This window comes from Pseudoalteromonas sp. A3, from assembly GCF_025942345.1.
Lineage (GTDB): Bacteria > Pseudomonadota > Gammaproteobacteria > Enterobacterales > Alteromonadaceae > Pseudoalteromonas > Pseudoalteromonas atlantica.
This window is the reverse complement of record NZ_JAPCKL010000002.1, coordinates 1-115,343: the sequence shown is the minus strand read 5'-3', so window position 1 is coordinate 115,343 and position 115,343 is coordinate 1. Positions and strand designations below refer to the sequence as shown.

Here is a 115,343-nt window from a genome sequence, read left to right as displayed (position 1 = left end):
TGCAAATAACACACTACCAACAACCCTAAACCAATTACTTAGCTGGAGCGCACAAAATCCAGGGCGCTTTAGCTACCCAAAGCCGCCTGACTTTTTAGGCATGAGCTTTTTAAAATACGCGCTTGTTATGCTACATCAACAAAGCGATGACACACTTAAAGCACAGTTAAATCAGCCAGCTACTGCAAAAAACACAGCCCAAGTATTAAACCCGTTATGGGATTTTTTAAATAAGCTGCACCCAACACTTTGGCGCGGCGGGAAACACTTTATGCAAAGTGGCGCACAAATGCGCCGTTTAGTAGGCGACACCGAGCTAAGCATCGCGTTTACGTTTTCAGCACCCGAAGTGCCCGCAGCCGTTAAACGTTATGATTTACCTAAAAGTATTCGCAGTTATGCAATGCAAGATGGCAGTTTAAGTAACACCCACTTTGTAGCCATACCTTATAATGCAAGCCATGCACAAAGTGCGCAGTTAGTGGCTAATTTTTTATTAAGTCCAGAAGCGCAAGCTCAAAAACAAAAAGCGCCTATATGGGGCGATAAAAGCGTACTTATTCAATCAACGCTAACACCACAGCAACAAGCCTTATTTAAAACAACGCAACCGCATCCAAGTGCCCTGCCTTTAAATAGTATTAAACGCACGCTAAGTGAGCCTCACCCAAGCTGGGTAAATGCTATTTTGCAAGGTTGGCAAACGCGTTTTGGAGTAAGCCAATGAGTGTTGTTTCAAATAAGTTAGCAGCGAGCTCAACGCTTAAACCACATAAAAGCGCCGATATGTTTAGTAAATTAGTGACATTAAGCCCACGATTTTTACTGGCATTGCTTATTTTACCTGTAATAGGCGGCTTAATTAGTGTGCTATTGCCCGCTTTTGGTTATGCGCCGGTACTTGAGCATACAACACTTGGCCTACATGGCTTTACTATGCTTATGCAAACACCCGGCCTAACACACATGATTATGCTAAGTGTTGGCAGCGGATTAATAAGTACCTTACTAGCCTTTACCATTACATTAATGATTTTAGCGGCATTTTTTAATAGCCCGTGGCTTAACCGTATTCAGCGTTTACTGAGCCCAATACTCGTAATACCCCACGCAGCAGCGGCTATTGCGGTTGGTTTTTTAATTGCGCCTTCGGGAATGATCTCGCGTTTAGTATCGCCTTGGTTTAGTGGGTGGGAACTTGCGCCTAACGGACTGTTTCCGCATGACGCGTTTGGAATTAGTATAATTTTAGGCTTAACCCTCAAAGAGCTGCCTTTTTTACTGTTAATGGCGCTAGGTGTACTTGCCCAACCTGAGCTTGGCAAAAAACTGCGCCAACAACATAAAGTAGCGCTTAATTTAGGCTACTGCCCTATGACGGCTTTTTTTAAAGTAATATTACCAAGCCTTTACCCATTATTGCGTCTACCTATTTTAGCCGTATTGGCTTATGCCAGTGCAAGTGTAGAAATGCCACTTATTCTGGGGCCAAATACCCCACCCACATTGGCTGTCGCTATAATGCACTGGTTTAACGATGTAGATTTAAACCTGCGTATTAAAGCCTCTGCAGGGGCGTTATTGCAGCTTGTACTTACTGGTGGTTTACTAGCTCTTTGGCTTGGCGGCGAAAAAGCGATAAAAGCATTATTTAGTGATTTACTCACCAATGGCGAGCGAGAATATGGCGGCGTTTATTGGCAAAAAATAACAACCGTATTAACAGTATTTGTAATTGGCTTTATTTTGCTCTCGTTAATTGGCTTAATTATGTGGTCGGTTGCCGGATTTTGGCGTTTTCCGGCGGCACTGCCCGAGCAGCTCACGCTACTTCACTTTAAAAGTGCGCTAATGCAAATGCAAAACCCGCTTTTTAATACCCTTGCTATAGGGTTAGTTACTACGTTATTTGCCATTATTATTACGCTTTTGTGCTTAGAATCAGAGCAGTTAAGTGCCAAACCCATGTCGCGCTTTACCAGCTTAATTATTTATTTACCGCTGCTTGTACCAAGTATTGCGTTTTTATTTGGGCTAGTGTGGCTGCAACAACTAGTAAATAACCAAGCCGCGTTTTTTAATGTGGTATTTACCCATTTATTGTTTGTACTACCGTATGTGTTTTTATCACTTTCGAGCAGTTATAGGCGCTTAGACCCTCGCTTTGCTAATGTAGCAGCAAGCCTTGGCGCAACGCCCTGCAAAGTATTTTTACAAGTGAAATTACCCCAGTTATTTGCTCCTATTTTAATTGCGGCGGCACTTGGTTTAGCCATTAGCTTTGGCCAATACCTCCCCACGCTTTTAGCCGGTGGCGGGCGCATAGCAACCATCACAACCGAAGCGGTTACCCTTGCTAATGGCGCAAGTAGGCGTACCAGTGCAGTGTATGCCATTATGCAAATGGCATTGCCACTCATTGGCTTTATACTGGCGTGGGTGTTACCTAAGTACTTTTTTAAAAGCGCCCATCGCTAACCCATAAATTAAAAGGTTTTTAATGCAGTCATCTTTAGAGATTAAAAATTGTGAGCTTTATCGTCAAAACCAGCAATTACTTAGCTTAAACGAGCAGGTAAAAGGCGGCGAAATACTCACTGTTATGGGGCCATCAGGCAGTGGTAAATCAAGTTTATTAAATTGGCTTACCGGCACATTACCCAGTGGTTTTAGCGCAAATGGCGAAGTGTGGCTTAACGGTAAAAATATTAATAACTTGCCCGCACATTTACGCCACATAGGCGTGCTTTATCAAGATGCGTTATTATTTTCGCATTTATCGGTAAGCGGTAACATTGCTTTTGCTATGCCTAAAGGTAATAAAAAACAGCGCCTTGAAAAAATAGAGCACGCCCTTGAACAAATAGGATTAAAAGGCATGGCTAATCGCCACCCCGACAACCTCTCTGGTGGGCAACAAGCACGCGTAGCTTTACTGCGTATGCTATTGAGCGAGCCAAAAGCCATTTTACTTGATGAGCCCTTTAGCAAGCTCGACACCCAATTAAGAGTAGATACGCGCGAGCTGGTATTTAGCCAAATACGCGAGCATAAATTGCCCGCTATTATGGTAACTCACGATCATAGCGATGCAGAGGCTGCAAACGGCAAACTGATCACCTTAAATTTAGCCAAGTAAACGCACAAAAAGCACAAGGCACCAAGCATGTTAGACAAATACATCACCCCAGTAATAAAGCCACTGTTAACTCCTGTTGTAGCGTTAATGCACAAACGCGGTATAACGCCCGACCAACTTACTGTGGCAGGCTTTTTAATAGGCCTATTAGCTGTGCCATTAATTGCGTATGAAATGTGGTACGCAGCGTTAACGGCTATTGCTTTAAATCGTATTTTAGATGGGCTAGATGGCGCATTGGCACGTCATGCAAATTTAAGTTCAAGCGCTGGCGGCTTTTTAGATATTACTCTCGACTTTTTATTCTATGCGGCAATTCCGCTTGGCTTTATTTTGGCAAACCCCGAGCAAAACGCCATTGCAGGTAGCATATTACTGGCCACCTTTATAGGCACTGGCTCAAGCTTTTTAGCCTTTGCCATAGCCGCCGAAAAATTTAAGCTCGAAAAACCCCAGTTTAAATACAAAAGCTTTTACTATTTAAATGGTTTAACCGAAGGCACAGAAACCATCGCGCTGTTTATTGCTTTTTGTATTTGGCCGCAGCACTTTGCCCTAATGGCGAGTATTTTTGCCACTGCGTGCGCTATTACTATTTTTACACGTATACATGGTGGGTATAACACGCTTAAACTCCAAGAAGCTGATGAGGTTAAACAAGCCAATGAGTAATGAAATTTGGTGGCGATTAGGGTTCTTTTTTAGCATTTTGGTTATTATGATGCTGCTAGAATCGCGTATGCCTGCCCGTAAATCGCCGATAAAAAGTACCACCCGGTGGTTGGCCAATTTTGGACTGGTGTTTGCAGCCTCTGTAATTGCTCGCTTAAGTGTGCCAATAGGCTTAACTGCCGTAGCGCTTTATACCCAAGAGCACGGCATTGGTTTATTTAATCAAATAGCCACACCAAATAGTGTTGCTATTATTTTAAGTATATTACTGCTTGATATAGTTATTTATTGGCAGCACCGGCTTTTTCATCAAGTGCCTATTTTGTGGCGTTTGCACCGTGTGCACCACGCCGATGCCCATGTAGATACCAGCACAGGTTTGCGTTTTCACCCTATCGAAATTGTACTCAGCATAGTTATAAAATTGATTGCCGTTACCGCTTTAGGTGTACCTGCTATTGCAGTATTAATATTTGAAATAGCACTTAATGGATTAGCGCTGTTTAACCACGCCAATATACGTTTACCCAATGCCATAGAAAAACCACTTCGGCTCATATTAATGACCCAAATACTGCACCGTATTCATCATAGCCAGCGCGTGAGCGAAACCAATTCAAACTATGGATTTAGCGTTATTTGGTGGGATAAACTGTTTGGTAGTTACAAAAATGAAGCGCAAAAAGCCGATAACGACATAGATATAGGCTTAAAAGAATACCCTAACCCGCAGCAAAACGCCTCGCTGTGGGGCTTGCTAATTATGCCGTTTAAACGTAAATAAGTTGCCATTTCAAGTGGCTACAATACTCTTAAAATAAACAATAAATTAATAAGGTAAATGCGTATTTAAATTTACACATTTACCTTATTAAACCCCGCCAAAGCCTTACTCCCTATAATTTAACCTTTACAAGCTAAGCGCTTTAAAGGGTTTACTAACCTATTGAATGCTATGCCACTTTCACTTTGTTTTTAACTCTCGTTTTTGTAAAAAAGCAAAATTACACGCCATATAGTTAGCCTAATGCAGTAAATCATCGCAATTAGCGCTAAATGCAATTGCTACAGGTCACTTTAATATTTACCAATTAAGTAAAATATTAATACATGTATTAAAAATGCAACATTACAAATAATGTAAGCTGTTAAATTTATTAGCGATTTAGTTAATAACTCCAATTGGTAAACTGGTCTTACCGTAAACTAAATGTAAATAAAACACACAAATATGTTGACCATTTACGTAGTGCGCAATATTATTTGTAAGCGCTTACAAAAACACATGATAAATGTAAGCGCTTACAAGAATAAATATAGTTCTTTTTAATAAGTTTAAACACACATTCTGACAACAATCTGTGAAACCGGGGTTCAGCTATGAACATTGAAAAAACACACATTGCTCGCTTACTGGCTGCTATTTCGTTAGCGTCTTTAGCTGGCTGTGGTGGCGACTCTGCCACAACATCTAATTTTGAAAATATCGACGCTTCTGAGCCAGTTTCAGATTGGCAACTAGTATGGAGCGACGAGTTTGAAGACTCAGCCATTGATACTAATAAGTGGAACTTTGAATCAAACTGCGATGGCGGTGGTAACAACGAAAAACAATGTTACACCGATAACGAAGAAAACGCCTTTATACAAGACGGTGTGTTAAACATTGTTGCCCTACCCGCGACAGAAGGCGCTGAAAAGCCCTACACTTCTGCGCGTTTAAATACCCGTTACAATGCTGATTTTACTTATGGCCGCTTTGAAGTACGTGCAAAGCTCCCTTCGGGGCAAGGCAGCTGGCCTGCGTTTTGGATGCTACCAACCGATGAAGAATACGGTACATGGCCACGCTCAGGCGAAATTGATGTTTTAGAATCAGTAAACCTAAAAACCGCTGACGAAGATGGCGGTGTTGAATCAAGCATTCATGGCACATTGCATTACGGCCGCGCTTGGCCAGATAACAGCTACACAGGCCAAGAGTACAAATTTCCTGAAGATAGCAACCCAGCAGATGACTTTCATACTTACGCAGTAGAGTGGCAAGAAGGTGAAATACGCTGGTACGTTGATGGCTACCTATATGCCACACAGCGCCAATCAGAAGTATTATATAATTCCAAAGGCGAAGCAGCAGGTTTGAAACATCGCGGTTGGTTTGCAGAGTATTTTGAACAAGGTTCTGGCGAGCTAGAAACTCATTGGGATAGCGCTCCTTACGATAAAGACTTTCACTTACTGTTAAATTTAGCAGTAGGCGGAGATTGGCCTGAAAACGTAAATGAGTTAGGCGTAGATGCCAGCGCATTTGAAAACGGCCAAACGTTTGCAATTGATTACGTACGTGTTTATCAATGTGCATCAAACCCAGATACCGGCAAAGGGTGTGAAACTATTCGCCCAGGTTACGATAGCCTAGACGATGCCCTGCTAGAGGGCGAAGCGCCTATTCCTAGCCCGCCATCTACAGGTATTGCTACACCGTTAACTATTTTTGGCGACAGCTTTAACCCTAACTGGCCAGCATGGGATTGTTGTGGTGGCTCAACACCTGCAATCGTAAGTGATGAAGAACAAGGCGACGCTGTTGAATTTACAATAGGTAGCGAGCCTACAGTGGTTGGCTTTATTAGCCGCGATGCATTTATTACTGACGAAAACGGCGCTGCAACGTCTTTTGATGCATCACCTATGCTAGAAGAAGGCTACGTACGCTTTAAAATGAAAGTAACCAGCGCACCAAGCGTGCCAGACACACCTTGGTTTGTAAAACTTGAAAGCACAGAAGCCTCAACCGATGCTGATATGCCGCTTACAAGTAGCGTTGAAGGCCAAGCACCTGTAGTAGGTGAGTGGCAAACCTATACGTTTTTACTTTCTGACCTTGCTGACTTAGATTTAGATATCAGCGCAATTGACGTACTTATGGTATTCCCTGAGTGGGGCACGGGCGAAGGCGCAACCTTTTTAATTGACGACGTTGAAATTACACAAGACAACCTAGGCGCATCACCAGAGCTAACTATTTTTGAAGATGAGCAAAACCTAGCATGGCCAATGTGGGATTGTTGTGGTGGCTCAACGCCTATCGAAGTGGTAGATGATGAAGCGCACGGTGTAACCGCTGAATTTAGTATTGGTGCAGAGCCTACAGTAATGGGCTTTAACAGCCGTACTGAAGTAGGTGGTGCAGGTGAGTCATTTGATGCAAGCAGCATTTTAGATGAAGGCGTTATACAGTTTGACTTAAAAGTAACGTCTACTCCTAGCGACCCGTCAACTGCGTGGTTATTTAAAGTAGAGGCAAATGGTGCAACTTCATTTGCAGAACTTGAACTAACGCAAAGTGTTGAAGGTGTAGCGCCAGTGACTGGCGAGTGGCAAACTTATACATTTAAGTTATCAGATCTCGCAGGTGCAGGCCTTGATGTAAGTGCAATTGATGTCCTTATGATTTTTCCGGCATGGGGCGCAGGTGAAGGCGCGGTTTACCGTGTAGATAATGTTAAAATTTACAACCCTAATGCAGCGCCCGTTGCCTCTGGTGAGCTAAACGTATTTACAGATACAGTCGCCGCTCAGTGGAGCATATGGGATTGCTGTGGTGGTTCAACACCTACTACAGAAACCGACGATGATCAGCACGGCGCAGTGGCTCAGTTTAGCATTGGTGCAACACCTACTGTAATGGGCTTTTTAGCCGATGAAGACGTATCGTTTGATGCATCAGCCCTGTTAGAAAATGGCGTTGTACAGTTTGATTTAAAAGTAATAACAGCACCTTCAAACGTGGATGCACAATGGTTATTTAAAATTGAATCAATTGGCGCTTCAAGCGCAGTAGAGCTGGCATTAACGCAAAGCAATGAAGGGCAAACACCTGTTACAGGCGAATGGCAAACATACACCTTCCCTATTCAGGAACTATTTGATGCGGGCTTAGATATTAGCGCTATAAACGTGCTCATGGTATTTCCTACGTGGGATATGGGCAACGGCGCATTATACCGCATAGATAACGTGATTATCGCGAATCCATAAAAACACACTACAATAGGCGCATGGCGCCTATTGCTACACAACAACATTTTATAAAGCAGAGCTATTATGAACACATTCAATTTTAAAAAGAGCCAACTCGCGGCTTCTGTGTCTCTTATCATTGCTGCAAGCACGTTAAATACGGCCATTGCTGCCGAGGCAGACACTGCAGCATCTCCTGATGTAGAAGTTATTGAAGTAAAAGGTATTCGTGGTTCACTTATTCGTTCTATGGATATGAAACGTGATTCATCGGGCGTAGTAGATGCCATTTCAGCAGAAGAAATGGGGAAATTTCCAGATACCAATTTAGCAGAATCATTACAACGCATTACCGGTGTATCGGTGAGCCGTGCAAACGGTGAAGGTAGCCAAATTACCGTACGTGGTTTTGGCCCAGAGTTTAACTTAATTACGTTAAACGGCCGCCAAATGCCAGGCACAGGTTATACGCGTTCGTACAACCTTGAAAACATTGCCTCAGAGGGCGTAAGTGCGCTAGAAGTATTTAAAACAGCGCGCGCCGATGTACCAAGCGGTGGTTTAGGTGCTACGGTAAACATTTCTACTGCGCGCCCTTTTCAAAAGCCAGGTCAAAATTTTTCAGCCACGGTTAAAGCAAATCACGACTCATCAAACGAAGCCGGTGATGATGTAACCCCAGAGCTTTCTGCTGTTTATAGCAACACATTTGCAGATGACAGATTTGGTTTTGGTTTTTCGTTTTCGCATCAAGAACGCGACTTTCAAAAACAACGCGCCAATATTCAAGGTTGGCAAGCCAATGTTGATTTACCTGAATTAGATAGCAGTAACGTTGTTGATAACCGTACTGACCCATCAGGTAACTACTACTTCCCTAAAGACATGAACTACTCTATTGAAGATGTAGAGCGTGAACGTACTAACGGCCAAGTTACTTTTCAATTTGAACCGGTTGATGGCTTTGTAGCCACACTTGATTACACAGCAAGTAAAGCGGTTACGGGCTCTGAAAGTATTGGTTGGGGTATTTGGAACGACTTTGGTAGCAATATTAATGGCTACGAGCTTGATGAAAACGGCACCGCTGTTTATGCCGATATTAGCGGAAACGATGCCTCGTTTACAGCTAACAAAGGCACCACAGAAGTAAAAGCACGCTCTATTGGTTTAAACCTAGAGTGGGAAATTAACGACACGTGGCACGTTGAACTTGATTACCATGACTCTAAAAATGAAACCGATAACGGCGCCGATGACGGGCTAGGCAGTACCGGCCAAGTTATTTTAGGCTCTGATCAGCTAGCAAACAAAATTTACGATTACCGCACAGGCGAAATTCCAAGTGCTCAAGTTAACTGGTTAAACGGCACAAGCGAATTAACGCCAGGCGAAATTGACTCTAACTTTAGCCAATTTACGCACTCGCCGGGTGAATCAAACATTGAGCAATTACAATTACATACCACTTGGTATAACGAAAACTTTGATATTGGCCTAGTTAAAGTAAAATTTGGTGCATCGCGCACTGAGCAAAACACCGGTGGTTACACTGCATGGAGTGGTTTAGTGGGTGGCCCTGGTTTTAACCCATCGTACACAGAGATATTCCCAGATAGCATGTTTACTCGCCACGATACGTCGGGCCTTTTAGATCAATTTGATGGTGGCGGCAGTAACTTACAACCAGGTTACTACTACACCTACGATTTTGACGAAGCAGTGGCTCGCCAAATGGCTTACCTAACTTCTGATGTAACCGGTGGCGATGCATACGCAGCCAATGCTTACATGGATGGTATTGATAGCGAAAGCTACGTAGAAGAAATTACAAACAGCTTTTATATTCAATCAAGCTGGGAGTTTGATGTAAGCGATTACTACGTAAAAGTAAACGCGGGCCTGCGCTACGAGCAAACAGATGTAACCAGCACAGTACGCCAACGTGTTGAAGAACAAGTAAACTGGATCAGCGCCTCAGAGTGGATAATGCAATATGCAGCCGGCGGCGATGATAACTTCTTAGAGCAGCAAGGCGATTACGACATATTATTACCGTCAATCGATGTAAGTGTTGATTTAACCGAAGACGTTGTAGCCCGCGTATCATGGGGTAAAACTATGTCGCGTGCACCACTGGGTGATTTAGCCGGTGGCCGTAGCTTAACAGGCAGCCCAAAACCTGGCTCGCGCACGGGTAGCCAAGGTAATACAAATTTATTGCCGTTTGAATCAACCAATCTCGACTTATCATTAGAGTATTACTACGCAGAAGGCAGCTACGCCTCTGTTGGTTACTTTAAAAAAGACGTAGATAACTTTATTCAAACCACCATTACGCAAACCACGATTGAAGGCCTATACGACATTTTAAACGGCCCGCGTTACTTACAAGCAGTTAGCGATATTGAATCGCGCGGCGAGCAAGCAACCACCGATGCTATTTTTGCGCAAATGATTAGCAATGGTTATGGTAATGCGAATGGCGTCATTGAGCCAAATAGCGATGACCCACTTATGGTATGGAACATAAGCCAACCACAAAACACCGACAGCAAATCGGTAGATGGTTTTGAAGTGGCTGTTCAGCACTTAATTGGCGAAACTGGTTTTGGTGTAGGTGTTAACGCCACGTTTGTAGATGGCGATGTAGAATTTGATAGCGAAAGCCTAGACCAACAAGCTCCGCTTACAGGTTTAAGTGACTCTGCTAACTTTCAAGGCTTTTACGAAAAAGACGGCATATCGGTTAAAATTACTTACGCATGGCGCGACTCGTACTTAATTGGTGTTGGCCAAGCACAAGGCTCAGCCGATGCGCCACCGCAATATGCTAAAGCCTACGGCCAATGGGATATGAGCGTAAACTACGATGTAAACGAAAACGTAACCGTATTTTTTGATGGCATAAACTTAAATAATGCCACCGAAGAAGGCTACGGCCGTTACGAAGAGCAGTTTTTATTTGCTAATCAGTACGGCCCACGCTACTCAATTGGTGCCCGTTACACGTTTTAAACTATTCCCTAGTTAGAATAGTTAAGCCGCTTGTTTTAACAAGCGGCTTTTTTTATAACGTTTTTATTTGCTCAAGCAATACATTAGTTGTCCAATCAATGCCGTTATACGCAATATCTGGCTTGTAGTAAGCCCCTGCTCCTCGCGCTCTGTTTACGTATACTTTGTTAGGTACAATCACTTTCCCCAACCCTGAAGGTAAATCAGCTAAGCGTACTTCCATATACATAGAATCAGCACTACTTGGCGCACCGAATAACGTTGTATTTTCAAAAAGCTTAAACTTATCAAGCGCATCTAAACAAGCACTGGCGCACTGCGGCGGAACAATAACAAACACCTTGGTTTTAAAGTCACTAGTTAAAGGCTTTTGTGGTATGTTATTTGGCGTATTAGTTTCTTGCTCTACATAAAATGGATCACCACTTTTAAGTGATAAAGCCATACCCGCAGCTGTGATTTTAAATATTTTCAATAATTCAGGCTGATTTTTTACAACCTCTAATAAAGACACTACATGGTCGGTATTATCCTTTGATGCTCTCCACCACACTTGCGTGTTTTGAGAAGTATTATTTACTTTTTGTTCTACTATTTTTTTGCCCCATAGTTCTTTGGCTATTTGTGAGCTCCAATAAGATGAGCCACCTTGGTTATGGCGCAAATCTAACACCACGGCTTTTGCAGTAAGTAACTTGCTACGCTGCTGTTGTATTTTTCAAACACTTTATTGTAGGCAGCAGTTTGCTTTTCGGTTGATGAAAAGCTAGGCATAGCAATCCACGCAATATTTTTTTCAGGCCAGGTTAAATCAATGGGGAGTTCATCACCGTTGTAGGCATTTTCTAAATGCTTACTGGCTGACTTAGGCCTTACAGACCAATTTAATACGTGTGTATAGGTATCGCCATTGGCTTTAACAAATTCGCATTCTTTTAAAGGAGTTAAAAATGGATTGCCCTCGTCAATGAGTAACCGCCAACCTTGCTGCCACCAATGGCCAGGTTGTGCAACTTCACCATGAAACTTAAACACTCTCTCACGTATTAAGGTCTCGGTGCTTTGCCCATCACATTGGCTTACAACGTCGCCTTTGCTAATATTTTTGTTTTCACTGTAATACACTTTTAGCGCATCACCTCGCCACACAGTTCTAAAGCCCGGCCAGCGGCGCGCGGGTCTATCTACGCTTGAAAACGCACCGGCGTGGCCATCTTGTAAAATAGTGCTAAAACGAGAAATTGCCGCTGCATGAACCTGCGGCCCACTCGCTTGAGCCGACAATGTAAGTGCTTCTGCTTTTGCTTTTTTTAATAAGTCAGGGAACGTTGGATTATTAACATCAAACATACCGGGATGATTATGTGCGGTAATGCTATATGCTGCCTCAATATCGCGCTCTGTTATACTGCGCCACTGCTCAGGTGTAGTAGGTATAATCGGCTCTTGTGCGGCATTTACAACTGCTGGTAGTAGGAATATTGGGAGCAATACATAATTGGTTATTTTTGTTTTTATAGTCATGAAAATCCATTTAAGCTAAAAATAAATTACTGGTACGTTATTGTTCATTAACAATACTAATAAAGCGATTTAAGGTACATAAGTAAATACATACCTGGCACCTAAGTTAAAAACTTAAGAATCGTCCAACCTTATTTAGTAGGTGAGCAATGTGTCTGATGCAGTAAAAAAGCCATGCCAATTAATTTTGGTGCTTGAAGGTAATCTTCGGCCGCTAAAAATTGTCCAATTAATCCCGGGGATTTCTTAACTTCATAATCAGTTGATCATAGTTTTCACTTTTCGGCACAATACTTAATTCACCATCGGCCTCGAAAACCACCGCCATAACTGTGCTTAAATCACCAAAACCGGCTTTTCGAACACTCGCTTCCACTTCGGTGCTGGTGAGTCGAGTGTCTTTCATAGCAGCCTCTATATATTCACCGTCGAAAAAGACTAATTGTGGAGAAGTTTTGACTACTTTGTCGAACGTCGAAAAATGGGCGCTGATCCAAGTGAGTAAATATTGTAAAAATAGGAGCAAGCTTACCGCGACTAAAACCTCAACTATAACCACGTCTTTCAATAAGATAGCAGAACCTAAGATGGAGCCTGCCGCAACCGTGATTATCCAGTCAAAGTTATTCATTTTAGCAAATGAGCGTTTACCCAATAAATGCGTCGCTAGGATTAAAAAGGGATAAATAATCAAGGTTGTGGTAACAATGCGCGCTATTTCACTCCACGATTCAAAAAACATATTTCCCTCTACTTAAGGTGCTGAATATACTAATAATCATATAAACTAAACAGCCACCTGAATCACACAAACTAGGCAGTCACCTTAATAAAACAAACAACACTGTGCAACTAAATCTGCCATACAGATTCAGGATTTATCTTTTATTAATGGGTCTCTTTACGGATGGTTTTTAATTTATGTCAGGACAGCAAATTATAATGGGACCCACTTTATTTAACCTCTTAGAATCTGGGCATCAAAAAGTGCAAAGTTTAAAATGGGTGTTTTGTGAATTCTGTTTGACGTATTCTTGCGATTGCCATAAAACACCCTGGTTGTTTTTTACACTAAATAAAGGCTAACCTTTAATTTCGAAAGGTGCAAATTTAGGATGGGTGTGGATTATTGTGCTTGGTAATTTATTTATCATCGCGTTCATACGAAAGCTGGTAGCGATCATGAATTCAATGGTGAGATATGGTGTCATCTGAAACCCTAAATTGGTTCAAAATTAGTTACTGACACCAAACTTACTTTTTAATTTATAACTCATCCCGCGAAAAATCAGTTATACTATCTCCGAACTGACTGATAGCTCTCTCCTTCAAAGGGTTTAGTAACAAGCGCAGCTCAATCAAATCATTGCCTACATCAGCAACCTCATCTGAGTCATCTGACGTTTCACATATTTTTGCCATTTCTTGTTCAAGTGCTATGAGACCCTCTAGCACGTATTTTAACTCTGATCCTGCAAGTTCAAGCTTGAACTGACTCATACAACCTTTCCTTCTTTCTTAAATACTCGGGATGCCTTTAGAGCCATTTCCTCAAGAAGTCCCTTGAACTTATCGACCGGCATATTCCGAGTGGGAGAAATACAGTAATGGTGTGGCTTATCCTGAACCATCTTCAATCCATGAGGCGGCTGGGTATTCGGTGGAAACCTCCAAACCCAACCAGTCATTGGTGCATTGTTTATACCTTCTATATCGAAAACGCTGATCCCTTTACCGTTTGCGATAATAACCTTAATCCCATTTACGGTTGTAACATCAACATCACGAGCTCGAACATTCGATAGACGAGGACTTGAAGCATTTCCGAGGCGGAAAAGCTCTTCGGGTAGGATGTAAAATTCTTTTGGGTACATAATGATCTCCATATCGTTGATAAAAAGTTAGTTACTCTCTCTGAGGCCTTTATCGTTTTATAGACCGTAAAAGTTTCATAAATTACAATGTACTTATCTTAGCCATCAAATAATCTTATGTAAATAACAAGCTAACTATGAATCAATTTTTGTAAAACTCATACCATACAACCGTTTTGTTAACGTATCTAATACGGCTGGTATTGTACTTATATATTACAATACGCTTAAAATAGTGTTGTGAGCACTGTGAATAAAAAAGCGCTGCAAATATGCAGCGCCCTCATTACTTAATGGTTGTTGTGTTTAAGTTTGCATTGCTTTATTAAAAAAAGCCGAGTGGATCTTCGCTATAGCTCACTAATAAATTTTTAGTTTGTTGGTAGTGATCGAGTGCTTGTTAGTATTTTATTTTGGTGTATATGGAGGAAGAACTTCACCACTAGTTAATACAACCACGGTATATATAAGTTCACTTTCCACTCCTCGCTCAGTTATATCGCTCGGCTTTGCAAGGTCAATTAAATAGTACCAGACAGTAGAGTTGACTGAATAACCTAAGCGGAGTTCCAACTCTATTAGTTGTAGCTCACCTTCAGCTTTGTAATACTCCTTAGCTCTGCTAACTGCCTCTTCTATTGTTAAGGCGGGGCTACCTAATCCATTCCAGTTTTTCTTGGGATCAAATTGGTTTCTCCAAAGTGTAAAATTTGCAGGTTTACCTCTTGAACGCGTGCCAATTAAATAAAAGAAATCTTCTCTTTTCTTCCCCTCTTTACTTTCTTTTTGAATTATCACTAATTCATCTTTTGCTTGCGCTATTGATGGGATTGAGATTGATAGCGTAAAGGCAATTAGAAGCAATAATTTTTTCATTTTATAATCCTTAAGTCGAATCATAGCAAAAATACTAACGCCGTTTTAAGCGGCAAATTGGAGTTAGCTAAAATAAGTGAGGCACGAACAAAAAGCCAACTGTAATTTGTCCGACTTGTAGGTTTATATTTGTGAAATTCAACCTATAATAGTTCATTCGCAATGCGAAGGCCCATAAACCTTTGCTGTATTTATTAATATCTCTTTAAGAGGAATTAATTGTGCACATTGAAAGTTAGAGCTACTTACACCAACAATCTGGAGGTTAATGCTAGTTAATAAGGGGCTAATATCATTAATCTTTGTACCATGCGCTGAAAACTCAATCAAAGATGTTTTATTCTTAAACGCACTTATATCAGAGATAGGATTGTAACTTATTCCAACATTCTCCAAATGAACTAGATTTTTAAATTTCGAAACACTAGTTAGTTTGTTCATCATGAGCCCTACAATCCTTAAATTTGACAGCTGTTCAATTCCAATAAGATTAATGAGGCCAGCTTTATTCGCTTGCAACTCTTGTAATGCTGTAAGTTTTTCAATGCCTTTTGTAGAAGTTAATTGTTTATTTCCAGCTATTGATAATATTTTTAAATTTGGCATAGACGGTATACTCTCTAGTGAAACCAAAGAGTTTCCCTGCAAATAAAGTGACTCTAAGCTATTTAGATCAGTTAAAGAGGTTAGCTCTGTAATGTTTTCATCTTGACATATTAGCTTTTTAATTTGGCTCCTTTTAGTTGTAAATTCATTTCTCATCGATGTATCTATGCACCTTGAAAGCGCTGATTCAGACTGTGATAATTTTTTACCTGTCACAAATACGGGGAAATGCTTCTCTAAATATCCGGTTTCAAAATATACAGCGAGTAATGCTCCTAAAATGTATAAAAACACAAACCCTTTAGTAAAAATTGGGGAGTAAATTCCTATAAGGAATGCTAGCGGAATAACTAATAAAAATGAGGGTAATGCCCAAAATTGAATAAATGTAAATATTCTATTATCTTCAAAGTTTCGTTCATTAAAAAGAGCTGAAACATGCTGCCCTATTTGCTGAGAACAAGTAGCTCTGTTGGGCATTAACACTCCCCCTTCAGCCACTTTTCCAAACTCTGACTCAACTACAGGCACATAGTGGGTTGTAGTATGTTCAGTTTCATCATCATAAACACGAATAAGTTTACAACTCGTTATTTGTGCCGAGACTATCTCTGAATTTAATATGAGACTTCCTCTGTTATATATAACACTAATTATAAGTAGAATAGATAACGCAATTAATGCTTTTATTATTTTTTTATTCGTGTTCATTTAAATTCCTTTTAAAGGCTAAATATACTTGTTTTACTTATGAGTGAGACATGTAGTGGTCAACTAATTTTGGCCACAGTTTTAGAATCTTGATATCTAACCTCAGATTCATTCGGCGCTAAACCAGCATTATAATGATGTGGTCTAACATTATTGTAATATCCGTTGATATAATCACTCACACTATATTTAGCGTCTCTAAAGTTTTCATATCCAACTTTTGGCATCCATTCCGTCTTAAAGCTTCTAAAAAATCGTTCCATTGGCGCATTATCCCAACAGTTTCCGCGCCTACTCATACTTTGTTTGATTTTATAGCGCCATAAACGTTGGCGATATTTCAAACTTGTATAATGACTACCTTGGTCTGAATGAAACATCAGTCCTGACGGTTTCCCTCTGCTTTCATACGCGAGTTCAAGCGCTTTTAATGTTAAATTAGTATCTGGTGAAAATGACATCGCCCAACCAACTACTTTGCGTGCAAATAAATCAATAACGACGGCTAAATAGGCCCAGCGATTGCCTGTCCAAATATACGTCACATCACCGCACCATACGGTATCTGGCTCAACAACATCAAACTGTCTATCGAGCAGGTTTGGGATTTCAAGATGCTCATTACCACCCCTTTTATATTGATGCTGTGGTACTTGGCAGCTCTCTAGTTTTAGTTTAACCATTAGCTTAGCGGCGCGATAACGGCTTAATTCAAAATCGTTATTCGTTGCGATTGCCGCGATCGTTCGCGCTCCAGCTGAACCACCGCCCATTGCATGTATGGCTTTGACTTCAGCTTCTAGCCTTATTTGCTCTGGTGTCGGCGTTGTATCCCGTATGGCCCAATATTTATAGCTGCTGCGATGCACATTAAATACGCTACACAACACGCTAATTGGGTAACGCTCTCTTTGATTTAACTTTTCAATTAACGAGAATTGTTCAGGGAGTCGGACATCAAGAGAGCGGTAGCCTTTTTTAATATATCCTTTTCTAATTCAATGCGTTGGATTTGTTTTTTAAGCTCACGAATTTCAATTTGTTCGGGTGTCATTGGTGATGCAGTGGGAGTCTGGCCATTCCGTTCTTGCTTTAATTGAGTTACCCACTTACTTACAGTTGATTTACCAACCCCCATAACCTTAGCTGCATCTTCTTGCGTATAGCCTTGATCAGCTACAAGCTGAGCTGTCTCTAATTTTATTGATGCAGAATACGTTGCGCGTTTTAATTTCGTCATTTTTTCACCCAAATTTGTATGCTTATTAGCATAACATTTCTTTCTTAATGGGTGGCCAAATTAACTATGCCACTACAACCCCAAAGTCCGAAGAAGACAAGGCATCAGTTATTGAATCCAGAGGCGTAACAGATAGAGAGAAAACCCCCTGGCTCCAGACAGTAATATCAGCATCATGCTGAAGATTTACTTGCAGCGGATAGGCAATATCTAGCCCTTCAACGGATGAAGCGACAAAAACTTTCGGCTTCAATTGTGACTCCTTAATTCGATGGGTTTATAACGCCCGCCTAACACGCAATGTGTTGGCATAGCTTTTTGCGTTGTTTGCCAAAAACATGACAACGTAACATTGTCGGAGTTTAGGCGCTTGTATGGATAATAACTCCATAAATTAATTATTATTCTAACCTAGTTCGGGTAATGTGAGGCCCAAGCTTTGGCTGCAACCAAAGCCTTTTATACAGTAGTTCGATTGAGCGTAGGCTCCTCTATTGAGAGACCGGTAACAAGTTAGAACGCTGTATAAACTCCAAGCATTAAACTCGGATAGTCAACGAGGCCTCGAGCCCGAATAGCAAGGCAGAGTCAGCTTATTATGAATACAAACAATAATCAAAATGAAATTAACGTCGGTGTCGATACAGGTAAAACACAACTCGATATTTATATCAGGCCTTTAGACATTTATTTTACTGTAGAAAATAACCAAAGTGGCATTAAACACGCCATTCAAATCTTAAAAAAACACCCAGTAACGCGTGTTACTATTGAGGCGACTGGTCGTCTTGAACAGCCTTTTATTATAGCCTGCGCTGAGGCGAATATTCCCTTCGTTGTTGCTAATCCCGTGAACATAAAACGCTTCGCAGGCGCTATCGGACAAAAAGCTAAAACTGATAAACTTGATGCACAACTTATCGCTCACTTTGGTGAAGCAATTAAACCGCCTTTATCATCTTTAAAGCCAGAGCAAATGCGCTTGATGAGTGATTTACTCTCGAGAAGACGCCAGTTAATGGATATGCAAACAATGGAGAAAAATCGTTCTCAAATAATGCCAAAAACACTATCATCACTCATAAAACCTATCTTAACTGCACTGAAAAACCAAATAGATAAAGTCGATTTAAAACTTCAAAAAATGATTGAGGAATGTGACGAATACAAAGCAAAAAATGCCATTATCCAAAGTGTGCCTGGTGTTGGCAATGTGGTCGCATTTAACTTGCTTAGTGATATGCCTGAGTTAGGTTATGTGAACAACAAAGAGGCAGCTTCTTTAGTGGGTGTAGCCCCATTTAATCGTGAAAGTGGTGTGTATCAAGGTAAGCGAATGATACGCGGCGGCCGACCTTAAATTAGAACTGCCATGTATATGGCAATGATGTCAGCCATTCAGTGCAATTCTAAATTTAAAGACCTTTATCAACGGATGGTCAAAGCAGGAAAGCCTAAAAAAGTAGCTATAATTGCGTGCATACGAAAGCTGGTAGTAATCATAAATTCAATGGTGCGAGATGGTGTCATGTGGGATCCTAAATTGGTTTAAAATTAGGAATTGACACCATAGTCACTTGTTATATAACCTTACTTTGTTTTATTTCTTGTTTCCATTAACGTGATACGAGCATTAACTTTTTTAATCGCATGATCAACATAATAATAAAGAACAAAAAATGCTGATATACCTGTTATTAAAGCGGCTGGTATAGGCGGAATAGTTAGAGTAAGGATGAGCGCGATTGTGGAAATTCCAATGACAATAAGCCATGTGTGGGTTGCACTGAAAAGTTTTCGATTTTGTTGCTCGATAATTTTTATACTTTGATCTATATCCATAAACACAAACTCCTTGGGGTATATAACTTTTAAATAAGGGGCGCAGGCGCGTGGGGCATAATGGCGAAGCCGCACCGCGTGTTTGCGTCCCAGCCCGCGTAGCGGGCGAACTTGATTTTTTTGTTATGTGACTTACCCAAAAAAACAAGCGTATTCATCATGATCTATAACGGCAAAGACTTGCTCAATAGTTTTTACATACATATTTGGCTCATAGCCATGCCATTTTAGATCTTGTCGCATCCAGAAAATTTTCCAATTACCTTGAGCGCGGATAAAAGTTGCTTTAGCCATATCTAGGTCATGATAATCATTTGGGCTGTTCCAAACAGGACGCGTTTCATATATATAAACTGATTGCTTCTCCAGCCGCCAACCAATATCTAACTCATTTCTAATATGCACTGGTGGCCTACGCTTATTTAAAAAAGCGTTGGCAGCTTTTTCTATCTTCTTTATTTCGAATTCACTTAAGGCCATAAAAGTTTAATTTTCCACCTGTCACATAACAACTTTGTCTACGACATTTGTCGTTTTATAAACCGACAAATGTCCCTATATTACGATGCTTTTATCTTAGCCAGCAAATAACCACCTGTAAACAACTAGTTAACTATAAAGAAATCTACGTTAATGCTGTAATGCACCTAAATGGGGGAGATCAGTAATATCCGACAATGCATAAATCACTGCACATTTTTAGAGCAACTTTTATAAAAAGTTAATATCGTAAAATCGTTTTTAACGCAGGTAATGAGTTATTAAAACGCTTAGGTTTTAACGTTTTGAACCCGGCTGGTATTGTACTTATATATTACAACACGCTTAAAGTAGTGTTGTGAGCACTGTGAATAAAAAAGCGCTACAAATATGTAGCGCTCTCATTACTTAATGGTTGTTGTGTTTAAGTTTTAGCTGTTTTATCAAAAAAAGCCGAGTGGATCTTCGCTATAGCTCACTAATAAATTTTTAGTTTGTTGGTAGTGATCGAGTGCGAGTTTGTGTGTTTCGCGCCCTATACCTGATTTTTTATACCCACCAAATGCAGCATGTGCTGGGTACATGTGGTAACAGTTGATCCACACCCGGCCAGCTTCAATTTTGCGCCCCATGGTATAAGCACGGTTCATGTTTCGGCTCCACACCCCTGCGCCTAAGCCAAATTCTGAGCTATTGGCAAGTTCGAGTGCTTCAGCTTCATCTTTAAAGGTCGACATTGAAATAACAGGGCCAAAAATCTCTTCTTGGAATACACGCATGTCGTTTGTACCTTTAAGCAGTGTAGGTTGTATGTAATAACCACCGTTTAAATCGTCATTTAGCTGCTCTACGTTTCCTCCGGTGAGTACTTCAGCGCCTTCTTTTTTACCTATGTCTATGTAACTAAGTATTTTATCAAACTGTGCTTTTGAAGCTTGAGCGCCCACCATGGTTTCGCTGTCGAGTGGGTTACCACGTTTAATTTGTTGGGTACGTTCGAGTATGCGCTCAATAAATTGCTCGTATATATCTTCTTGAATAAACAATCTTGATGGACATGTACATACTTCGCCCTGGTTAAAGTAAGCAAGTACGGCGCCTTCTATTGCTTTTGATAAAAACGCGTCGTCTTTTTCCATTACATCATTAAAAAATATATTGGGCGATTTACCGCCAAGCTCTACCGTTGACGGAATAATGTTTTCAGCAGCACATTTTAAAATATGTGAGCCGACAGGTGTAGAGCCTGTAAATGCAATTTTAGCGATACGTTTACTTGTGGCCAGTGCTTCGCCTGCTTCCTTACCAAACCCATTTACAATATTGAGCACGCCTGCAGGCAGTAAGTCACCAATAATGTCCATTAAAACTAAAATAGAGGCCGGTGTTTGCTCAGCTGGTTTTAGTACCACACAGTTACCTGCAGCAAGCGCTGGTGCAAGTTTCCATGCGGCCATTAAAATAGGGAAGTTCCACGGGATAATTTGCCCAACCACACCTAACGGTTCGTGAAAATGATATGCCACCGTGGTTTCGTCAATTTCGCCAATACTGCCATCTTGCGAGCGCAAGCACCCTGCAAAGTAGCGAAAATGATCGGCCGCGAGCGGAATATCGGCCGCTAGTGTTTCACGAATTGCTTTACCGTTATCCCATGTTTCGGCAACAGCTAGTAGCTCTAGGTTTTGCTCAATTCGGTCGGCTATTTTTAGCAGTATATTACTGCGCTCGGTCACCGAGGTTGTGCCCCATTGCTCTCGCACTGCATGCGCTTTGTCGAGTGCTAGGTTTATATCGTCTTTGTCGGAGCGAGGTATTTGGCAAAATACCTTACCATTTACTGGGCTTATATTATCAAAGTATTGGCCGTTTACAGGTTTTACCCACTCCCCGCCAATGTAATTACCGTATTGTTTTTTAAAGTTTACGAGTGCGCCATCGCTGCCTGGATTTGCATATATCATGTGTGTGCTCTCTTTATTGTTGTTAGCTAAAGGTCGAACATTTATATAAAACAAAATGCTTTATATTTAATCAGTGTTGTTTGACATTAGCCTAACGAGCACCTAAAAACTTGATTAGCTGTCCACAAAAGTTGTCTGTGAGTCCACACTAATAAAAGCCAAAAGGATTGATATGCACACATCTCAGTTAAACAAAAAACGCCAACAACTTGATGTTTTAATAGAAAATAAAGTGACATTTGCAGCAGATAACAGCGAGTTGAGCATTTACGACACGTACCAACGCGCACAAAAGGTGGCACTGCATTCAAAAGAGTTACTGTTTTGTGCCATGCTCAGCGGTAAAAAAGTAATGCACGTAGAAAGTAGCCAATACCATAAAGCATTTTTACCCCACGAGTCGTTTGTATTAGCGCCAGAGCAAGGTGTATTAATTGATTTTCCACAGGCATCAATGCACGCCCCAACCACATGTTTAGCAATTGAAATAAGCAAAGATAAAATAAACGCTGTGGCAAATGCGCTTAACATGCAGCAAAGCTTTGCACACGATGGCGGCTTATTCGAGTATGTTCCACAATTGGTACACAGCCAACATAATAGCCAAACACAGCAATTATTAGAGCGCATGGTGCATTTATTTAGCGAACAAGGCGCACAGCGACATTACTTAATTGACTTGTCGTTAAACGAATTGATCGCCCGGTTGTTACAACAACAAAGTCGCGACTTATTACTCGCTAATAGCGATAAACCACGCCTTAAAACAAAAATAAGCGATGCACTGCTTTATATTGAAGAGCACTTAAACGAAACGCTCGACATAAATACCTTGTGCAAAATAGCCTGCATGAGCCGCAGTAAGTTTTATCAGCAGTTTAAACTGGCATTTGGCACTACCCCAGCCCTTTGGCAGCAACAATTAAGACTTAAAAAAGCCCGCAATCAATTACTGCAAGGCCATGCAATTAGCCAAGTGTGCTTTGATGTTGGGTTTAATAGCGCGAGCCACTTTAGTCGTGTATTTAAACAAACCTTTGGTATTGCGCCTAAAGAGTGCCGGCATTAAGGCTAAAACCTTATTTTTTACTTTGCTAACGCCCTGAATATGTTAGTTTATTAACATGAGTATTGAGTAAAGAATTGGTATGAGTAAGCAAACCCGCTGGACCCTAAAAAGTATTGCTAAAGAGTTAGGTGTATCTAACGCAACAGTCTCTAATGCGTTTAATCGCCCTGATCAGCTATCGGCTAAACGCCGAGACGATATTCTTGCAGCGTGCAAAACCTTGGGTTATTACGGGCCCAATAAAGCCGCGCAATCGCTTCGCAGTGGTACGTTTAATATTGTGGCGTTAGTGCTGCCCGATAGTGTGGAATATATGGTGTCGGACCCTGTGGCCAGTAGCTTTATGCGGGGTGTAACCTCGGTGCTTGAAAAAAACGGCATTAATGTTTTATTGTTTTCAGGAAATAGCGATAACCTTAACAGCGTGGTCGACTTTGTTGATGGCTTTATTTGCTATGGCCGCCCTCGAAATAACGCATTAGTAGAGCAGTTAAAAACGGTCTCTAAACATGTGGTAACTATTGATTTTGATATAGCCCGCAATGCCTCAGTAAATATTAATAACGAGCAAGCAAGTTACGAAATAGCCAAGCATGTTTTAAAAAATCAAAGCGATAAAGTCGCTATTTTAGGCTTAAGATTACTTGATGAAAACGTATTGTGCCGCGTATATGAGCATCACGAATTTGAAACAGGGCAATCTATTTCGCACCAACGTTTACGGGGTTATCAACGTGCTTTAAGTGAGGCAAATATAACCGTAGCTGATGACCGCATTTGGAATATACCCGAAAGCAGCGAGCGTTTTGCCAATATTGCTGCTAAAGAGGTGTTAAGTGCCTCCCCTCGCCCTAACGTTATAATTTGTATGAGTGATTTAATTGCCCTTGCCACCATGCGAGAAGCGATAAAACAAGGCATAAAAATAGGTGAAGAACTGCGTATTGTCGGCTTTGATGGAATAGACGAAGCCGCTCGTTTTGTGCCGCGCCTAACCACTATTCATCAAAACAGCCAAGAAAAAGGCGTAATGGCCGCCGAGCTCTTTATATCTAAAGAAGAAAAAATATGTGATGTAAGTTACGAGCTAGATATTGGCGCAAGTGGTTAATAAGTTATGTTAAAAAGGATTGGGTAAACAAAAGCCAAGCTTTTGAGCTTGGCTTTTATGTTTTAAAGGCGTGTTAGGCTAACAATGCGTTTAAACTTATCGTTGTTTCTTCATCACCATTTATTTGGGTAATAAGTGCATCTCGCGTTTTAAAATTAACACTTAATGCAATAGACTTATCTTCTAGTTGCCACGTTAAACAACATATTCCCTGGGTGCCGTGAGCACTAAACTCTCCTGCAAAAGCGGGGTGTTCATTACGTAATTTAATGAGCTCTATTAAACCTTTTACTACAGGTTTATTGAGTGCGTGCTCAATTGTTTCAGTATTTAAATACGGACGGTTAATATCACGGCCCACATTGGTACGCGCAAGTAAATCCATATCGTTTTCGCAGGCAAATAAACCGCCGTAGTACACTTGCGGCACACCGGGGGCAAAAAACTGTATGGCACGCGAAATCAAATAATCTAAATCGTTAGCGCCTAATGCATTGTAATACGTGCAATTTACTTGGTATAAATCAACATTACTGGCAGCAGCACCCGTAGCTTGGCGGCTTTGGTTGTTACTGTTGGCATGCATGGTTTCTACAAGCGTATCTATTTGCTGTGCATTTAATAGCCCTGGCTTGTCGCCCATTGGGCCTGCATCAATAATGCCTATGCCGTCGTGCGTATCAAGTACCGTTAAACAGTTGCGTGGTGAAATTTGTAACCATTTAAGTAATGCATCTACATCGTTATTAAATAAGCTATGTAAAATAAGCGGCGGTAATGCAAAGTCGTAAACCATGTTTACACGCTTTGCTACTTCTACTTGTGTTTGGAAGTGGCTATGAATTTCAGCAATGGTTTCCATGCCAAGCTCGTTTGCTTGCTTTGATAGGTTATCTAGGTAGCCAAAGGTTTCATCTAGCATAAAACAGTTTGTACCGGCTTGTTTAATTGCGTAACCCGCTGCATCTAAACGAATAATATTTACGTTATTTTCAGAAAACTTAGTTAATACGTTATTTAAATACGCAATACCTGCTTCAACTTTTACGTTTATATCAATTTGGTTATCGGTAAACGTGGTCCAAAAGTCATACGTTTGACCATCGCCACACTGCATTGGCGTAAAACAGCTACCGGGGCGAGGGCGATAAATTGCTTGTTGCTCAGCTTCGCTCATACCATTTGGAAAAACGTCTTCTTTTGTTAAAAACAAATCCCAAAATTCTGATTGCTTACCCTTAGCTAGCACATCTTGAAACTGATAAGACTGCGCCGAAACGTGGTTAACGATTAAATCGGCCATTAGGTCATGGTTTTCACCCAGTGCTTGAATATCAGCCCATGTACCAATGCGAGAATCTACTTCGCTGTGATCAATCGGGTCAAAGCCCGCATCGCTGCCATCAATCGGATTATAAAATGGCAAAAGGTGCACACCACCAAAAACGCCCTTAAGTTGGCCATTTAAAAGCGTAGTAAGTGCGTTTATATCTTGCCCTGTGATTCGATCAGCATATGTGATCAATTGAACTTTATTCTTCATCATGTGTGATTACCAAGTTGAAACTTAATCGATTAAGATATATCTTTAACTAGCACGTACAATTTTACAAGTAATTTTTAAATATTTTACATACAAAAGTTGTGGCAAAGGTAATACTAACCAGAGTAAGTGATTGAGTTATTACTATAACTTGAGCCACAACGAGGAAAAATCACATGACAAATTTACACACACACACCCAAAGCGACCCAATGCAGCGCATACGAATACTCACTTACATGATGTTTTTTATGTTTGCGATGACCTCAGATGCAGTAGGTATGATCATCCCTGAACTAATCACAGAGTTTGGTTTAAGCATGACCCAAGCCAGTGCTTTTCATTATGCACCTATGGCACTTATTGCCTTTAGTGGCTTGTTTTTAGGCTTTTTAGCCGACAGCCTAGGCCGTAAACAAACCATAATGCTAGGCTTACTTATTTTCTCGCTCAGCTGCTTTTTGTTTGCCTTTAGCAATAGCTTTTCAGTGTTTTTAATTTTGCTGTGCTGTATAGGACTTGCTATTGGTTTATTTAAAACCGGTGCACTAGCGCTACTTGGCGATATATCTGCAAGTAACGCAGAGCACACTAAAACCATGAACAAAGTAGAGGGCTTTTTTGGTATTGGTGCCATCGTTGGCCCTGCGCTAGTAGGCGTACTGCTTACTCAAAACGTGAGCTGGACTTACCTGTACATTATTGCCGGCGTTATGTGTTTAATTTTAGCGTTAATGGCATGGCGCGCCGACTACCCAAGTGTTGTAAAAAACACAGAAAAGCCCGCTTCGCTTGCCACCACCATGAAAATGATTAAAAACCCGTACGCACTTGGTTTTTCATTGGCTATTGCCTTATATGTAGCTACCGAGGTTGCTATTTACGTGTGGATGCCAACACTTTTAAAAGATTACACAGGCTCGTGGCCTTTACTTGCAACCTACGCACTTACACTATTTTTTGTATTACGTGCTGCTGGGCGCTTTATTGCTGTATGGCTTTTAAATCACTTTAGCTGGCAAGGGGTTATGGCTTATTTAAGTTTAGGCATCGCACTGTGTTATGTGGGCACTTTGGTAGGCGGTGTTGATTGGGCGGTAGCCTTACTTCCGCTTTCGGGTTTATTTATGTCGATGGTTTACCCTACTTTAAACTCTAAAGGTATATCGTGCTTTCCTGTTGCACAACATGGTGCAGTAGCGGGTGTTATTTTATTTTTTACCGCGCTTTCGGCCGCACTTGCGCCTTTATTTATGGGCATGATAAGTGATTACTTTGGCCACGTACGCTACGGCTTTTACTTAGCTACCGGCTTTGCTGTGATCTTATTTTTAGCCATGCTTTATAACTTTTACCGCGACCCTGCGGCAAAAGCATTAACTAAAAATGCATAAATGGCTGCTCAAGCCAGTATAAAAAACACCTTTAAAATCAATACAAAAATAAAATAAGAGCAAATTACACACAAAAACAATTTGCTTATTGTAAAAACTTTGTTATTTTTACTTAATCGATTAAGTAAAAATAACAAACTCACACAACACAATGAGGCGTTAACATGACAACACACCACACACCTTTATATTTAATCAGTGCCTTAGCACTTGCAGTAAGCCAAGGCGTTCATGCACAAGACGAGCAAGAAACCAAAGTGCAAGCCAACCAAGGGCTTGAAACAATTGTTGTTACCGGTGTACCTCGCCGCACAACTATTATGGCATCGAGCTCATCAGTAAGCAGTTTATCGCTTGAGCAAGTTGAGGTATCAACGCCACGCTCAACGGCTGAAGCATTTAGAATTATTCCGGGTGTTCGCGCTGAATCAACAGGCGGTGAAGGTAACGCAAATATTGCAGTGCGTGGCTTACCTGTAGCATCGGGTGGCGCTAAGTTTTTACAACTGCAAGAAGATGGTCTGCCTGTAATGCAGTTTGGTGATGTTGCCTTTGGTAACGCCGATATTTTTATGCGCCTTGATAACACAGTGCAAACAATCGAATCAATTCGTGGTGGCTCAGCCTCTACATCAGCCAGTAATGCACCTGGCGGCATAATTAACTTTATTTCTAAAAACGGTGATAACGAATCGGGTAGCGTATCTACTACTGTTGGCCTAGATTACGACAGTGTACGCACCGACTTTGAATACGGCACCTATTTAACCGACAGCGTGCGTTTTCATGTAGGTGGCTTTGTACGCCAAGGCGAAGGCCCGCGCGAAACAGGCTACACATCAAATAAAGGTGGCCAAATTAAAGCTAACCTTACTAAAGATTTTGAAAACGGCTACGTACGCCTTTACTACAAACACCTAGACGACAAAAGCGTAGGTTACTTACCTATGCCAATGTACTCAAATGGTGACTCTATTGCCGGGTTTGATGCACAATCAGATACCCCTCATTCAGCATTATTTACCAAAACAGTGCGCCTAAATGGCGAAAACCAAATTAGCAGTGGCGATTTACGCGATGGCATGAACCCTAAAGTGGATGCGGTAGGTTTTGAAGCTGTATTTGATTTAGATAACGATTGGCGTATCGAAAACCGTTTTCGTAAATCGTCAATTAGCGGCAACTTTAACTCGCTTATTCCTGCTGAGGTTGGCAGCGCATCGTCTATTGCACAAAGTATAGGCGGTGTAGGCGCAACACTGAGTAACGCAAACACAGGCGAAGCATTTAATGATGAACTTGCCATGCGTATTCATACTTTTGATGTAACGCTTAATGACTTTGGCTCTATTGTTAACGACTTTAAACTGACTAAATCGTTTAGCGATGACACTAGCCTAACCTTTGGTTACTTTGCCTCTACACAAAACATTGCTATGTCGTGGTTATGGAACTCGTACTTAATGGAGCTTAAAGGCGACAATGCGGCACTTTTAAATGTAACCGCAGCCGATGGCACTGAGTATTCAGAAAATGGTTTATATGCATACGGCACGCCTTATTGGGGTAACTGTTGTCAGCGCGATTACGACACAGAATACGATACTCGCGCCCCTTACGTAGCATTTTCAACAAAACTTGGTGATGTAAGCATTGATGCAAGTGCTCGCTACGACAGCGGTGAAGCCCGCGGTAACTACGCAGGTGCAGTGACTTCAACAGTAGATATGAACCGCGACGGTACTATTTCTATTCCTGAGCAAAACGTAGCAGGTATTGATATAGCTAATGCAAGCCCAGTTAATTACGACTGGAGCTACTCGTCTTATTCTGTAGGTGCTAACTACCAAATTGACCCAAGCCTAGCGACGTTTGCACGTATTAGTAAAGGTGGGCGCGCAAATGCAGACCGTTTATTATTTGGTAAAGTACGCAGCGACGGAAGCGTAGCTGATGAAGATGCAGTAGATGAAGTAAACCAATTTGAGATTGGTGTGAAAAAACGCTTTGATTCGTTCTCGGTATTTGCAACAGCCTTTTACGCAGAAACAGAAGAGCAAAACTTTGAAGCAACATCGCAAACCTTTTTCGACCGTGAATACGAAGCAAAAGGGATTGAGGTTGAATCAACTTACTTTATGGATGCATGGGACTTTAGAGGTAACTTTACTTGGACCGATGCTGAAATTGCAAAAGATGCGCTAACCCCTGAAGTTGTAGGTAACACACCACGTCGCCAAGCGGATTTAATTTACTCACTAATGGCGCGTTACAGCTACGATAAAGGCGCAGCAGGTGTAAGCTTTATTGGTACAACCGATGCTTACGCACAAGATAACAACGACCTTAAGTTTGACGGCTACACGCAAGTAAATGCGTTTGTAAGCTACGACTTATCAGAAAACTTAAACCTTGCGCTTAATGTAAACAACCTATTCGATACAGTAGGTATTACAGAAGCCGAAGAAGGCTCAGTACCTGAAAACGACATTATTCGTGCCCGTACTATTAACGGCCGCACTACGTCGGTTACTTTAAAATACGCTTTTAACTAAATGTGTGTATTGCGCTGCAGTGAGTCATCGCTGTAGCGCCTTTTAAAGTATGAATAAATAACACCCTTCATGTTTTTAGCCTAGCCTTGCTAGGCTTTTTAGGATATTCCAAATGACCAAACTCCTGTGCTTAGGCGAGCTTTTAATTGATATGCTGCCACAAGATGCTCATAACTCAGCGTACTTACCCATCCCTGGTGGTGCACCTGCTAATGTTGCTGTTGGCTATGCAAAACTTGGCGGTGAGGCTGCATTTTGTGGTGGTAAAGGTGACGATCATTTTGCCAATCAATTAAGTAATGCACTGGCGCAATACAATGTAAATACAGACTATTTATTTACCATTGCTGGCTCACAAACCGCCATGGTAATAGTAAGCCTTGATGAAACAGGCGAGCGCAGTTTTGGCTTTTATCGCCATAACACAGCCGATGTACTTTTAACCCAAGCGCATTTAGCGCAAATAAATTGGCAAAGCATAAGCACCCTGCACTTTTGCTCAAACACCCTAACCGATCCAGCCATAGCTAGCACAACGGTTAAAGCGCTAGAACTTGCTAAAACACATAATAAGCTCGTTAGTTTTGATGTGAATTTACGCTACAGCTTGTGGGAAAACACCCATGATATAGCCAGCAATGTAAAGGCCTGTTACACCTATTGCGACATAGTTAAACTTTCGCGTGATGAACTTAATTTTTTAGCAAAGCATAGCGAAACAACGGGCGAAGATTACATTCAAATGCTATTAAATACCGGAGTAAAACTGGTGTTTTTAACCGACGGGCCAGAGCCTGCTAAGGTTTACCACAGCGCATTTATACTTAACGAATCGGCACCAAAAATAAACGCAGTAGATACAACAAGCGCGGGGGATGCATTTATAGCGGGGGTTTTATACTACTTAAATAACTTAGGGAGTAATTTAATGCTGGCAGATAAACTAAATGATGAAACCAGCATAAAAAACGCCCTGCACTTTGCCCTTCAATGTGGCTCTAAAGCGTGTTTAGCTAAAGGCGCTTTTCCGGCATTACCTGTGCTGGCTGATGTAATACAAACAGTTAAAGCCCCAAATGGCGGGGCTTAACCTAATTTATAATTATTGCTTAATAAAAGTAACGCCTTTAGGTGTTTCACCTTGTGGTAAACGGGTTGAGTGCATTTGCGATAATAGCCATTTGTCGCCCACTTTTGATACAACCACGCTTTCTAACCAATAAATGTCAGCACTTTTATCGGCGTTTTTAAAATTTGCTTTATTCCAGTAATTAATAAACGCAACATTTCCTTCTACACGCGAATTTATAACACTAAAATAATTAGTTCTTATGTAATCAGCGGGTTTAACAACGTTTACAAAGTCATCAATAGTCCACACTTCACCGTGCTCTAAAAGCAAGAATGAATCGTCAACAGCCGCGCGCATTTTTGCGTGATCAAAGTTAGAAACAGCTAAAAATAAATCGCTCACGGGCGTAAATATGGTGTTGTCTTTTGCATGTATTGATGTAGAAAATATGAGTAATACAAAAAGGGCAAGTACGTATTTCATTGTTATTATAATGTGTAGTTTTATTAATACTAAGGAGTGTATTTTAATTAAGCAGTATTAACAATTAAAATAAAGTAAATTCAAAAACTTAATAACGCTCCTATATAAAAAAGCACTCTGTAAGAGTGCTTTAACTTAAACTTTTTAATCAAGCTATTCATCTAGCCAATCGATGGCGGCGGTGGCGTTTTCATAGTATTGCACCTCGCCTGAAATAAACCAGTTGCCTATTTTAGCCATGCGGGCTTGCCACTCTTGATTGCCATAAATAGCAATTTTATTAAATTCTTTTGAATGCCTTACGCCAAGCTTTAAATCATCCCACGCGGCGCGAAGCTCCCAGCCTTCTAGCTCGCTGGCATCAATAAGCACGTTTGCTATAGGGTGTTTAACCTCGCCAAGGGCAGAGTCGATCATGGGGGTAATGACTTTATAGTCTTCATGGGTGAGTGTACCCACTGCTTTTAATTTTAAAAAGAATTCTCGGCCTGCGCGTTCAATACCAATAGATAAACCATGTGTTGTGTGTACCATGCTGCTCTCCTTAATCGGGTGCGCTTATGTTATTTACAGCCTGTGTGAGTGGGTTTAATAACGAAAGTTGGAGTTAATTAAAGCCTATAAAGTGAAATTATTCCCTTTAAAAAATAAAAACCCCAAAAATACCCATCACTTACTGAGTTAAACTATAAAACTACACCGTATTAAGTTAATTAGTACTGAACTAAATCAAACAATACTGCTAAATAATGCTATTTGCTAAGCGTTTTGTACGCGCTCTATTTGCTTATCTACATCTGTTAAGTGCCCTAATTTAAGCCACAATTTTGCACCTTGCTTACCTGCGGTTATATTAAGCTCACTGTTAATAGGCAGCCTTAACCAACTGTGCTTTACTAATACATCTGTTTGCTCACTTATATCGCCTTCAAGCACGAGTAACTCAGCACCCCCGTTTGCGCTAATTTGCATGTTAGCGTCTGCCTCAAAATGCAATAAGCTCACATCTTCAAAGTCATCTTTATAAAGTGGGGTTATGGCAAGGCCTTTAAATGTGTCGTGTTGCACGCTGCCCATATGCTGTGTTTGTAAGCGTACGTGGGTTCTATCTTGTGGCTGAAATTGCCAAAGCTTTACAAATATTATGCAGCCTTCATCAGAGCCTGGTTTGTGCTTTGATTGCGGTGGGTTACGGATATAAGAGCCTTGTGGAAAATCGCCATGCTCATCTTGAAATACGCCTTCTAGTACTATAAATTCTTCGCCGCCTGTATGCACATGAGGCGAAAACTCGCTCCCTGGTGCATAACGTACAATGCTTGTAGCACGGGCTACTTCTGCGCCTACTCTATCAAGTGGGCGCCTATCAACGCCCGCCATTGGCGAAGGGTTCCAATTAAGTTGCTCACTATGAACAACGACTCTCTGGGTAAAATCGGCGGCTATTTTCATTTTATTACCTTTAATATTGCATAGTGTGAGGGTAAATTTTATGCATAAAAAAAGCGAGCTTATTAAGCTCGCTTATTTAATTTTTAACGCTTTACGCTACATCTAGCTTTTTATGCTTAGAGTGTACAAACACTAAACCTACTAAGCCAATAACAACTACAGCGGCACCAATTGGTTTACCTAAGTCGGCCGATAAATTAAAGCCAATAGCAGCAGTCATAATGTACGAAAGTGTTACGCCAGTAGCGATAACGGCAGGTATGCTGGTGATCCAGTGGAATGCACGTCTATCAAATAAGTACTTAGTTGCAAGCCATAATACACTGGTTGAAAGCAGCATGTTTGAAAATGCAAAGTAGCGCCAAATAACCGAGAAATCTAATTTAGTCATAAAAAAGGCAATCGTTAAAATTGGCACTGCCAGTAATAAGCGATTACGTAAGCTTTGCGGAATATTAAACGCATCTACCACGGTTAAACGCAGTGAACGGAACGCCGTATCGCCAGAGGTAATAGGGAACACCGCAACAGCAATAATGGCCATAATACCGCCCATTACGCCTAAGTAACTATTTGCTACATGGTTAACCACTAAACCTGGGCCACCTTGATCAAGCAATGCTTTTAAGCCTGCGTAACCTTCTGGGAATGCAGCAATACCCGCAAGTGCCCATACACAACCTACAATGCCTTCACACATCATTGCGCCGTAATATACTGGGCGTACGTATTTTTCGTTTGTTAAACAGCGGGCAATAATAGGCGCTTGGGTAGAGTGAAAGCCACTAATAGCACCACAGGTAATGGTAATAAACAGTAACGGCCAGGTTGGCAGGCCATCAGGGTTTGGCTCTAAAAAGTCATGCGCGTGGTCGGCTTCAAAGTAGGCTAAAAAGTCGCCTGCAACTGGTAAGTGTGGTGCATCTAGTAATAACGCACCGGCTATTAATGTAGTCATTACAATCATTAATAAGCCAAATAGCGGATAAAACTTAGTAATAATTTTATCAATAGGTAGCAGCGTTGCTAAAAAGTAGTACGCTAAAATAGCCAAAACCCAAAAGGTATTATTAGCAAAAAAAGTGCCTTCAAATACATCTAAGTTACTTAATAAGCCTGCTGGGCTCATAATAAATACAACGCCCACAAAAAATAGCAGCATGGCTGTAAATATTAGCATAAAGCCTTTAAACACAACGTTGTAATAGTGCCCTGCTATTTCTGGTAAGCTTTTGCCATCTTCTTTAATGCTCATCACACCTGAGAAGAAGTCGTGTACTGCACCGCCTAATACGTTACCAAGCACAATCCACACAAGTGCTACCGGTCCATAAAGCGCACCTAAAATTGGGCCAAATATAGGGCCTACGCCCGCAATATTTAAAAACTGAATTAAAAATGCACGCACAGGGTGAATGGCTACATAGTCAACACCTTCGCTAAAGCGTTTTTGCGGTGTATCAACTGTTGTATCCATACCTGCTTGTTTTTCAACAAACGGGCTATAAAACTTATATCCCAGTATTAAGATTGTTATGCAGATAAAAAAGATGATCATAAAGCACGTTTCTCTTTTTGTATTTGGAGTATAGAGCGCCTAATTGCCGCCCCGCCTTTCAATCCATGAATAATCGACGAACATTAACAAAGTATTAATCCCCCCGCTATAAGACGAATAGCTAATACACAAGGGTCTGTAGACCTTTCAAGGTTAAATTTGCAGCAGCCTGTTTGGTATTTAGGCAAGGCAGAGCCTGTCTGGTGTGGTTATTCCCCATAAGTAGGCGATAACGCAGCATTAATGCCAAACAGGCGCTGCCCTTCGGGTCCTGCCTAGGGGCGATTTACTCTTTGTTGCCTACATGGATGTAGGTAAGGGGCGTGAGCAGGACGCGGAAGCTTTGCTCGGTTTTGACTTATTCTTACATGGATGTAAGTCATTAGGATAACGCAGGAGCAGTTATCGAGCCCACTAGGTTACAAACCTCGCGCCGCGATTAAACCGCCCCTAGTTTGAACAAATTTCAAACTGCAAAGGTCAACAGACCCTATTTGAGTTACTTTTTATGCACCTTGCTCAACACTTAATCTAAACGGCTTCATTAATAAAAATTAAAGCAAAAAAAAGCGGCTTTACTATAAAAGTAAAACCGCTTACACACACAATGATTGGGTGTAACTGTGATTTTTTACGTTACGCTGGGCTCATAAACTCGTTAATTTGTTCATGAGTAAGTGTAGGTGTAGCACCGGCACTTTCGGCCACCATAGCACCTACTGCACACGCAAAATCAACAGCATGTTGTGCACAATCGCTACTACAAAGCTGATAAATTAACGACCCTAAAAACGAATCCCCCGCGCCTACTGTATCCACAACGCTAATTAAATAACCTGAGTTATAGTAATTTTCGCCTTTTATGGTTAGTAGTGCACCGTGGCTGCCTTTAGTTACACATAAGTATTCGGTGTTAGTTTGCTGTGCAATAAACGCTAAGTTTTGCTCAAGTGAATGGAACTTACAGCCCATTGCTTTGGCAATTTCATAAAGCTCTTCATCGTTTAATTTGATGAAGTCGGCTTTATTCATTAAATCTACTAATGTGTCTAACGTGTAGTGTGGCGCACGTAAATTTACGTCAAACACTTTAAAGTTAGCTACATCAACTAATTGGTTTAATGTAGCAAGTGAGGCTTCGCTTCGGCCAATTAGGCTGCCAAATACAAATACATCACTGGCTTTTACTTTTTCAATAAGTGAGTCTGTAAGCTCAATGTTATCCCACGCAGTGTCGGCAACTATTTCGTAGCTGGCTGAGCCACTTTTATCTAAGGTAACTTGTACTGTGCTGGTTTTTTTGTCGTTATTAACGCCAATGTATTCGCAGCTTACGCCTTTGCTTTTAATTTCGCCTAGTAGCTCAGTACCCAGTTCATCGTTACCTACAGCGCTTATCATGTCGGCTTTAATGCCCAGTGAGTTAATACGCACACACATGTTAAGCGGCGCGCCGCCTAGGCGTTTATCGTTTGCAAAACAATCCCATAGTACTTCGCCAAAGCAGCTTACGCTTACGTCTTTACCTTGTTTAGAATCAATTAAAATGCTCATTATTAGTTACCTTTAGGCTCAAGCACGTTATTCATAATTGCTTTAATTTTGCTAGCCGGTGCGTATAACGCTTCTACATTGTTTTTGTAGTGAGACGTAAAGGCACTTTGCGTATTTAAATCGCCAAATAAGCTTGTTAGCGATAAAAATGCAAGGTCATCAGTCGCCGTTTTAGCCGCGGCTTCATGTAACTCGCTTTGCATTGCATCGATTATTTCAAGCTTATTGCCTTGCTCATCTTCGCCTTTATCGCTGTAAAAACACCATGCAGCAATAACCAGGGTCGCAAGTGATACATCACGGCCATGGGCTAGATTTTCGTTAATAGTGGCAATTAAAAACTTAGGTAGCTTTGCTGCGCTTTCTGAACAAATGCGCGATAAGCTGTCTTTAATGTTTGGATTAGCAAAGCGCTCAATTAGCGTGTCTTTGTAGATTTCAAGGTCAATGCCTTCTAATTTCTCTAGGTTAGGCGTTACTTCTCTATCCATAAACGCACGTAAGTACTTTGCAAATAAAGGATCTGATACTGTTTCGTCAATTGTGCCGTAGCCATGTACAGAGCCTAATAAACCCAGTACCGAGTGGCCTGCATTTAATAAGCGTATTTTCATGGTCTCAAAAGGTGTTACGTCACTTACAAATTGTGCGCCAACGCTATCCCAATCTGGGCGTCCGCAGCAAAATGAGTCTTCAATTACCCATTGAGTAAACGACTCACAGGTAATTGGCCATTCATCGCTAACACCGTAGGCATCAACAACGTAGTCGATATCGCTCTTTTTAGATACTGGCGTGATACGGTCAACCATTGCATTTGGGAAAGTTACGTTAGTAGCAATCCACTCGCTTAATTCTTTATCTTGCTCGGCCGCAAAGGCAAGTAGCATTTTACGCGTTACATTACCGTTGTGCTGAATGTTATCGCACGACTGTACTGTAAACGCATCAAGGCCTTGTTCTTTACGTAGCTTTAACGCAGCAGTAATGTAGCCAAACGCCGTAATTGGGTCGTTCGGGTTATTAATGTCGTTAATAATGTCTGGGTTTGAGTAGTCAAACTCACCCGTAACTGGGTTAAAGTTATAGCCGCCTTCGGTAATGGTTAACGACACAATATGCGTATCGCTGTGCGCAAGCTTATTAATAACCGCTTGCTTGTCCTCTGGAGCAAACAAAAAGTCAATCATAGAGCCAATAACTTTGTTATCTATTTGCCCATTTGGGTGTCTTACCGTTAGCGTGTAAAGGTAGTCTTGCTGCTTTAAAATATCGCGCAGACCACGGTTACCTTCTAATAAGCCAACACCACAAATACCCCACTGTTCAGCACCTGGCGTTTTTAATAGCTCGTTAATGTACACCGCTTGGTGAGCTCGGTGAAAGCCGCCCACACCAATATGAACTATACCCGCTTTAAGCTTACTACGGTCGTAGTTTGGTGTATCTACATGGCTTGGCATATCTGCCAAGCTTTGTTGGTTTAGCCCTTTAACAAGAGCGTCAGTGTGCTGGTGTTGCGTCATGGTGCGGCCTTACTAAAACAATATTAAAAATTTAAATTAAGATGCAGTATTGAGTGCTTTATGGCGCAATAGCGACCAGTAAGCGGTTGCAAAATAAATAATGGTGCAAATAAAACATGCAATTTCAAACTGAGATTTATTTCCTGCGTAAATGCTCATGCTGTCACTAAAAAACATTACTTGGCTGGCAAAGCCAAAAATAATAAGTAACGAAACAGTCGACACGCCATTTAACACTTTGGTTAGCATTGAGTTATCAACAACCGGAGCTTGAACGTTTTCTGCAAGTCCTGCTTGGTACTCTTTAATGTCTTGCTGCTCTTGCTCTTCTGCTGCAATTTCTTTGCTGTAGTCTTCACCTGCGCCGTATTTTTTAGCCAGTAGGGTGTAAATAACAATGGTGAAAATCCAAGTAGGAATAAATAAGTAGTAAAACGACATTACATCAATCGCATTTAAACCAAAGCCAAACACAAGTGCTAATGCCCAAGAGGCAATGGCTGGTACGCTACGTGTAATGTTTTTGTATTTAGCCCAGTAGCGGGTTAAACCAATTTTAGGAAATAAAACATGCTCGGCAAATACAATGCCGCCAACAGGTACTACTAATAAGCCTGCGTAAGTTAAAAGCGGTAACATTTGCGAAAATACAAACGGGAAACACGCAATTATAACGGTTACAACACCGACAATTGCGGTAGTGCGCTCGCGCGATTGGTCAACAAAAATAGATTGTGCTGCAAGGCCTGCGCGGTAAAGGTTGGCGTTAGCTGTAGTCCAGCCCGCAATAATTACAATAACAAAGCCTGTCCAGCCTAATGCGTGGTAAGCAACGTCACCTGGGTCAAGTGATGAAATAGTTGTTTTAAGTAATACCGCAACACCTGCGCCCATAATACCAGCCGAGATCCATGCTAAGTAATGGCCAAAAAACATACCTACGCCTGAAAACAAACCGTAGCTTTTGCGTTTAGCAAATCTAAAAATTGCCATATCAATTAAGCCAAAGTGGGTAATAGAGTTTGCAGCCCATGCAAAACCAATAACCTCTAATAAGCCAATACCTTTTTCGCCATCAGCGGTGGTACCGGTCCAAATAGAAGAATCCCCTATCGCCATAAAGTCATCAAACCCAGTTAGCGTGGTTACTCCTAATACATGATTAGAAAGTTCAGGGAACAAGGCAAACGAACCCGCTATAAAAATAACAAATAACCATGGCGCACAAATTTTAGAAAAATCAGCAACGGTTGAAAAACCATACATAGCCACAAATACAACAATAGAGCCAACCGATAAAACAATGGCCACAAATGCTAAGCTGTTAGGGTACCAATCGAGTTGCGCGGGTATATCAAACAAAAACCGCACTGCGGTTGCCGATACTGTGATCATGGCGGCGGATATCACACTAAATATGACCACGTTTGCCCAGTTATAGAGCTTGGTCATTGAGTTACCCGCAATTTTATTTAGGTAGTTGTATAAACTTAAGCGTGTTTCTACCGCAATTGGAGAGGTAATTAACCACCACGAACACATAGCTAATAGGTTACCAATTAATAAACCTAATAAAATGTCGATGGTCGATGCGCCTAATGCAACAAAGGTTGCACCAATAACAAACTCGGTTGCAGCAACGTGTTCACCAGCGTATAAACCGGCAAAGTGCTTCCAACCATGAAGCTTATGATTAGCAACGGGCAATTGCTCTTCGTTAACATCGTTAAATGTTTGTGTGTGTGGACTTGATGCCATGGTATTTTCCTATTGTTTTAAGCACAGCCCTAACTAACCTGAACTCTGGATAATAAATCTATCTCAAGCAGCTATTTCCAGCGCTAACTACGTTAAATTTACTTGCAATAGGCTAGCTATTGACGCGTAATTTCGCCTTGTTTTCACTGTAAATCTCTGGCTAGAGAAAATAAACATAGATATCACTTTTGATTTAATATGTTAGTAAATCTCTTAACCAAAGTTCAGGTTAACTATTAATTTAAATAAGTGTTTTTTATTTAAATTAATAGTGAGTAAATCACCGTGCCTTTTTATAATGCTACTACTATAACTACTTAATAATTAATGCATTTTTACGTTAAGCTTTGTCAGTGTCATAAAGCTCAACGTTGATATTCTATTACTGTGTTTGTAATGTTGGGTACTGCTTATAAAAGTCATCCCAATGCGTTAAATGCGCTACCTCTGGGTAAGCTTGGTGAACAAAGTTCACTGCATCTTGCATATGCCCACCCCCGCTGTAATGCAAAACCTGCATATTGGCGGCAAGTGCTGCGCACACGCCGGCTTTTGAATCTTCAATCACTAAACAATTTTGTGGCTTTACGCCCATTTGCTTAGCGGCATGTAAAAATAAATCGGGCGCGGGCTTACCATTTTTTACCTCACTAGAGGTAAATACCTTATTAAAGTGCTGCGATAAATTAACCACATTAAGCGCTTTAGCGGTGCGTTTAGGGCTACTGCTTGTTGCAATGCAACAAGGTACAGATAGTTGCTCTAGCACGTGTTTAATGCCGTTAGTTGGCATTAATGCAGTTTCGAACTCGTTTAATAGTGCTTCTCGGTAATCGGCTTCAAAGCTCTCAGCTAAGGTCACGTTAAAGGTATCGAATAAGTTTTGGGTGACTGTTTTAAAATTACAGCCCAAAAAATATTGTTGTACATAGGCTCGGTCAATATTAACGCCAATCTCTGCAAGCATGTTTATTAACACTTGCGCGCTTAATATTTCGCTATCTATAACAACGCCATCACAATCAAAAATAACTAATTCTATTTTAGTATTCATATTGCCCCTTTATATGCACCTAGTTTGGTGCAACCTTAACCTGAGCATAAGCCCAGCAAGTGAGCATATTCTCTTTATTGTTATAATAAGTCAACATCTTGTTAGTGAAAAACGCACCACAGTGGTGAATATTTATTCATTAAATATGAAATTGTCTGTATTTTCATTGATTTCAAAATTGCAATTACGACTAAGGTCGAACATTACAAAACCGCTATTTAGAAAATAGAAGGCAGCACGCAAACAGCAATCTAAATTTGTGATTACTCCAATCTAAACAATCAATTTTACCGAACTCACTTTTGTTAATACACTCGTTAACAGTTAAACAGCCAGCAACACTGCCGGCACTTTTATACAGATGAGGTCGACAATGAATACTCAAAAAAACACGATTAATAATAAATCTACGTTAACGCTAAGCGCATTAGCTTTAGCAATGGCATTACCTGCAAGTGCCGCAACTACCCTTACTAAAGACAACGGCGCAGCTGTTGGCGACAACCAAAACTCTATTACCGCAGGTGAGCGCGGAAGTGTATTACTTGAAGACGTACACCTAATTCAAAAGCTACAACGTTTTGCACGTGAGCGTATTCCTGAGCGTGTAGTGCATGCGCGTGGTACTGGTGCACACGGTGTGTTTGTAGCGTCTAAAGAGTTAGATGATTTAACAATTGCAGCGCCATTTGCAGAAGCGGGCAAAGAAACTGACGTATTTGTACGTTTTTCATCAGTAATTCACTCAAAAGGTAGCCCAGAAACACTACGTGACCCACGTGGTTTTGCTACTAAGTTTTACACCGACCAAGGTAACTGGGATTTAGTAGGTAACAACTTACCGGTATTCTTTATTCGCGATGCGATTAAATTTCCAGACATGGTTCACTCGTTAAAGCCATCACCGGTAGATAACATTCAAGATCCTAACCGCTTTTTTGACTTTTTCTCATACGAGCCAGGTTCTACTCACATGTTAACGTGGGTATACAGCGACTACGGTACACCAGCAAGCCTACGTAAAATGGACGGCTGGGGCGTACATGCTTACAAAATGATTAATAAGTCAGGCGATGTTAAGTACGTTAAGTTTCACTGGGTAAGCCAACAAGGTATAGACAACCTTGATGCTAAAGAAGTAAACGAAGTGCAAGGTAAAGACTTCCAACACTTAACACGCGACCTATACAGCGAGATTGGTAAAGGCAACTTCCCTAAGTGGGATCTATACATTAAAACCCTTGATCCGTCGCAGTTAGATGACTTTGACTACAACCCATTAGATGCAACAAAAATGTGGTTAGACGTTAAAGAAACTAAAGTAGGCACCATGACCCTAAACCGTATGCCAACTAACTTCTTCCAATCTACAGAACAAGTTGCAATGGCACCGGCAAATGTAATTCCGGGTATTGAGCCTTCTGAAGACAGACTTTTACAAGGGCGTGTTTTCTCTTACGCCGATACGCAAATGTACCGCTTAGGTGCTAACCACCAACAATTGCCAATTAACCGTGCAAAAGTTGAAGTGGTTAACTACAACCAAGACGGCGCAATGAACTACGGTAATACAACAAGTAACGTGAACTACCAACCAAGTCACGAAAACGTTGCAGAAAACCCAATTGCACGCAGAAGTAACACAGAGCTTAAAGGCTACGTACAACAAGCCGCAATTAAAAAGCAGCAAAACTTTGCTCAAGCGGGTGTACTTTACCGCAGCTTTAGCAAGCAAGAGCGCACTAACTTAGTTAACAACTTAGCCGGCGATTTAGGCAAAGTGAAAGACAGCAAAGTTATGCACAAAATGCTTAGCCACTTCTACAAAGCAGATAGCGAATACGGTACACGCTTAACTAACGCTGTAAACGGCGACATGAAACAAGTTAAGCAACTAGCCGCTAAGCTTTAATATTTTACCCAACCTGTAAGTTATTGAGGAAAGCCTAGCTTTCCTCTTTTTTAAAAAGGTAAACAGTATGCGTAAATTACTTATTATATTTACTTTAGTGATGAGCTTTTCAAGCTTTGCCAATGAGCCACAAAGCCCTGTAACGGAACAAAGCACCGCCCAGTCGCAATACGACAGCTTACTTGCTTATTACTTTGCAGCCGCACGCACCGACGACACCGCCGTAATAACGCAATTTGTAGATGCTGGCATTCCTATTAATAGTTACAACAACAAAGGTTACACCGCGCTAATGATTGCCACCTACCACGGCAATAAAAATACGGTAAACACCTTATTGCAACTAGGCGCTAATGCATGCCTTGAAGATAACCGCGGTAACACAGCCCTAATGGCCGCCATATTTAGAGGCGAATTTAGCATAGCTAAAACACTTGTTAGCCTTGATTGCGACAACGCACATCAAAACAAAGCCGGCCAAACAGCCGAGCAATTTGCACAAAAATTTGGCCAACAAAAAGTGCTCGACTTATTAGCACAGGTAAATAATGAAAAATAGATTCAAATGAGAAGCCCTACTCTATGGGCTTTCATTTACCTTAAATACTTTTACTTATTCTAATAAAAGTTTATTTATTAATGCTTCATGCTCTATCCCTGCTTCAAATTTTAAAGCGCGTATAAAGTCCATAGAGTTAGCAGGCCTATTTGGGTAACTATTATTTTTCCAGATCGACCTGAGCGCGCGAATAATAGGTTTATCACCAATAACAGCTCGTAACTTGGCAAAGACAATGGTTGATCGAGAATATTGATCGAAACCTTGTGTAGCATCAACCAAGGCTAACTTTTCCTTTATACTCATTAAAGCACTTTGCTGATAACGTGATGTTTCATACTCTACAAGCGCTTGCATGGCCTTTTTCCCATAACGTTGCTCTATAACAACAAGCTCAATGTACTTTGCTAAAGACTCCACTAAAAAAGCGCTATCTGCAAATACTCCATTACCAATATCATGCCCAAACCATTGATGCGCAGTTTCGTGAACTGCACGGCGATAACGTTGATCAAAGCCTGCATTAGCACTTGGCTTTGCTCTAAAACCAACACTGTCTTCAATAAGTATAAGCTGCGGCAGTGCATAACCTGTTACACCAAGCCTAGGCGAGCCTATTAAACTTAATTGTTTTGCTCTATAAGGGCTTATCTTATTAAGCCATTTTATTGTATCGCCCATTGCGCTAAGGTTTACAGCTATAGAATCTGCTCGTGCAGGCTCATTTTTGTCTTTAGCAAACACGTTTAACATCACGCCATTTTGCTGCTTGGTAACAGGTGAATAAGGCACCGTCACCCAAGCTGGGATTGCATTTATGGGTGTACGAGTCTCAAAATGAAATATTTCACGGTCATCTTTGCTGGTACGTGATATTTCCTCTCCTTGAGTTATAACCTGATAACCACTTGTTGTACTCACTTTACTAGACATAGTAAGCCACTGGTAATGAGTACTTGCTTTCGCCGTTTTAGCAAATAGCTTCGTGGGTCTAATAGACTGCTTCACTTTAAGTGCGTGTTGCTGCCGAAGTATAGGATCGGTTAATTCATAATTATCTTGATAGCCAACAGTGGGCAATAAAGGCACTGATCTTATATAGCTAAATTCAGGGGTTATTATCTGATGGCCTCTCACTGGCCAAAGCTTAGCTTGATGAACATAAAACCGTGTAACTAGTTTACGTATTTCTCCTGGCTGCATTTCATTCTCTAACTTAAACACAGCTTGATTAAGCAAGGGAAAGCTTTTAGCCCTTTGCGCGCCATCGATTTCAATATTAGCCCATTTATAAAAACCTGCACGCCCAATTAATACCTCTTTAATAGACTCTTGATGAGTGTTTTTTAAAGTATATATTAAGGAAAAATGAGCCTGCTGCTTTTGTGGGTAAAAGTCTACATTTGCATCAATGTGAACAATTCTTGGCTGTGCTACATTGCGCCATTGTGAAAAAGACTTTTCGTACTGTGCTTTAAAAGCCTCACGCTTATGCGAGTTGGTTAAAGGCTTCTCTTCAACTAGTCTTAAATGCAATTGAGTAAATAATGCCACAGTGATAAGCAGAGGAATGAATAACCAAAAATGTTTAACCCCCAATACTCTTCGGCTCAACCCAGTACCTCGGTGATTAAAAACTCCCGTAATTATAACTAGACTTATACACGCCACTAACCAAACTGATATATAAGGCCAATAACTACTCATACTTGCACGATAACCCCAAAAGTTATCTGGTGCTTGCAAAGGCGTCCAACCAACACTCCACAATGTATGTGTAAGACCAAAATAAGTCATTATTGGTGTGAATTTGATTAGTAAAATAGCACCAATTAGCAAACCGGCAATAAGCTGCGAACGACATAAATCAAATACGCACAAAAATACACATGCAATGATGGTAAGAGGAATAAACATCAAAAATAAAATGCTCAAATGTGCTTCCAATTGATATGCACTGTGTAAAAACCACTGAGCTGCACTTGCACCTAACAAGCTCATTGATAAAAAAACCAATATCATCGTACCTAATACGAATAACTGACTGATTATAAAGTAATATGTTTTAAGGGGGGTGGCAGCAATTAGCTCTGCTATATTATAGTATTTGGCGAAACAGCTTACTTGCCAGCTCCACAAAGCCAACAATAAAGTCCCAATTAAAAGTTGCATATCAAATGCATAATAGCTAATCGCATCTAGACTTGTGGTGCTCATAACACTCATTGGTTCAACATACCCTGACGACGAAGCAACACTGTTAAAAACCATCACTGGCCAAATAAGAATAATCAGTAACGTTATAGGATGTGAAACCAAATTAACCAGTGTAATTTTATATAAACTGGCCATCATCAAAAATGGTTTTTGTGTGACCCTAGCTGTTGTATATTCAGCGGGTTCTAACATGTTATGACGAATGTATTCGTTAGTACTTTGACCTTTATTAGCTTTTTTATTCTTTAAAATTGTATTTTGATTAAGAGTAACCAAAAAAATACCAACAGCGAGCAAACTCACGACAACGCGATTGATGGCAAACGAAGCTCCTAATGAATTAGTTAAACTGTTTATTACACCTGTGTATGCAAAAGGGTCAAGCCAAATAAATAATGTATAAAAGCTATTGCTTATAATACTGCTTCCAGCAAGCATTGGGTTTCCGGTAATACTTGCAAGCACTATATAGCCTACCCACAGCACTGCAAAAAAAACATAATTAGGTAATGAAGTTGCTGATTTATGGCAAATATAAAAAGCAATCACAACTAACAAGCAGCTATTAGGTAACAATACTAAAAAGCTACTAAATAAAGTAAAAGAAGCCGTATTTGGTATATAGCCTAATTGCCTTATATGCATGAACGCCATTATTAAAATAGCGCTTAAGCTGATAATGAAAACCAAGCAAATCAGTATGCATACCCTTGCTAAACTGCGCTTAAATAAGCTAGTTTGCGTAACGTAAATAAGCTCCTGCATAGACGCGTGTTGATCTCGTAAAAATATAACGGGTGCCAATACTCCCACAAGCATAGGTAACTGCATCATTTGTAGCATTGTAATATTTAACTTAAATTGTTTTAACGAATCAACCTCAACCGTTGCAAGCCCATATGACAACATAATCGCAAATATTAAAGGGATAATTATACAAAGCCAAACAAGTGGTTGGCGCACTGCATATCGCCACTCATTAAAAATCAACATGTTTGATTTCCTTTATTGAGTGAATAAAAGTACTTGTCTTGAAGCGTGGCGGGCGAGTTTATCGCATTTTGTGCAGGCGCCGTATCTGCATAAACACGAAATGAAGATCTTCCATAGCGATGGCTCTTACTTAATACATGCTGATTTGGTATGCCGGTAGGTAGGCTTTCAAGCTGCCATATCTTACCGTCTAAAGTAGTTAGTAACTCTTTTACGTCTCCGCTTTGTATAAGTGCTCCTTTGTCTATAATGGCTGCGTAGTGACATAAACTTTCTATATCTTCAACAATATGGGTCGATAACAGTATCAATCTGTTTTGGCTTATACTTACAAGCAAATTATTTAGACTTTCTCGTTCCATTGGATCAAGTCCTGCGGTGGGTTCATCCATAATAATTAGCTTTGGGTCTCCTAATAAAGCCTGAGCTACGCCAAAACGTTGCTTCATTCCTCCCGAAAAATTAACAAGCTTCTTATTAGCAAACTGAGTCAAATTAGTCAGTTCAAGTAAACTATTAATTTGGTTTTTACGTGTATTACCATCTATACCTTTTAACACTGCGATATGCTCAAGTAACGCTCGACAACTCATATTGGGATATACGCCAAAATATTGTGGTAGATAACCTAGTTGCGAACGAAGTGCACCTGGTTGGCTAATCACATCAAGGCCATTAAAATTAATGTATCCGGAGTCTGCATTTTGTAAACACGCAATTGTGCGCATAAGGGTTGATTTACCCGCGCCATTTGGCCCAAGTAGTCCTACCATACCGGCGGGTAGAGTGATCGTCACATCATTCAAAGCTTGCGTACCATCTACGTATTTTTTGTTGATATTTTTCAATGTAAGCATTAGTTTCATCCTTAGTTGATATAACACCAGCTTAAGAAATCAAGTTGAAACAAGCGAACATGTAATGGTTAACGCATTGAAATAAATGATGAAAACGAAAAAGTGACGTTGATCATTTAAATATGTACTTTCATCATTAAAATAAGAAGCCTCGACACACTTGGAATATTCATTAACAACATGAAATAAAACAATTATTTTGAATTAATAATTACGATTTAAATGATTTTATCGATAAACTAATGCGCTTAGCGTAGTGAATTATGTAAAGGTAATGTTTACAATAAAAAGACAACTTTATCCCAGCCTAACTGCTCACTAATTATAATAAAAATGGAGTTATATATGCAGCAAGCCAATACACCAATATGGCAACGCTTTAGCATTACCCAACTTATAATCTATTTACCGCTAATGGCTGCTATTTTGCTCGAATCTCACATACGCTTTTTGTCCTCAAATATGGAGTCAATTGGCCAATACCTGACTATTAATACTCAGCTTTTTCTACAGTGCATTCCCTTATTTATTGCCCATGCATTTGCGTATCGCTTATTGCTTACACCCGCAATCATAGCTTGGTTGTTAGGATTTTTAGCCTACCCATTTCTCCTACTGATTTTAAATATCCAGCTTTTTAACTTTGCTCAGTGGCAATTTATTAATGAACAATGTTGGGCAATGTGCGCATCTGCAAGTGGTATATGGCTTATCACTAGACGCACAAATAGAAATCACAATGTGTTGAGTAAAAAATGGCTTAAATCTTTGTTATCACTTGATAGCGTTGTGTTTATAGTACTTTTAGGGTGGGCAATAATTACAGCTAGCATACTCAATACCCATATTAATCCCATGTTAAATCAGCCTATTAAGCCCATTATTAACGTGCGTAAAGTATTTACACAATTTGATGTTTTTTTGGGCTATCTTTGGCAAATTACTTTTTCTGTAGGATTAATCTATGGCGTGTATTTAATAAACCGATACTTATTAATACGTTATGTATTAACGTATCATGGAGTATTGATGTTTTTGTTTGCAAATTTAATAAGCCTCGCTGTACTTACACCTGTTTTAATATCATGTGTGCTACTGTTACCAATTAATGATTTACCTGTAGGCATTGCTAACCTAACTCCTGGCGGTAATAATAATATTTTTAGCCCCGAAAACTATCAGTTTGTATTTTTATTTTTGGCTATAAGCACCCCCATTATTTTAGCGTTTGAACGACAGCAACAACACGTTCAAATTAGTAATATTGCTCAACAACAAACAAAAATAGAACTAAAACTACTTCAACAGCAAATTAACCCTCATTTTTTATTTAATACATTAAACAACCTCTATGCGCTGACATTAAAAAAAGCAGATAATGCACCAGACTTAGTTATGGAATTAGCTAATTTACTACGTTACAGTGTTTATGAAGGTCAAAAAACACAAGTGAGTTTAGAAAAAGAAATCAATTACTTAAAGGGTTTTATTGCCTTACACAATATACGAAACACTGATCGCTGTCACTTTGATGTGCAATGGCCTGAATACCAACAACACTATTTAATTTCTCCACTACTGTTAATAATGATTTTAGAAAATGCGATAAAGCATGGTGTGGAGCCCACATCACAAAAAGTAACGGTTGTGTTTAAAATCACCATGGCCAATAACATACTTACGCTATTCTCCTCTAACCCTATTCTAACTAATAACAATTTAGAACACGGCGTAGGGCTTAACAATTTACGCCGCAGGCTAACTCTTTTATATCCTAATAAGCACACATTAATTATTGATAAAAATAACACCCTTTGGCAAACCACACTTAAACTGGAGCTGACTGCATGCTAAACACAATAATTGTTGATGACGAGCCGCTCGCTCATGAAGTGTTACTGCATCATTTAAGTGCTCATAAAGATATTAATATAATCGGGCAATACCTTAACGCTAAAGATGCATTATGTGCTTTAGCCACATCATCTATTGATTTGTTATTTTTAGACATAAACATGCCAGAGATATCAGGCATTGCATTACTAAAAGTGCTCGCAAACCGACCTCAAGTCGTTATTATTAGTGCATATCAAGAATATGCTTTAGCTGGTTTTGAACTTGATGTAACTGACTACCTACTTAAACCAGTATCAGCGCAACGCCTAGACCGAGCATTAAATAAAGTACGGCAAAAAAGAAAACTTGTAACGCTAAATTCTAAGGCACCTCTAACTATTACGCTTAAAATCGACCGTGAAAAACATAAAATTCATTTAAGCGAAATAGACATGTTTGAGGCTTATGGAAATTATGTAAAGGTATGGCAAGGTGAAAAAGCATTACTTGCAAGCAGTACTCTCAAATACATAGTACAGGAAATTGACACTTCATTTATTCAAGTCCACAAATCTTACGTTATTAACAAGAACAAAGTGATCACGTTAAGTAATGAAAGCATTCAACTTTCATCAGGCGTATCAGTTAAAATTGGCAAGTCATACAAACAACTTGTTCGTGATATTATCTAATATTAGCCTGTTTGAGACTCCCTCTTTTATTGTAAAGCCCTAATACTATAGGGCTTCAAATTATTATACCAAAAGAGTAGGTTATACTTTGCGGTGCATTATTTAAGAGGCACTTAAAAGCGATACGTTACAGACGCACCAAGCGTTTGAGGGTTAACAACAGCCACATAGCCTGTTGGGTAACGCCCGCTTGCAGGTTCTACCGATGTATATTCCTCTTCATCAAACGCGTTGTTAATATAAGCGCTCATTAACCAATGCTCACTATCGTAACTAATTGTGGCACGTGTAATTGTGTAACCATCGGCAATACGATCTTGTGTATTAGTTAAATCACCATAATATTCATCCACATAATTAGCACTTACATTAACTTTTAAGCTATCAGTAAACCAATGCGACAGCCCTAAGCTAGCTGTAAGCTCTGGTGCAGAGTTAAGCTCGTTGCCAACTGCATCGCTGTACGTGGCCGATTCATCTATTTTAGTTTTAAGTAACCCAAGCCCTGCATGGAGTTGCCATTACTCACCTAATATACTGTATGCTTCAAGCTCTAAACCATAGCTATGAGCATCATCAATATTAGTGATTTTTCTATCTGAACTTAACGCTTGATACCCGCCAAAGTTATTATAAAAAATGTTCGCACTAATATTAATATCACCATTATTAAGTACACTGCGCGAGCCTAGCTCGTAGGTGTTTACTGATTCTTGGTCGTAGTAGTAATACTCTTGTGCGGTAAAATCTAACGCGCCGCCACCCGAGTTATAACCTCTACGGGCGCTGGCCGATAACGTTGTTTCATCTGTAATTTTGTATTGAATCGCTAATGTAGGTAATTTTATAGTGTTAGAGTCATCTAATTGCTCAACTAACCTACTGCCCCCAAAAGCCATATCAAAATTACGAAGCTGCTCTTCGCTCTCTATTCTAAGCCCTGCGGTGAGCGTAAATGCTTTAGTTAACTTAAAGCTTGTTTCTGAATAAATTGCTTTTGAGTCACTGCTGTCGTCACCAAAATAATCTGTTGCGCCTACACCTTTAAAAAAGGGACTCAGCACGCAAGTTATTGGGGATTAGTTAGCCTTGCAGGTTTGTGCTTTTGCATGGCGGGCTCTACCCTATTACAAGCCTTGTTAACAGAGCACTATTTTAAATATTATCAAAGTATTACTGTTGATTTTAGTGCGGTAGTATTTGCACTTATATTTTACTTTAGTGCCAAAAAAGTAAAAGCAAAATCTGCTCACAATACAAGTACGCCAGTATAGTTTTACAACGGGGTTTAAGCTAACAAATTAAACCCCTTTTACTGCTTTGCCCCTTTACAAAACGTCAGCGCTAAACACGATACAAACCGGTATATCGCCCCCTGGTAATTAAGCTTTGGTTTAAGCTGTTATTCTATTCTTGATTAAACTGGTCTAACCAGCTACCATTTTTAGATTGAGCATTTAAAAAAGCAATAATAAGTAATGAACACAAACGCTTCAAAGCACGTCACTATTACCTGCAATAACAGGCAAACCCTAAGCGCCCGTGTATTTACACCCACCAGCCCTATTAAAGGTGCGGTGATGATTGCCCCTGCAACCGGTATAAAGCAGCAGTTTTATGCAAACTTTGCTACTTACTTACAGCAACATGGCTTTGGCGTTATTACGTTTGATAACAGTGGCATTGGCCAATCGCTTAACCGCAGCATTAAAAAAAGCAAAGCCAGTTTACAAAGTTGGGGTGAGCAAGACATGCCTGCGGTGCTTGAGCATTTGCAAAGGGTATTTCCTAATACGCAGTATCATTTAGTGGGTCATAGCGCCGGCGGGCAATTAGTGGGGCTAATGCATAACGCTAACGAGCTAAGCTCCGCGTTTAATTTTGCTTGCTCGTCGGGTAAATTAACTAATATGAGCTTAGCGTATCAGGTTAAAGCGCACTTTTTTATGAATGGGGTTATACCCTTTAGTAATGCCTTGTTTGGTCATACTAAATCGCAGTGGTTTGGCATGGGCGAGCCACTACCTAAAGGCGTAGCTAAACAATGGCGCAAATGGTGTAACGCCCAAGGGTATGTGCAATCAGCATTTGGTGATACCGTATTTCAACACTGTTACAACACGCTTTCTATGCCCTCAATATGGGTTAATGCTACCGATGACGATATTGCTAACAATGCAAATGTTGCCGATATGCTCTCGGTTTTTCCTAAATTAAAAGCACAAACCCTAACCTTAAACCCACACGACTATGGTTTGAAGGAAATTGGCCATATGAAATTTTTTAGCAAAAAATCTGACGGATTATGGCCACTTGCGCTTAACTGGCTAAACAAACACAGTTAAAAAAGGATGCGTTTACTCCGTAAATTTGCACCGTTAATTTACGGCGTTAATTTGCTTTTTAACTGGTTTTTCACGCGTTACGAAATAGCACACGAGTGAGCCGCCAGTTACCATTATTACTCCTTGCCAAAACGAGGCACTAAGGGTAATAGACAAATAAAGCGCCGAAATAATCGCCGAAAAAACCGGCGTAAAATACGAAAGCGTACCAAGCAACATTAAGTTACCGCCAATAATAGCTTGGTTCCAAAGAGCATACCCGCTGCCAACAACCACACCAGCTAACACAAGCGTTACGGTCGCGTGCAGTGTAAAGGTCATTTTTGGCTCGTCACTTAATCCATACAACACCCATAAGCTTAGTGCCGTGGCGATAAAAAACAGCACAATGGCATTTTGCCCATTGCTATTTTTTTGAGTAATTACACAGTAAACAGACCAAATAAAAGGTGCTACAAACGCCAATAAGTAGGCCGTTGGGTTACTGGCAAAATTACCCATAATACTATTAAGTGATAACCCACTATCGCCACCAACGCACCAAGCCACACCAAAAAAAGCGAGCAGCATACCTGGGTAAATCCAAACACTTACTTTACTACGATTAACTATAATACTGAGCAAAATGGTAAGTGTGGGCCATAAATAATTTATAACTGCCATTTCTACCGCTTGGTGGCGATTATTAGCAAGCCCTACAAACAGCGCTAAACACACCTCGTAAAGTGCAAATAAAGCAGTACCCCAAATAATATAACGCTTATTAAACCCAGCAAACTTAGGCCGTCCCATTACCAAAATTAAAAACAGCGCGCTTACACTGTACATGAGTGCCGCCCCACCTATGGGGCCAAATAACTCCGAAACATCCCTGAGCAGAGCCACTAAACAACTCCATAACAAAATAGCGGCAATGCCATAAAGCGTGTATTTATGATTAGAAAAAAAGTCCATTAACTACCTAAAAGTACTACTTACGTTTGACGTTACGCTAACAGTAATTAGTGGGTTAAACAATTGTTGCTCATCATTTATTGTTATAAAGATGTTTTTGGCCTGCACTTAAGTGTTTGACCTTTTGGTCAGTAAAGTTACAATCATTCAACACGTTAAAAACAGCATCGCCATAATGAGCACACAAACAAAGCCAAATAAAAAAGAACTCACCCGAGTAAAAAACCAAACATTAATACTCGATGCCGCCGAGCAATTGTTTTCTCAGCTTGGTTACGATGGCACCAGTATGAGTATGGTTGCCAAAGAAGCAGGCGTTCCTAAGGCCAATATTTTATATTATTTTAAAAGCAAAGACGGCCTATACGAAAACGTAATAGACCGCATTATTGCACACTGGAACTTAGGCTTAGATAACGTAACCCCTGAGGACGACCCTGCGCATGTGTTGTATCACTATATTAAAAGCAAAGTCATACTTGCCGTAAACCAGCCGCTGCAATCACGTTTATTTGCCAGTGAAATACTGCGCGGCGCTCCTTATTTGCAAAACTACTTTAGAACCAACACACGCCCGTGGGTGAAACAAAAGGTAGACGTGTTTCAGGCCTGGATAGATGCAAACAAAATGGATAATGTTGACCCTTACCATTTATTATTTACCATTTGGTCAACTACGCAGTACTACGCCGACTTTCAGGCCGAAGTGCTACTGGTAATGAACAAATTAGAATACGACGAAACCGATGTGGCACAAATAACGCAATCAACTGCCCACATAATCTTAAAAGGTATTGGTTTAAAAATACCTGAGCACATTGAGGCTTAACCCATGGATAATTTTACCACCCCAGACTTATTTGACGATCACCGCAATAGCGTACAAGTTGCCGACAGCGGCCTGCGCCACTTTGGTAAAAAAACCACGTTTAGTGGCCAAGCAGTAACCGTTACCTGCCCAGACGATAACTCGTTTGCCGCCGACATACTGCATGAAAACGGCAAGGGTAAAGTACTGGTTATTGATGGCTTTGCTAGCAAACGCTTCGCTTTTATAGGCGATATTATGGCGGAGCGCGCGTTAAAAAATGGCTGGGAAGGCGTGATTATTAACGGCTGTTGCCGTGACATTGAAATACTTGCCACTATGGATTTGCCGGTTATGGCGCTAGGCTCAACCCCGCGCAGTACATTAAAGCGTGGCTTTGGAGATAAAAATCAAACAGTGACCATGCTTAGTACCACAATTAACCCTAACGATTGGCTATACGCCGATGTAAATGGCTTAATTATTAGCCCTAACGCATTACTATAAACGCCATATTTGCAACCAAGTTGGTGCAACCACGCACCAACTTGGTGTGTTTTCACCTCTAAATTACGCCTTCTTTAATACTTATATTTTTATAAATATCTGCTAAACCCCATGTAAACCAAAAAAACCTGACCGAGCGGACAACTTTATTGCATTTGGCATTGCTTTTGCTTAGCTTTTAGGCAATATAATAGCTAACCGATTAAAAAGCGGATCAGGCTCTGTAAAATAAAAATAAGATGTTACGCAGTGGGCTGAAAAATAATAATAACTAATTCGTCTTTTTAATCATCCTAAATCTGATTATAACCAGTTGGTCAGATTTACTTTATAACGAGTGGTGATATGAGTACCAAAACACATAATAATTTTACCGGTATTTTTTGTGACCATGGTCCTAACGCATGGCAAACACAAATCCACGGCACACTTGTAAATAAGCGCCTTGCGGTAAAAGATGTATTTGCTGTTAAAGGCGAGCGCAACAGCGCAGGTAACCCAAGCTGGTTTAAAGCAGCAAAACCTGCACAGCAAACAGCAAGTGCCGTAAACAAACTAATGAATGAAGGTTGTAGCTTTACAGGCTTTACCCATACCGATGAGCTGGCCTACAGCTTAGAGGGCAATAACATTCACTATGGTGCAGCACAAAACCCAAAACTTAAAGGCCATGCAAGTGGCGGCTCAAGTATGGGCTCGGCAGCAGCTGTGGCGGCTAACCTAGCCGATATTGGCTTAGGCACTGATACTGGTGGCTCTATAAGGATACCGGCAAGTTATTGTGGCTTATTTGGTATAAGGCCAAGCCATAACGTAATTGAAAAAGATGGCCTAATACCGCTAGCGCCCCCGTTTGATACCATTGGCTGGCTTACGCAAAATGCAGAGCTGCTAAGCGATGTAGGCAATGTACTGTTACCAAATCAAGCTATTAATAACGTTGATACTTTAGTTATTTGCGAGCCATTATTTGAGCTGGTTGACCCTGTTTTACAAGCCCCGCTTGAACAATTACTTGAAAAAACCAAACCTTATTTTAAACACCATAAAGAATTTGAACTGCCTAACAGCAGCTTATTAAGCGAACTGGCTGACAGCTTTAGAATACTGCAAGGGCGCGCAATCGCAAAAACGCATAAAGATTGGCTTCAATTGCCTGGGCAACTTCCCCAGTTTGCTCCGGCAATTGCGGCACGTTTTAACATGGCGCTTGCTCTAACCGCCCAAGAAGAACAAGAAGCACTAAATGTACAAACCCAATGGCAAACACTAATCGCTAAAAACCTAAACACAAACAGTTGTTTATTTTTGCCAACCACACCCACAACTGCACCTAAATTGGGCGCCGACACAAGCGCCTTACGCATGCAAATAATCACCTTATCGGCCATTGCGGGCTTGAGCCGCTCGGCGCAAGTACACTTACCATTGGCTAATTTAGAAAATGGCCACCCGTATGGGTTTTCATTAATGATGAGCCACGGCAACGATAAAAGCCTACTTGCCTGCGTACAACAATTAGCTGCCCACTTTAAACAGGACACTCTTGCATGAGCACACACAACATTGCCTTTACTGCCCCGCATTTTGCAGCAACCGAGGCAGGCACCTTAATACTAAAACAAGGCGGTACAGCCACCGAAGCCATGGTAGCGGCAGCGGCTGCTATTAGCGTGGTATACCCGCATATGAACTCAATTGGCGGCGACAGTTTTTGGCTTATTGATAACCCAAACCAAAGTATACCCACTGCCATTGATGCCTGCGGGCGCGCACCAAACGATATAAGCGCCTATAGCAATGAGCCACACATACCAGAGCGCGGCGGTTTAAGCGCGCTTACTCAGGCTGCAACATTACGCGGCTGGCAAAAAGCCCTTGCGGTAGATGAGCACGCTGCTCTTTCGCTAAGTATTATTTTAGCTCCAGCCATAAAGCTTGCGCGCGAAGGCTTTACAGTATCTAAAAGCTTGCAAGCAGGCTGCGAAAAGCTTGCTACCGCTTCAAACACTAACGCTGCCTTTAAAGAACTTTACATACCTAATGGTAAACCGTTGCAAGCGGGCCAACATTTTAAAAACCCAAAACTTGCCAGTACCTTTGAGCACTTAGCCGAGCATGGCTTAAACGCCTTTTACCAAGGCCCTTTAGCAGAGTCGTTTGCAAACGATTTAGCTGCCGCAGGCAGTGCAATTACACGCGCTGATATTGCCAATACGCAGGCCGATTTAGTAACGCCGCTCAGTGCTAATTTATCGGGCATACAGTGTTATAACTTACCCGCCCCCACGCAAGGCGTGCATTCTCTGCAAATAATTGGCGCTGTTAATAAACTAAAACATTTAGCCAAAACAGAGGCCGATTGGATGCACTTAATTGTTGAGGCAACCAAACAAAGCTTTACCCACCGCCCTACACTTTGGGCTGACCCAGATGCGCTTGGCGATGATTATAAAAACGCATTAACTGATGAGCGCTTAAGTGCGCTTGCCAGCAATATAGATATGAGCCAAGCCAAGCAATGGCCATTTAATGCAGAGCCAGGCGATACCGTTTGGATGGCCGCACGGGATAAAAACGGCCAACTAGTAAGCTTTATTCAAAGTGTTTACTGGGAATTTGGCAGCGGCATTTTGATGAGCGAAGGCGGCTTTGTATGGAATAACCGCGGTTTAAGCTTTAGTTTAAACAGCAACGATGCCAATGTCTTAAAAGCGCATAAAAAACCGGCTCATACACTCAACCCTGCTTTAGCAAAATTTGACGATGGTAGGCGCCTTGCCTACGGCACCATGGGCGGCGAAGGCCAACCACAAACACAAGCTGCTGTATTTAGTGGTTACGCATGGCGTAATAAATCAATTACCCAAGCAGTAAGCGATCCGCGTTGGTTATTAGGGCGCACCTGGGGCGATACAAGCACAAATTTAAAGGTAGAGCAAAGCTTAGTAATTCAAGTTAAACATGAATTAAATCAACGTGACCACGACTGGGTAAGCGTTGATAATAACAATGAAATGATGGGTCATGCAGGTGCCATTTTAGATACGCCTACCAGCCTTGAAGCAGCCACCGATCCTCGTTCAGATGGTCGCGCAACAGTAACTACAGCAGGAACACAATGACAGAAATAATAAATCAATGGCCAATTATAGCGGCCTTAATAGCAACCGGTATTTTTGCAGGTATTTTAGCAGGCCTATTTGGTGTAGGCGGCGGCATAGTAATTGTGCCTGTGCTGTACTTTTTACTGCAAGGCTTTGGCGTAAGCCCTGAGTCGGCCATGATGATAGCCACAGCGACATCGCTTGCCACCATAGTGCCTACTTCTATTTCGTCTATTCGCTCGCACCATGCAAAAGGCAATATCGACCTTGCTTTAATTAAATACTGGGCCCCGTTTATTTTGGTAATGGCTGTTATATGTAGCTATTTAGCTCATTCTATACGCGGTAATGCGTTGGTACTTATGTTTGCCTGTATTGCCATTTTAGTAAGTTTAAACATGTTATTTAGAGCCGGCGCCCCTGCCCTTGTTAGTAAATTACCAGGTAAATTTGGCCAAGGCATTATGGCAAGTATTGTCGGTGGTTTATCGGTAATGATTGGCATAGGTGGCGGCACTATTGGCGTACCTATGCTAAACGCGTTTAACGTACGTGCTCATGTTGCCGTTGGCACCGCTGCTGTATTTGGCTTATTAATCGCGTTACCGGGCGTTATTACTTTATTAAGTATTGGTACTACACCCACCGATGCGCCGCTTGGCACGTGGGGCCTTGTAAACCTACCTGCTTTTATACTTATTATTCCGCTTACTATTTTGTTTGCCCCTATTGGCGTAAAAATTGGTAGCAAACTAGATCAAAAACAATTAAAACGCGCCTTTGCCGTTGTATTAATGATAACGGGCATTCGTATGCTTATTCAGACTCTGGGAGCCTAAAACATGTTTAGCGACACGCAAATTCAAACTTTAAATCCGCCACAGCGATTACTCATGGGCCCAGGCCCAATAAACGCAGATCCACGCGTGCTACGTGCTATGTCGGCGCAGCTAATTGGCCAATACGACCCAGTAATGACCGGCTTTATGAACGAAACCATGGCTCGCTATCGCGAAATTTTTAAAACCAAAAACGAATGGACCATGTTAGTTGATGGCACATCACGCGCAGGCATAGAAGCCGTTTTATGCTCTATTTTACGCCCAGGCGATAAAGTACTGGTGCCCATTATGGGCCGCTTTGGCCACTTGCTTGCTGAAATAGCCGAGCGCGTAGGCGCAAAAGTACACACCATAGAAGTCCCGTGGGGCGAGGTTTTTACCCCCGAACAAATAGAAAAAGCCATTGTTGATGTAAAACCCCATGTACTTGCTATGGTACAGGGCGATACCTCTACAACCATGAACCAACCCCTTGAACACATTGGCGATATTTGCCAAAAGCACGACGTATTATTTTACTGCGATGCCACCGCTTCGATTGTAGGTAACGATTTACCCGCCGATGAGTGGAAGCTCGATGCGCTTTCGGTTGGATTGCAAAAATGTTTAGGTGGCCCATCTGGCTCTGCCCCTTTAACACTGAGCGATAAATGCGCCGATTGGATCCAAAAACGCAAAAAAGTAGAAGCGGGTATTCGTACCGCGCAGCATACCGACGGCACCGAGCCATTTGTACGCTCAAACTACTTTGATTTAGGCATGATCATGAATTACTGGGGCGAAGAGCGCCTTAACCACCACACCGAAGCCACCAGCATGCTGTATTGCGCATCAGAATGTGCTCGCATTGTTATTGAAGAAGGCGTTGATAACTGCGTTGCCCGCCACAAGTTACACGGCGATGCCATGCTAACGGGTATTCAAGCGCTGGGCTTAAACGTATTTGGCGACTTAAACCATAAAATGAACAACGTAGTGGGTGTTTATATACCCGAGGGCATTAATGCTGACCACGTACGCGGACAAATGCTAACCGACTTTGGTATTGAAATTGGCACCTCGTTTGGGCCGCTGCATGGCAAAATTTGGCGTATTGGCACCATGGGTTACAACGCCCGTAAAGATGCCGTATTACAAACATTGGCAAGCCTAGATGCCTGCTTACACGCCAACGGCTATAAAGGCCCTAAAGGCGAAGCCGCTATTGCCGCCCTTGCCCATTATAAATAGAAAAAAGGATTTAGCATGACGATTGCAAGCCCCCTCCATGAGCCATTATTAAACAGTGAGCTGGCTAATAAATTTGCCGCGCGCGCGTTATTGCGCTGTAAAACGCTCAGCGGCCTATCGCAAATGCAAGGTGGCATTCACCGTGTGTATTTATCTAAAGAGCACAAAGAGTGTAACCGTGTAACTGCTGCGTGGATGGCTGAGGCGGGCATGCATTCGTGGCAAGACGAAGTCGGCAATTTATGGGGGCGCTTAGCATCATCTAACCCAAATGCAAAACGTTTAATTATTGGCTCACACCTAGACACCGTACCAAACGCCGGTGCATTTGATGGTATTTTAGGGGTGTTACTAGGTATTGAAGTAGCCGCCATTGCACACACGCTTAAGCTTGATTTACCATTTCATTTAGATGTAGTGGGCTTTTGTGATGAAGAAGGCACTCGCTTTGCCACCACTCTAATTGGCTCAAAAGCACTGGCGAACGAGTTTGACCCCCAGTGGTTAAATATACAAGATACAAACGGCATTAGCATGCGCCAAGCCATGCTTGATTTTGGCCTAAACCCTGATGATTACGCTAAAGCCGCCCTTAACAAAAACGAATTACTCGGTTATTGGGAAACCCACATAGAGCAAGGCCCAGTGCTTGAATCGGTAAACCAGGCGCTAGGCGTAGTAACCGCTATTGCTGGCGCCAAACGCGCCATGATCACCCTAACAGGCCAAAGCGGCCATGCAGGCACTACACCAATGAACTTACGCCAAGATTCATTAGTTGGCTGCGCCGAGCTTACCCTTGCCATAGAGCAGCTAGCAAAAAACGCGAGTAATGGTGAAGTCGCCACCGTAGGGCAAATTCATGCTCGCCCAGGCGCAACAAACGTTATTGCCGGTAAAACGACTATAAGCTTAGATGCACGCGCACAAAATGATGCCGACCTAGCAGTATTACTTAATGCAATACATACCCGCGCCGATCAAATTGCAACATCGCGTAATTTAACGCTTGATTGGCAATGGACACATGCGGCCGGCGCCGTAGCGTGCGACACTCAAATTCAGCAATTGTTTAGCAGTGCCTGTAAATTGAATAACCAAGCATCGCCTTCACTTGCCTCTGGCGCTGGGCACGATGCCATGGCTATTGCCCCTATTTGCCCTGTGGGCATGCTATTTATACGCAGCCCTGGCGGGATAAGCCATCACCCCGCAGAAGCTGTTATTGATGAGGATGTAACAAAAGCCCTTAGCGTAATGTACAGCGCGCTCATGCTGTATGTAAAAGAGTTAGAAAAGTAACTAACGGTTATTAAGCGCAGGGTAGGCTATGTGCTGTTAGCTTAGCCCTGCGTATTAAACGGGGCTGTGGTTATTAATTAAAGCCAGCATTTAAAGTCGGAGTTTAAAACTTAATTAAGGCTTAAGCCAAGCTCATTTAAACTCGCTTCAAAGCGCTGCCATTTTCTATTTATTTTACGCTTAGCCGATGAGCTCACGTAATTACTAATAGGAAAAAACTCAGTATTACCAATATCATCAACAACAACACACCGCTCAATGGTGCCGTTATTATTAACACACGCTATATTGCGTGGTTTTATTTCTTTGGTGATCACTAAATTGTGTAATAAATAATCTTTTAAATTTAATAGTGGCTCGGCTAAGGTTTCACTATTTGGCTGATTTAAATAATATTCTAGCGTTTTAGCCGGCTGATTATTTGCATCAATCACTAAGTCAAACACGTACCCTGTGCCAATATTGGTGTGTACCGTACCATGGTATCGCGCTAACAACTGCCACTGAATATTTCGGTTACTAAGTCGCTTATAATAAGCCAGCTCTTGGTCTTGCTCTTGCGAAAACCCTTCATGGCTTACTTTTATACATAAATTATGTGCCTCAGGGTGCCTGTAACACGTTCTATGCGCCCCTTTACCTACAATTAAATCGTCGTTCAATGAGATCAAACCAATTTTCGTCCTAACGTAAATTTACAAATACCAATTCGCTTAATTAAGTAACCTATTTTGAGGATTGGTATAAAACGAGGTAAATAACACGCCTTAAAATTGCACGCTTAGTATTTACATCTATTAATGCAGCTTTTATTACTATGTCAGTAATAAAGTAGGTACATTCGTTAAATAAGCCGGCCATTTTAACTATAAATTAGGGTTTATCAAGGTAAATTAAGAAAGCAGTGGGTATACAAGCGACTAAAATAGCCTTACGAAATAAGTATCACACTAGGCTGGGTTATAATTAAATAAACCAAAAGTGTATGCAGCCATACATTTGTTAATTAGCGCGCTTCGACCTAATAATAAGCATTCATAATTAGCTTAATAAAAAACGAATACGTATACTTTGATATTTTGGAAATGGAGAACATAGGATGTTAAAAAACATTTTATTTTTAATAGGTTGCATACTAATAACTATTGCAGCATGGCTTGTTTTTCAAGCTTTTGGTCAACACACTTTTTCAATAATGCTAATAATTTCTGCTGTAGTAATTATCAAAATTGGCTGGACTAAACTTAAGCATCGAAAGTAATCTCTCGTCTATTTGGCCATTCAACATACTTACTAAGGTTTGAATGTTAATGGCTATATACCGCACAACTATATAGCCATTTGTTTTACTTAAGCCTATTAAACCTTAGCTTAGTTACTCAATCGTTACTTTTGCATCACTTACCCATGTTTCGGTTATCGCCTCTTCGTTTCTATCAACCAAATACGCGCGTATACTTACGGGGTCGTTATTGCTCTGTTTGTAGTCAAACGCTAATCGCCATTGGTTGGTCCCCACTATTGGGTAAGCACCAATTGGCTCCAGTATTTCGCCGTTACTGGCTTCAACAATAGGCTTTATGCCACTTTCTCTATCTAGGCCTTTAAATACTGGGCCTTCAAAATCAATCACCATTTTGTTTACGCCCTCAGGAATAGGCTGGCCAGGAATTCCGCCCTGCCCTTGGCGAGTATTAACAACACTTGCTAGGTTTTTTGATTTTGGATCGAGTGGACGCCACTCAATATCATAAGAAAAGGTAAACTCATCGCCTTTACGTACCTCTTTTTCAGGCACCCAATAGGCAACAATATTATCAAACGTTTCATCTTTAGTTGGGATTTCGATTAGCTGCACAGCGCCTCTCCCCCAGTCGCCCGTAGGCTTGATCCACGCTGATGAACGCTTATTGTAAAACACGCCGTCGTCTTGGTAGTTATTAAAGTCACGATCTCTTTGGATTAAACCAAAGCCTTTAGGGTTCTCATCAATAAAGCTATTGGTCGACACCGACTGCGGATTATTTAACGGTCGCCAAATATACTGACCCGACCCAGTATGAATCGCTAAGCCATCACTGTCGTGAATTTCTGGGCGCCAGTCTTTCGCTACCGTTTTATCTTTTTCTGAGTACCAATACATGCTGGTTAGCGGCGCTATACCTAAGCGCTCTACATCGGCGCGCATATACAAATTAGCACTTACAGAGGTAACATGCCCTTTGGCCTCTTTGTTGTCTTTACTTAAACCAAACCGATAAGCACCTATAACAGAGGGCCCCTCAAGCAAAGCCCACACAGACATGCTCTCACCTTTATTTTCTGCAGGGCCTAACCAAAATGCCGAAAAGCGAGGAAATTCTTCTGGCTCACTCATACCGGTATTTATTGCAATACCGCGAGCCGACAACCCATATTGCCCCTGAGGGCCATCAGTTCTAAAATAAGACGCCCCCAAAAACGATATCCAATCTGGTTTTATATCGGGGCGCATAATTCTAAAGCCTGCAAACCCAAACCCTTCTGGCAGGTCGTGGGCAGGGCTATCGTCAGGCATATCAAAAAGCGCATTACTAAAAGGCAGTTCTTTAACGTTGTTTTTATCATCTCTGATGAAAATACTTACCGGCTCAGGAAAATATCGCCCAGGGTAAAATAATTGTACCGGTGTCTTTTTGCCATTTGGGTAGAGGGTTTCATCTTCTTTAAAGCGTATTTTCCAATGTTCGTCATAGGTAATTTTATCAATAAGCTCAGGTGCTGGCACTTCCACAGGCGTATAGGGCTTTTTGGCAGAGGCTTTTGCCATTGCTTTTAAATCTTCAAAAGTAAACTTAGCACTTGCTTGTGCTTGCGCCGCGTGTAACGACACAGAGGAGGCAATAATAGCGGCAATAAATAACTTTAACTTCATAAAAAGTATCTCTAATAAAGGGAGTCTAAAAATAAGCGCCCAGTACGAACGCCTAACTTAAAATGCTTGTAAAGATATTACACACCGCAATATGAACTCGCGTTTACTAAAAAAACGTTATTTGGCGAAGCTTTTATGCTTAGCTGTGTTTAGGGGAGATTCTGTTTGAATAGCTGCGTTTGAATAGTTGCGTTTGAATAGCTGTATTTAATAAATGCGGCTGATATAACTTTTACTTAGTTAAAGCCAGTTAGTGCTTTAAAATCGAAATACTGATCTGTGTGTCGCTGCTACGCTTAGTATAACTACCTGATTAATGCAGGCTTGTGAACAAGAACTGAGAAGTCGAGTAGCATATTCAATCCTTTTTTAGCTTATAACACCCACTTAAAAGTGTTAAGCGTGAGGAATTGCCATTACATTGGTTTGCTATGTATTAAAGGCCACCACATAAGTCTAAAAAATTCCCTGTCGAAAACGATGACTTTGCTGATGAAAGCCAATAAATAGCTTCAGCCACCTCCTCAGGTTCACCTCCACGCTTAAGAGGAATAAGCTCCTTTAACCTTTCTACTCTTTCAGGTTCACCACCATCAGCGTGCATTTGCGTATTAATTAGCCCAGGACGCACACAATTAACTCTAATTCCTTCACAGGCAACCTCTAGTGATAAACCTTTAGTGAGTGTATCTATAGCCCCTTTTGAGGCTGCATAATCAATATATTCATTCGGTGAACCTGAACGAGATGCCCCCGATGAAACGTTTACAATAACACCACCTTTTCCGCCATGGCGTGTAGACATACGCTTTATGGCCTCTCGACAGCATAAAAAGTAACTAGTCACGTTGTTTGCTAAAATAGTATTAATTCTTTCAGCTGTTAAATCCTCCAAACGCGACTGCTTACGTAAAATACCAGCGTTATTAACAAGTACTGATAAAGGACCTAGCTCGGCATCAATTTTTTTAAACAGCCTTACCACATCATTCTCAACCGAAACATCTGCTTGGACTGTAATACAACGATTACCCGCAGCCCTAATATCGCTTGCGACAGCTTCGGCCGAAGCTAGATTAGACTTGTAATTGATACAAACGGCATACCCTTTTGATGCAAATAATTTAGATGTAGCAGCACCAATACCTCGACCTCCGCCCGTTATTAAAACCACTTTTGTGTTATTCATTAGACATCCTTAAATAGTAATGCTGTAGGAATATAGAATGCTCTGCTAAACAATAAGTTGTTGGCATAAATTAGCAATACTTAGCAAGAAGCTGCATTTTGTGCACAAGTTTTCTTTATCCCTAACTCTTCGTGAAAATTCATTGTGACATTAAAAGTCAGTACAAAAATAATAAAACCTAACAACCAGAAATTAAGCTCTTTTAATTTAAACCTTCCACGCCAAAACGCTGTTACAAAAATGAAAAAATATCTTATAGTGAAAAGAAACGTGATAAAGAGAAACACAAAAATAATAATTCCAGCTGTACTCATAAGTCTCCAGAGCAACTAACGAGCTTGTAAATTAACTCGTTTATTTGTTTTTTTTATAAAAACATAGTTGAGTTCCTATTTTGGTTCAATCGTTTACTACGTTTATATATAGAATAAGATGTTTGATGTTGGTTTAATTGGCGTTTTGGAAGGAATTACTGATGCCTGAGTGGCTTTATTGAGGTTAAAAGGACTTTCCCATCCTTGAAGCAGCGTGTTTTGCAGCTTTTCTATATCGTAAACAAGGCAATACAGCTACCGCAGTGTAAAGTAAAAGCATTCACATTCGTTTTAACTTGTAAGATCAATTTATTAACCGTAACATTTCGCTTTTTACTGAAAGAGAAGCTAGCTAATTTAATAAAAATTGCTGACGCCTATTGAGATAACTATTTTAACTTTCAGCTTATCAATATAGCTCAGCTTTTTTGTGTTTCGTATTTTTAAACCTCACTAAATACTATGCATTAAGTGAAAATTTTCTTAAAAGTTAGAATGGGGGGCACTCTAACTTATTTAAGTAGGATTACGATGTGGAAATTTTAAAACTTCAGTTTTCAGTTTTGAAACATAAAATAAACTTATTGATAACGCATTAATTTTGCTTACTACTCGACTAGATATATGAGGAGCGTCTTTTGAAGAAAGATACATTTATAAAATTGATACAAAGTCAAAGTACGAGAGAAGTTTTCAATCTGATTATTTATGTCTTACTAATATTGTGGGCGTGCTTTTTAGCTTCAAATATATTTTCTGCACTAACTTTATATGAAGTTTCTATCTTAACTACAGATCTGGATCAAATAATTTTTCTTGTTAAAAAATTAGCATGGGATTTAGTAAAATTTGTCATTTTCTTTCTGAGTTTTTTTGTCTTCGTTGGCAGCCAGTGGTTTAAAAATCATCCAATTAAAAGTTATACAGGAAGTCATGTTGCGGCACAGTTACTTACAGTCACTACAGTATTGGTTGGTGCATTTGTATCTATAACATCTAACGATATTAATACAGTAATTCAATGCCATATTACTGCTAATCAATGCACTGAAAATACATTTACTATATCTCCTATAGGTGTGGCTATTTTGTTTATAGTTTCTTTCTATGTAATTCATGGTAAACATGGGAGTCAATTAAAAACAGAAAGGGAAGAATATGAGAATGCTCAGTCAGAAAAGCTTCGTCTCGCTATTCAAGTAGCTCCTCCACCTTACTTTGCTAAAAAACTAGCTGAGTATTCAGATATTATTGAGGATATGGCGCAGCAAACTTTTGTTGAGTATTCATATTTAGCTAATGAAACAGATGGGTATAAAACACCTGAAGAGGGAGAAAAAGTTTTAGAAGAACAAAGGAAAGTTATAAGATGTGCACTTATGGCTCTAGGGCGTTTAGCGCAGGCATACGACAATGTTGATCCTTCAGTTCAAAATGAAGTTCAATATCGAGCTAATTTAATGCTTTGTCTAAAATCTGATAATCAAGATGTATCCTCATATTTTAGCTCTACTCACCCCTCGAATAGTATTCGTTTTGAAATTCCGTTTGGTGCGCAACCCCACTTCTTGCTATATATTGATAAGCGCTATAGCGTTAATGTTAAACAAAGTGATAACAAACTTAATCAAGCTCATTTATTTAAGTCTGTAGAACCAGATAGTCATATTATTATCCCTGAGCAATTTGAAATAGATTCATCCGTGGCTAACGCAACTATGCCGATCTATTGGCAAGATAATGTAAGTGAAGCAATCAACTATAATGTTATAGGCGCTCCACGTGCAATTATAGAATGTAAACCTCAATTTATTAATGACACTATAGAAACAGCTAAGGCGGCTGGCTATTACAGTGAAGACATCCAAAATGAGGCTATAAAATATTTTACGAATGACAAAAAAGGTCGTTCAATCGTTAGTATGCCTGTAGCTACTAGGCATTATGAGCTGACACCTGAACATGAAGCTGACCTTGACCGTTTTCTTGGTGTGTTGAATATTTATCGTAATTCGGAAAATATTTTTTCGGGAACGAGAAAAAATTTCGAGTTCTTTGCAGACTTCACTCGACCATTAAGACTCGTTATCGCTCGAATGGCCTATACTCATATTGACTCAATTGCCATTGTCCAGAGCCTAAAAAATTCTAATAACCCTAGTACTGAAGAATAATTTTCTATATTATGGTGCCAATCACTGAAGGAGTGTAGTTATGAGTAAACAGCAACAAAACATCAGAGCAGCAGCTCGTGCTAACGCTGCCGCGGCTATAGCTCGTCGTAATGTAGAAGCACGTCGCACCAATTCTAGCCAGTCAAACAAGGGCTAATAGCATTAATGAGTGGCTATATTAATAGTCACTCTGAAGACTACTTATCTTTAGAGTCAGATCTAATAACATTCCAAACCAAAAAAGTTAAATATATCTATTGTATATTCTAAATCACAATAAAAAGCAGCCCTCAAACGACGGCGGAGCTAGTTTATAAACTAGCCAAAAATTGCTTATATGATTTCTTCCATACAGCTTTTGAGTCATAAGTATATAATCCATGCTGATCCACCAAGAATATTTTTTGAAAGCTGTGCTGCTTACGTTGTTAGCACAGTGTTCTGGGATCTTAGTCTCAAACATATGTAGAACAACATCTATATCACTCGCTTCAATGATCGGCTTTATAAAGCCTTTGGCAGTTTAGTCTGAAGTTCCATATTGAGAGAAACACCATTAATGCCCGATTCACCTAAATGCCTCATTTAGAACCTGGTTGAAACATCATAACAACATGAGGCACAGCCCAATAATTTAACTAATTAACTTTAATGTAAACAAGTGATTAGCCCTATTATAAAAGTAATATGTGATAAGGAACTAAAACCGTGTTAATTAAGGTTATTTATATCAGTAAGTGTTGAGAATGAGGGTTAACGCCACGGGTCAGGTACATAGAGCATTTTAAAAAGAGTTTACGGCGCTGATTTTGCACCATAGTAAATAAAGCTATCGAGGGTGTTTTTTACTTAGCCTCAAAGTGTACTTTATTAAAATACGTTTTTTTTGTGAGGGCTTTAATTACGCTAATGCTGGTAAGTTCTATAAGCTTTAGCTCGCCATTTAGGTTAATGGCAATGCACTCTTGTTTGAGTGCATTGCGTTTTGTATCAGTTGCTACACCACATACACTATCACCATTTTTTAATATAAGCTCAATGCGTAAATGGTGCATACAGGCAATTTCGATGTAGTCGTATTGGTGGCAACTGATCATAACGTCCTCTTTATATTATTTAGCTGGCTTAAGTAGCATTAAAGTGGCAATAACAATTAGGTTGCCTACATACCATAAATCTTTAATTACAAATTGCCCTAAACGCTCTAATAATGTGCTTGAGCTAAATGCACCGGTTGCGGTTATTAAAAATGTTTGGGTCATTAAAAATACACTTAAACACGCAAAGCCACTAACAATAATAAGCTTTTTATTGTTAAGTAAAATGCCCGCACCAAGTAGTACTGCAAATAATACATCAAACCCACCAATGATATTTGATGCGCCTTGTACGCTAAATACCGTGTATAACCACGACATAAACGGTGAGGTTTCTACTAGGCCTACAATGGCGTTGGCTTCAAACTCATAAAATTTCATGCCGCCAATCCACAGTAAAACCATAGCAACCGGTATAAAGTTTAAAAGTACGTGTTGTTTGTCTGTTAGCTTATTTTTATAAAACAAAAATAAATACAAAGGGATAACAGCAAAGTATTTAATTATGCCTTGCCCACTGCCAATAATTGGAAAGCCGCCTAAGTGTGCCATCCAGCGGTTACTGGCAAATAAGGTAAGTAAAGGCACTATGCTAACAACTAACGCGAGTATAAGTGCAGGCATCGGCTTTATTAATTTTAAATGCGCAGCTAAGGTGGTGACTGCCAACGCAATCATAGCGCTGCCTGTGAGCAAACCTAATGTATTGTTACTGAGTAAGGTATCAAGTTCATAAAAACTAAAGGTAGCTGAGAGTGTGTTTGGGTTTGCACCTAAAGCAAACGATACACCAAGTAATGCAAAGCTGAGTGTAAGTAAAAAGGTGAGTGCGTTATTTGTGTGTGTTATGTTCATTGTGTGCCCATTAAATCTGTAATGGCTAATAAAGACCTAATTTTTACAAAAAGTGATTCAACTAAAGTTAAATTTTTTAATACAAGGAAGGACATTTTGGTTTTTACGTTTACAAAAGCCACGCCCGAAAAGAGGTTTAACCTGAGCTTTGGTTAAGAGATTTAGATATAGTTGGTTAGTAATGTTACTGGGTCTGTTTTCTCTAGCTAGAAATTTTAAGCGAAAACAAGGCGAATTTGCGCGTCAATAGCTAGCCTATTGCAAGTAAATTCAACGCAGTTAGCGCTAAAAATAGCTGCTTGAGATAGATTTATTAGCCAAGGCTCAGGTTATTAATTATGTCTTAGAAAACTTACTATGGTAGAGCACCTTGAGGTGGCCGGCTTATTTTTAACTGAGCAACAGCATAATGAAAGGGTTGACGAGCAATACGATTGCTCTCATCTTATACAGTTTAATGGTGAAACTATAGGTACGCTAAAGTACAAGATATGGGGTAGCCACATTGAAATAATGCAATTGCAAATACACCCCAACCATCAAAATAAAGGCTACGGCAGAGGCGTTATTGAGCAAGTAATTAAAACTGCACAGTTAAAGCCTATCAAACTAACAGTACTTAAAAACAACCCTGCTAAAGCACTTTATACTCGACTAGGCTTTAAGGTCACTGGGGAAGATAACTATGAGTACCATATGCAAACCCAGCCTATAAATAACTAAGAGCTACTCTCTTTGATCTTTAAAATCTTTTTTTCTGAAAATGGTTAGGTGCCAGCCCCATTTAAGCGAGCCTAATCTTAAAAATACAGTGGTAAAAAGTGAGCCTAAAATACACCAAATGTAATCGACTTCTATGGTAAACAGCGCAGCATAAACTAGGCCGCCTACTAAACAGGCTGAAGCATAGGGCTCGTTTCGCATAACTGAGGGTACTTCGCGGCAAATTACATCTCGTATTAGGCCGCCAAAAATCCCTGTGGTGATCCCCATTGTTATCGCTATTACCATACCTGTACCGCTTATTAAGGCTTTTTCTATCCCCATAATATTAAATAATGCCATACCTATAGCATCGACTAATAAAAAGTAATAGTTATTTACATGAGGTAAGTAACGCACAAAAAATATGGTGGCAATAATAGCGGCGTAAGTTGAGTATAAATACTCAGGCGTAGCTATCCAAAATATAGGTTTATCTAAAAGTATGTCTCTTAGCGTGCCGCCACCTAAAGCTGTAACAGTTGCGACCACCACTACCCCAAAACCACTTATGTTTTTTTCGTAGCCTAGCAGTGCTCCTGCAACCGCAAAAAAAGCCACTCCGAGCAGCCCCAGCACCATAAAGTATTCAGCAGTCATGTGCATTCCCTTTTAAATTTAATACTTTGGTGTATCAATTTATATGCCAGATGTAATTAGCAAAAGCCAAAAACGAGGATTAAAAGTACATTTAAAAACAATGGGTTAATAAACTTTTGATGAAATTAATGATGGGTTATTGTGATATGCGATATTTTAAAAGGTAATTATTTTAAAAGTGAGTAGTTTTTACACATTATTTATTTTTAGCTGAGTCGCCTTTTTTAGTCAATTACTAAGCTCATTAATATACGTACGGGAAAGTAAACAACAGCTGGAATGCCGAATAACCAATTAGCAAAGCTTTGCGGCATGACATAAAAAGCAACCTGCTTCACCCAATATCTAATACCAACCCGCAATAATACTTAATCATTTTTAGGGGCTAAACGTGTCGCTATCTGCGTTAAAAAATTATCATTTAGAATAACTAAATAACGAATTTTTTGCCTAGCTATCAACACGTTTATCTATCCTCAAAATAGATCACTTAATTAAGCGGATTGGTATAAACTCTACATACTGCGCTAAAAAGTCATTAAGCGATAAGCTTAAAAATGCTAAATTATTACTTATTAAAACCCATAGTGCATACAAGCCAAGCAGGCCATCGCCCACACTGCCAATATAAGATGAGTAACCAATAAATAATAAAAAGCCGCGCATGGTAAGTCCCTGTTAGCTGTATCGTTAAGTTAAATAATAAACTCGCTTAGTTAGTTACAGCCTTTATTGGTTTTAGCAAGCAGAACGTCATGCACACCTGCATGTGCACCACAGTAAAAAATATAGTTAGAACAATGGTAGTTTTCATCCTTAATATTTAAACCATTCTCATCAAATTCTAGCTCAAACTTACAGTTAATGTCGTATTCGGGCTCTTTCTCTGCAAACACCAGTTTTTTATCCTTTAGTACTAAAGGTAATGGTTCTGTAGTTCCCTCAAGCGGCGCTGTGATAGTGCAAATATGAAAGTTGTAGCCCCATATAAGGCCTTCTGTAAAATATTTTTCGCCTTCTTTGAATATATTTATGTAACTCGTTTTTAGTTTAAAATGCTCATTACTTTCGCCTCCATCTTTGTTGAGCATAGGAGTCGCGCTCGTTATTTTATCCGTTGTGGAATAACATCCTTCAAATGAGCTTGCATATGAATATCCACTAAAGATGACACTTACTAGCATCAAAAATATTAAAGCCTGTATGCTCATTACTGCTCCTTGCTGCGCTGTTAATCTTCGTCAAAAAAACGGCCACTATCATCTGTCATTTTTACTGGTAGGCCGTTATCAACCATAAAATAGTAAAAACGTAGGTCGTCAATTAAATCTGGAGCGGTTATTTCAATATCTTGGTATGTCGCGTTTTTAAACTTAAATCGTAAAATATGCTCAAAACGCTTAGTTTGGCAATAAAGCACTTCTTCTAGCTCAGACACTTTTATATTTATGCCGAGTAGTTCAAACTCGCCATTTACAATTTCAATTGCATGAGCCTGTTCTGTGTTTGCACAATACCACTGTGAAAAAAACCTCAATAATACAAACGCAAAGAGGTATAAAAATTGATGCAGCAAAGGCTGTTCAATAAATACCTCTACCCAAAATAAAACTATAACTGCGATAAATGTGTTGAAACCAAGCGTCCAAAGTAGTTTTGCGCTGGGTGTTTTTTTGTACCTTGTTAGTTTTTTCATAAATCCCTTTAAAGTATTATCCTTCGCTGAGTATTGCTATTGCTAAATATTACTCACTTTTGTTCCCGCTATATGATCGTGTAAACAGCGTTTATCTTTTCCTAATATAAATGCAGGGTTTACAAATCCAGCAATAAACTGACCTACCGAAGGGACTAGTGATAGCAGCTGCATAGGTAACATGCGTTTAAAGTAAATAGTTGTAAAACTTGCTTGTGTGCCGTCTAGGTTTTCTATACGAATAGACATGCAGTATTTACCAATAGTTTGTCCGCGGTGATACATAAGGTAACCATGAAGCACTAACATAGAAAACACACCGAAGCCCCATAAAAATGCCGTTAAACTCAGATTTGGTTGGCTTAAACTTTCAAAACCGATATACATTATTACAGGTATAAAAACCGCTATACCTAATAGGCCGTCAATAATAGCAGCAACAAGCCTGTCCCCGCGTGATGCTTTTTCTCCCGCTATTTTTAGGTCGGCATTGTGTGCGGGCTCTTGCGCTTCTCGGGTTTTTATAAGCTCGTCTATTTCTTTTGCGCGCTCAGGAAAGCGTTCTCGGTCAATGACTTTTGCGCTGGAGTAAAGTTCATCTAATGTGTACGTAGAAAAGTCTATTGGGGTATCCATGCTTGGGGGGATTCCTTTACGTAATTTATCTCAAAGTAGCATAGCTTTAGTAATTTATTCAATATCTTAAATTAAAGACTGGCGTAGCTTTTAGCCTTTAGTTTTTAGCCTTTAGTTTTTAGCCTTTAACTTTTAACTTTTAGCTTTTAGCTTTTAGCTTTTAGCTTTTAGCTTTTAGCTTTTAGCTTTTAGCTTTTAGCTTTTAGCTTTTAGCTTTTTGAGCATAAAAAATGGCGCTAAAAAGCGCCATTCAAAAAACAATTAAATTAAAGCGCTAGGCTTAAAATTTTCTTCGCTTTAGCTATGTCAATATCGCCATGCTCGCCAAGGGCTGTCATGCCGTTACGCTCTAGGTTGTTGGCAACGGCTTCAACCGCGTCTTCACCTAGGTCGTAATCGCCAAGTTTTGTTTTAATGCCCATTTGCTCAAAAAAGTCTTGAGTATGTTTAATGGTTGCATCAATCAGCTCGTTTTTGTCTTGCATATCAAGGCCAAATACACGCTCACCTAACTGAATAATTTTAGCGCGTTTTTGCTCTTGCTGAACAAACATTAGCGGTGGTAATACAATTGCAAGTGTTACAGCGTGATCTAAGCTATAAAGCGCTGTTAGCTCGTGGCCAATCATATGCGTAGACCAATCTTGCGGTACGCCTTGGCCAATCAAGCCATTTAGTGCCATCGTTGCCGACCACATTACGTTTGCACGAACATCGTAATCTTCTGGGTTTTCAAGGGCTTTAGGGCCTTGCTCAATTAGCGTAGATAAAATACCTTCTGCAAAACGGTCTTGCAGTGGCGCATTAACTGGGTACGTTAAATATTGCTCAATAACATGTACAAACGCATCAACTACACCGTTAGAAATTTGGCGAGTTGGCAGTGAGAATGTATACGTAGGATCAAGTACGGCAAATTGCGGTTGCACTATTGGCGTACCAAAGGCACGTTTTTGCTGGGTTTCTTTACGGGTAACAACTGAGTTACCGTTGCTTTCTGAGCCAGTAGCCGGAAGCGTTAATACCGCGCCAATAGGTAATGCACTTTTTACTTCTGCGCCATTAACTAAAATATCCCAGCCGTCGCCTTCGTATTTTGCTGCTGCCGCAACGTATTTAGCGCCGTCGATAACACTACCGCCGCCTACAGCTAATATAAAGCTAACGTTTTGCTCTTTCACAATTTCTACAGCTTTTGAAAGTGTTTCGTAAGTTGGGTTTGGCTCAACTCCCGAAAACTCCACAAAGTCCACACCTTCAAGTGCATTTACTACATCGTCATATACGCCGTTCTTTTTGATCGAACCGCCACCGTATAAAAACATGACCTTGCCTTGGCTTGGTACGCGGCTTGCGATCTCATTAATTTGATCTTTGCCGAATAAAATCTCGGTGCGGTTTTTAAATGCAAAATTTAACATATTTGTACTCTACTTGGTTACGGGGCTCAGCCCCTAGTGCTCATTGCTTTATAAAATGGGAATTAATAGTTAACTTTCAAGTAATTAATTACCTATTTTATAAATTAAATATGAAAACGGTTAATGTCTAACTGAACGAGCGCAAGTGTACGCGCACTTTACAATAAGTAGAATTCAGTTAATCTTGCTTTACCCATCGGATTTCTGATACCTAATGTTTTATGTCTTATTTTGTACAATTACGCACCTTTGTTGAGGTATATCGTTGTAAAAACATCTCTCGGGCTGCTAAAAATTTGGGGCTTTCGCAACCAGCTGCAACCGCGCATATACAAACAATGGAGTCGGTGGTAGGTAAATCGTTATTTGAGCGGCGTCACCGAGGCGTAGAACCAAGTAATGCCGCCCACGATTTAGCAGGCCAAGTGGCAAATCACCTTGATGCTATAGAGCAAAAAGTCGCCTCTGTACGCACCCGTTCTAACGATGTGAGCGGAACGATTACACTGGCTGGGCCCGCCGAATATATTAGTTATGTTGCCTCAGCACAGCTGGCAAATTTGTTACAAGCAGGCAATGTTGATGTGGTCGTGCTGCCTGGTAATCGTGAGCAAATTTATTCAGCGCTTGATACTGGCGTTGCCGATATGGCCATTACAGCCTCTCTGCCCGATAACAAAATTTACGACTTTGAAGTGCTCGACAGCGAAGAGTTAGTACTGGTGGCGCACCGTTTATTAGCGCAAAGCTTAGAGGGGCAAACCATTACGCCAGCACTTTTAAATACGCTGCCAGTGGTCAGTTACGACAGCCAATTACCGCTTATACGCCAGTATTTTGATACTGTATTTAAACAAAGCTGTACGTCAAAAATAATTGCTCGCTGCCCCGACATACGCGCGCTCGCCGGCATAGTAAGAACCGGTGTAGGCTATACCGTGCTGCCTGATTATATATGTCATGACGATATTCAATCGGGTAGATTAATTAAACTTGGTCCGCAAGGGCCGGAAAACAATTTGTACTTAGCGTGGCGTAAAGGGGCGCTTGCTCACCCGCGGCTTAATTATGCTCGCGATGTGTTAATGGCTTTTTCTAATATTAATAAATACGCAAAATAGTTTTTTAACTTATACCAGTCCGCATAATTAAGTGATCTATTTTGAGGATAGGTAAACGTGATGATAGCAAGGCAAAAAATTCGCTATTTAGTTGTTCTAAATGAGAATTTTTTAACGCAGATAGCGACACGTTTAGCCCCTGAAAATGATTATGTATTATTACGGATTGGTATTGAACGCTGGTTATTTAATAAAATAGCCAACCGCGCGCCATTGCCCACTGCTTTTACTTAATGTAAGGGTTTCAACCGCAAGCCTTGCTGAAAATTGCGTTTTAAATTGCACAATAAGGTATTTACCTTGCGGGGCACCAGGTAAAGATGAGTAAGCATTAGCACTTATTTGTTCTCGCGTAGCCACTTTACCTAGTGGCGCACGCACTGTGTTTAGGGCGCTTTTCCAGTTTGCTTTACTTAATTGCGATTTAAATAGCGCATCGGCTTGTTGCCAACTTTTTGTGTATTCACCCGCATCAATTAACTGTAACCAGTTTATTGCTACGGGCATATTTTTAGTGGTTTCGGCCCACACTGAGCAGCTTATAAACAAGCATAAAATTAAAATGAGGGGTTTCATCATTCTTCCTTTTAATCTGGCGTTAAAAGTAAATATAGATACTCCAAATTACAACACATTGGTTAAATGGTTAACCCCTAATATTAAAAACTTTTGCAAATAAGTGCCTTACTCTCCTTTAATTTTTAAAACCTGCGCGTATGTGCAATCGCTTAACATAGAAAAACCATGCGAGGCTTGCTCTTGGCCTATTACAAATGGATGCGCCGCCTCGGGGGCTCTATTTTTAAGTTGCTTTATGCGCTCATACGAACCATCGCGTTTAGGGTGGTTTGATATAAACACATCTACACCGGCTTGTATTGCCACATTGCCAAAACGTTTTGCGGCAACACTGTAAGCGCTAATTCGCTCAATATCAGGCCCATAGTTTAGCCCAGTCCCTCCCCACAGGCTTAGCATATGTTTTTTGCCGTTATCGTATACTGGGAACAACAACGAAATAGTGCCAGGGGTGTGTCCAGGCGTTAAATGAACGCCAATGCTGGTATCGCCAAGCGTAATTGTATCTGCCTCTTTTGTGCTTATATCTCTTGTTGGCCGTTTGCCCCAACGTGGGCTTTCAAAATCAAGCTTTGGTTGTTCTAAGCGTCGCCACTCAACCTCACTCATTACAACACGCGGTTTGTATTTATTAACTAAGTACTCTTGCCCACCGTAATGATCACCATGCCCATGGCTAATAATTAAATACTTAATATCTTCGGGGTTTAAGCCTAGTGTGAGCAAACCTTTTTCAATGTAATTTTTAGCTTGTTCGTTGTTATTTAGCGCATCAATAACAATAAGCCCTTGTGATGTTTTAACTACCCAACTTGCCACTCCACCAGTACCTACATAATAAAGGTTGTCAAACACTTGTGTAGGTTCAATCGTTGATGAGCGCCGTTTACTACCCAACTTTTTACTGCGCTTTTTACCTTCATTATTAGTGCGAACACGCTTTGTTAAATCACGTAACGGGTTTTGTATATCGCATAGGCTTGTTAACCCCGGAAACTCATCAGCGTACTGCATGCCTTTTTCGACATAATCTTGCGCTGTTAATTGTGTATTTTGCGCAATAGCTGGGTGCGTAGCTAAAAAGCTGAGTACCACAGCAGAGAATATAAATTTTGGCATAAACACCCCTTATAGTTTTGTATCTATAGCTAGCCAGTAGCGTCGGCCATCTTCTACATAGCCGTATTCATCGTAGCTGGTTGCTTTATCAAATATATTGTAAATACCAAACATAACTTTAACGTTACCGTTTACTTGCCACGCACTGCCTATATCTGCTGTTGCAATAGAAGGGGCTGAGGTTAAACGGCTAGTTATAGAGGCTGCTTCGGTTTCTTTACCGCGGTAATTAGCACGTGCCCACGTATTAATATTATCGCTTACATCCCAGTTAATATTTAGCGTTGCTAAATGTTTAGGTATTTGCGTAAGTGGCTGGCCTTTATTGTCGCCACTGCGTTGCTCAGAAAACGTATAGCTGTAGCTAGTTGCAAGGGTAATATCTGCACTTAACGTTGTTTCTATATTTAGCTCAGCCCCATAAGTCACCGCTTTATCAATATTGATGTTATAGCGGTCGGTTTCATCACCACACACTGTGATAGGACATAAAACGGTGTTAATTTTGTCTTCAAAGCTATTATGAAAAACCGTGATATTAGTTTGAAAATCACTGTTAGCATAATACACAGCCGCTTCTTTACTGACGGATGTTTCGGGCTCTAGGTCAGCATTTCCATATAAGTCGCCACCGCGGCTGCTTTGGATCCAATTAGGGCTAAGCTCGCGTAAATCTGGCGCTCTGTAACCGGTAGCTACGCCCGATTTAAAGGTCCATGCCTCATTAATATTCCAAACTCCATATAGGCGTGGACTCAAGTGCGAATCAAACTGCTCGTTATCATCAACTCGTAAACCCGTGGTAAGGGTAAAATCGGGGTGTAAGCTCCACTCATCTTCAGCAAATAGCGACCATTGTTTGTTATCTATTTTAGTAATAGTGGCTGCGTTTGTTGTTTTGTCATCAAGCTTTTCTTGTTCAAATGCGCCGCCTAATGTTACATGGTGGTTTTCAAGTGCAATTGACCACTGCGTATTTGCTAAGGTATTTTCGATGGTTATTTCACGGCCTTCGTTTTCAACCGACTCTTGTTGAATATACGAATGCGCAGCGCCCCAACTATAGCTACCTTTATGTGCTAACGACCACGTGCTGCGGTTATTGTTCGTTTCGCTAGAACTATTTCGATTAGGTAACGATAGCCCCGAGGTAGAAATACGTTTTTGATCGTGTTCGCTGTATTCAAGCGATATCACATCGTGCTGGGTGGCTGTTAAATGCAGTGTACCACTGTAGCTTGTCAGCTCTTTTTCACCGTAACCGCGCTCAATTTCATCTTCTTCACGCTCTTGGTAAAGAGCCGAAAGGTTAACGCTTAATAAATCTTTTATTAATGGCCCCGCTGCATATATTTGCCCTTGGTATTCATCACCCGAATTACTGTTTTCTTGCTGTGTGGTTTCTAGGCGAACATTAGCATGCCAATTGTCGTAATTTTTACGGGTTATAACATTAATAACGCCGCCAATTGCATCCGACCCATACAACGTAGACATAGGCCCACGCACAACTTCAATACGTTCAATAGCATCTAGTGGTGGCAGACAATCTTGCTCAAAGCCACCGCTGCCGCTTGGTTGTGATTCACGCCCTGACTGCTTTTTACCGTCTACCAAAATAGCAGTGTACTGCGCTGGCATGCCACGCACGCTTATATCTTGTCGCGAGCCACCACCGGTAACCGTAACCCCTGCAACATCGTTAAGTGCATCGGTTAAGTCTTTATAAGCGCGGTTTTCTAGCTGCTTTTTGCTAATTAAAGTAATAGAAGCTGGCGCTTGCGCTAAGGTTTGTTCAAAGCCAGAGGCGGTCACTACTATTGTTTCTATATCATTGTTAGCGTTAGCCAAAGTGTAAAATGGCGCAACAGCAATTAGAGGCAGAGCTAAAGTGTTTTTCAGAGTCATTACGGGGTATTTAATTAGTTATTTTACGTAATGATAACAATTATCAATAACTTCAGCAATTAACATTTCATTAATTTACAATAAAACTTAATCAATTAAGCTGCAGTTACTCCAGTGCTATTATTAACAATAAGCCAACTTTATTGCGTTTATTGTACAAAAAAGGCTGCATTAACTAGCAGCCTTTTTGTATTCTGTATCGCTTAAGGTTTTAAAAATGCCATTTCACCATCAAATTTGGGTTGTGCTCTGTTTGACCATCTACACCAAACTTATTTTTCCAATATACGTATTCTATACCTACATCAAGGCGACCTGTGTCTAGGCCAAGCATAGGAGCAATGTTGTATTTAAGTTGTGAGGTAAAGTTAAAACCGCCTTCGCTTTTACCAAACATAGTGTCGGTACTGTCAACAATATCTAAAAAGCCATCGTATCTAAAGTTACCCTTGTTATAGCCCCACGTTACGGTTATTTGGTTGTTATCTTCACGCTCTATGCCAATATCGTCCTGAAAACGACGGTAATAAGCCACATTAAAATATTGGAACCCTGGTACATCTAACGATACGCCGCCACCTAATAAGTAGTTATTTTGATCGGTATCGCCCGAGCCATATTCTGTTTGTAGGCCTAAAAACACCTCTTTAACAAAGCTGTTTTGTGGCTTGTACAGCGTTGGGTTTATGTTTAGCTCTCCGTATACTTCATCGGGGTTACTTAATCTATCCATAAAAAAGAAGGTACCGCCCCATGTATGCCCCGATGCATGTTCAATGGTTACTACGCTTCTGTCATCTTCCTCGCCCGAGAACGGCTCGAGGTAATCGGCGCCGGTCATGGCGGTTATACTAAAATCTGACCACAGCTCTTTTGCCGACACACTACTTGAACACACCGCGATAGCACTGACTAAGGCTAATTTTTTAATTGTTGTAATTTTCATTGTTAATCCCTTTGTTATAATTTTATTAGTCTAGTTAAGATGATCTGTACTTGCTGAATAATTTTCTGGTAAAACAAGCGTCATAACGATGGCGGTTAAACCCGATACCGTTACAGCGCTGCCAAAAATAGCGGTTACCAGCTTAGGCGCATTTATAAACATTTCGGGCACAAAGCTTACCCCTAGCCCCATACCTAAGCTCACCGCAATAATAAGTAAGCTACGACGATTTATTTTTTCGCTTGCAAGAATTTTTACCCCTGCGGCTGCCACGGTACCAAACATAACAAGCGTTGCACCGCCTAGCACTGGTTTAGGAATATTTTGTAGCACGGCACCAATCACCGGAAATAACCCTAAAATAATCAAAATTACACCAATCCACAGGCCAATGTATCTACTTGCTACACCGGTTAACTGAATAACGCCGTTATTTTGGCTAAAAGTAGTATTAGGAAACGTATTAAATGCGGCAGCAATCATTGAGTTAACCCCATCGCCTAAAATACCGCCGCGTATACGCGCTAAATAGCTTGCGCCTTTTACCGGTAATTTAGACACCGCGCAGTTAGCGGTAATATCGCCTGTGGATTCAATGGCGGTAATTAGGTATAAAAAGCTAAAGGCAATCATGGCGCCAAAATCAATGTTAAAACCATATTTAAAGGGGAATGGCATGGCGATTAAATCAAATTCGCCCATTTTAAATTTGGCTATACCTAAAATAAGTGCAAGTAACCAGCCTACTAACATGGCAACGACTACAGCGGTAAGCCTTACCCACTGATTTTTGCTAGCATTTAGTAATACCACCAGCGCCACCACCGAAAAGCCCACAATTAAGTTGCTTGGCGAGGCAAACTTTTCAGGCATATTAGTTAATAACCATTGCCCGCCGCCTATGTCGGTCATGCCTACTTTAATAAGGTAAACCCCAATGGTGGTGATCACCACACCGGTCACTACAGGCTTAATTACTTTGCCAAGCTTTTCTATAAAAAAGCTGATAAATATCTCTACAAAGGCTGCTAAAAAACACACAGCAAAAATGGTGGCAAGTATTTCATCGTTTCCGCCTCCAGTGGCTTTTACGGTAAAACCGGTTGCCAAAATAGTGCCTAAAAACGCAAAGCTGGTGCCTTGTACGCATATAAGCCCTGAGCCAATTGGCCCCACACGGCGAGCCTGAATAAATGTACCAACCCCCGATACAAACAACGCCATACTAATTAAATACGGTATTTCGCTACCAAGCCCCAACACGCCACCAATAATAAGCGTGGGCGTAATAATACCTACAAAACTTGCCAGTACATGTTGCAGGGCAGCAAAAAAGGATTCGGTCAGCCCTGGTTTATCATCTACTGCGTAAATTATGTCTTCTGAGATTGCTTCTTGGTTTGACATAGTCAACATCCTTTTAGCGCTTTAATATGGGCAAGGTATAAATGCCTTGCCCAGGTTTTAATTTAAATACAGTGGCGCTTATTTAAGCTGCCCTTCAACACCCTCTACATAAAAGTCCATACCCAGTAAGGTTTTATCATCAATTGTTTGCCCCGCTTTAGTTACCAGCTCACCTTGCTGATTGTTAATTGGGCCACTAAATGGATGAAACTCACCGTTGGCAATTTTGGTTTTAATCGCCTCTACCTCGGCAACAACATTGGCAGGAATGTCTTTACTCAACGGCGCTAAGCGGGTCATACCGGCATCTATGCCTTTCCATACATTTTGCGATTCCCATTTATCATCAAGCACTTGCTGCACGCGCTCGGCGTAAAACTCATCCCAATGATGCACAGGCGCCGTAAGGTGCGCTTTTTTACCATAGCCGCTCATATCTGAGTGGTAACCAATGGCGTATATTCCGGCGGCTTCTGCGGCTTGAAGTGGCGCAGGTGAGTCGGTGTGTTGGGTAATAATATCAACACCTTGGTCGATTAAACTGTCGGCAGCTTCGCGCTCTTTACCTGGGTCAAACCAGCTATTAACCCACACTACTTTTACTTTTGCGTTAGGTTTTACTGAGCGCAGACCTAAAGTAAACGCGTTAATACCGCGTATTACCTCAGGAATAGGAAACGCGGCAATATAGCCAATACTGTCAGACTTACTCATGTGCCCAGCAATAACACCGGTTAAGTAGCGCCCTTCGTAAATACGGTCAAAATAAGTGCCCACATTTTTAGCGCGTTTATAACCTGTTGCATGCTCAAACTTTACGTTAGGAAAACGTTTAGCCACTTTAATGGTCGGGTTCATGTAGCCAAACGAGGTGGTAAATATTAAATCGTGCCCGCTTTTGGCTAGTTGTGTAATAACTCGCTCTGCATCGGCGCCCTCTGGCACGCTTTCTACAAAGGTGGCTTTTATTTTTTCGCCAAATTTATCCTCTAGGTAGCGGCGGCTTACATCGTGGGTGTAAGTCCAACCAGCTTCGCCAATCGGGCTTACATATACAAACCCTACTTTTACGCTGTCTTTTGCCATTGCACTCGTGCTTAACCCTAAGCTAAGTGCTACGCCAAGCGCTGTTATTAGTTTTTTCATTGTTATTCTCCGTGTTGTATTTTTAATATCCTGTTGAAGGCTTATTGTTACTCTTTGTATAAAATTTTAATGGCCCTTATGCCAAGGCTTACCTAGCCACATGGGTTCGTACATTTTTAGTTTTTGTTTATTTTTACTTAGCATAATCAGTACTATAAGCGTTGCACCATAAGGCAGCATGGCCAGTAAATTAGAATCCACCGCTAAGCCAAGCGCCTGTGCCACTAAGTGCATAATGCTGGCAAAACCAAATAAATAAGCGCCTAGCATTACCCGCTCAATTCGCCAACTTGCAAATACCACTAAAGCCAGTGCTATCCAGCCACGTCCCGAGGTCATGTTTTGTGTCCAAAGGGGTGTGTAAGCAAGCGACAAGTACGCCCCTGCAATACCCGCCATTGCGCCGCCAAACATCACCGCTAAATAGCGAGTACGCATTACAGGCAAGCCTAAGTTATTACCAACCCCTGGGTTTTCACCAATAGCGCGTACCGCAAGCCCTGCCCTGTGGTATTTAAAAAATAAATAAGCGCCAAGTACTAATGCCCAACTTAAATACACAATGGCATCTTGCGAAAACAATGCTTTACCCAGTAGCGGTATATGCTCAAATCCTGCAATTGCTAAAGTAGGTAGGGCATTAATGGTTTTACCTTCGTAATCAACACCTAAAAATGCCGACAAGCCCGTGCCAAAAATAGTTAGCGCTAACCCGGCAGCCACTTGGCTAGCATTTAAATTAAGTGCTACAAACGCAAATACTAACGACGCCATAACCCCCACAAGCGCAGCCACGCTAAAGCCTATAAAGAGGTTGTCGCATTGGTACATGGTTATAAACCCTGCCACCGCGCCTAATAACATCATGCCCTCTTGCCCAAGGTTAAGTGTGCCGCTTTTCTCGCATACCATTTCACCTAGAGCCACCAGCAATAAAGGCGTGCCGGTGCGAATAGTGGCGTATAAAATATTTGTGATTACCTCTAAATCCATGTTTAAGATTCCTGTGCAATGGGTGTTAGCTGCGTTTTTTGTTGTTTAAATGGCAGTAACAATTTAATGCGATAACCAATAAGCACATCGCACGAGAGTAAATAAAACAGCATTAAGCCCTGAAAAATGCCGGTAATGGCATTGGGTAGGCCAATTTCTATTTGCGCCATTTCGCCGCCCATATAAATAAGCCCCATTAACAGCCCTGCTAAGGTGATCCCAAGCGGATGTAAGCGCCCTAAAAAGGCCACAATAATTGCGGCGTAACCATAACCGGGGGATATTTGCGGCACTAATTGCCCTATAGGCCCAGCCACCTCGCCAGCCCCTGCAAGCCCAGCTAACCCGCCACTTATTACCAATACACCAGCAATTAAAAGCGCACGTTTATAGCCCGCCATTTTGGCAGCCGATGCATCAAGCCCAAGTACTTGTATTTGAAAACCCACAAAGGTTTTACTAATAAATACCCATGTGGCACACAGCGCTAATAGCGCAAATGCAAGCCCTAAATGAAGGCGAGTACCCTCAAATAAAACTGGTAGTAAAGTGCTATCGCCAAATAAGGCGCTTTCAGGAAAGTTATAACCGTATGGGTCTTTTAATGGCCCGTGTACTGACCACAGCAACACATTAACGGCAATGTAATTGAGCATAATGGTGACTAAAATTTCGTTGGTGTTTAAACGTAATTTCATAAAGGCGGCTAAGCCTGCCCACAGCATGCCACCTGCAATACCTGCAAGTAATGTAAGCCCTAATGCAAAGGAACTTGTAGAGTCAACAAAGTTAACAGCTACGGCACTGGCGCATACGCCGCCAATCAGTAGCTGCCCTTCAGCACCTATATTCCACACCGACGCCCTGTAACACAGCGCTAAACCATAGGCACATAATAAAATTGGAATGGTCATTACTAATAGCTCGGTAACGCCATACCAGTCAGAAATAGGCGCTACGAGTAAGGTATATAAGGCATTGATCGAGTCGTGCCCTAATAAGGTAAACACCACATAACCTGTTATTAAAGTGAGTAAAATGGCTAAAACAGGAGAGAGATAACTCCATGTGTTTGAGCGCTCTACGCGGGGTTCAAGCTTTATCATGCCAGCGCTCCTTGCGGTGTTATTTTTGCTATGTTGCTTTTAGTGTCGTGATTAAAATCGCCCGCCATCCACTGCCCTAATTGCACAAGTGGTACACAGTCGGTATTTAAAATAGGTGAGAGCTTACCATCACAAATTGCACCAATTCGGTCACAAATTTTATAGAGCTCGTCTAAATCTTCTGAAATAACCAGTACTGCACAGCCTTCGTCGCGCAGCGTTAAAATTGCCTCGTGAATGGCAACTTGCGCGCCAATATCTACACCCCAAGTAGGGTGCGACATAACCAGTAATTGTGGGTTTTGCTCAACCTCTCGGCCAATAATAAACTTTTGCAAATTACCGCCCGAAAGGCTTGCTGCGTGAGTACGGTTGCTGGGGGTTTTTACGTTGTATTTTTTAATGATTTTGTCGGCGAGTTGGCTAATTTTTTGTTTTACTAAAAAGCCTTTTTTAACTAAACCACTATCAAAACTGGTAAGGAGTGCATTGTGCGCTAAGTCCATATCGGGTACTGCGCCGCGCCCTAGCCTGTCCTCTGGTACGCATGCAAGCCCGAGCCTGCGCCTTTTTAGAGGGCATAACGCATCAACAGCGGTATTTTTAAATTTTATTGCGTTGCTATCTTTTTGCGGCTCCTCTCCCGAAAGCGCTTTTAATAGCTCCTCTTGCCCATTACCGGCAACCCCTGCAATACCGACTATTTCGCCTTGTTTTACAGCAAAGTTCACGTTTTTAAGCGCAATATCAAATAACGCCTGCGCACTGGTTGATAAGTTATCGACTGTTAAAAAATCACCTGTGCCAGTCGCTCTGCGCGTTTGGTTACTTATTGGTGTGCTGTCGCCTACCATTAAGCGAGCTATTGATTCGCTGGTTTCGTTTTTAGGAATGCAATGCCCACTTACCTTGCCGGCGCGCAAAATAGTGGCGCTGTCGCAAAGCCCAATAACTTCATGCAACTTATGGCTAATAAACAGCACCGAGCAGCCTTCTTTTTTAAGCGAATGCAGGGTTTTAAACAGTGCACCTACTTCTTGCGGAGTGAGTACCGAGGTGGGTTCATCTAAAATAAGCAGTTGAATATCTAATAATAAACACCTGACTATTTCTACTCGTTGGCGCTCGCCCGTTGAAAGCGTAGACACCAACCTATGCGGGTCCAGCGGCATGCCGTACCTAGCCGATGTTTTACTAATTCTGCTGGCAAGTGTGCTGCTATGCCCTGCTAAATCGCCCAGCGCTAACGCGATATTTTGCGCAACTGTTAGGGTTTCAAATAACGAAAAATGCTGAAACACCATACCTATGCCTAATTCGCGGGCATCGGCGGGTTCTTTTATGTCCATTTTGCGGCCATTAAAAAACATGTCCCCTTGGTCAGGTTTAACTACACCGTAAAGCATTTTCATTAACGTGCTTTTACCCGCGCCGTTTTCACCAAGCAGGGCATGCACCTCACCATGTTTTATTTTTATTGTTACGCCGTCGTTGGCTATACATCCGGGGTACTGCTTTGTCATTCCCTGCATAGTAAGGCGGTATTTATTGTCCATTATTTAAACCTTTCTTTGTGCTTGTTGGTTAAATAAGCTAGCCTAGAAACTTAGCTGACCAAACGGTCAACAATGGCATGGTATCTGCAATTAACTTACCAAGATGAAAAAGTTTTTTTCTTACCTGCTTAAAAACAACAAGAAAAAATATACGCCAAGCCTTTACATATCAGGGCTTTATAAAAGTTAAGGGGGTCTGTGTGATTACGTTTATATTAAATGACACGCCAATAGAAGTAGAAGAATGCGCGCCGAATCTCACCATTTTGGACTGGCTTCGCACCAAAAAAGGGAAAATGGGCACCAAAGAAGGGTGTGCAACAGGCGATTGTGGCGCATGCACAATTTTAGTTGGCGAAGAAAAACTAAATTCAAACGGTGAGCCAGTTTGGCACTATAAAACCATGAATAGCTGCCTGCTTTTATTAGGTAATGCACACGCAAAACACATAGTAACCGTAGAGGCTGTAACAACAGGGCTTTACCCTACACTTAACGATTTACATCCGGTGCAACGCGCATTGGTTGAGTGCCATGGTTCGCAATGTGGTTTTTGTACCCCTGGCATAATAATGAGCATGTTGGCGCTTTATATTAATAACCCGAGTTACCCAGGTAAAAAAGCCGCTATTCATGCGCTAGGGGGAAATTTATGTCGCTGTACGGGTTACAGCCCTGTTTTACTTGCAGTTGAAAAAGCTTATAGCTACGAGCGTAAAAATGAGCCTTACTCTGCCATGGCGGCACAATTTAAGGCATCACTAAATATAGGTGATGACATTCCTTGTTTAAAAAATGGCCCTCGTACGTTTTATTTACCGCAAAGTGCAGCGCAACTTGTTGAGCTTAAAGCGCGTTACCCGCAGGCATACTTGGTTGCTGGTGGCACCGACTTTGCCATTGAGCTTAGCCAAAACATGCTATTGCCCGATATTATTATATCGCTTAGCCAAACCAGTGAACTGTGCACTTTAACCGATAACAACGGCGAGCTACATATTGGTGCAGCACTACCTTACAGCCAATTTGTTGAAGCGTTTTACACTTACTACCCTGAGTCTAAAGAGCTGTTTGAACGCCTTGGCTCTAACCAAGTACGTAACAGTGGCACCTTAGGTGGCAGCATAGGAAACGCCTCTCCAATTGGCGATCCTGCCCCTTTACTCATTGCACTTAATGCCACTTTAGATTTATTAAGCACAGCAGGCACACGCACAATAAACGTGGCCGACTACTTTGTTGATTACAAAAAAACAGTCATTAAAAGCGATGAAGTCATTAGCAAAATTACCGTACCTAAACGCCCTGACTCGTTAAAGCTTGCGTGTCATAAAATTTCCAAACGCTTTGAAGATGATATATCTACTGTGTGTTTAGTGCTGGCTATAGAGCAAACGCAAGGCGTAATTAGCAATGCCCGCTGCGCCATGGGAGGTATGGCTGCCATACCAAAACGCGCCGCACACATAGAGCAAAAACTTAATGCTCAGCCTTTGCAAGTAAGCACGTTTATAGATGCCGCTAGTGCCATAAATGATGACTTTGCTCCCATGAGCGATGTACGCAGCAGCGCACATTACCGCACTACGGTAAGCAAAAACTTACTACAGCGTATTGGTATTGAGTTTTGCGGTGCACAGCCAAGCAGTAAAAATAATAACAACATTGCCATTACGAGGATTTCACATGCGTCACTTTGAAATGGATAAACTAAAAGCCCAAGGCGGAAGTGTTGGCCAATCTAAGTATCACGAAAGCGCAATAAAACAAGTATGTGGCAATGCAAACTACGCCGACGATAACCCAGAGCCCCATGGCTGCTTGCACGCCTACCCTGTGCTTGCGCCTATTACCAGCGGCTTTATTAAATCAATTGATACAAGTAAAGCGCTTGAAGTGGCAGGCGTTAAACGTATTTTATCGGCCGATGATGTACCCGGTAAGCTTGATATTGGCCCAGTATTCCCTGGGGATGTGCTATTAACCAATCACGAAATTCAATACCACGGACAACCTGTGCTAGTAGTAGTTGCCAAAAGCTACGCCATTGCGCGCCGCGCTGCTCGCTTAGTGGTTATAGAATGCGATCAAACCACCCCCATACTTGATATTAAAGAAGCGATTAAAAAAGAGCACTGGGTAAGGCCGCCGCATTCACTTAACCGCGGTAATAGCGAGCAAGCCATAAATAATGCAGCCCACCAACTTAAAGGTGAAATACACATAGGCGGGCAGGAACACTTTTACCTTGAAGGACAGATAGCTCTCGCTCAGCCCGACAACGATGGCGGGATTCATGTGCAATGTTCTACACAGCACCCAACAGAGGTGCAGCACTTAGTTGCTAAAATTTTAAAAAAGCCATTTAGCTTTGTAAACGTAGAAACCCGCCGCATGGGCGGAGCCTTTGGCGGTAAAGAAACCCAAGGCGCGCCTTGGGCTTGCCTTGCAGCGCTTGCAGTTTACTACCTTGGCTGCGCCGTTAAAATGCGCCTAGCCCGCAGCGACGACTTTAAACTTACCGGTAAGCGCCACCCATTTTATAATCAATACCATGTAGGGTTTGACGAAAATGGCCTGATTGAAGGCGCTGATGTAACCGTAAATGGGTTTTGTGGTTATTCACCTGATTTATCTGATGCTATTGTCGACCGCGCAATGTTTCATGCTGATAACGCTTATTACTACCCAGCTGCCACCATTAAAGGGAACCGCTGTAAAGTAAACACCGTAAGCCACACTGCGTTTAGAGGATTTGGTGGCCCGCAAGGCATGATCATGGGCGAGCTGATAATGGACGATATAGCCGCTAAATTAGGTAAAGATCCGCTTGAGATCCGAAAACTTAATTTATACAAAAAAGGCCGCGACACCACGCCGTATCATCAAACAGTAGAGCAGCATATTTTAAAAGATATGATAAGCCAGCTTGAGGAGTCGGGTGATTACTGGGCGCGAAAAAAGGCAATTAAAGCCTTTAACGCATCATCGCCTATTATCAAAAAAGGCCTTGCGATGACGCCGGTTAAATACGGTATATCGTTTACCGTACAACACTTAAACCAGGCGGGCGCACTCGTACATGTTTATAGCGATGGATCAATTCATTTAAACCATGGCGGCACCGAAATGGGCCAAGGGCTTAATACAAAAATAGCGCAAATAGTAGCCCATGGCTTTGGCGTTGATTTTGACGCAGTAAGCATAAGCGCTACCCGTACCGACAAAGTACCAAACACCTCGCCAACCGCCGCATCAAGCGGGACTGACTTAAATGGCATGGCGGCGCTAAACGCGGTAAATACCATAAAAGAGCGTTTAATAAACTTTATAAGTGAGCACTTTGAAGTAGACAGCCAAAGTATTGTATTTAAAGATAATCTCATTACCTTTAGCAAAGGCGAAATTAGCTTTAGCGAACTTGCAAACCTTGCTTATATGAATCGTATATCGCTTTCATCAACCGGTTATTACGCCACGCCTAAAATTCATTACGATAGAGCGAAAGGCGAAGGCCGGCCATTTTTTTACTACGCGCATGGCGTAGCACTCAGTGAAGTAGAAGTAGATACGCTGACAGGCGAAAACACCGTAACCCGCGTGGATATACTGCACGATGTGGGCAGCTCAATTAACCCTGCACTTGATATAGGCCAAATTGAAGGCGCTTTTGTGCAAGGTATGGGCTGGCTTACCACCGAAGACTTACAATGGAACGATAAAGGCCAGCTTGCAAGCTTTGGCCCTGCTAACTACAAAATTCCTGCAATTGGCGATACCCCAGCCGAATTTAATGTAAATTTATATAACTCGGCCAACCCAGAAACCACGGTATTTAGATCAAAAGCAGTGGGCGAGCCGCCGTTTATGTTGGCCTTTAGTGTGTGGAGTGCTATTCGTAATGCTATAAGCAGTGTGGCCGATTACAAATACACCGCCCCACTTGATACACCTGCTACACCTGAGCGTGTATTAAATGCAATTGAGCAAACCGCTAGCTGGTTTAAGGAGCAGCAACATGGCTAATTTAAATGAGTCGTTTCAGGGTTTTCATACGCAAAATTGGGCGCAAGCTATAAACGAGCACGAACAAAGCGGCACTAATTATGTTATTGCCACAGTGCTTGGCACCAATGGCTCAACCCCACGTGGCACGGGCTCTAAAATGGTAATAAGCGGCGAGCACATTTACGACACCCTTGGCGGTGGACACCTTGAATACGTAGTTATAGAAAAAGCCCGCGAGCTACTTGCCAAAGGCGAGGCAGCGCAAGTGATAGAGCAATTTAACCTAAGCGCAAATTTAGGCCAATGCTGCGGGGGAGCTGCCACCGTTATGCTTGAGTGCATGCAATGCGAGCGCTTTACCCTCGACATATACGGCGCAGGCCATGTAGCACAGGCGCTTATTGGTATATTGGCGCAATTACCTATGCGTATACGCTGGATAGATAGCCGCGCCGATGTATTCCCGCAGGTTATTCCTAATAACGTAATAAAAGTGGTTGATGAAGAGCCAACAGAGCAAGTTAAACGCGCGCCAAAGGCTAACAATTACTTAATATTAACCCATAACCACCAGCTCGACTTTGCGCTTACACAAGCCATTATTAAACGCGCTGATGCTAATTGGCTTGGTGTTATTGGCTCAGATACCAAAGCAAAACGCTTTAAACAGCGCTTAGCCCATCGCGATTTTACCACCGAGCAAATAAAGCAAATGACCTGCCCTGTCGGGCTTGAAAATGTAACGGGCAAGCTCCCTATGGAAGTGGCAATATCAATTAGCGGGCAGTTAATTGGCCTTTATCAGGCTATGCAAACCCATGCGCCCAAACGCCAAGGCTTGCAATGGCGTGCACTTAAAAATGCCTTAATTAGCACCACGCACGAGGAAGAAAACGCATGAGTAGCTTAAAAATTAATAACCTAAATGCAGCGCAAGCGCATCAAGCATTAGAGCATTGTTGCGCCTCCCCTAACTGGGTAAGCGGTATGCTAAATATCATGCCATTTGAAAACAAAGAGCACTTATTTAACAGCGCTCAAAGCGTATGGGATAGCCTAGGCGAAAGCGATTATTTAGCCGCTTTTGAAGGCCACCCGCAAATAGGCGATTTATCAACATTAAGTAAAAAGTACGCCGCTACAGCGCAAAAAGCGGGGCACGAACAATCAGGAATGAGTAAAGCAAACGAGCAAACCCTTAAAAAAATGATTGCGCTAAATAAAGAATACCTCAGTAAATTTGGCTTTATATTTATTGTGTGTGCCAGTGGTAAAAGTGCTGAACAAATGCTTGAACTTATTGAGCAGCGCATACACAACACCCGCAGCACAGAGCTTAATATAGCCGCGGGCGAACAAGCCAAAATAACAAAAATAAGATTGGAGTCATTGCTATGAATAAAAGCCCTATCACTACCCATATTCTCGATACAAGCACAGGCAAACCGGCTGAAAATGTAGCTGTACAATTGTTTGTATACGCTAATAACGAGTGGCAATTAATTGCTCAAGGTAAAACAAATAGCGACGGGCGAATTACCGACTGGCTCAACACAGACGTAGAATTTGCAACCTATAAACTGGTTTTTGACTTAGACAGCTATTATGAAAACCAAGAAACACCTGCATTTTACCCAGAGGCGCAAATTACCTTTAGATTGCAAGATCAAAAACACCATCATATTCCGTTATTGCTTAGCCCATTTGGCTACTCAACGTACAGAGGCAGCTAATTATGAGCACCCACAACAATAATAAAATGACCGTAATTTGTGCCAACATACTCGATTTTGTTGACGACCCCGCCATAACAGGCGAAAGCGCACATCGCTATTTTGAAAAAGGCGCGTTAGTTATTCAAAACGGCAAAGTGGTTAACCTTGGTTACGAGCAAGACATACTGCCAAGCATTGATAAGTCAGCCACTATTATTCGCCACGATGGTAAATTAGTAATGCCCGGCATGATAGACACGCACATACATTTGCCGCAAACCGAAATGGTCGGCGCGTATGGCGAGCAGCTTTTAAGTTGGCTCACCGAATACGCCTTCCCCACTGAAAAAAAGTTTACCTGTGAGCATTATTCAAAAGATATATCTAATCGCTTTTTAGACGAGCTACTGCGTAATGGCACCACTACCGCATTGGTATTTGGGACTGTGCACCCGCAATCGGTGGATGCGTTTTTTAACGAATCTCAAAAACGTAATTTACGTATGATTGCCGGTAAGGTAATGATGGACAGAAACTGCCCAGATGACTTATCAGATTGCGCGCAAACCAGTTACGAACAATCAAAAGCACTGATAGAAAAATGGCACAATGTTGATAGGTTAAGCTATGCAGTAACGCCACGTTTTGCGCCCACATCTACCCCAGAGCAACTACAAAAATGTACTCAATTATTAGAAGAATACCCCGACACCTACCTGCATACCCACTTATCTGAAAACAAAGACGAGTGCGAATGGGTAAAAGGGTTATTCCCAGAGGCTGATGATTACCTAGGCGTGTACGAGAAAGCTAAAATGGTGCGTAAACGCTCGGTATTTGCCCATAGCATTCATTTATCTGAGCGTGAGCTGTGCTGCCTTGCCGATAACAACGCGGCTATATCGCACTGCCCTACCTCTAACTTATTTTTAGGCTCGGGCCTTTTAAATTTAAAGAGATGTGAAGAGCATGGAATAAATGTGGGTATGGGTACCGATGTAGGCGCAGGAACAAGTTTTTCTATGCTACAAACGGGTAACGAAGCGTACAAAATTCAGCAGTTACAAGGTCAAAAGTTCTCAGCATTTAAAGGGTTTTATTTAGCCACCCTAGGCGGCGCACGTGCCCTTGATTTAGAGGGCACCATAGGTAACTTTAATGAAGGCTGCGAGGCCGACTTTATTGTAATGGATTACGCGGCCACCTCGTTTTTAAAATTCAGAATTGGCCATGCCAAAACCCTTCACGAACAGCTTTTTGCCATGATGATGCTAGGCGACGACCGCTGTATTGAACAAACCTACATTATGGGTAAAAGCGTGTATAAACGCGACGAACAAGCCCAGTTTGCAGCCACACCTACACCCGATTTAGAAGAGGCATAACCCGATGGAAAACTATTTATTTGAGCTTGCTCATTTGGTGTTTAGATACTTTCACGTGGTAGCAGGTATAGCGTGGATAGGCGCCTCATTTTATTTTGTGTGGCTTGATAATAACTTACAAACACCGCCACAATGGAAACAAGATAAAGGCATAAAAGGCGATTTATGGGCTATTCATGGCGGCGGCTTTTACGAAGTGGCTAAGTATCAAAATGGCCCAGAACAAATGCCCTCTACCCTACATTGGTTTAAATGGGAGGCCTACACAACCTGGATCAGCGGCGCGCTGTTATTTACGCTGTTATATTATGTGGGCGCAGATGTGTATTTACTCGATGCCAGTAAAAGTGAGCTCAGTAAGTTTGCAGCTATTGGTGCATCACTTGGTTTTATAGGCTTAGGCTATGGTGTTTATCGGTTATTGTGTAAAAGCCCGCTAGTTGAAAATGGCAAGGCATTTATTGCCCTAGGTGTAGGCTTTTTAGCGTTATGGACGTATGGGGTTGATCAGCTATTTAGTGACCGCGCAGTGTATATTCATGTTGGTGCATTAATTGGTACCTGTATGGCCGGTAATGTATATCACATTATTATGCCTGCACAGCGCTACATGGTAAGCGAAGTAGAAGCTGGGCGCATTCCTGATTCAGCGCCGGGCTTAAAAGCAAAGCAGTGCTCAGTACATAATAACTACGCCACCCTACCAGTTATATTTATTATGCTAAGTAACCATTTTTCGTATACCTATAGCCATGAGTTTGGCTGGTTAGTGCTTATTGGCTTTTTTATTATTGGTATGTGGATACGCCACTTTTTTAATTTAAAGCACCAAGGTGTTAATAAGCCTTCAGTGCTAATAAGCGGTATTGCCGCGTTTTTTGCGTTAATGCTAGCCATAGCACCGTGGCCAAGTAGTTCTGTAAACGCGAATAATGAGCTACAAGCAAGCATAAGTGATGCGCAAGCATGGGATATTATTAATAAACACTGTACACAGTGCCACAGTGAAACCCCTACATCGAAGCTTTTTCAAACCGCGCCGCTCGGCTTTAAGCTCGACTCACTTGCTGATGTAAAAAAAGCCAGTGCACTTATTCATACTCGCGCGGTTATAACCAAAGACATGCCATTGGCTAACATGACAAAAATGACTGATGCAGAGCGTGAAATGCTTGGCACTTGGCTTAGCGCAGTAAAAAAGGAGCAGTAACATGAGCGAGCAATTTAAACATTACCCGCGCGATTTAATTGGTTATGGTGCACACACTCCGCATGCCAATTGGCCTAATAAAGCCCGTATAGCCGTGCAAGTAGTGTTAAATTACGAAGAAGGCGGTGAAAACTGTGTACTGCATGGTGATGCAGCGGCCGAAACATTTTTATCTGAAATAGTCAGCGCTCCCCATGTAGAAGACCGCCACATAAGCATGGAGTCTATTTACGAATATGGCTCGCGCGCAGGTGTGTGGCGCTTACTTAAACTCTTTAAAAAATACGATATACCGGTCACCATTTTTGCTGTGGCAATGGCCCTTGAGCGCCACCCCGATGTAGCTAAAGCCTTTGTTGAAGCTGGGCACGAAATTGCAAGCCACGGCCTGCGCTGGATTAATTATCAACATATAGATAAACAAACCGAGCGCGAGCACATGCAAAAAGCCATTGAAATCATTCAAACGCTTACCGGTAAAAAGCCCACAGGCTGGTACACCGGGCGCACAAGCCCTAACACAGCAGCCCTTGTGGTAGAAAATGGCTCGTTTTTATATGATGCCGACGATTACAGCGACGACTTACCCTTTTACAGTATTAAAGAAGGTAAGCCACAGTTAATAGTGCCCTACACGCTTGATGTAAACGACATGCGCTTTGCCGCTGTGCAAGGCTTTAATGCCGGCGATCAGTTTTATAATTATTTAAAAGATGCCTTTGATATGCTTTATGAAGAAGGCGACCCACAAGGTGAAAACGCCCCTAAAATGATGTCTATAGGGCTACATTGTCGCTTAATTGGCCGCCCTGGGCGCATTAAAGCCCTTGCACGGTTTTTAGAATATGCTAAATCGCATGAGCAAGTGTGGTTTGCCACGCGCGAGCAAATCGCCGAGCACTGGCTTAAAACTCATCCGTATAATACCAATCCGCAATAGTACTTAATCATTTTCAGGGGCTAAACGTGTCGCTATCTGCGTTAAAAAATTCTCATTTAGAACAACTAAATAGCGAATTTTTTTGCCTTGCTATCAACACGTTTATCCATCCTCAAAATAGATCATTTAATTATGCGCATTGGTATAATAAAGCCTAGATGTGAGCCGTTAAAACTAAACTCTAAGAGCTTATTAGATTTATCGTAAAACAAAAAAAGCCCAGCAGTGCTGGGCTTAAGGTCACTTTAGGAGTAGTTAGTTAAATGACACTGTAATGATGTTAGAACATACATTTTCAGTTACACATAATTGGTAATCGTACGATGGTAATGTAGCACCACGTACGTAGTCGCGGTAACGGCCGTTGTCTGATGTGGTATCAACCAGCTCACCGTTACGGTATACGCTTAATGACTCAGCGCCAACACGTTCCCAACTTAAATCTACACGCATAGTATCAAGGCGAGATTTATTAGCGCGTTTAAGGGTAAGCTCAAGCTCTACATCACTTACGACAACCGTTTGCGTTGACGTGCTTGTATTGCCTTCGCTGTCAGTTACGGTTAGTACAACATCATAATTACCAGAGGCTGCATACACATGCATTGGGTTTTGATCAGATGATGTTGCACCATCACCAAACTCCCAGCTCCACTGTGTAATATCGTTGTTTGCATCCGTACTTGAATCAGTAAAGTTAACGGTTAAACCTTGTGTTTCTACATCAAAACCCGCACGCGGTGGTTGTGGGCTAACTTCACCAATAGCGCTTAATGTAAGAGACCACGTATTAATGGTACCCGTATCGGCTGCTGCGGTATCTTCAACGTGTAGCGTCCAATCACCTGTTGCCACTTCACCGTTAAATGACTCAGATGTAAAGCTTCTCACTATGTCGTCGCTTGAACCACCCACGTTGCTTTGTAGAGTTACTTGCGTGCCTTGTGCTGATACTAGCTTAACCACTAAGTCGCCTGAGTAAGTATGCGTAATATCAACATCAGCTATTGTACCAAACACAGTTAAATCATCAGGTACATTAATTACTGATACGGCGCCCACTGGCGAGTTATCAGGAATATCAACACTTGCATTACTGCTGTAGGTAAAGTCGTTTAGGCCTACCGGTTGAATCATTAATTTAACTGACTGCTGTTTAACAATTTCATCCGCTGTTGCTGTAACGGTTAGCTCGTATTCACCCCACTGTGTATCAGTGTCGGTTTCAACGTTAAGCATTACTTCATCACCAGGGCGAGCCGTGCTAGCCGACAAATAAGCGCCGCTTAATGTTGATGATAGTTCAAGCGTTACTTCTTCATCCCACTGGGCAATTGAGCCAATGGTAAATGTATAATTTGTAGCTTGGCCCGCTACAATTTGTTGCGTAAGTGGATCGGCTGAAATTTTAAAGCCAGGTGTAGGATCTGCATCAATAAGTGCTTGGTTAACATTAAGACGCGTACCTGCCACCGTTACACCTTGCAGTGCAGCGTTTGCATCGCCAGAGCTCATTAGTAATTCTTTAAGCTCTTGCGTGTTAAGTTCTGGGTTAATAGATAGCACTAACGCTGCAGCGCCAGCTACATGAGGAGTCGCCATTGATGTGCCTGAGTAAGACGCATAGCTCTCACCTGGTGTAGTAGATAAAATTGCGCTACCAGGGGCGCCCATATCAACGCTGGTTAAACCATAATGCGAAAACCACGAAATATTATCGGTTTGATCCGTACTTGCTACAGATAACACGCTTGCGTTTTCGTAGTTAGAAGGATAATGCGGGTTTACATCGTTATCTATGGTGTCGTTGCCCGCTGCCGCTACAAACAGTAAATCGGCTGCTTCGCTTGAGGCAATTGCATCGGCTAATGCTTGGCTATAACCGCCACCGCCCCAGCTATTATTTAAAACACGTAAGTTAACACCGGCATTTTTAAGTCCTACCATGTAATCAATACACTTAATTGCATCTGATGTTGAGCCATTACCTGCAGCATCTAAAAATTTACACCCTACCAGCGATACTTCATGGTTAACGCCTACAACACCTGTTGCGTTATTACCGCTTGCGCCTATGGTGCCCGATACGTGAGTACCATGGCCTTCATCATCCATAGGGTCACCACTGTTGGTAATTGCATTAATACCGTGCACGTCATCTACAAAGCCGTTACCGTCATTATCGATGCCATCTCCAGGCACTTCACTGCTATTAACCCACATATTGCTAGCTAAATCGCTGTGGCTATAGTCAATACCGGTATCAATTACACCTACCACAACATCGCGGCTACCTGTCGAAATATCCCATGCTTCTACTGCATCAATATCAGCATCGGCAGTACCACCTGTTTGACCGTCGTTATTTAAACCCCATAACTCATCAAAGCGCGGATCATCAGGCGTTTGAGCAATGCTTACTTGGTAATCAGGCTCAACGTATTCAATCGCTTGGTGAGATTTTAAGCGTGCAATGGCTTCTTTAGTACTCATGCCCGAAATTTTAAACTTAGCTAACCGCCCAGAAAGTAAAGACTTATAGTTATCATCAATTTCATCAGCGTTTACATCTGAAATTTTTGCTTTAACTAACGAACGCGCTTGTTTACGCATTTGTGCTGATGCATTTTTTTTGTATTTAACAATTACTGCATCACTACTTGCTACAACAGGGTGTTTAACACCTGCATCAGGTAGTTTTGCAGCAGCTAAACACGTGAGTAAAGCAAGAGTGATAATAGATAATTTTGTTTTCATTGTTCTATCCATAGTTGGTTTAACTTAGCCGTACTAAGTAAGTTTACTTACAACTTCAAATACAAGAGGATCACGTGGCATAGAACTAGAAAACTAATAAATATGGATTTACACAAGTCAAAAAATAACAAAAAACTAAAAATCAACATTTTTAACCAGACTGATTAACAAAAAAACATACAACACAGTCATTTTTATGAAATACCGCCCGCCATTTTTACCTTTTTAAGGACCAAACATTTTTACTAGTTTTCCTTCTCAGCTTTGTTCCTATATAGATACTTTTTTATAACTCGATGAAATACATAAAAAATAAAATTGGTAAAAAAAGATGATTTAAGTCCTTCGCCGGGGAGAATACAGTGAAGGTGTTCTTACAAAAAAGTTTAGCCACTTTATGTTTAATAATAATGACAGGCTTAAACTTAGCATTTGTAATAACAAACGATTTACAAAATCAAATTAACAGTGGATCACACCATTATTTCAGCACGGCATGCTGAGCGAAAATATCTTATTAAAATTTATAACACTTAAGGTATTTGATTTTACTATTTCAAGGAGAATAATAATGAAGTTGAATAAAACACTTTTAAGCTGCGCTGTTGCATTAGCAGTCGGTACCAGCTTTGCCTCACACGCAGATACACAAAACAAATCAGTGTCTAGCTCGCAACTAAGTACACAGGTATCTACAGAGAGTCTAGAAAACAGCTTAACCCTCAGCCAAACTTCAAATGAAAATAACGCGTTTCTTTATCAAGAAGGCGACAGCAACACCATGCTTGTTACCACCACAGGTAACAATAACGACACTGAAGTTGTGCAAAGCCAATTTGGTAATTATGCCGAAGTAACAACAACTGGCGATAACAACACGCAAGTGTACTCGCAAGATGGCGTTGCTAATGGGTTTATTTCTGAGGTAACAGGTAACAACAACATGTTATTTGTTAGCCAATTTGGCCAAGGCTTTTTCGTAAATAACGAAGCGATTAACATCGTAACCGGTGATGACAACCTTATTGATGTAGAGCAAGGTAGCGGCGGCCACTGGTTCTACAACATGGATATGCAAGGTAATGCAAATGAAATCATGTCTTTACAACAGGGTGAATGGCATGAAGCAGAAATCACCATGCTTTCAGGCGATGAAAATACACTTGATTTACTTCAAGACGGCTACTGGAATACCTTTAAAGTAAGTAGCTTACAAGGTAATGAAAATGAGCTTGAAGTTGAACAAAACGGCGACCGTAACGCTGTAGCATTTAGTTCAATTTCTGGTGATGCAAATGAAATTGAAATTGAGCAAGATGGCTTAACAAATGCAGTAACGTTTGCAGCTGTTGTTGGCGATGATAACCAAATAGATTTAGATCAAGAAGGTTCATTAAATACAATTGAATCAAACTTATTTGAAGGCGCAAATAACGAAGTGACAGCAACGCAAGTTGGCGCTGAAAACTTAATGACAGCCGATTTAATTGGCGATAACAACGAGCTAACTTCACTACAAAACGGTGACTTTAACGAATCTTACATGGGTGTAATTGGCTCTGATAATGAGTTTTCAACCTCTCAAGTTGGCGACTTAAACTCTGTTCACCTTGCTAACTTTAACGGTACAGGTAACGATGTTGATTTAGTTCAATCTGGTGATGAAAACGTCATGCTGGTGCAATCGTCGTACCCTGATGTATCGCTTACATCAAACAATAACGATATTGATATTGCCCAAAGTGGTGCTCAAAACGAGGCAGTTGTTACGCTTGCAGGTATTTTAGATAGTAACGATAACCAAATCGATATTGCGCAAGATGGCATGTTAAACCTAGTCGATATGATGGTTGAAGGTAGTAGCCACAGTATAGATATTTCACAAGAAGGTGAAGGTAACTGGGTAAGCGGCGTTGAGCAGTCAGCCTTTTTAGTGGGCGGTGAAAACGTATCGTTTACAGTTACTCAAGTAGGTAACGATAACCTTGTTGAAGGCTCAGTAATTGGCTACGACAGCACGGTTTCTGTTACGCAAATTGGTGATGGCAATACAGCAACAATTACGCAAATGTAATTATTGAGGTGGGGAGGTTAACCCTCCCCATTTTACTATGAAAAAAAATATTCACTTACGTTACTACCTACTGAGTTTTTTTCTGTTTTTTTCTTCGCTAAGCAATGCTGCGCAAGAACTAGAAATAGATGGCTTACTGCTTGATAGAAGCATTAGTCGTTTTGGCCATCAATTTTATTACGAATTTTCAAATTACTGGCGAGATCTCCCTTCAACCGCTGGTTTTAATATAGAAATAAGAGAAACAGTAATACCAAAAGCTGGCACAAAGCTTTCGCTAATTATGAATAACCAACTCGTGTATGTAACCTATTTAGGACGTAGATTAGCGCCCCTCGACGAACGCGTTGAGCAAGCTGTTTACACTGTAATAGACGCGATGGCACGCTCAAATATGGCAACATCGTCACCCGATATGGCAGTAAATGGATGGTAAAATGAAAAAAATAGCACTTATAATAATAACAACACTTAGTTTTTCAGCCTCGGCAACTGAAATAATTTATACCCCAATCAACCCAAGCTTTGGTGGTAACCCACTCAATGCCACTATGCTGCTTAGTAAAGCGCAAGCGCAAAACAAACACAAAGCCCCAACCATCGAAAAAGGCTACGCAGAGCAATTTCAAGACTCATTAGAGCGCACGTATTTAAACCGCATGGTAAGAGAAATTACCGATATGGCATTTGGCGAAGAAATTGAAGACAGCCTATTTGACCAAGACTCAATATTCATGAGTGGCGATTATCAAATAGAAGTCATCACCAGCACAACCGACACTATTACAGTAAAAATAACCAATATATTAGATGACTCTGTCGTGATAATCGAAGTTCCGAGGTTTGGATAATGCGCAAAATACTCATAACAATAACTCTATTAGCCATAACTGGTTGCTCAAGTATGGGAAACTTAATCCCTCCCTCACAGCAAGTCGCCACCACATTAGAACCCACTGAAATATTTAGTGATTTAAAAAACTTACCTAAACCTGTAGGCAGTATCCCTGTGTCTGTGTATTCGTTTAGAGATCAAACAGGCCAATACAAACCGCAAACTAATGTTAGCTCGTTTTCAACTGCAGTAACGCAAGGTGCTAACTCTATTTTAGTGCAAGCACTGCACGAGTCTGATTGGTTTACACCGGTTGAACGCGAAGGCTTACAAAATATTTTAACAGAGCGAAAAATTATTCGTGCAGGCCAATCTGATAACCCTAACCAACCAGATTTACCGCCCCTAACAACCGCTAAAATAATTTTAGAAGGCGGTATTATTAGCTACGATACCAATGTAAAAACAGGCGGTTTAGGAATGGAATACTTTGGTATTGGCGCCTCTGAGTTATACCGTGAAGATGCAATATCTATATATTTACGCGCAGTTGATGTTCGCACCGGCCAAGTATTACTTAGCGTAGCCACCAGTAAAAAAGTACTTAGCAAGGAAATGCGTGCAGGATTTTTTAGGTACGTAAGCTACAAACGCTTAGCCGAAGCCGAAGCCGGCTTTAGTGATAACGAACCGATGAGCATATGTGTAACCCAAGCCATTGAAAAAGCACTCACAGACTTAATTACAAAAGGAATTGATAGAGGCTTGTGGGCACAAAAAGCAGCGTAATACCAATGCGCAATAAAACTTAATTAAGCGAATTGGTATAAGGCTATAATTTAAAAACAAAAAAGGCTACATGATGTAGTCTTTTTTGTATGAGTGAATACAACAATCGTGTTTTAAAAAATTGCTATAACTACTTAGCCATAGGTAATAAAACCGATATGTAACGCTGAGCCCAATTTGCTAATTCAACACGGTTACGAGAATTGGTTTTTTTAAAGGCACTGTACAAATGCGTTTTAACGGTGTGGTCACTTATATTAAGTTTATCGGCAATGGCGTTATTGCTCGCCCCTTGAGCAATTAAGTGAATAACCGATTTTTCACGTTTAGTAAGGTGCGCATAATCCCCTTTTTTTAAGGTGATATCTTCTTGTAGGCTATTAAACGAAGAGGCAACCGAGAGAATATCTGAAAACGCTTTTGATATAACCTTTCGCGTAAACCATAACTCGCCTGAGGTTATTCTAACTAGCCCTTTAAAAATAGTTTCTGGTGCATCTGATTTATAAAACACACCATTGAAATGATTTAACAGTAGGTTTTTTTCGCACACGGCATTGGGCTCTACATTAAATAAGACAACTTTATGCTTTTTAGCGAGGCAAATTAAGTCGGCAGGCAGTAAATCTAACCAGTTATTTTTAGCGCCATCAATTAAAAATAAATCAAACTTGTCCCTTTTCTCGTTTTTAGGGATCACGTCGTCCATTTTAATATCGCCAAAAATGGCTTGCATGGTTTTTAATATAGTTGTGTAGCTTTCACAGTGAAAAGAAGATTGAAACGTGGTTTTTACAAAAACGGCGTGTGGTTGTAGCATAGATTTCGTCCTTGAAATGTTTACACCACACTACCGAATTTATTAATCACTTACAATGCACCTGGGCATTATTTATACACGGCATAAAACAATCACCAATAATATTTAATTAATAGTTACAATAACTTAATGAAAATTAGTGAATTATTTTCATATAAAACACTGCTCTGATCAGTCTTCACATAACGTATAAAAGCGTGAGGTAACCCCGTTAGTCCAGCCAAAACCTTGCTGTACTACGTATTCTCCGCCCCCTGCTTTTAATTGAGGCACGCACACATTGTATTTTTCTAGTAGGCACTGATTAACAGAAAAGTCGTTTTCTACCATTGTTAGCCAGTTTTGCATTATACGTTTACTAAGATCACTAAAACCGTAATTATTAAGCCCTTTAACAGCAAACCACTGCAGCGGAGCCCACCCATTAGGGCTATCCCATTGCTGTGATGTAGAGGTAACGGTAGTAACTATGCCACCAGCCTTTAAAAAGTCGCGGCTTAGTCGCTCGGCAATATGTTGAGCTTGTTGCTCAGACGCTAAGTTAAAAAATAATGCAGTACTGGCGGCAGCGCTTAACACCTTAGATTGACTCGCTTTGTGATGATTATAATCAACAAAAAAGTGTTGTTGCTCACTCCACATGTATTTATTAATCAGTGTGCGGCGAGCTGCTGCGTAGTCGCTAAATAAATCGGCTTGTTGGCTATTACCTAGCAGCTTATTAAACTTACTAAGCTGTTTTTCTAGGTTATAAAGCAAACAATTAAGATCAATGGGTAATATATCGGTCGTTTGTATAGAGCTAAGTGAATTAGGCTCAGCTAGCCAGCGAGAACTAAAGTCCCAGCCAGATTCACATGCAGCACGTATATGTCGATAAAAGTCGGGCTTTTTATGCTCAGCTAAGCCCTCTGCGAGTGCCAGATCTTCTCTCAGGGATTCTGCCCTAGGGGTTGCTTCATCGTCCCAATAACGATTTAACTTGCCACCGCATGGCATTTTTACAACTCGCCTTAGTGCCGTTTTCTCGTTAGTAAGCTCTTCTGCGCCTTGCATCCAAAACGCATACTCTTTTTCAAGTGCATCAACACATTTTTCAAGCCATGCTACATTATTGGTTTTACTGTGCTCGTGCTGCCATAGTAATTCAACCATAAGCGCTAAAATAGGTGGCTGTGAACGCGATAAGTAGTAACTGCGGTTGCCATTTGGAATACACCCATAATCGTTTATAAGGTCGATAAAGTTTTGCAGCATATCTTCAACAATCTCGGGTTTATTAGCATCAATTAAGCCAAGCGCTGTAAAGTAGCTATCCCAGTAGTATATTTCCTGAAAACGCCCACCAGGCACAATGTAGCTATGCTTTAATGCTAATAAAGAATCGGCTTTAGGTTTATCAGCCGCCCGTCTCAAACCATGCCACAAAGAGTTAATGTAGTGCTTAACACTTGCGGTATCTGGCTCACTTTGCATACGTAGTAAGGGGGTCGTAATAAAGTGAGCATTTACAAACTCTTTTAATTGGGCTTGATTAAGCGGTGCTACTTGCTCGTAGTGTTTACACGCACTTTGCCAGCTGGTTCGTGCAGTTGCATCTGCAAATGTTTTACAGTCATCAAAAATATGTTGGGTCTGTACATCTTTAAATAACTGGCTCTCAAAAAAATTCATAACAATCCTAAATCAATTATATGCTGGCAGCGTGCTGAGAAATGGCGCGAGTGCGCTGTTTAAAAATAATCACGCTTATAAAAATTAAGCTAATGGGAATTAACGACAGGTAAAATGCGTGTTGACCACTAAAATGCTCAAATACGTAGCCTGTGATCATTGAACCAGTTGTGCCTCCAAGTGCTGAAAACACAACGATTAACCCTGTCATGGCTGCATGCTGGTGCTTTTCTAATGCGCTGAGCATTACCGAATTTAACACTGGATAAATTGGCGCCATAAAAAAACCAATGAGGGGCAAAACAAATGCAGCTAGTGGTGCATCAAATAGGCTAGTGATTGCTGTATTAGGTAGGTTTTCAGTTAGGGGTAACGTTATAATAATAAGTAATGCCATGGCGACTAAGCATCCACCCAGTACAAAAAACCAATTAATGTGTTTCAGTACCTGCCCCGCAACTAATCGACCAAACGCTAACGCCGCTGCAAAAATACTCGCTAACTGAATACTTATAGCCACAGGCAGTTGTAAAACTTGGTTATTAAAGGTTGGCAGCCAAGTACCTACACCTTGTTCAATAAGGACATATAAAAATGCACTTATAATAAAAATAAGCACCAAGGGCTGATACGTTAATTTAAGCATGGCTATAAAGTCACTCAAACTAGAGTCAGTTTTATTTTTATCGATTGCAGGCGCAATCGGTGCAATAACAACACTTAGTAATACAATTAAAGTAAGCGCAGCTAACGCGTAATAAACATTGAGCCACGCATTGCTTTGGCTTGGGTCTATAAAGGCGGTAAAAATCCAATAACCACTTAATACACCCACCATAAAAATGCCTTCGATGGTGTTTAAAAGTGACGAGTGACTATTCGCATCTTCGGTTACTTGGCCAATAATCGAATAAACAGAAACTTTGACTACCGCAAAGCCACAGCCTATCACTGCAAATAGCACTTTAAACATATAAAATTCGCTGATCAGTGCGGTGCTTAAGCACGCTAATGCAACGACCGCTAAAGCCCCTAACATTGCGAGCTTATACCCTAATCTAGGAATGAACGAGGCAACAACAAAAGACATTATCGCAATTGATAAGTCTTTAAACCCTTCCAAAACAGACGCCTCAGTTTTGCTAACGCCCAGTGTATTTATTGCCTGCAAAATGACTGTTCCTACGCTATTTAATAATATTGCGAAAATAAAATAGCTTGCAGCAATTGCTAGTGTGATTTTTGTTTTACTCATAGCTTGCCTTACTTATAACGCAGTGCGCCATAATGATTAAAGCTAACACCTTTGGGTAATTAGCGTGTGTGTTTGTGTCAGTGAACGTTGAGTTTAGTGTAGAATAAAAATCAATGCAATCGTTTGCATTTTAAGTTTTAAAATTTGTATCTACCATTCATAAATCAGCGTTTACTCGATTGGCGAGTTATTAATTCTATATCAATAACTTGAGATTCAACTTTTTGACCCATAAATTGTTGCATAAGCTTTTTAACTAAAAGTTCAGCCGCTAATTGAGTATTTTGTTTAATTGTTGAAAGCGACGGATGGCTAATATCTGCCATTGCTATATCGTCAAAGCCCACCAATGCAACATCATTAGGGATACTGACATAGCGCTCTTTTAACGCCTTCATTGCACCTAAGGCAACCATGTCGCTACAAGCCATTATTGCATCAAAGTAGAGCCCTTTTTCGCGTAATAGACTATTAATTTCTTGATACGCCGAACTACTAGTAATATCAATAGAAACAACGTGCTGCTCTAGTTTATGCGTAGATAGCGCAGCCACATAACCGCGGTGTCTTTCGCTAATTTCACCGTGCTCTGGGTCGCCTAAAAATAAAATATTTTTTGCACCGTGTTCGATTAAGTGCGCAGTGGCTTGCATTCCACCTAGGTAGTTATCACTGCCTACAATAGGGTAATTACTGGGTGTTTTAGGGTCTCCCCACACAACCAAAGGGATCCCCGCTTTAGCAGCCGCCTCTATATTGCGCTGATCTTTACCTTGCCCAACCACAATAATACCATCGGCCCTTCGACCATTAATAAAGTAATTAGCCCAATCGTGCTGTGCCATTATTGAATTAGACAATAAAAGCTCTAGCCCTTGTTGATTAAGTGCAAGATTAATTTCGCTAACCACTTTAAGTAAAAATGGATCGCTAATCGATTGTTCGGTTTGTTCATCTAAGTTAATGATAACAGCAACAACATTTGTTTTTTGCGTTCGCAAGCGGCTTGCAGCGGTGTTTAAACTAAAATTATGCTCTTTAGCGAGTTGTTTTAATTTATCGCGTGTTTCTTGTTTTATTAACGGGTTGTCATTTAAAGCACGCGAAACCGTAGAGGTAGACACCCCTGCCAGCTTTGCTAAATCAGCTAATTTTATTTTTTTGTTATCCATGAAAACCCTGAGCCGCGTTGTATTAACTAATGTTTAATGTAACTAGCTGACAATATAGCATTATTAATTTTTTCTGGCTTGCCTCACAGGCTAAAAAAGCCATACCTAGGCTTTTACGCTCAATATTTCTACAAATATAATTCATAAATAATTTACAAATAAATATTGCAAACGTTTGCATTAATCTTTAAGGTTTCATCATATACAGCCTGTTTACATAAAAACTTTGTATACAGCGCAGTAAAAAACACACTGTTTAACACACTAAAAACGGGATCACACATGACATTCAATAAAGCAAAAAGTACATTAGCGTGCGCTATAACTTTAGCCTTGAGCTCACACGCCACCTTTGCACAAGAGCAAGCACAAGAAACCAAGGTAGAGCGAATTGTTGTTTCGGGCACGCCTACCGGGGTCGGCATCAGAAAAATAGATGCAGGCTACGCTGTTACAAATATTGATAGCCAACAAATTATTAAACTTTCACCTAAAAGCACTGCCGATCTGTTTAAAGCCGTACCTGGGGTTTGGGTAGAAAGCTCAGGGGGTGAATCTGGTGCCAATGTATTTGTACGTGGTTTTCCTGGCGGCGGTGACGCCCCATTTTTAACACTAAGTATTGAAGGGTCACCCGTTTACCCAGCCCCTACATTATCGTTTTTAGAAAACTCTTCACTTTTTAGAATTGATGAAACGATTGAGACCATGGAGGCTTTACGCGGTGGGCCGAACCCTGTTTTATCAAACGGCCAACCGGGTTTAACAACTAACTTTAGGCTAAAGCGCGGTGGTGAAGACACCGAAGGCTTATTTAAATACACAACATCTGATTACGACCTACAACGAGTAGATGCTGTTATTAGTGGTGAAATTACTGACGATTTATACTTTATGGTTGGCGGGTATGTAAAAAGCTCTCCGGGTATTCGTGATGCAGGTTTTACCTCTGAGAAAGGCAGCCAATTTACCATTAATATCACTAAAGATTTAGATAACGGCGAGCTTAATTTTTATACCCGTCAAACAGATGACCATGGTGCATGGTACTTACCTACCCCCCTTAATATTGAAGGGATTGACGCAGAATATACTCAACTTGGCACATTAAACCGCCAAGCAACAATATTCACAGGCCCTGATGCACAAGCACATGATATTGACTTAGGGGATGGCCGAGGTTGGGACGGCCACGTAACAGGCGGTAGCATTAAACTAGATCTTGATAATGGTTGGCAATTTTCTGACCGCTTTAATATAACTAAAGGGGATGCCAATACATACGGGTTGGTGCCAAGTGGCTCAGCAACCACGGTTGGTGCAGTTGCCGATAACGGGCAAACCGCATTTGGTGCAGTAACCAATACTGAGTACGCAAGCGACACCCCAATACAACAACTTGGCCGCTGGGTTGTTTTAAAAGAAATTAGCTCATTTACAAACGATTTAGCGTTTTCAAAGCAATTTGATGATTTATCAGCCACGTTTGGTTACTACACAGCCAGTACATCGGCAAACGATTGGTGGAGTTTAGGTAATACGGCTTACCACGTACTAGAAGCAGGCGGCGAGTCGCTAACTGGCATTGAGTGTAATCAAAGCACTGATGGCTGCGATTTTAACTACGATATTAGCTCAACAGGTGATGCGCGCACCCATGCGTTTTATGTAACAGCTCAATACAAATTTGCCGAGGACTTTACCTTAGATGCAGGCGTGCGCCACGAAAGTCATGAAGTAGAATACAGTGTTGATGAAGACCTTGATGGAATTATTACCAAAACAGTTAACTATGATGAAAGTAAAACATCGTGGACAACGGGGATTAACTATTCAATAAACGATGACATGGGTGTATTTGCACGCGTAAACCGTGGTTATAAAATGCCTTACTTTGACGACTTTAGAGATAACTTTAGCGCTTATGAAGGCGGCGAAAAGCTAATTAAAGAAGTAACCCAAGGCGAATTTGGCTACAAGCTAATTTCTGACTCTACAGACTTTTACGCTACCTTGTTTGTTAACGAAGTAAAGGGCGATACATTTGTACGCCGCCCAGGTGTACCTGCAGAAATTTTAACAAACGAAGCGTACGGTGTTGAGCTTGATTATAACTTTAATCATCAGTCGGGTTTTTCGGTTAATTTAAATACCACACTACAAGAAACCGAAATAACGCAAAGCCCAACCAATGAAGGAAATGAATCTCAGCGTCAGCCAAAGTGGCAAGTGCGTATCACACCTAGCTACGACTTTGAGCTACAAGGTATGTATGCCACGTTATATGGCACACTGTCGGCTGTTGATGACCGCTTTGGTAACAACGAAAACACGGTGACTCTTGATGGCTACGAAAAAGTAGACTTAGGCCTAATTTTAGAACCTATGGAAGGCATAAAACTACAACTGGCCATTGATAACTTAACGGATGAGCAAGGTATAACAGAGGGCGACCCACGTAATGCCGATGCCCCAAATGGCCGCTATATTATGCCACGCACTACGCGCTTTAGTGTAAGTTATGCGTTTTAAACACACTTAATACTAAAGGGAGCTTGGCTCCCTTTATTTTATTTTTTCGTTTAGTTTATTAAGCGCCTCTACCGAAAAGCCCCTATCGTAAAAATGTAAAATTTTACCTTTGCTATCTATTAAAACAACGCGAGTATTGTTTGGGTTTTTATTACCTGTAAATTTTTGCACAGTGTCACCATCTTCATAAATAGTGATTACCCCGCCCCACAGCTCTTTTGGTATACCCTTGCGCATACCGCTGTCTATAAATGTACTAAACATACGCGGGGCCATACCTGCTATGGTAGGCAGTTCGTAAGTGGGTAATGTAACCCCTGTCATGTCTAAGCCAATTAACCAACGGTCTATGTCAAATTGGCTATCTTGTTTATAGCCAATGAGTAACAAGGTTTTATCGGCTTTAAAATTACTCGGTATGGTTACGCTTTTCTCATCTAGGCTTTGGCCGCTAATGGTAGGAAACTGCTTACCGGTAATTTGCTGATTTGGGTATTGAGCTGAGCACGCACTAAGCATTAACACCATAAATGCGCTGGCTATTATTTTAATCATTTTAAAACCTTACACTGTTATAAATATCATACTAATACGTGTATGAGGTAAAACACGTTTAAACCGTTTGCAATTTTAAATACGCTTTAAACTCTCGAAGTGCCATGGGCTTGGCATATTTCCAGCCTTGGCCATAATGTACGCCAGCTTGTTTTAGTATGGCTTCTTGCTCATTTGTTTCTATGCCTTCTGCTACACAGGTGTAGTTAAACTTACGTACCAACGCCATAATATTAGGGATCATTGATGCCTTTAAGCCTTGTGTTGTTATATCTTGTACAAAAGTGCGGTCAATTTTAAGCTGATGAAAGCTCAAGTTTTGTAGATTTTTTAAGTTAGAGTAACCCGTACCAAAATCATCTATCGATAAATTAAAGCCCGCCTCAACCAGCCTTTTAAAGTGGGTATGGGCAACTGTTGAGTCTAAGTATTCGTCTTCTGTTATTTCTAAACAAATAATAAAGCGCGAATCGGTGAGTGCAGGTATGCCTTTTAAAAGCGCAATATTGCCTGTTTCTACATCATAGGGAAAAATATTAATAGAAATTTTAAAATTGCGCGGTAATGCCTCAACGGTGGTTAGCTCATAAAGTACTTTTTCAATCATGGCTTGGGTAAAGCGCCACGTTAAATTGGTTTTTCTTATAATAGGAATAAATTGATCAGGAAATAAAACCCCGTATTTATCTTCAAAACGGGCTAACGCCTCACAGCCAACCACTTTACCCGTTTGCAAACAAATAATGGGTTGGTAGGTCCAATAAAATGAGCCTTTTTTAAGGCCTTTGCGCACACGCGTGATAGTTGAGCGCCTAGCCGCTAAGCTATAGTCAATTAACAGTCCACTCGATACACCCGCTAACGAAATTAAAATAAGCGAAATAATCAATAAAAATTGATTATCAGCAAAAAATTGGCTCCACGGAAGTTGTGCGGCTGCGCAGTACTCGGGGTTATTAGTACTGCATTTAATAATTGATTCATAAGGTAAAAATGAGTGATTTTTTACCTGCTCATAAACCCCTTTAGCCCCTGCTAAATGAAACGTCTCGCGCGTGTTTTTATAAAGTACTTCCCACTGAGGAGAAACAATTACTTTATCGTTAAAAGCACGCGTATCGACTATTAAATTGTAATTACCTTGCCTTACAATTATCACTTCCATTGCTCGGCCACTAAACAAAAGCAAATACAATTGCGGTTCGTACCTTACGCGCACAGGTTTATTATCGTATTTATCAATTCGAATATAGTCGGGAGGATTATCGGTAATTGTAGCTGCCAGCTTTCCAGCACCGGTGGTGCAAACCAGCTCATTATTTGTAAAAAAACCAATATCTATCACGTATTGTGCATCAAACAACGCGCGGCGCATTTCTATCAATGTATTGTTATTACATTGTTTAGCGTTTGCGTTATTTAGGCGGGTTAAAATTTTTCTACGTTCTGTTGCGGCAGCATCTATGTGTTGAACAATATAATTTGAATCTCGCGCTAACTGCCTACTTAGCTTTTGTGCAGCAAAGTACATCAGTGTGCTAGCACATATAATAAAAACCACGACACCGCTTAATACTGCAATTAAAGACCTACGTTGATATTGTTTCATAACACCTTTTTAAAGAAGCTGTGTGTGAGTCAGGTGCAATAATAATTGCATATCTGGGCATAAAAGCAATCAAGCTTGTAAAATAATTAAAGCAAATTACGTTTTTAATTTATTGATTTGTTTGCATTATAATTGCAAAACCAGGTGGCTGAGTATATCGCTAAGCTGCTTATGGCCTTGGCTATTTAAATGTATACCATCACTCCCTAGGGGGGCGTTAAGGTGTGATATATCAACGTAATTAAGCGCGTGCTCGTGTGCTACACGTTTAAAGAGAGCGTTTAAGGGTTGTAATTTTTGATTATAGTTTAAATAAATACGGCTTAACCCATGCTGAGGGTTAATAAATAAAGGACCAATAACAATTATGTTCGGTAAATTAGCAGGCGAGTAAAATTGTTTAATAGAGCCAATAAAATGCGTAAGGCCGGTGGCTATATCTGTTGGGGCTAAGTTAAAACGCTTTTTTAAATCGTTAGTGCCAAGTGCAATAATGAGCGTGTGTAAAGCGTGTTGCTGCAAATCGGGTTTTAAATAGCGAATACCATCAAGCTCCCCCGTAAAAGGCGGGTTATTCACAAGCGTACGGTTTGGCTGCCCCGACTCTATTACGCTAAAGCCGCTGCCTAGCTGTTGCTGTAACCGCGCGGTCCAACGGGTCTTTTCATCATAGCGCTTACCTGTTTCGGGATTTAAACCCCACGTATTAGAGTCGCCAAAGCAGAGTATATTTTTTGTTATTTGCGTCATTAAAATGGGTTAAGTGTATAGCCTTGTTGTTGAAGTTGTGCGTGCGCGGTCATCGCAGAAAGCGACATTTTCACGCCATCAATGAGCAATTCAGGCGTTACTTTAAAGTGAGTTGCCGATTGCCCGCACACATACACCTGAGTGTTATTAGCAAGTAGCTGCTTGATTAAAGAGTGGTTTTTATTGTCAGCACTAAAGCGTTTTTTATATTCGCTATTAGCTAACACATCAACACTCGCGCTGCCGTGCACAACTAATGCAAGTTGAATGTTTTTAAGCTTTACACCATGCGCTACATGCATATTAATAAAACGCGCTAACGAATTTATTGAGTTATTTTGCTCGCCTTTTTTAGCGCCATCGGCAACATCAAATGCTATTTTAAATACCGTAGAGCTATTAATTTTGTCATGCTTTGGTACATTATAATAATTACCAAACCCGTTAATTGGTTGCTCATTAGCATTAATAAACGGGCTAAAAAGCAGCACTAACCCTAGTAAATATTTCATAAAACAATCCTGTGTTTTTAAGCGTATTACTAAACTACCAGAGACAACCAAAAAAGGCTGCAATTTAAGCAACCTTTTGGGTACTTTTATGGTGATGATTAATAAACTGCATACCTAAATAACTAAACGTATTTTTAAATTGCTCTACAAAACACGCCGGCGCTTCACTTGATGACGCATTAGAAAGCACTGAAAAATGCTTACTACGCAGCGTTCGTAACTTTGGTTTTAATGCTTCATCGTCCATGTAGTCGGTTATTCTATCAATAAATAATTTCATTTGTACCGTGGTGCTGTACCAATAAACGGGTGAGGCAAACACCCAGTGGTCATACTTTAGCAGTGCTTCAAATACAGCGTAAAAATCATCGTTTTTATAGTTTTTGTTATAACAGTACGGCGCTATTTTATAATCATCTAAACATATTATCCTTACATCGTTTTGCTCAGCAAAGCTGTTAACGTGTGCCTGCGTATTACCATTTTTACGTGCGCTTGAATAAATAATAACAGTACTACGCTCATTTTTTTGTTGCATTTAGTTAGCTCCTTTTTTAATGTTGAAAGAAGCTTAAAACCTCAAGTTATATTGAGGTCAACCGGGAATTTAAAACAATGCCAATAGATCAAAAAAAACTAACCGAGGCTAACCTAACCGTAGGTTATGTCGCTAAGCGCAGCGGCGTAAAAGTATCAACCCTACACTTTTACGAAACAAAAGGACTCATACGTAGTTGGCGAAATAGCGGCAACCAACGCCGCTATAAAAAAGATGTGCTGCGCCGTATAGCGGTAATAAAAGCCGCACAAGCCATGGGAATAACGCTTGATGAAATTAAACACACCCTGGCCACATTACCAGAGCAGCGCACTCCCACACAAAAAGACTGGTCAGCCCTTTCAAAGCAATGGCAAGCACAGCTTGATGAGCGCATAGCGTATATGCAGCGCCTACGCGACCGCGTAGATGGCTGTATTGGTTGTGGGTGTTTATCTATGAGTAAGTGCCCTATGTATAACAAAAACGACCACTTAGGCGAAAACCAAAGTGGTGCTATTTTGTTAGAGCGAGATTGAGATTTAAATTAAGGTTAGTCTAGGCCGCTAAGCCCTTCTCTTGCAGCTCTGTATAAAGCGCCTAGGGTTGAGTCGAAAACAGATTTTATAAAGCTATAAGTCAGCTCCACCGCTTTACTAATTACTTTGCCTGCAAACACTAACATATGCCCTAATAAACCTAAGGTTTGTGTTGCAAACGAGGCTGACGCTTTAGCTATTTTATCAAGCGTTCGCGCCAACATATCGTAAAAAGTGAGCCCAGTACCAATAGCTGCTTGGGCAGCAACTGCGCTGTAATAGCCTGCATCTTTTAAAAGGGTAATTAATGCAGCACCTAGTTTATCTGCCCAATGTGAGGTAAATGATGCTTGATTTCTGTCTTCAAATTTTAAACGCACAGGCATGTTTAAAAAGTGATTAGCTTGTATAGTTAAGTTGTTCCAATTATTGCTATTGGCAGTGTTTAAGTAGCCAGGCGTACCAGCAAGAGTATGAGCAGCACCTTTTAAACCTTGTCCACTATCTAAACGTATTTCTTGGCCATTGTGCGGAGCATGCGAAAAAGGCCATAAAGGCACTTTAGCCACTGGGTCAGCCCCATGTGTACAGCGATAAATTTTATCGATTCTAGATGTTGCTGCGCGAGAAAAGTTTTCAAGCCCAACACGTGGCGAACCAAACGTATATAATTTTACAGGAAGTGAATACTCAGCTTTGATCCAATCAGCAGAAAGCGTCGCTAACGCACCACCCAAGCTGTGGCCAACTAAATGAACGCAACCAGTCACTTTATCTTGAATATTCGCTGCTATAAACTCTTGCAGCGCAGGCTTCATACTATAAAAAGTCTTATTAAAACCAGCATGCACCATACTGCCATTTGACCCACCACTCACACCAAAGTGCCCATCGGTTAATCCATCTCTTAGCGAGTTAGTCCCCCGAATAGTTATAACCGAATCGCCCTCATACGCGCCAAGCCCATGCCCTACTAAAGCAAAGCCCGTGCTTAAATTAAATAAATGAGAAAAAAAGCTGCCCGTTATCCCTTGTACTGCGCCAGGGTTAACAGAAAAGTTAAAATTGTCGCGCAAAGAGGCATGAAGTGTGCGATTGAGTAAATTAGTGGTTTTAATACTTTTTGCTTTATAAGCAAGGTTTGCTAATTGTACGGCTTGAGTGGGTGTCAAAGTATTCATATAAGTTCCCTTTAAATAAATAGTTAAAGTTTACATGATGTGTATATCGCAAAAGTGTGGCTTGTATCTTCTTTAATTGGAATATCGTAAGTTTGTGGCTCTTGGCCAATATCACACTCTAAGTGTGCAAGAAGCGCTTTGAGTGTATCGCTATCTTCATGAATTGAAACAAGTGTGTACCACAAAACAATCCCTTCTGGCGTGCCGTTTTCTAAATAAATATGTTGAACCAACGAGTCGTTATCAAACATATTAGAAGGTTTACCTGTTTTTATTGTTTTTTCTGTGAAGGTAAAATAACCCTGTTCATCTGTTGTGGTTTCATCAACGTATTCATCGCCATAGGTAAGTGAGCGCATCACTTTAGTGTTTGCAACTGGCTGCCCATTATCTAATAACTGCCCTTTTACTGGAGCCGATAAATAAAATTCTTGTTTATTAAAAAAGCCAAACATATCTGCACAAGCCTGTGATGTAGTAAAAAAAACAACGGCAATAGAGACTATTACCAATACAAAAATTTTTAAGCGCGATAAAAACAAAGCAAACTCTCTCCCAAGGCCTAGCTATAAACTACTTAATATATATGGCTAATTAATTACACCAGCCATATTTATGCTGAAAAAGTAGGGGTCTAATTAGGTACAATTATACTGCATGTTTTTTAATCAAAAAACAATCACTAATCTAATTAT

Annotated in this window: 95 protein-coding genes and 4 pseudogenes (1 of these 99 running past the window's edge); 42 read left to right on the top strand and 57 right to left on the bottom strand. The window is 41.0% G+C overall.

What is annotated here, in order from left to right; translation table 11 throughout:
- From OIZ54_RS03600 to OIZ54_RS03570, 7 genes are all read left to right on the top strand, one after another.
- Positions 1 to 727: the 3' portion of an ABC transporter substrate-binding protein gene (locus OIZ54_RS03600; protein WP_264389747.1), read on the top strand. 551 nt of this gene lie to the left of the window's left edge; the window shows 727 of its 1,278 coding nt (coding positions 552-1,278); its start codon lies off the left edge, out of view; it ends in the stop codon at positions 725 to 727.
- Positions 724 to 2,478: an ABC transporter permease gene (locus OIZ54_RS03595; protein ID WP_264389746.1), complete on the top strand. Its 1,755-nt coding sequence runs from the start codon at positions 724 to 726 to the stop codon at positions 2,476 to 2,478. Before OIZ54_RS03600 ends, OIZ54_RS03595 begins: the two co-directional genes overlap by 4 nt.
- 22 nt (positions 2,479 to 2,500) lie before the next feature.
- Positions 2,501 to 3,139, top strand: a complete 639-nt coding sequence (locus OIZ54_RS03590; protein WP_264389745.1) for an ATP-binding cassette domain-containing protein — start codon at positions 2,501 to 2,503, stop codon at positions 3,137 to 3,139.
- 27 nt (positions 3,140 to 3,166) lie between these two features.
- Complete coding sequence (locus OIZ54_RS03585; protein WP_264389744.1) at positions 3,167 to 3,811, top strand: CDP-alcohol phosphatidyltransferase family protein; 645 nt, start codon at positions 3,167 to 3,169, stop codon at positions 3,809 to 3,811.
- A complete protein-coding gene (locus OIZ54_RS03580; protein WP_264389743.1) occupies positions 3,804 to 4,595 on the top strand; it encodes a sterol desaturase family protein in 792 nt (263 codons plus the stop codon). The genes OIZ54_RS03585 and OIZ54_RS03580 overlap by 8 nt, the downstream gene beginning before the upstream one ends.
- A 596-nt stretch (positions 4,596 to 5,191) precedes the next feature.
- Positions 5,192 to 7,852, top strand: coding sequence for a glycoside hydrolase family 16 protein (locus OIZ54_RS03575; protein ID WP_264389742.1), 2,661 nt, complete (start codon positions 5,192 to 5,194; stop codon positions 7,850 to 7,852).
- Between the two features lie 66 nt (positions 7,853 to 7,918).
- A complete protein-coding gene (locus OIZ54_RS03570; protein ID WP_264389741.1) occupies positions 7,919 to 10,852 on the top strand; it encodes a TonB-dependent receptor in 2,934 nt (977 codons plus the stop codon).
- Between the two features lie 52 nt (positions 10,853 to 10,904).
- Here the strand turns inward: OIZ54_RS03570 and OIZ54_RS20280 are convergent.
- The 8 genes and pseudogenes from OIZ54_RS20280 to OIZ54_RS03525 form a co-directional block, all read right to left on the bottom strand.
- Positions 10,905 to 12,376: pseudogene (locus OIZ54_RS20280) on the bottom strand (S41 family peptidase).
- A gap of 229 nt (positions 12,377 to 12,605) precedes the next feature.
- The gene (locus OIZ54_RS03555; RefSeq protein ID WP_121638353.1) at positions 12,606 to 13,118 is read right to left on the bottom strand and encodes a DUF421 domain-containing protein; all 513 of its coding nucleotides are present in this window, start codon (positions 13,116 to 13,118) and stop codon (positions 12,606 to 12,608) included.
- 524 nt (positions 13,119 to 13,642) lie between these two features.
- Positions 13,643 to 13,876: a hypothetical protein gene (locus tag OIZ54_RS03550; RefSeq protein ID WP_055014502.1), complete on the bottom strand. Its 234-nt coding sequence runs from the start codon at positions 13,874 to 13,876 to the stop codon at positions 13,643 to 13,645.
- The gene (locus OIZ54_RS03545) at positions 13,873 to 14,250 is read right to left on the bottom strand and encodes a hypothetical protein (protein WP_055014503.1); all 378 of its coding nucleotides are present in this window, start codon (positions 14,248 to 14,250) and stop codon (positions 13,873 to 13,875) included. The genes OIZ54_RS03550 and OIZ54_RS03545 overlap by 4 nt, the downstream gene beginning before the upstream one ends.
- A 408-nt stretch (positions 14,251 to 14,658) precedes the next feature.
- Positions 14,659 to 15,126: a hypothetical protein gene (locus OIZ54_RS03540; RefSeq protein ID WP_264389738.1), complete on the bottom strand. Its 468-nt coding sequence runs from the start codon at positions 15,124 to 15,126 to the stop codon at positions 14,659 to 14,661.
- A gap of 153 nt (positions 15,127 to 15,279) precedes the next feature.
- Positions 15,280 to 16,443 carry a leucine-rich repeat domain-containing protein gene (locus OIZ54_RS03535; RefSeq protein ID WP_096042807.1) on the bottom strand — a complete coding sequence of 388 codons (1,164 nt, stop codon included), beginning with the start codon at positions 16,441 to 16,443 and terminating at the stop codon, positions 15,280 to 15,282.
- Positions 16,444 to 16,502: 59 nt separating this feature from the next.
- A protein-coding gene (locus OIZ54_RS03530; protein ID WP_264389737.1) for an IS3 family transposase occupies positions 16,503 to 17,683 on the bottom strand; the annotation gives its coding sequence in 2 pieces (ribosomal slippage) (positions 16,503 to 17,425 and positions 17,425 to 17,683; 1,182 coding nt in all).
- Between the two features lie 64 nt (positions 17,684 to 17,747).
- Complete coding sequence (locus OIZ54_RS03525; protein ID WP_218919329.1) at positions 17,748 to 17,936, bottom strand: TIR domain-containing protein; 189 nt, start codon at positions 17,934 to 17,936, stop codon at positions 17,748 to 17,750.
- A 345-nt stretch (positions 17,937 to 18,281) separates the two neighbouring features.
- Between OIZ54_RS03525 and OIZ54_RS03520 the strand changes: the two are divergent.
- Positions 18,282 to 19,235: pseudogene (locus OIZ54_RS03520) on the top strand (IS110 family transposase).
- A gap of 38 nt (positions 19,236 to 19,273) precedes the next feature.
- Here the strand turns inward: OIZ54_RS03520 and OIZ54_RS03515 are convergent.
- The 3 genes from OIZ54_RS03515 to OIZ54_RS03505 all read right to left on the bottom strand — a co-directional run bounded on the left by OIZ54_RS03515 (position 19,274) and on the right by OIZ54_RS03505 (position 21,969).
- Entirely contained in the window at positions 19,274 to 19,525 is a 252-nt protein-coding gene (locus OIZ54_RS03515; RefSeq protein WP_096042806.1) for a hypothetical protein, read from the bottom strand.
- Between the two features lie 132 nt (positions 19,526 to 19,657).
- The gene (locus OIZ54_RS03510) at positions 19,658 to 20,005 is read right to left on the bottom strand and encodes a DUF3024 domain-containing protein (RefSeq protein ID WP_096042805.1); all 348 of its coding nucleotides are present in this window, start codon (positions 20,003 to 20,005) and stop codon (positions 19,658 to 19,660) included.
- Positions 20,006 to 20,448: 443 nt separating this feature from the next.
- Entirely contained in the window at positions 20,449 to 21,969 is a 1,521-nt protein-coding gene (locus OIZ54_RS03505) for an aldehyde dehydrogenase family protein (protein ID WP_264389736.1), read from the bottom strand.
- 172 nt (positions 21,970 to 22,141) lie between these two features.
- Between OIZ54_RS03505 and OIZ54_RS03500 the strand changes: the two genes are divergently transcribed.
- Together OIZ54_RS03500 and OIZ54_RS03495 are read left to right on the top strand one after the other, a co-directional pair.
- Positions 22,142 to 23,038 carry an AraC family transcriptional regulator gene (locus tag OIZ54_RS03500; RefSeq protein ID WP_264389735.1) on the top strand — a complete coding sequence of 299 codons (897 nt, stop codon included), beginning with the start codon at positions 22,142 to 22,144 and terminating at the stop codon, positions 23,036 to 23,038.
- A 79-nt stretch (positions 23,039 to 23,117) separates the two neighbouring features.
- Positions 23,118 to 24,149: a LacI family DNA-binding transcriptional regulator gene (locus OIZ54_RS03495; RefSeq protein WP_054981726.1), complete on the top strand. Its 1,032-nt coding sequence runs from the start codon at positions 23,118 to 23,120 to the stop codon at positions 24,147 to 24,149.
- Positions 24,150 to 24,222: 73 nt separating this feature from the next.
- On the opposite strand, the gene gtfA is transcribed toward OIZ54_RS03495, so the two are convergent.
- Positions 24,223 to 25,695 (bottom strand): sucrose phosphorylase, encoded by a 1,473-nt coding sequence (gene gtfA, locus OIZ54_RS03490; protein WP_264389734.1) that lies wholly within the window; start codon positions 25,693 to 25,695, stop codon positions 24,223 to 24,225.
- Between the two features lie 173 nt (positions 25,696 to 25,868).
- Here gtfA and OIZ54_RS03485 point away from each other — a divergent pair, with 173 nt between their 5' ends.
- The 3 genes from OIZ54_RS03485 (at position 25,869) to OIZ54_RS03475 (ending at position 30,731) form a co-directional block, all read left to right on the top strand.
- The gene (locus tag OIZ54_RS03485; RefSeq protein WP_264389733.1) at positions 25,869 to 27,086 is read left to right on the top strand and encodes an MFS transporter; all 1,218 of its coding nucleotides are present in this window, start codon (positions 25,869 to 25,871) and stop codon (positions 27,084 to 27,086) included.
- Between the two features lie 164 nt (positions 27,087 to 27,250).
- Positions 27,251 to 29,641 (top strand): TonB-dependent receptor domain-containing protein, encoded by a 2,391-nt coding sequence (locus OIZ54_RS03480; RefSeq protein ID WP_264389732.1) that lies wholly within the window; start codon positions 27,251 to 27,253, stop codon positions 29,639 to 29,641.
- 112 nt (positions 29,642 to 29,753) lie between these two features.
- On the top strand, positions 29,754 to 30,731 hold the full coding sequence (locus OIZ54_RS03475; RefSeq protein WP_264389731.1) for a carbohydrate kinase family protein: 978 nt from the start codon (positions 29,754 to 29,756) through the stop codon (positions 30,729 to 30,731).
- Positions 30,732 to 30,743: 12 nt separating this feature from the next.
- Here the strand turns inward: OIZ54_RS03475 and OIZ54_RS03470 are convergent, their stop codons facing one another.
- The 8 genes from OIZ54_RS03470 to OIZ54_RS03435 all read right to left on the bottom strand — a co-directional run bounded on the left by OIZ54_RS03470 (position 30,744) and on the right by OIZ54_RS03435 (position 40,098).
- Positions 30,744 to 31,196 (bottom strand): nuclear transport factor 2 family protein, encoded by a 453-nt coding sequence (locus tag OIZ54_RS03470; protein WP_264389730.1) that lies wholly within the window; start codon positions 31,194 to 31,196, stop codon positions 30,744 to 30,746.
- Between the two features lie 153 nt (positions 31,197 to 31,349).
- Complete coding sequence (locus OIZ54_RS03465) at positions 31,350 to 31,730, bottom strand: STAS/SEC14 domain-containing protein (protein ID WP_024032784.1); 381 nt, start codon at positions 31,728 to 31,730, stop codon at positions 31,350 to 31,352.
- A gap of 225 nt (positions 31,731 to 31,955) precedes the next feature.
- Positions 31,956 to 32,648 (bottom strand): cupin domain-containing protein, encoded by a 693-nt coding sequence (locus OIZ54_RS03460; RefSeq protein ID WP_264389729.1) that lies wholly within the window; start codon positions 32,646 to 32,648, stop codon positions 31,956 to 31,958.
- A 91-nt stretch (positions 32,649 to 32,739) separates the two neighbouring features.
- Entirely contained in the window at positions 32,740 to 34,206 is a 1,467-nt protein-coding gene (locus tag OIZ54_RS03455; protein WP_004589533.1) for a carbon starvation protein A, read from the bottom strand.
- A 636-nt stretch (positions 34,207 to 34,842) separates the two neighbouring features.
- Entirely contained in the window at positions 34,843 to 35,760 is a 918-nt protein-coding gene (locus OIZ54_RS03450; RefSeq protein WP_024032786.1) for a carbohydrate kinase family protein, read from the bottom strand.
- A 2-nt stretch (positions 35,761 to 35,762) separates the two neighbouring features.
- The gene (locus OIZ54_RS03445; RefSeq protein WP_024032787.1) at positions 35,763 to 37,286 is read right to left on the bottom strand and encodes a mannitol dehydrogenase family protein; all 1,524 of its coding nucleotides are present in this window, start codon (positions 37,284 to 37,286) and stop codon (positions 35,763 to 35,765) included.
- Positions 37,287 to 37,322: 36 nt separating this feature from the next.
- Complete coding sequence (locus tag OIZ54_RS03440) at positions 37,323 to 39,044, bottom strand: purine-cytosine permease family protein (RefSeq protein WP_029772305.1); 1,722 nt, start codon at positions 39,042 to 39,044, stop codon at positions 37,323 to 37,325.
- A gap of 382 nt (positions 39,045 to 39,426) precedes the next feature.
- Positions 39,427 to 40,098, bottom strand: coding sequence for an HAD family hydrolase (locus tag OIZ54_RS03435; RefSeq protein WP_096042795.1), 672 nt, complete (start codon positions 40,096 to 40,098; stop codon positions 39,427 to 39,429).
- Between the two features lie 373 nt (positions 40,099 to 40,471).
- Here OIZ54_RS03435 and OIZ54_RS03430 point away from each other — a divergent pair, with 373 nt between their 5' ends.
- On the top strand, positions 40,472 to 42,010 hold the full coding sequence (locus tag OIZ54_RS03430; protein ID WP_004587093.1) for a catalase: 1,539 nt from the start codon (positions 40,472 to 40,474) through the stop codon (positions 42,008 to 42,010).
- A gap of 67 nt (positions 42,011 to 42,077) precedes the next feature.
- Positions 42,078 to 42,569, top strand: coding sequence for an ankyrin repeat domain-containing protein (locus OIZ54_RS03425; protein WP_248461834.1), 492 nt, complete (start codon positions 42,078 to 42,080; stop codon positions 42,567 to 42,569).
- Between the two features lie 54 nt (positions 42,570 to 42,623).
- Here OIZ54_RS03425 and OIZ54_RS03420 read toward each other — a convergent pair whose 3' ends face one another.
- Both OIZ54_RS03420 and OIZ54_RS03415 read right to left on the bottom strand, forming a co-directional pair.
- Positions 42,624 to 45,779 carry a M1 family aminopeptidase gene (locus OIZ54_RS03420; protein ID WP_264389728.1) on the bottom strand — a complete coding sequence of 1,052 codons (3,156 nt, stop codon included), beginning with the start codon at positions 45,777 to 45,779 and terminating at the stop codon, positions 42,624 to 42,626.
- Positions 45,773 to 46,636 (bottom strand): ABC transporter ATP-binding protein, encoded by an 864-nt coding sequence (locus OIZ54_RS03415; RefSeq protein WP_264389727.1) that lies wholly within the window; start codon positions 46,634 to 46,636, stop codon positions 45,773 to 45,775. Before OIZ54_RS03415 ends, OIZ54_RS03420 begins: the two co-directional genes overlap by 7 nt.
- Before the next feature lie 345 nt (positions 46,637 to 46,981).
- Between OIZ54_RS03415 and OIZ54_RS03410 the strand changes: the two genes are divergently transcribed.
- Both OIZ54_RS03410 and OIZ54_RS03405 read left to right on the top strand, forming a co-directional pair.
- Positions 46,982 to 48,490, top strand: coding sequence for a sensor histidine kinase (locus tag OIZ54_RS03410; protein ID WP_264389726.1), 1,509 nt, complete (start codon positions 46,982 to 46,984; stop codon positions 48,488 to 48,490).
- On the top strand, positions 48,484 to 49,164 hold the full coding sequence (locus OIZ54_RS03405) for a LytR/AlgR family response regulator transcription factor (RefSeq protein ID WP_248461830.1): 681 nt from the start codon (positions 48,484 to 48,486) through the stop codon (positions 49,162 to 49,164). Before OIZ54_RS03410 ends, OIZ54_RS03405 begins: the two co-directional genes overlap by 7 nt.
- 113 nt (positions 49,165 to 49,277) lie before the next feature.
- Here the strand turns inward: OIZ54_RS03405 and OIZ54_RS03400 are convergent.
- A pseudogene (locus OIZ54_RS03400) lies at positions 49,278 to 50,228 on the bottom strand (TonB-dependent receptor).
- A gap of 414 nt (positions 50,229 to 50,642) precedes the next feature.
- Between OIZ54_RS03400 and OIZ54_RS03395 the strand changes: the two are divergent.
- Positions 50,643 to 51,509 carry an alpha/beta fold hydrolase gene (locus OIZ54_RS03395; protein WP_264389725.1) on the top strand — a complete coding sequence of 289 codons (867 nt, stop codon included), beginning with the start codon at positions 50,643 to 50,645 and terminating at the stop codon, positions 51,507 to 51,509.
- Positions 51,510 to 51,542: 33 nt separating this feature from the next.
- Here OIZ54_RS03395 and yddG read toward each other — a convergent pair whose 3' ends face one another.
- The gene (gene yddG / locus OIZ54_RS03390) at positions 51,543 to 52,463 is read right to left on the bottom strand and encodes an aromatic amino acid DMT transporter YddG (RefSeq protein WP_024032801.1); all 921 of its coding nucleotides are present in this window, start codon (positions 52,461 to 52,463) and stop codon (positions 51,543 to 51,545) included.
- A gap of 175 nt (positions 52,464 to 52,638) precedes the next feature.
- Here yddG and OIZ54_RS03385 point away from each other — a divergent pair, with 175 nt between their 5' ends.
- The 7 genes from OIZ54_RS03385 (at position 52,639) to OIZ54_RS03355 (ending at position 60,259) form a co-directional block, all read left to right on the top strand.
- Positions 52,639 to 53,292, top strand: coding sequence for a TetR/AcrR family transcriptional regulator (locus OIZ54_RS03385; RefSeq protein ID WP_264389723.1), 654 nt, complete (start codon positions 52,639 to 52,641; stop codon positions 53,290 to 53,292).
- A 3-nt stretch (positions 53,293 to 53,295) separates the two neighbouring features.
- Positions 53,296 to 53,778, top strand: a complete 483-nt coding sequence (locus OIZ54_RS03380) for a putative 4-hydroxy-4-methyl-2-oxoglutarate aldolase (RefSeq protein WP_054981718.1) — start codon at positions 53,296 to 53,298, stop codon at positions 53,776 to 53,778.
- Between the two features lie 345 nt (positions 53,779 to 54,123).
- Positions 54,124 to 55,332 (top strand): amidase family protein, encoded by a 1,209-nt coding sequence (locus tag OIZ54_RS03375; protein WP_264389722.1) that lies wholly within the window; start codon positions 54,124 to 54,126, stop codon positions 55,330 to 55,332.
- The gene (locus OIZ54_RS03370) at positions 55,329 to 56,903 is read left to right on the top strand and encodes a gamma-glutamyltransferase family protein (RefSeq protein ID WP_264389720.1); all 1,575 of its coding nucleotides are present in this window, start codon (positions 55,329 to 55,331) and stop codon (positions 56,901 to 56,903) included. Before OIZ54_RS03375 ends, OIZ54_RS03370 begins: the two co-directional genes overlap by 4 nt.
- Complete coding sequence (locus tag OIZ54_RS03365) at positions 56,900 to 57,724, top strand: sulfite exporter TauE/SafE family protein (protein WP_004587085.1); 825 nt, start codon at positions 56,900 to 56,902, stop codon at positions 57,722 to 57,724. The genes OIZ54_RS03370 and OIZ54_RS03365 overlap by 4 nt, the downstream gene beginning before the upstream one ends.
- A gap of 3 nt (positions 57,725 to 57,727) precedes the next feature.
- On the top strand, positions 57,728 to 58,957 hold the full coding sequence (locus OIZ54_RS03360) for a pyridoxal-phosphate-dependent aminotransferase family protein (protein ID WP_004587084.1): 1,230 nt from the start codon (positions 57,728 to 57,730) through the stop codon (positions 58,955 to 58,957).
- 15 nt (positions 58,958 to 58,972) lie between these two features.
- Positions 58,973 to 60,259, top strand: a complete 1,287-nt coding sequence (locus tag OIZ54_RS03355; RefSeq protein ID WP_264389719.1) for an allantoate amidohydrolase — start codon at positions 58,973 to 58,975, stop codon at positions 60,257 to 60,259.
- A 110-nt stretch (positions 60,260 to 60,369) separates the two neighbouring features.
- Here OIZ54_RS03355 and OIZ54_RS03350 read toward each other — a convergent pair whose 3' ends face one another.
- From OIZ54_RS03350 to OIZ54_RS03335, 4 genes are all read right to left on the bottom strand, one after another.
- Entirely contained in the window at positions 60,370 to 60,930 is a 561-nt protein-coding gene (locus tag OIZ54_RS03350) for a YrbL family protein (RefSeq protein ID WP_264389718.1), read from the bottom strand.
- Positions 60,931 to 61,634: 704 nt separating this feature from the next.
- A complete protein-coding gene (locus OIZ54_RS03345) occupies positions 61,635 to 63,173 on the bottom strand; it encodes a glucan biosynthesis protein (RefSeq protein ID WP_264389717.1) in 1,539 nt (512 codons plus the stop codon).
- A 436-nt stretch (positions 63,174 to 63,609) separates the two neighbouring features.
- The gene (locus tag OIZ54_RS03340) at positions 63,610 to 64,362 is read right to left on the bottom strand and encodes an SDR family oxidoreductase (RefSeq protein WP_248451967.1); all 753 of its coding nucleotides are present in this window, start codon (positions 64,360 to 64,362) and stop codon (positions 63,610 to 63,612) included.
- An 80-nt stretch (positions 64,363 to 64,442) separates the two neighbouring features.
- Positions 64,443 to 64,676 carry a hypothetical protein gene (locus OIZ54_RS03335; protein WP_029774363.1) on the bottom strand — a complete coding sequence of 78 codons (234 nt, stop codon included), beginning with the start codon at positions 64,674 to 64,676 and terminating at the stop codon, positions 64,443 to 64,445.
- 638 nt (positions 64,677 to 65,314) lie between these two features.
- Here OIZ54_RS03335 and OIZ54_RS03330 point away from each other — a divergent pair.
- Positions 65,315 to 66,850 carry a hypothetical protein gene (locus OIZ54_RS03330; RefSeq protein WP_264389716.1) on the top strand — a complete coding sequence of 512 codons (1,536 nt, stop codon included), beginning with the start codon at positions 65,315 to 65,317 and terminating at the stop codon, positions 66,848 to 66,850.
- Positions 66,851 to 67,695: 845 nt separating this feature from the next.
- Here the strand turns inward: OIZ54_RS03330 and OIZ54_RS03325 are convergent.
- Together OIZ54_RS03325 and OIZ54_RS03320 are read right to left on the bottom strand one after the other, a co-directional pair.
- A complete protein-coding gene (locus tag OIZ54_RS03325; protein WP_264389715.1) occupies positions 67,696 to 67,947 on the bottom strand; it encodes a Rho-binding antiterminator in 252 nt (83 codons plus the stop codon).
- 15 nt (positions 67,948 to 67,962) lie between these two features.
- Positions 67,963 to 68,802, bottom strand: coding sequence for a YkgB family protein (locus tag OIZ54_RS03320; protein ID WP_264389714.1), 840 nt, complete (start codon positions 68,800 to 68,802; stop codon positions 67,963 to 67,965).
- Between the two features lie 357 nt (positions 68,803 to 69,159).
- Here OIZ54_RS03320 and OIZ54_RS03315 point away from each other — a divergent pair, with 357 nt between their 5' ends.
- Entirely contained in the window at positions 69,160 to 69,525 is a 366-nt protein-coding gene (locus tag OIZ54_RS03315) for a GNAT family N-acetyltransferase (RefSeq protein WP_264389713.1), read from the top strand.
- 3 nt (positions 69,526 to 69,528) lie between these two features.
- Here the strand turns inward: OIZ54_RS03315 and OIZ54_RS03310 are convergent, their stop codons facing one another.
- The 6 genes from OIZ54_RS03310 to OIZ54_RS03285 form a co-directional block, all read right to left on the bottom strand.
- Positions 69,529 to 70,164 (bottom strand): trimeric intracellular cation channel family protein, encoded by a 636-nt coding sequence (locus tag OIZ54_RS03310; protein ID WP_004587070.1) that lies wholly within the window; start codon positions 70,162 to 70,164, stop codon positions 69,529 to 69,531.
- 486 nt (positions 70,165 to 70,650) lie between these two features.
- Positions 70,651 to 70,830 carry a hypothetical protein gene (locus OIZ54_RS03305; protein ID WP_264389712.1) on the bottom strand — a complete coding sequence of 60 codons (180 nt, stop codon included), beginning with the start codon at positions 70,828 to 70,830 and terminating at the stop codon, positions 70,651 to 70,653.
- Between the two features lie 50 nt (positions 70,831 to 70,880).
- Positions 70,881 to 71,375 (bottom strand): hypothetical protein, encoded by a 495-nt coding sequence (locus tag OIZ54_RS03300; protein WP_264389711.1) that lies wholly within the window; start codon positions 71,373 to 71,375, stop codon positions 70,881 to 70,883.
- A 20-nt stretch (positions 71,376 to 71,395) separates the two neighbouring features.
- Entirely contained in the window at positions 71,396 to 71,860 is a 465-nt protein-coding gene (locus OIZ54_RS03295) for a hypothetical protein (protein ID WP_055018918.1), read from the bottom strand.
- Positions 71,861 to 71,902: 42 nt separating this feature from the next.
- Positions 71,903 to 72,496 (bottom strand): RDD family protein, encoded by a 594-nt coding sequence (locus OIZ54_RS03290; protein WP_064387094.1) that lies wholly within the window; start codon positions 72,494 to 72,496, stop codon positions 71,903 to 71,905.
- Positions 72,497 to 72,762: 266 nt separating this feature from the next.
- Positions 72,763 to 73,917 (bottom strand): iron-containing alcohol dehydrogenase, encoded by a 1,155-nt coding sequence (locus OIZ54_RS03285; RefSeq protein WP_004587069.1) that lies wholly within the window; start codon positions 73,915 to 73,917, stop codon positions 72,763 to 72,765.
- Positions 73,918 to 74,138: 221 nt separating this feature from the next.
- Here OIZ54_RS03285 and OIZ54_RS03280 point away from each other — a divergent pair, with 221 nt between their 5' ends.
- Positions 74,139 to 75,038, top strand: coding sequence for a LysR family transcriptional regulator (locus tag OIZ54_RS03280; protein ID WP_138685306.1), 900 nt, complete (start codon positions 74,139 to 74,141; stop codon positions 75,036 to 75,038).
- Positions 75,039 to 75,221: 183 nt separating this feature from the next.
- Here OIZ54_RS03280 and OIZ54_RS03275 read toward each other — a convergent pair whose 3' ends face one another.
- The 9 genes from OIZ54_RS03275 to OIZ54_RS03235 all read right to left on the bottom strand — a co-directional run bounded on the left by OIZ54_RS03275 (position 75,222) and on the right by OIZ54_RS03235 (position 85,798).
- Complete coding sequence (locus tag OIZ54_RS03275) at positions 75,222 to 75,617, bottom strand: DUF4019 domain-containing protein (protein WP_248443452.1); 396 nt, start codon at positions 75,615 to 75,617, stop codon at positions 75,222 to 75,224.
- Positions 75,618 to 75,722: 105 nt separating this feature from the next.
- Positions 75,723 to 76,736 carry an MBL fold metallo-hydrolase gene (locus tag OIZ54_RS03270; RefSeq protein ID WP_264389710.1) on the bottom strand — a complete coding sequence of 338 codons (1,014 nt, stop codon included), beginning with the start codon at positions 76,734 to 76,736 and terminating at the stop codon, positions 75,723 to 75,725.
- A 9-nt stretch (positions 76,737 to 76,745) separates the two neighbouring features.
- A complete protein-coding gene (locus OIZ54_RS03265) occupies positions 76,746 to 78,644 on the bottom strand; it encodes a TonB-dependent receptor domain-containing protein (RefSeq protein WP_264389709.1) in 1,899 nt (632 codons plus the stop codon).
- 211 nt (positions 78,645 to 78,855) lie between these two features.
- Positions 78,856 to 79,590 carry a DUF5020 family protein gene (locus tag OIZ54_RS03260; protein ID WP_004587064.1) on the bottom strand — a complete coding sequence of 245 codons (735 nt, stop codon included), beginning with the start codon at positions 79,588 to 79,590 and terminating at the stop codon, positions 78,856 to 78,858.
- A 30-nt stretch (positions 79,591 to 79,620) separates the two neighbouring features.
- Complete coding sequence (locus OIZ54_RS03255) at positions 79,621 to 80,997, bottom strand: uracil-xanthine permease family protein (protein ID WP_264389708.1); 1,377 nt, start codon at positions 80,995 to 80,997, stop codon at positions 79,621 to 79,623.
- A 78-nt stretch (positions 80,998 to 81,075) separates the two neighbouring features.
- Positions 81,076 to 82,143: a BMP family ABC transporter substrate-binding protein gene (locus tag OIZ54_RS03250; RefSeq protein WP_264389707.1), complete on the bottom strand. Its 1,068-nt coding sequence runs from the start codon at positions 82,141 to 82,143 to the stop codon at positions 81,076 to 81,078.
- A 66-nt stretch (positions 82,144 to 82,209) separates the two neighbouring features.
- A complete protein-coding gene (locus OIZ54_RS03245) occupies positions 82,210 to 83,136 on the bottom strand; it encodes an ABC transporter permease (protein WP_029773012.1) in 927 nt (308 codons plus the stop codon).
- A 2-nt stretch (positions 83,137 to 83,138) separates the two neighbouring features.
- Positions 83,139 to 84,242 (bottom strand): ABC transporter permease, encoded by a 1,104-nt coding sequence (locus OIZ54_RS03240; protein WP_264389706.1) that lies wholly within the window; start codon positions 84,240 to 84,242, stop codon positions 83,139 to 83,141.
- Positions 84,239 to 85,798 (bottom strand): ABC transporter ATP-binding protein, encoded by a 1,560-nt coding sequence (locus OIZ54_RS03235; RefSeq protein WP_264389705.1) that lies wholly within the window; start codon positions 85,796 to 85,798, stop codon positions 84,239 to 84,241. Before OIZ54_RS03235 ends, OIZ54_RS03240 begins: the two co-directional genes overlap by 4 nt.
- A 200-nt stretch (positions 85,799 to 85,998) precedes the next feature.
- On the opposite strand from OIZ54_RS03235, the gene xdhA reads away from it, so the two are divergent.
- From xdhA to puuE, 8 genes are read left to right on the top strand one after another with little or no spacing between them, the layout of a single operon-like run.
- The gene (gene xdhA / locus OIZ54_RS03230) at positions 85,999 to 87,498 is read left to right on the top strand and encodes a xanthine dehydrogenase small subunit (protein ID WP_264389704.1); all 1,500 of its coding nucleotides are present in this window, start codon (positions 85,999 to 86,001) and stop codon (positions 87,496 to 87,498) included.
- On the top strand, positions 87,485 to 89,824 hold the full coding sequence (gene xdhB / locus OIZ54_RS03225; RefSeq protein ID WP_264389703.1) for a xanthine dehydrogenase molybdopterin binding subunit: 2,340 nt from the start codon (positions 87,485 to 87,487) through the stop codon (positions 89,822 to 89,824). Before xdhA ends, xdhB begins: the two co-directional genes overlap by 14 nt.
- Positions 89,817 to 90,707 carry a xanthine dehydrogenase accessory protein XdhC gene (gene xdhC / locus OIZ54_RS03220; protein ID WP_248443439.1) on the top strand — a complete coding sequence of 297 codons (891 nt, stop codon included), beginning with the start codon at positions 89,817 to 89,819 and terminating at the stop codon, positions 90,705 to 90,707. The genes xdhB and xdhC overlap by 8 nt, the downstream gene beginning before the upstream one ends.
- Positions 90,704 to 91,204, top strand: a complete 501-nt coding sequence (gene uraD, locus OIZ54_RS03215; RefSeq protein ID WP_264389702.1) for a 2-oxo-4-hydroxy-4-carboxy-5-ureidoimidazoline decarboxylase — start codon at positions 90,704 to 90,706, stop codon at positions 91,202 to 91,204. Before xdhC ends, uraD begins: the two co-directional genes overlap by 4 nt.
- Complete coding sequence (uraH, locus tag OIZ54_RS03210; RefSeq protein ID WP_264389701.1) at positions 91,201 to 91,539, top strand: hydroxyisourate hydrolase; 339 nt, start codon at positions 91,201 to 91,203, stop codon at positions 91,537 to 91,539. Before uraD ends, uraH begins: the two co-directional genes overlap by 4 nt.
- A gap of 2 nt (positions 91,540 to 91,541) precedes the next feature.
- Positions 91,542 to 92,906, top strand: a complete 1,365-nt coding sequence (gene guaD, locus OIZ54_RS03205; protein WP_264389700.1) for a guanine deaminase — start codon at positions 91,542 to 91,544, stop codon at positions 92,904 to 92,906.
- Positions 92,907 to 92,910: 4 nt separating this feature from the next.
- The gene (locus OIZ54_RS03200) at positions 92,911 to 94,116 is read left to right on the top strand and encodes a urate hydroxylase PuuD (protein ID WP_054981689.1); all 1,206 of its coding nucleotides are present in this window, start codon (positions 92,911 to 92,913) and stop codon (positions 94,114 to 94,116) included.
- Between the two features lies 1 nt (position 94,117).
- Positions 94,118 to 95,056, top strand: coding sequence for an allantoinase PuuE (gene puuE / locus OIZ54_RS03195; RefSeq protein ID WP_264389699.1), 939 nt, complete (start codon positions 94,118 to 94,120; stop codon positions 95,054 to 95,056).
- 255 nt (positions 95,057 to 95,311) lie between these two features.
- On the opposite strand, the gene OIZ54_RS03190 is transcribed toward puuE, so the two are convergent.
- Positions 95,312 to 97,813: a S8 family serine peptidase gene (locus OIZ54_RS03190; protein WP_264389698.1), complete on the bottom strand. Its 2,502-nt coding sequence runs from the start codon at positions 97,811 to 97,813 to the stop codon at positions 95,312 to 95,314.
- A 571-nt stretch (positions 97,814 to 98,384) separates the two neighbouring features.
- Between OIZ54_RS03190 and OIZ54_RS03185 the strand changes: the two genes are divergently transcribed.
- The 4 genes from OIZ54_RS03185 to OIZ54_RS03170 are packed head-to-tail and all read left to right on the top strand — an operon-like array spanning position 98,385 to position 101,511.
- Positions 98,385 to 99,887 (top strand): curlin, encoded by a 1,503-nt coding sequence (locus tag OIZ54_RS03185; protein ID WP_264389697.1) that lies wholly within the window; start codon positions 98,385 to 98,387, stop codon positions 99,885 to 99,887.
- A 37-nt stretch (positions 99,888 to 99,924) separates the two neighbouring features.
- Positions 99,925 to 100,323, top strand: coding sequence for a curli production assembly/transport protein CsgE (locus tag OIZ54_RS03180; RefSeq protein ID WP_126009353.1), 399 nt, complete (start codon positions 99,925 to 99,927; stop codon positions 100,321 to 100,323).
- Positions 100,313 to 100,738, top strand: coding sequence for a curli assembly protein CsgF (locus tag OIZ54_RS03175; RefSeq protein ID WP_004587047.1), 426 nt, complete (start codon positions 100,313 to 100,315; stop codon positions 100,736 to 100,738). The genes OIZ54_RS03180 and OIZ54_RS03175 overlap by 11 nt, the downstream gene beginning before the upstream one ends.
- Positions 100,738 to 101,511 (top strand): CsgG/HfaB family protein, encoded by a 774-nt coding sequence (locus OIZ54_RS03170; protein WP_264389695.1) that lies wholly within the window; start codon positions 100,738 to 100,740, stop codon positions 101,509 to 101,511. The genes OIZ54_RS03175 and OIZ54_RS03170 overlap by 1 nt, the downstream gene beginning before the upstream one ends.
- Before the next feature lie 130 nt (positions 101,512 to 101,641).
- On the opposite strand, the gene OIZ54_RS03165 is transcribed toward OIZ54_RS03170, so the two are convergent.
- The 4 genes and pseudogenes from OIZ54_RS03165 to OIZ54_RS03150 form a co-directional block, all read right to left on the bottom strand.
- On the bottom strand, positions 101,642 to 102,331 hold the full coding sequence (locus tag OIZ54_RS03165; RefSeq protein ID WP_096042767.1) for a response regulator transcription factor: 690 nt from the start codon (positions 102,329 to 102,331) through the stop codon (positions 101,642 to 101,644).
- Between the two features lie 171 nt (positions 102,332 to 102,502).
- Positions 102,503 to 104,005: an alpha,alpha-trehalase TreF gene (treF, locus tag OIZ54_RS03160; RefSeq protein ID WP_264389694.1), complete on the bottom strand. Its 1,503-nt coding sequence runs from the start codon at positions 104,003 to 104,005 to the stop codon at positions 102,503 to 102,505.
- A gap of 16 nt (positions 104,006 to 104,021) precedes the next feature.
- Complete coding sequence (locus tag OIZ54_RS03155) at positions 104,022 to 105,260, bottom strand: MFS transporter (RefSeq protein ID WP_264389693.1); 1,239 nt, start codon at positions 105,258 to 105,260, stop codon at positions 104,022 to 104,024.
- Positions 105,261 to 105,424: 164 nt separating this feature from the next.
- Positions 105,425 to 106,435: pseudogene (locus tag OIZ54_RS03150) on the bottom strand (LacI family DNA-binding transcriptional regulator); the annotation flags it as partial.
- A 279-nt stretch (positions 106,436 to 106,714) separates the two neighbouring features.
- Between OIZ54_RS03150 and OIZ54_RS03145 the strand changes: the two are divergent.
- Complete coding sequence (locus OIZ54_RS03145) at positions 106,715 to 108,964, top strand: TonB-dependent receptor (RefSeq protein WP_264389692.1); 2,250 nt, start codon at positions 106,715 to 106,717, stop codon at positions 108,962 to 108,964.
- 33 nt (positions 108,965 to 108,997) lie between these two features.
- Here the strand turns inward: OIZ54_RS03145 and OIZ54_RS03140 are convergent, their stop codons facing one another.
- The 5 genes from OIZ54_RS03140 to OIZ54_RS03120 all read right to left on the bottom strand — a co-directional run bounded on the left by OIZ54_RS03140 (position 108,998) and on the right by OIZ54_RS03120 (position 112,928).
- Positions 108,998 to 109,519: a hypothetical protein gene (locus OIZ54_RS03140; RefSeq protein ID WP_054981684.1), complete on the bottom strand. Its 522-nt coding sequence runs from the start codon at positions 109,517 to 109,519 to the stop codon at positions 108,998 to 109,000.
- Positions 109,520 to 109,577: 58 nt separating this feature from the next.
- Positions 109,578 to 111,128: an EAL domain-containing protein gene (locus tag OIZ54_RS03135; protein ID WP_264389691.1), complete on the bottom strand. Its 1,551-nt coding sequence runs from the start codon at positions 111,126 to 111,128 to the stop codon at positions 109,578 to 109,580.
- 126 nt (positions 111,129 to 111,254) lie between these two features.
- Positions 111,255 to 111,878 carry a GDSL-type esterase/lipase family protein gene (locus OIZ54_RS03130; protein ID WP_264389690.1) on the bottom strand — a complete coding sequence of 208 codons (624 nt, stop codon included), beginning with the start codon at positions 111,876 to 111,878 and terminating at the stop codon, positions 111,255 to 111,257.
- Complete coding sequence (locus OIZ54_RS03125; protein WP_264389689.1) at positions 111,878 to 112,390, bottom strand: DsrE family protein; 513 nt, start codon at positions 112,388 to 112,390, stop codon at positions 111,878 to 111,880. Before OIZ54_RS03125 ends, OIZ54_RS03130 begins: the two co-directional genes overlap by 1 nt.
- A 64-nt stretch (positions 112,391 to 112,454) precedes the next feature.
- The gene (locus OIZ54_RS03120; RefSeq protein WP_029773641.1) at positions 112,455 to 112,928 is read right to left on the bottom strand and encodes a flavodoxin family protein; all 474 of its coding nucleotides are present in this window, start codon (positions 112,926 to 112,928) and stop codon (positions 112,455 to 112,457) included.
- A gap of 77 nt (positions 112,929 to 113,005) precedes the next feature.
- On the opposite strand from OIZ54_RS03120, the gene soxR reads away from it, so the two are divergent.
- On the top strand, positions 113,006 to 113,467 hold the full coding sequence (gene soxR, locus OIZ54_RS03115; protein WP_024032854.1) for a redox-sensitive transcriptional activator SoxR: 462 nt from the start codon (positions 113,006 to 113,008) through the stop codon (positions 113,465 to 113,467).
- A 14-nt stretch (positions 113,468 to 113,481) separates the two neighbouring features.
- On the opposite strand, the gene OIZ54_RS03110 is transcribed toward soxR, so the two are convergent.
- Complete coding sequence (locus OIZ54_RS03110; RefSeq protein ID WP_154945732.1) at positions 113,482 to 114,648, bottom strand: lipase family protein; 1,167 nt, start codon at positions 114,646 to 114,648, stop codon at positions 113,482 to 113,484.
- Between the two features lie 23 nt (positions 114,649 to 114,671).
- On the bottom strand, positions 114,672 to 115,103 hold the full coding sequence (locus tag OIZ54_RS03105; protein ID WP_264389688.1) for a DUF4198 domain-containing protein: 432 nt from the start codon (positions 115,101 to 115,103) through the stop codon (positions 114,672 to 114,674).
- Between the last annotated feature and the right edge of the window lie 240 nt (positions 115,104 to 115,343).

What these genes read in the sequence shown, in the direction of transcription:
- OIZ54_RS03515 (WP_096042806.1), bottom strand. Translation starts at nt 19,525, where the DNA reads ATGGATATAGATCAAAGTATAAAAATTATCGAGCAACAAAATCGAAAA.
- OIZ54_RS03270 (WP_264389710.1), bottom strand. Translation starts at nt 76,736, where the DNA reads ATGCCAAAATTTATATTCTCTGCTGTGGTACTCAGCTTTTTAGCTACG.
- OIZ54_RS03590 (WP_264389745.1), top strand. Translation starts at nt 2,501, where the DNA reads ATGCAGTCATCTTTAGAGATTAAAAATTGTGAGCTTTATCGTCAAAAC.
- OIZ54_RS03155 (WP_264389693.1), bottom strand. Translation starts at nt 105,260, where the DNA reads ATGAGTAAAACAAAAATCACACTAGCAATTGCTGCAAGCTATTTTATT.
- OIZ54_RS03410 (WP_264389726.1), top strand. Translation starts at nt 46,982, where the DNA reads ATGCAGCAAGCCAATACACCAATATGGCAACGCTTTAGCATTACCCAA.
- uraD (WP_264389702.1), top strand. Translation starts at nt 90,704, where the DNA reads ATGAGTAGCTTAAAAATTAATAACCTAAATGCAGCGCAAGCGCATCAA.
- OIZ54_RS03265 (WP_264389709.1), bottom strand. Translation starts at nt 78,644, where the DNA reads ATGACTCTGAAAAACACTTTAGCTCTGCCTCTAATTGCTGTTGCGCCA.
- OIZ54_RS03110 (WP_154945732.1), bottom strand. Translation starts at nt 114,648, where the DNA reads ATGAATACTTTGACACCCACTCAAGCCGTACAATTAGCAAACCTTGCT.
- OIZ54_RS03540 (WP_264389738.1), bottom strand. Translation starts at nt 15,126, where the DNA reads ATGAAAAAATTATTGCTTCTAATTGCCTTTACGCTATCAATCTCAATC.
- OIZ54_RS03300 (WP_264389711.1), bottom strand. Translation starts at nt 71,375, where the DNA reads ATGAGCATACAGGCTTTAATATTTTTGATGCTAGTAAGTGTCATCTTT.
- OIZ54_RS03585 (WP_264389744.1), top strand. Translation starts at nt 3,167, where the DNA reads ATGTTAGACAAATACATCACCCCAGTAATAAAGCCACTGTTAACTCCT.
- guaD (WP_264389700.1), top strand. Translation starts at nt 91,542, where the DNA reads ATGAGCACCCACAACAATAATAAAATGACCGTAATTTGTGCCAACATA.
- OIZ54_RS03355 (WP_264389719.1), top strand. Translation starts at nt 58,973, where the DNA reads ATGACGATTGCAAGCCCCCTCCATGAGCCATTATTAAACAGTGAGCTG.
- OIZ54_RS03555 (WP_121638353.1), bottom strand. Translation starts at nt 13,118, where the DNA reads ATGTTTTTTGAATCGTGGAGTGAAATAGCGCGCATTGTTACCACAACC.
- OIZ54_RS03535 (WP_096042807.1), bottom strand. Translation starts at nt 16,443, where the DNA reads ATGAACACGAATAAAAAAATAATAAAAGCATTAATTGCGTTATCTATT.
- OIZ54_RS03135 (WP_264389691.1), bottom strand. Translation starts at nt 111,128, where the DNA reads ATGAAACAATATCAACGTAGGTCTTTAATTGCAGTATTAAGCGGTGTC.
- OIZ54_RS03450 (WP_024032786.1), bottom strand. Translation starts at nt 35,760, where the DNA reads ATGAGCATTTTAATTGATTCTAAACAAGGTAAAGACGTAAGCGTAAGC.
- OIZ54_RS03190 (WP_264389698.1), bottom strand. Translation starts at nt 97,813, where the DNA reads ATGAAAACAAAATTATCTATTATCACTCTTGCTTTACTCACGTGTTTA.
- OIZ54_RS03465 (WP_024032784.1), bottom strand. Translation starts at nt 31,730, where the DNA reads ATGGTACACACAACACATGGTTTATCTATTGGTATTGAACGCGCAGGC.
- treF (WP_264389694.1), bottom strand. Translation starts at nt 104,005, where the DNA reads ATGAATTTTTTTGAGAGCCAGTTATTTAAAGATGTACAGACCCAACAT.
- OIZ54_RS03145 (WP_264389692.1), top strand. Translation starts at nt 106,715, where the DNA reads ATGACATTCAATAAAGCAAAAAGTACATTAGCGTGCGCTATAACTTTA.
- OIZ54_RS03440 (WP_029772305.1), bottom strand. Translation starts at nt 39,044, where the DNA reads ATGGCATCAAGTCCACACACACAAACATTTAACGATGTTAACGAAGAG.
- OIZ54_RS03455 (WP_004589533.1), bottom strand. Translation starts at nt 34,206, where the DNA reads ATGATCATCTTTTTTATCTGCATAACAATCTTAATACTGGGATATAAG.
- OIZ54_RS03285 (WP_004587069.1), bottom strand. Translation starts at nt 73,917, where the DNA reads ATGTTAAATTTTGCATTTAAAAACCGCACCGAGATTTTATTCGGCAAA.
- OIZ54_RS03320 (WP_264389714.1), bottom strand. Translation starts at nt 68,802, where the DNA reads ATGAACATAACACACACAAATAACGCACTCACCTTTTTACTTACACTC.
- OIZ54_RS03505 (WP_264389736.1), bottom strand. Translation starts at nt 21,969, where the DNA reads ATGATATATGCAAATCCAGGCAGCGATGGCGCACTCGTAAACTTTAAA.
- OIZ54_RS03120 (WP_029773641.1), bottom strand. Translation starts at nt 112,928, where the DNA reads ATGCAACAAAAAAATGAGCGTAGTACTGTTATTATTTATTCAAGCGCA.
- OIZ54_RS03280 (WP_138685306.1), top strand. Translation starts at nt 74,139, where the DNA reads ATGTCTTATTTTGTACAATTACGCACCTTTGTTGAGGTATATCGTTGT.
- OIZ54_RS03480 (WP_264389732.1), top strand. Translation starts at nt 27,251, where the DNA reads ATGACAACACACCACACACCTTTATATTTAATCAGTGCCTTAGCACTT.
- OIZ54_RS03340 (WP_248451967.1), bottom strand. Translation starts at nt 64,362, where the DNA reads ATGAATAACACAAAAGTGGTTTTAATAACGGGCGGAGGTCGAGGTATT.
- OIZ54_RS03260 (WP_004587064.1), bottom strand. Translation starts at nt 79,590, where the DNA reads ATGAAAATTACAACAATTAAAAAATTAGCCTTAGTCAGTGCTATCGCG.
- OIZ54_RS03105 (WP_264389688.1), bottom strand. Translation starts at nt 115,103, where the DNA reads ATGTTTGGCTTTTTTAATAAACAAGAATTTTATTTATCGGCTCCAGTA.
- OIZ54_RS03470 (WP_264389730.1), bottom strand. Translation starts at nt 31,196, where the DNA reads ATGAAATACGTACTTGCCCTTTTTGTATTACTCATATTTTCTACATCA.
- OIZ54_RS03170 (WP_264389695.1), top strand. Translation starts at nt 100,738, where the DNA reads ATGCGCAAAATACTCATAACAATAACTCTATTAGCCATAACTGGTTGC.
- soxR (WP_024032854.1), top strand. Translation starts at nt 113,006, where the DNA reads ATGCCAATAGATCAAAAAAAACTAACCGAGGCTAACCTAACCGTAGGT.
- OIZ54_RS03245 (WP_029773012.1), bottom strand. Translation starts at nt 83,136, where the DNA reads ATGGATTTAGAGGTAATCACAAATATTTTATACGCCACTATTCGCACC.
- OIZ54_RS03165 (WP_096042767.1), bottom strand. Translation starts at nt 102,331, where the DNA reads ATGCTACAACCACACGCCGTTTTTGTAAAAACCACGTTTCAATCTTCT.
- OIZ54_RS03430 (WP_004587093.1), top strand. Translation starts at nt 40,472, where the DNA reads ATGAATACTCAAAAAAACACGATTAATAATAAATCTACGTTAACGCTA.
- xdhC (WP_248443439.1), top strand. Translation starts at nt 89,817, where the DNA reads ATGGCTAATTTAAATGAGTCGTTTCAGGGTTTTCATACGCAAAATTGG.
- OIZ54_RS03435 (WP_096042795.1), bottom strand. Translation starts at nt 40,098, where the DNA reads ATGAATACTAAAATAGAATTAGTTATTTTTGATTGTGATGGCGTTGTT.
- OIZ54_RS03140 (WP_054981684.1), bottom strand. Translation starts at nt 109,519, where the DNA reads ATGATTAAAATAATAGCCAGCGCATTTATGGTGTTAATGCTTAGTGCG.
- OIZ54_RS03395 (WP_264389725.1), top strand. Translation starts at nt 50,643, where the DNA reads ATGAACACAAACGCTTCAAAGCACGTCACTATTACCTGCAATAACAGG.
- OIZ54_RS03345 (WP_264389717.1), bottom strand. Translation starts at nt 63,173, where the DNA reads ATGAAGTTAAAGTTATTTATTGCCGCTATTATTGCCTCCTCTGTGTCG.
- OIZ54_RS03500 (WP_264389735.1), top strand. Translation starts at nt 22,142, where the DNA reads ATGCACACATCTCAGTTAAACAAAAAACGCCAACAACTTGATGTTTTA.
- OIZ54_RS03580 (WP_264389743.1), top strand. Translation starts at nt 3,804, where the DNA reads ATGAGTAATGAAATTTGGTGGCGATTAGGGTTCTTTTTTAGCATTTTG.
- OIZ54_RS03335 (WP_029774363.1), bottom strand. Translation starts at nt 64,676, where the DNA reads ATGAGTACAGCTGGAATTATTATTTTTGTGTTTCTCTTTATCACGTTT.
- yddG (WP_024032801.1), bottom strand. Translation starts at nt 52,463, where the DNA reads ATGGACTTTTTTTCTAATCATAAATACACGCTTTATGGCATTGCCGCT.
- OIZ54_RS03185 (WP_264389697.1), top strand. Translation starts at nt 98,385, where the DNA reads ATGAAGTTGAATAAAACACTTTTAAGCTGCGCTGTTGCATTAGCAGTC.
- OIZ54_RS03235 (WP_264389705.1), bottom strand. Translation starts at nt 85,798, where the DNA reads ATGGACAATAAATACCGCCTTACTATGCAGGGAATGACAAAGCAGTAC.
- OIZ54_RS03575 (WP_264389742.1), top strand. Translation starts at nt 5,192, where the DNA reads ATGAACATTGAAAAAACACACATTGCTCGCTTACTGGCTGCTATTTCG.
- OIZ54_RS03375 (WP_264389722.1), top strand. Translation starts at nt 54,124, where the DNA reads ATGAGTACCAAAACACATAATAATTTTACCGGTATTTTTTGTGACCAT.
- OIZ54_RS03200 (WP_054981689.1), top strand. Translation starts at nt 92,911, where the DNA reads ATGGAAAACTATTTATTTGAGCTTGCTCATTTGGTGTTTAGATACTTT.
- OIZ54_RS03180 (WP_126009353.1), top strand. Translation starts at nt 99,925, where the DNA reads ATGAAAAAAAATATTCACTTACGTTACTACCTACTGAGTTTTTTTCTG.
- OIZ54_RS03130 (WP_264389690.1), bottom strand. Translation starts at nt 111,878, where the DNA reads ATGACGCAAATAACAAAAAATATACTCTGCTTTGGCGACTCTAATACG.
- OIZ54_RS03250 (WP_264389707.1), bottom strand. Translation starts at nt 82,143, where the DNA reads ATGAAAAAACTAATAACAGCGCTTGGCGTAGCACTTAGCTTAGGGTTA.
- OIZ54_RS03420 (WP_264389728.1), bottom strand. Translation starts at nt 45,779, where the DNA reads ATGTTGATTTTTAATGAGTGGCGATATGCAGTGCGCCAACCACTTGTT.
- OIZ54_RS03570 (WP_264389741.1), top strand. Translation starts at nt 7,919, where the DNA reads ATGAACACATTCAATTTTAAAAAGAGCCAACTCGCGGCTTCTGTGTCT.
- OIZ54_RS03360 (WP_004587084.1), top strand. Translation starts at nt 57,728, where the DNA reads ATGTTTAGCGACACGCAAATTCAAACTTTAAATCCGCCACAGCGATTA.
- OIZ54_RS03310 (WP_004587070.1), bottom strand. Translation starts at nt 70,164, where the DNA reads ATGACTGCTGAATACTTTATGGTGCTGGGGCTGCTCGGAGTGGCTTTT.
- OIZ54_RS03315 (WP_264389713.1), top strand. Translation starts at nt 69,160, where the DNA reads ATGGTAGAGCACCTTGAGGTGGCCGGCTTATTTTTAACTGAGCAACAG.
- OIZ54_RS03255 (WP_264389708.1), bottom strand. Translation starts at nt 80,997, where the DNA reads ATGTCAAACCAAGAAGCAATCTCAGAAGACATAATTTACGCAGTAGAT.
- uraH (WP_264389701.1), top strand. Translation starts at nt 91,201, where the DNA reads ATGAATAAAAGCCCTATCACTACCCATATTCTCGATACAAGCACAGGC.
- xdhB (WP_264389703.1), top strand. Translation starts at nt 87,485, where the DNA reads ATGCGTCACTTTGAAATGGATAAACTAAAAGCCCAAGGCGGAAGTGTT.
- gtfA (WP_264389734.1), bottom strand. Translation starts at nt 25,695, where the DNA reads ATGATGAAGAATAAAGTTCAATTGATCACATATGCTGATCGAATCACA.
- OIZ54_RS03305 (WP_264389712.1), bottom strand. Translation starts at nt 70,830, where the DNA reads ATGCGCGGCTTTTTATTATTTATTGGTTACTCATCTTATATTGGCAGT.
- OIZ54_RS03415 (WP_264389727.1), bottom strand. Translation starts at nt 46,636, where the DNA reads ATGCTTACATTGAAAAATATCAACAAAAAATACGTAGATGGTACGCAA.
- OIZ54_RS03425 (WP_248461834.1), top strand. Translation starts at nt 42,078, where the DNA reads ATGCGTAAATTACTTATTATATTTACTTTAGTGATGAGCTTTTCAAGC.
- puuE (WP_264389699.1), top strand. Translation starts at nt 94,118, where the DNA reads ATGAGCGAGCAATTTAAACATTACCCGCGCGATTTAATTGGTTATGGT.
- OIZ54_RS03595 (WP_264389746.1), top strand. Translation starts at nt 724, where the DNA reads ATGAGTGTTGTTTCAAATAAGTTAGCAGCGAGCTCAACGCTTAAACCA.
- OIZ54_RS03290 (WP_064387094.1), bottom strand. Translation starts at nt 72,496, where the DNA reads ATGGATACCCCAATAGACTTTTCTACGTACACATTAGATGAACTTTAC.
- OIZ54_RS03475 (WP_264389731.1), top strand. Translation starts at nt 29,754, where the DNA reads ATGACCAAACTCCTGTGCTTAGGCGAGCTTTTAATTGATATGCTGCCA.
- OIZ54_RS03485 (WP_264389733.1), top strand. Translation starts at nt 25,869, where the DNA reads ATGACAAATTTACACACACACACCCAAAGCGACCCAATGCAGCGCATA.
- OIZ54_RS03445 (WP_024032787.1), bottom strand. Translation starts at nt 37,286, where the DNA reads ATGACGCAACACCAGCACACTGACGCTCTTGTTAAAGGGCTAAACCAA.
- OIZ54_RS03550 (WP_055014502.1), bottom strand. Translation starts at nt 13,876, where the DNA reads ATGAGTCAGTTCAAGCTTGAACTTGCAGGATCAGAGTTAAAATACGTG.
- OIZ54_RS03325 (WP_264389715.1), bottom strand. Translation starts at nt 67,947, where the DNA reads ATGATCAGTTGCCACCAATACGACTACATCGAAATTGCCTGTATGCAC.
- OIZ54_RS03385 (WP_264389723.1), top strand. Translation starts at nt 52,639, where the DNA reads ATGAGCACACAAACAAAGCCAAATAAAAAAGAACTCACCCGAGTAAAA.
- OIZ54_RS03545 (WP_055014503.1), bottom strand. Translation starts at nt 14,250, where the DNA reads ATGTACCCAAAAGAATTTTACATCCTACCCGAAGAGCTTTTCCGCCTC.
- OIZ54_RS03365 (WP_004587085.1), top strand. Translation starts at nt 56,900, where the DNA reads ATGACAGAAATAATAAATCAATGGCCAATTATAGCGGCCTTAATAGCA.
- OIZ54_RS03295 (WP_055018918.1), bottom strand. Translation starts at nt 71,860, where the DNA reads ATGAAAAAACTAACAAGGTACAAAAAAACACCCAGCGCAAAACTACTT.
- OIZ54_RS03380 (WP_054981718.1), top strand. Translation starts at nt 53,296, where the DNA reads ATGGATAATTTTACCACCCCAGACTTATTTGACGATCACCGCAATAGC.
- OIZ54_RS03125 (WP_264389689.1), bottom strand. Translation starts at nt 112,390, where the DNA reads ATGAAATATTTACTAGGGTTAGTGCTGCTTTTTAGCCCGTTTATTAAT.
- OIZ54_RS03495 (WP_054981726.1), top strand. Translation starts at nt 23,118, where the DNA reads ATGAGTAAGCAAACCCGCTGGACCCTAAAAAGTATTGCTAAAGAGTTA.
- OIZ54_RS03370 (WP_264389720.1), top strand. Translation starts at nt 55,329, where the DNA reads ATGAGCACACACAACATTGCCTTTACTGCCCCGCATTTTGCAGCAACC.
- OIZ54_RS03175 (WP_004587047.1), top strand. Translation starts at nt 100,313, where the DNA reads ATGGATGGTAAAATGAAAAAAATAGCACTTATAATAATAACAACACTT.
- OIZ54_RS03460 (WP_264389729.1), bottom strand. Translation starts at nt 32,648, where the DNA reads ATGAAAATAGCCGCCGATTTTACCCAGAGAGTCGTTGTTCATAGTGAG.
- OIZ54_RS03240 (WP_264389706.1), bottom strand. Translation starts at nt 84,242, where the DNA reads ATGATAAAGCTTGAACCCCGCGTAGAGCGCTCAAACACATGGAGTTAT.
- OIZ54_RS03510 (WP_096042805.1), bottom strand. Translation starts at nt 20,005, where the DNA reads ATGGCCTTAAGTGAATTCGAAATAAAGAAGATAGAAAAAGCTGCCAAC.
- OIZ54_RS03275 (WP_248443452.1), bottom strand. Translation starts at nt 75,617, where the DNA reads ATGATGAAACCCCTCATTTTAATTTTATGCTTGTTTATAAGCTGCTCA.
- OIZ54_RS03405 (WP_248461830.1), top strand. Translation starts at nt 48,484, where the DNA reads ATGCTAAACACAATAATTGTTGATGACGAGCCGCTCGCTCATGAAGTG.